The organism is Kitasatospora sp. NPDC057595 (genome assembly GCF_042800875.1).
GTDB lineage: Bacteria > Actinomycetota > Actinomycetes > Streptomycetales > Streptomycetaceae > Kitasatospora.
Map to the genome: position 1 here is coordinate 664,294 of NZ_JBHVGL010000001.1, position 109,373 is coordinate 773,666.

Annotated in this window: 92 protein-coding genes, 1 tRNA gene and 2 riboswitches (1 of these 95 running past the window's edge); of the genes, 45 read left to right on the forward strand and 48 right to left on the reverse strand. The window is 73.2% G+C overall.

Annotation, left to right across the window (positions count from 1 at the left end; all coding sequences use genetic code 11):
• On the forward strand, nt 1-1,191 hold the 3' portion of the coding sequence (locus ACFU9E_RS02880) for a PP2C family protein-serine/threonine phosphatase (protein WP_380680581.1). Its footprint begins 78 nt before the window's first position; only the last 1,191 of its 1,269 coding nucleotides appear in the window; the start codon falls outside the window, past its left edge; it ends in the stop codon at nt 1,189-1,191.
• Between the two features lie 13 nt (nt 1,192-1,204).
• Here ACFU9E_RS02880 and ACFU9E_RS02885 read toward each other — a convergent pair whose 3' ends face one another.
• Nucleotides 1,205-2,176, reverse strand: a complete 972-nt coding sequence (locus ACFU9E_RS02885; RefSeq protein WP_380680584.1) for an endonuclease/exonuclease/phosphatase family protein — start codon at nt 2,174-2,176, stop codon at nt 1,205-1,207.
• A gap of 150 nt (nt 2,177-2,326) precedes the next feature.
• Here ACFU9E_RS02885 and ACFU9E_RS02890 point away from each other — a divergent pair, with 150 nt between their 5' ends.
• The 6 genes from ACFU9E_RS02890 to ACFU9E_RS02915 all read left to right on the forward strand — a co-directional run bounded on the left by ACFU9E_RS02890 (nt 2,327) and on the right by ACFU9E_RS02915 (nt 10,517).
• Nucleotides 2,327-2,965: a PadR family transcriptional regulator gene (locus tag ACFU9E_RS02890; RefSeq protein WP_380680587.1), complete on the forward strand. Its 639-nt coding sequence runs from the start codon at nt 2,327-2,329 to the stop codon at nt 2,963-2,965.
• Between the two features lie 135 nt (nt 2,966-3,100).
• Nucleotides 3,101-3,874: an ABC transporter ATP-binding protein gene (locus ACFU9E_RS02895; RefSeq protein ID WP_380680590.1), complete on the forward strand. Its 774-nt coding sequence runs from the start codon at nt 3,101-3,103 to the stop codon at nt 3,872-3,874.
• Nucleotides 3,871-6,759: an FtsX-like permease family protein gene (locus tag ACFU9E_RS02900; protein WP_380680593.1), complete on the forward strand. Its 2,889-nt coding sequence runs from the start codon at nt 3,871-3,873 to the stop codon at nt 6,757-6,759. Before ACFU9E_RS02895 ends, ACFU9E_RS02900 begins: the two co-directional genes overlap by 4 nt.
• 215 nt (nt 6,760-6,974) lie before the next feature.
• The gene (locus ACFU9E_RS02905; RefSeq protein WP_380686435.1) at nt 6,975-8,387 is read left to right on the forward strand and encodes a dipeptidase; all 1,413 of its coding nucleotides are present in this window, start codon (nt 6,975-6,977) and stop codon (nt 8,385-8,387) included.
• Between the two features lie 102 nt (nt 8,388-8,489).
• On the forward strand, nt 8,490-9,440 hold the full coding sequence (gene nudC, locus ACFU9E_RS02910; RefSeq protein ID WP_380686437.1) for an NAD(+) diphosphatase: 951 nt from the start codon (nt 8,490-8,492) through the stop codon (nt 9,438-9,440).
• 222 nt (nt 9,441-9,662) lie between these two features.
• On the forward strand, nt 9,663-10,517 hold the full coding sequence (locus ACFU9E_RS02915; RefSeq protein WP_355363756.1) for a GntR family transcriptional regulator: 855 nt from the start codon (nt 9,663-9,665) through the stop codon (nt 10,515-10,517).
• Nucleotides 10,518-10,628: 111 nt separating this feature from the next.
• Here ACFU9E_RS02915 and ACFU9E_RS02920 read toward each other — a convergent pair whose 3' ends face one another.
• Nucleotides 10,629-10,886 (reverse strand): mycoredoxin, encoded by a 258-nt coding sequence (locus ACFU9E_RS02920; RefSeq protein WP_344345785.1) that lies wholly within the window; start codon nt 10,884-10,886, stop codon nt 10,629-10,631.
• A gap of 263 nt (nt 10,887-11,149) precedes the next feature.
• Here ACFU9E_RS02920 and ACFU9E_RS02925 point away from each other — a divergent pair, with 263 nt between their 5' ends.
• From ACFU9E_RS02925 to ACFU9E_RS02940, 4 genes are all read left to right on the forward strand, one after another.
• Nucleotides 11,150-13,417, forward strand: a complete 2,268-nt coding sequence (locus ACFU9E_RS02925) for an ATP-dependent DNA helicase UvrD2 (protein ID WP_380686439.1) — start codon at nt 11,150-11,152, stop codon at nt 13,415-13,417.
• 288 nt (nt 13,418-13,705) lie between these two features.
• Nucleotides 13,706-14,182: a hypothetical protein gene (locus tag ACFU9E_RS02930; protein ID WP_380686441.1), complete on the forward strand. Its 477-nt coding sequence runs from the start codon at nt 13,706-13,708 to the stop codon at nt 14,180-14,182.
• A 168-nt stretch (nt 14,183-14,350) separates the two neighbouring features.
• A complete protein-coding gene (locus ACFU9E_RS02935; protein ID WP_355363765.1) occupies nt 14,351-14,716 on the forward strand; it encodes a WhiB family transcriptional regulator in 366 nt (121 codons plus the stop codon).
• A gap of 149 nt (nt 14,717-14,865) precedes the next feature.
• Nucleotides 14,866-15,111 (forward strand): hypothetical protein, encoded by a 246-nt coding sequence (locus ACFU9E_RS02940; RefSeq protein WP_376092170.1) that lies wholly within the window; start codon nt 14,866-14,868, stop codon nt 15,109-15,111.
• 147 nt (nt 15,112-15,258) lie between these two features.
• On the opposite strand, the gene ACFU9E_RS02945 is transcribed toward ACFU9E_RS02940, so the two are convergent.
• The 3 genes from ACFU9E_RS02945 to ACFU9E_RS02955 form a co-directional block, all read right to left on the reverse strand.
• On the reverse strand, nt 15,259-16,794 hold the full coding sequence (locus tag ACFU9E_RS02945) for an AarF/UbiB family protein (protein ID WP_380689604.1): 1,536 nt from the start codon (nt 16,792-16,794) through the stop codon (nt 15,259-15,261).
• Nucleotides 16,795-16,935: 141 nt separating this feature from the next.
• Nucleotides 16,936-18,480 (reverse strand): FAD-binding oxidoreductase, encoded by a 1,545-nt coding sequence (locus tag ACFU9E_RS02950; protein ID WP_380689606.1) that lies wholly within the window; start codon nt 18,478-18,480, stop codon nt 16,936-16,938.
• A gap of 421 nt (nt 18,481-18,901) precedes the next feature.
• A complete protein-coding gene (locus ACFU9E_RS02955; RefSeq protein ID WP_380689048.1) occupies nt 18,902-19,990 on the reverse strand; it encodes a ThiF family adenylyltransferase in 1,089 nt (362 codons plus the stop codon).
• Between the two features lie 324 nt (nt 19,991-20,314).
• Here ACFU9E_RS02955 and ACFU9E_RS02960 point away from each other — a divergent pair, with 324 nt between their 5' ends.
• Nucleotides 20,315-20,974: a M48 family metallopeptidase gene (locus ACFU9E_RS02960; RefSeq protein ID WP_380689050.1), complete on the forward strand. Its 660-nt coding sequence runs from the start codon at nt 20,315-20,317 to the stop codon at nt 20,972-20,974.
• 170 nt (nt 20,975-21,144) lie between these two features.
• Here ACFU9E_RS02960 and ACFU9E_RS02965 read toward each other — a convergent pair whose 3' ends face one another.
• Together ACFU9E_RS02965 and ACFU9E_RS02970 are read right to left on the reverse strand one after the other, a co-directional pair.
• A complete protein-coding gene (locus ACFU9E_RS02965) occupies nt 21,145-21,735 on the reverse strand; it encodes an NUDIX hydrolase (protein WP_380689052.1) in 591 nt (196 codons plus the stop codon).
• Nucleotides 21,732-23,282, reverse strand: a complete 1,551-nt coding sequence (locus ACFU9E_RS02970) for a zinc-dependent metalloprotease (RefSeq protein ID WP_380714716.1) — start codon at nt 23,280-23,282, stop codon at nt 21,732-21,734. The genes ACFU9E_RS02965 and ACFU9E_RS02970 overlap by 4 nt, the downstream gene beginning before the upstream one ends.
• 209 nt (nt 23,283-23,491) lie before the next feature.
• Between ACFU9E_RS02970 and ACFU9E_RS02975 the strand changes: the two genes are divergently transcribed.
• The 4 genes from ACFU9E_RS02975 (at nt 23,492) to ACFU9E_RS02990 (ending at nt 26,784) form a co-directional block, all read left to right on the forward strand.
• Nucleotides 23,492-24,640, forward strand: coding sequence for an NAD-dependent epimerase/dehydratase family protein (locus ACFU9E_RS02975; RefSeq protein ID WP_380690249.1), 1,149 nt, complete (start codon nt 23,492-23,494; stop codon nt 24,638-24,640).
• Between the two features lie 187 nt (nt 24,641-24,827).
• On the forward strand, nt 24,828-25,268 hold the full coding sequence (locus ACFU9E_RS02980; protein ID WP_380687820.1) for a molybdenum cofactor biosynthesis protein MoaE: 441 nt from the start codon (nt 24,828-24,830) through the stop codon (nt 25,266-25,268).
• A 184-nt stretch (nt 25,269-25,452) separates the two neighbouring features.
• The gene (locus ACFU9E_RS02985; RefSeq protein WP_380687821.1) at nt 25,453-25,641 is read left to right on the forward strand and encodes a hypothetical protein; all 189 of its coding nucleotides are present in this window, start codon (nt 25,453-25,455) and stop codon (nt 25,639-25,641) included.
• A 66-nt stretch (nt 25,642-25,707) separates the two neighbouring features.
• On the forward strand, nt 25,708-26,784 hold the full coding sequence (locus tag ACFU9E_RS02990) for a PDZ domain-containing protein (protein ID WP_380687823.1): 1,077 nt from the start codon (nt 25,708-25,710) through the stop codon (nt 26,782-26,784).
• 110 nt (nt 26,785-26,894) lie between these two features.
• Here ACFU9E_RS02990 and ACFU9E_RS02995 read toward each other — a convergent pair whose 3' ends face one another.
• Nucleotides 26,895-27,458 (reverse strand): PPA1309 family protein, encoded by a 564-nt coding sequence (locus ACFU9E_RS02995; protein ID WP_380687826.1) that lies wholly within the window; start codon nt 27,456-27,458, stop codon nt 26,895-26,897.
• Nucleotides 27,459-27,729: 271 nt separating this feature from the next.
• Here ACFU9E_RS02995 and ACFU9E_RS03000 point away from each other — a divergent pair, with 271 nt between their 5' ends.
• The 3 genes from ACFU9E_RS03000 (at nt 27,730) to ACFU9E_RS03010 (ending at nt 33,204) form a co-directional block, all read left to right on the forward strand.
• Nucleotides 27,730-30,735 carry a UPF0182 family protein gene (locus ACFU9E_RS03000; protein ID WP_380687828.1) on the forward strand — a complete coding sequence of 1,002 codons (3,006 nt, stop codon included), beginning with the start codon at nt 27,730-27,732 and terminating at the stop codon, nt 30,733-30,735.
• Nucleotides 30,736-30,802: 67 nt separating this feature from the next.
• Nucleotides 30,803-30,876: transfer RNA gene (locus tag ACFU9E_RS03005), tRNA-Met, on the forward strand.
• A gap of 357 nt (nt 30,877-31,233) precedes the next feature.
• On the forward strand, nt 31,234-33,204 hold the full coding sequence (locus ACFU9E_RS03010) for a sel1 repeat family protein (RefSeq protein ID WP_380714718.1): 1,971 nt from the start codon (nt 31,234-31,236) through the stop codon (nt 33,202-33,204).
• A 112-nt stretch (nt 33,205-33,316) separates the two neighbouring features.
• Here the strand turns inward: ACFU9E_RS03010 and ACFU9E_RS03015 are convergent, their stop codons facing one another.
• Nucleotides 33,317-33,739, reverse strand: coding sequence for a Fur family transcriptional regulator (locus ACFU9E_RS03015; RefSeq protein ID WP_380689156.1), 423 nt, complete (start codon nt 33,737-33,739; stop codon nt 33,317-33,319).
• A gap of 105 nt (nt 33,740-33,844) precedes the next feature.
• Between ACFU9E_RS03015 and ACFU9E_RS03020 the strand changes: the two genes are divergently transcribed.
• Nucleotides 33,845-35,323 (forward strand): catalase, encoded by a 1,479-nt coding sequence (locus ACFU9E_RS03020; protein WP_380689158.1) that lies wholly within the window; start codon nt 33,845-33,847, stop codon nt 35,321-35,323.
• A gap of 139 nt (nt 35,324-35,462) precedes the next feature.
• Here ACFU9E_RS03020 and hisN read toward each other — a convergent pair whose 3' ends face one another.
• The 5 genes from hisN to ACFU9E_RS03045 all read right to left on the reverse strand — a co-directional run bounded on the left by hisN (nt 35,463) and on the right by ACFU9E_RS03045 (nt 39,925).
• Nucleotides 35,463-36,260 carry a histidinol-phosphatase gene (gene hisN, locus ACFU9E_RS03025; RefSeq protein ID WP_380687016.1) on the reverse strand — a complete coding sequence of 266 codons (798 nt, stop codon included), beginning with the start codon at nt 36,258-36,260 and terminating at the stop codon, nt 35,463-35,465.
• 27 nt (nt 36,261-36,287) lie between these two features.
• A complete protein-coding gene (locus tag ACFU9E_RS03030) occupies nt 36,288-36,611 on the reverse strand; it encodes a DMT family transporter (RefSeq protein WP_380687014.1) in 324 nt (107 codons plus the stop codon).
• A gap of 114 nt (nt 36,612-36,725) precedes the next feature.
• Entirely contained in the window at nt 36,726-37,781 is a 1,056-nt protein-coding gene (rsgA, locus tag ACFU9E_RS03035) for a ribosome small subunit-dependent GTPase A (protein WP_380687012.1), read from the reverse strand.
• Between the two features lie 16 nt (nt 37,782-37,797).
• Nucleotides 37,798-39,129, reverse strand: a complete 1,332-nt coding sequence (gene aroA / locus ACFU9E_RS03040) for a 3-phosphoshikimate 1-carboxyvinyltransferase (protein ID WP_380687010.1) — start codon at nt 39,127-39,129, stop codon at nt 37,798-37,800.
• 79 nt (nt 39,130-39,208) lie between these two features.
• A complete protein-coding gene (locus ACFU9E_RS03045; protein ID WP_380687008.1) occupies nt 39,209-39,925 on the reverse strand; it encodes a M50 family metallopeptidase in 717 nt (238 codons plus the stop codon).
• A 133-nt stretch (nt 39,926-40,058) separates the two neighbouring features.
• Here ACFU9E_RS03045 and ACFU9E_RS03050 point away from each other — a divergent pair, with 133 nt between their 5' ends.
• The 8 genes from ACFU9E_RS03050 (at nt 40,059) to def (ending at nt 48,003) form a co-directional block, all read left to right on the forward strand.
• Entirely contained in the window at nt 40,059-40,817 is a 759-nt protein-coding gene (locus tag ACFU9E_RS03050; protein WP_380687006.1) for an SOS response-associated peptidase, read from the forward strand.
• A 36-nt stretch (nt 40,818-40,853) separates the two neighbouring features.
• Nucleotides 40,854-41,513, forward strand: a complete 660-nt coding sequence (locus ACFU9E_RS03055; protein WP_380687004.1) for an alpha/beta family hydrolase — start codon at nt 40,854-40,856, stop codon at nt 41,511-41,513.
• A 239-nt stretch (nt 41,514-41,752) separates the two neighbouring features.
• Nucleotides 41,753-42,496, forward strand: a complete 744-nt coding sequence (locus ACFU9E_RS03060) for a sigma-70 family RNA polymerase sigma factor (protein ID WP_355364035.1) — start codon at nt 41,753-41,755, stop codon at nt 42,494-42,496.
• On the forward strand, nt 42,493-42,864 hold the full coding sequence (rsrA, locus tag ACFU9E_RS03065) for a mycothiol system anti-sigma-R factor (RefSeq protein WP_355363828.1): 372 nt from the start codon (nt 42,493-42,495) through the stop codon (nt 42,862-42,864). Before ACFU9E_RS03060 ends, rsrA begins: the two co-directional genes overlap by 4 nt.
• A gap of 360 nt (nt 42,865-43,224) precedes the next feature.
• Complete coding sequence (locus ACFU9E_RS03070) at nt 43,225-44,658, forward strand: HD-GYP domain-containing protein (RefSeq protein ID WP_380714720.1); 1,434 nt, start codon at nt 43,225-43,227, stop codon at nt 44,656-44,658.
• Between the two features lie 143 nt (nt 44,659-44,801).
• On the forward strand, nt 44,802-46,091 hold the full coding sequence (locus tag ACFU9E_RS03075; protein WP_380681862.1) for an HD-GYP domain-containing protein: 1,290 nt from the start codon (nt 44,802-44,804) through the stop codon (nt 46,089-46,091).
• 259 nt (nt 46,092-46,350) lie between these two features.
• Nucleotides 46,351-47,340: a tetratricopeptide repeat protein gene (locus ACFU9E_RS03080; protein WP_380681859.1), complete on the forward strand. Its 990-nt coding sequence runs from the start codon at nt 46,351-46,353 to the stop codon at nt 47,338-47,340.
• A gap of 51 nt (nt 47,341-47,391) precedes the next feature.
• On the forward strand, nt 47,392-48,003 hold the full coding sequence (def, locus tag ACFU9E_RS03085; protein ID WP_380681858.1) for a peptide deformylase: 612 nt from the start codon (nt 47,392-47,394) through the stop codon (nt 48,001-48,003).
• 76 nt (nt 48,004-48,079) lie between these two features.
• On the opposite strand, the gene ACFU9E_RS03090 is transcribed toward def, so the two are convergent.
• Nucleotides 48,080-49,093: a LacI family DNA-binding transcriptional regulator gene (locus ACFU9E_RS03090; RefSeq protein WP_355363843.1), complete on the reverse strand. Its 1,014-nt coding sequence runs from the start codon at nt 49,091-49,093 to the stop codon at nt 48,080-48,082.
• Between the two features lie 183 nt (nt 49,094-49,276).
• Between ACFU9E_RS03090 and ACFU9E_RS03095 the strand changes: the two genes are divergently transcribed.
• The 5 genes from ACFU9E_RS03095 (at nt 49,277) to ACFU9E_RS03115 (ending at nt 56,421) form a co-directional block, all read left to right on the forward strand.
• Nucleotides 49,277-51,088, forward strand: coding sequence for a glycoside hydrolase family 13 protein (locus tag ACFU9E_RS03095; RefSeq protein WP_380681857.1), 1,812 nt, complete (start codon nt 49,277-49,279; stop codon nt 51,086-51,088).
• A complete protein-coding gene (locus tag ACFU9E_RS03100) occupies nt 51,085-52,428 on the forward strand; it encodes an alpha/beta hydrolase (protein WP_380681856.1) in 1,344 nt (447 codons plus the stop codon). Before ACFU9E_RS03095 ends, ACFU9E_RS03100 begins: the two co-directional genes overlap by 4 nt.
• Before the next feature lie 166 nt (nt 52,429-52,594).
• Entirely contained in the window at nt 52,595-53,914 is a 1,320-nt protein-coding gene (locus tag ACFU9E_RS03105) for an extracellular solute-binding protein (protein ID WP_380681855.1), read from the forward strand.
• A 48-nt stretch (nt 53,915-53,962) separates the two neighbouring features.
• Nucleotides 53,963-55,564 (forward strand): ABC transporter permease subunit, encoded by a 1,602-nt coding sequence (locus ACFU9E_RS03110; RefSeq protein WP_380681854.1) that lies wholly within the window; start codon nt 53,963-53,965, stop codon nt 55,562-55,564.
• Nucleotides 55,561-56,421 (forward strand): sugar ABC transporter permease, encoded by an 861-nt coding sequence (locus tag ACFU9E_RS03115; RefSeq protein WP_380681853.1) that lies wholly within the window; start codon nt 55,561-55,563, stop codon nt 56,419-56,421. The genes ACFU9E_RS03110 and ACFU9E_RS03115 overlap by 4 nt, the downstream gene beginning before the upstream one ends.
• A 21-nt stretch (nt 56,422-56,442) precedes the next feature.
• Here ACFU9E_RS03115 and ACFU9E_RS03120 read toward each other — a convergent pair whose 3' ends face one another.
• From ACFU9E_RS03120 to ACFU9E_RS03160, 9 genes are all read right to left on the reverse strand, one after another.
• A complete protein-coding gene (locus tag ACFU9E_RS03120; RefSeq protein WP_380681851.1) occupies nt 56,443-57,495 on the reverse strand; it encodes a ferritin-like protein in 1,053 nt (350 codons plus the stop codon).
• A 235-nt stretch (nt 57,496-57,730) separates the two neighbouring features.
• Nucleotides 57,731-58,750, reverse strand: a complete 1,020-nt coding sequence (locus ACFU9E_RS03125; protein ID WP_380681849.1) for a ribonucleotide-diphosphate reductase subunit beta — start codon at nt 58,748-58,750, stop codon at nt 57,731-57,733.
• The gene (locus tag ACFU9E_RS03130) at nt 58,750-61,155 is read right to left on the reverse strand and encodes a ribonucleoside-diphosphate reductase subunit alpha (RefSeq protein WP_380681861.1); all 2,406 of its coding nucleotides are present in this window, start codon (nt 61,153-61,155) and stop codon (nt 58,750-58,752) included. The genes ACFU9E_RS03125 and ACFU9E_RS03130 overlap by 1 nt, the downstream gene beginning before the upstream one ends.
• A 179-nt stretch (nt 61,156-61,334) precedes the next feature.
• A riboswitch (cobalamin riboswitch) is annotated at nt 61,335-61,476 on the reverse strand.
• 82 nt (nt 61,477-61,558) lie between these two features.
• Nucleotides 61,559-62,812 (reverse strand): ricin-type beta-trefoil lectin domain protein, encoded by a 1,254-nt coding sequence (locus tag ACFU9E_RS03135; RefSeq protein WP_380681847.1) that lies wholly within the window; start codon nt 62,810-62,812, stop codon nt 61,559-61,561.
• A gap of 98 nt (nt 62,813-62,910) precedes the next feature.
• Nucleotides 62,911-64,314 (reverse strand): glycoside hydrolase family 26 protein, encoded by a 1,404-nt coding sequence (locus ACFU9E_RS03140; protein WP_380681845.1) that lies wholly within the window; start codon nt 64,312-64,314, stop codon nt 62,911-62,913.
• Nucleotides 64,314-66,299, reverse strand: a complete 1,986-nt coding sequence (locus ACFU9E_RS03145; RefSeq protein WP_380681843.1) for a glycosyltransferase family 2 protein — start codon at nt 66,297-66,299, stop codon at nt 64,314-64,316. Before ACFU9E_RS03145 ends, ACFU9E_RS03140 begins: the two co-directional genes overlap by 1 nt.
• A gap of 196 nt (nt 66,300-66,495) precedes the next feature.
• Entirely contained in the window at nt 66,496-67,512 is a 1,017-nt protein-coding gene (locus tag ACFU9E_RS03150; RefSeq protein ID WP_380681841.1) for a DUF2510 domain-containing protein, read from the reverse strand.
• Between the two features lie 98 nt (nt 67,513-67,610).
• Nucleotides 67,611-68,105, reverse strand: a complete 495-nt coding sequence (locus ACFU9E_RS03155; RefSeq protein ID WP_380681840.1) for a GNAT family N-acetyltransferase — start codon at nt 68,103-68,105, stop codon at nt 67,611-67,613.
• Nucleotides 68,048-68,428 (reverse strand): hypothetical protein, encoded by a 381-nt coding sequence (locus ACFU9E_RS03160; RefSeq protein ID WP_380681839.1) that lies wholly within the window; start codon nt 68,426-68,428, stop codon nt 68,048-68,050. Before ACFU9E_RS03160 ends, ACFU9E_RS03155 begins: the two co-directional genes overlap by 58 nt.
• A gap of 93 nt (nt 68,429-68,521) precedes the next feature.
• Between ACFU9E_RS03160 and ACFU9E_RS03165 the strand changes: the two genes are divergently transcribed.
• A complete protein-coding gene (locus ACFU9E_RS03165) occupies nt 68,522-69,493 on the forward strand; it encodes a helix-turn-helix domain-containing protein (RefSeq protein ID WP_380681838.1) in 972 nt (323 codons plus the stop codon).
• A 16-nt stretch (nt 69,494-69,509) separates the two neighbouring features.
• Here the strand turns inward: ACFU9E_RS03165 and ACFU9E_RS03170 are convergent, their stop codons facing one another.
• From ACFU9E_RS03170 to ACFU9E_RS03185, 4 genes are all read right to left on the reverse strand, one after another.
• The gene (locus ACFU9E_RS03170; RefSeq protein ID WP_380681837.1) at nt 69,510-70,322 is read right to left on the reverse strand and encodes a histidine phosphatase family protein; all 813 of its coding nucleotides are present in this window, start codon (nt 70,320-70,322) and stop codon (nt 69,510-69,512) included.
• 167 nt (nt 70,323-70,489) lie between these two features.
• Entirely contained in the window at nt 70,490-72,103 is a 1,614-nt protein-coding gene (gene mctP, locus ACFU9E_RS03175) for a monocarboxylate uptake permease MctP (protein ID WP_380681836.1), read from the reverse strand.
• A complete protein-coding gene (locus ACFU9E_RS03180; protein ID WP_380681835.1) occupies nt 72,100-72,393 on the reverse strand; it encodes a DUF3311 domain-containing protein in 294 nt (97 codons plus the stop codon). The genes mctP and ACFU9E_RS03180 overlap by 4 nt, the downstream gene beginning before the upstream one ends.
• A gap of 292 nt (nt 72,394-72,685) precedes the next feature.
• Nucleotides 72,686-73,477 carry a GntR family transcriptional regulator gene (locus ACFU9E_RS03185; RefSeq protein WP_380687952.1) on the reverse strand — a complete coding sequence of 264 codons (792 nt, stop codon included), beginning with the start codon at nt 73,475-73,477 and terminating at the stop codon, nt 72,686-72,688.
• A 336-nt stretch (nt 73,478-73,813) separates the two neighbouring features.
• Between ACFU9E_RS03185 and ACFU9E_RS03190 the strand changes: the two genes are divergently transcribed.
• The 7 genes from ACFU9E_RS03190 to ACFU9E_RS03220 all read left to right on the forward strand — a co-directional run bounded on the left by ACFU9E_RS03190 (nt 73,814) and on the right by ACFU9E_RS03220 (nt 83,575).
• A complete protein-coding gene (locus ACFU9E_RS03190; RefSeq protein WP_380687950.1) occupies nt 73,814-75,106 on the forward strand; it encodes an extracellular solute-binding protein in 1,293 nt (430 codons plus the stop codon).
• Between the two features lie 90 nt (nt 75,107-75,196).
• Nucleotides 75,197-76,225, forward strand: a complete 1,029-nt coding sequence (locus ACFU9E_RS03195) for a carbohydrate ABC transporter permease (protein ID WP_380687948.1) — start codon at nt 75,197-75,199, stop codon at nt 76,223-76,225.
• Nucleotides 76,222-77,049, forward strand: coding sequence for a carbohydrate ABC transporter permease (locus ACFU9E_RS03200; protein WP_380687946.1), 828 nt, complete (start codon nt 76,222-76,224; stop codon nt 77,047-77,049). Before ACFU9E_RS03195 ends, ACFU9E_RS03200 begins: the two co-directional genes overlap by 4 nt.
• 6 nt (nt 77,050-77,055) lie before the next feature.
• Nucleotides 77,056-78,609, forward strand: a complete 1,554-nt coding sequence (locus ACFU9E_RS03205; protein WP_380687944.1) for a glycoside hydrolase family 3 protein — start codon at nt 77,056-77,058, stop codon at nt 78,607-78,609.
• 445 nt (nt 78,610-79,054) lie between these two features.
• Nucleotides 79,055-80,350 carry an extracellular solute-binding protein gene (locus ACFU9E_RS03210; RefSeq protein WP_380689729.1) on the forward strand — a complete coding sequence of 432 codons (1,296 nt, stop codon included), beginning with the start codon at nt 79,055-79,057 and terminating at the stop codon, nt 80,348-80,350.
• 236 nt (nt 80,351-80,586) lie between these two features.
• Nucleotides 80,587-81,639 (forward strand): SIS domain-containing protein, encoded by a 1,053-nt coding sequence (locus ACFU9E_RS03215; protein ID WP_380689727.1) that lies wholly within the window; start codon nt 80,587-80,589, stop codon nt 81,637-81,639.
• A 415-nt stretch (nt 81,640-82,054) separates the two neighbouring features.
• Nucleotides 82,055-83,575 (forward strand): sensor histidine kinase, encoded by a 1,521-nt coding sequence (locus ACFU9E_RS03220; protein WP_380690116.1) that lies wholly within the window; start codon nt 82,055-82,057, stop codon nt 83,573-83,575.
• A gap of 417 nt (nt 83,576-83,992) precedes the next feature.
• Here ACFU9E_RS03220 and ACFU9E_RS03225 read toward each other — a convergent pair whose 3' ends face one another.
• On the reverse strand, nt 83,993-84,244 hold the full coding sequence (locus ACFU9E_RS03225; RefSeq protein WP_014138019.1) for a WhiB family transcriptional regulator: 252 nt from the start codon (nt 84,242-84,244) through the stop codon (nt 83,993-83,995).
• A 369-nt stretch (nt 84,245-84,613) separates the two neighbouring features.
• Nucleotides 84,614-85,585 (reverse strand): diacylglycerol/lipid kinase family protein, encoded by a 972-nt coding sequence (locus ACFU9E_RS03230; RefSeq protein WP_380686303.1) that lies wholly within the window; start codon nt 85,583-85,585, stop codon nt 84,614-84,616.
• 50 nt (nt 85,586-85,635) lie between these two features.
• Between ACFU9E_RS03230 and ACFU9E_RS03235 the strand changes: the two genes are divergently transcribed.
• A complete protein-coding gene (locus ACFU9E_RS03235; protein WP_380686301.1) occupies nt 85,636-86,064 on the forward strand; it encodes a hypothetical protein in 429 nt (142 codons plus the stop codon).
• Between the two features lie 89 nt (nt 86,065-86,153).
• Here ACFU9E_RS03235 and ACFU9E_RS03240 read toward each other — a convergent pair whose 3' ends face one another.
• The 8 genes from ACFU9E_RS03240 to sodN all read right to left on the reverse strand — a co-directional run bounded on the left by ACFU9E_RS03240 (nt 86,154) and on the right by sodN (nt 92,746).
• A complete protein-coding gene (locus tag ACFU9E_RS03240; RefSeq protein WP_380686300.1) occupies nt 86,154-87,263 on the reverse strand; it encodes an RNA polymerase sigma factor SigF in 1,110 nt (369 codons plus the stop codon).
• Nucleotides 87,264-87,427: 164 nt separating this feature from the next.
• Entirely contained in the window at nt 87,428-87,838 is a 411-nt protein-coding gene (locus tag ACFU9E_RS03245; RefSeq protein WP_380686298.1) for an anti-sigma regulatory factor, read from the reverse strand.
• 278 nt (nt 87,839-88,116) lie between these two features.
• A complete protein-coding gene (locus tag ACFU9E_RS03250; RefSeq protein WP_380686296.1) occupies nt 88,117-88,593 on the reverse strand; it encodes a GNAT family N-acetyltransferase in 477 nt (158 codons plus the stop codon).
• 9 nt (nt 88,594-88,602) lie between these two features.
• Nucleotides 88,603-88,986: a nuclear transport factor 2 family protein gene (locus tag ACFU9E_RS03255; protein ID WP_380686294.1), complete on the reverse strand. Its 384-nt coding sequence runs from the start codon at nt 88,984-88,986 to the stop codon at nt 88,603-88,605.
• Between the two features lie 101 nt (nt 88,987-89,087).
• On the reverse strand, nt 89,088-90,086 hold the full coding sequence (locus ACFU9E_RS03260) for an ABC transporter substrate-binding protein (RefSeq protein ID WP_380686292.1): 999 nt from the start codon (nt 90,084-90,086) through the stop codon (nt 89,088-89,090).
• 42 nt (nt 90,087-90,128) lie between these two features.
• Nucleotides 90,129-90,947: an ABC transporter ATP-binding protein gene (locus tag ACFU9E_RS03265; RefSeq protein WP_380686290.1), complete on the reverse strand. Its 819-nt coding sequence runs from the start codon at nt 90,945-90,947 to the stop codon at nt 90,129-90,131.
• Nucleotides 90,944-92,029 carry a FecCD family ABC transporter permease gene (locus ACFU9E_RS03270; protein ID WP_380686288.1) on the reverse strand — a complete coding sequence of 362 codons (1,086 nt, stop codon included), beginning with the start codon at nt 92,027-92,029 and terminating at the stop codon, nt 90,944-90,946. The genes ACFU9E_RS03265 and ACFU9E_RS03270 overlap by 4 nt, the downstream gene beginning before the upstream one ends.
• A 116-nt stretch (nt 92,030-92,145) precedes the next feature.
• Nucleotides 92,146-92,220: riboswitch (cobalamin riboswitch) on the reverse strand.
• 130 nt (nt 92,221-92,350) lie between these two features.
• Nucleotides 92,351-92,746 (reverse strand): superoxide dismutase, Ni, encoded by a 396-nt coding sequence (sodN, locus tag ACFU9E_RS03275; protein WP_355363948.1) that lies wholly within the window; start codon nt 92,744-92,746, stop codon nt 92,351-92,353.
• A 197-nt stretch (nt 92,747-92,943) separates the two neighbouring features.
• On the opposite strand from sodN, the gene sodX reads away from it, so the two are divergent.
• Entirely contained in the window at nt 92,944-93,402 is a 459-nt protein-coding gene (gene sodX, locus ACFU9E_RS03280) for a nickel-type superoxide dismutase maturation protease (protein WP_355363951.1), read from the forward strand.
• Between the two features lie 7 nt (nt 93,403-93,409).
• On the opposite strand, the gene ACFU9E_RS03285 is transcribed toward sodX, so the two are convergent.
• The 5 genes from ACFU9E_RS03285 to ACFU9E_RS03305 all read right to left on the reverse strand — a co-directional run bounded on the left by ACFU9E_RS03285 (nt 93,410) and on the right by ACFU9E_RS03305 (nt 98,180).
• Nucleotides 93,410-93,997, reverse strand: coding sequence for a CGNR zinc finger domain-containing protein (locus tag ACFU9E_RS03285; protein WP_380690233.1), 588 nt, complete (start codon nt 93,995-93,997; stop codon nt 93,410-93,412).
• A gap of 122 nt (nt 93,998-94,119) precedes the next feature.
• Entirely contained in the window at nt 94,120-94,920 is an 801-nt protein-coding gene (locus ACFU9E_RS03290; RefSeq protein WP_380687333.1) for an amino acid ABC transporter ATP-binding protein, read from the reverse strand.
• Entirely contained in the window at nt 94,917-95,867 is a 951-nt protein-coding gene (locus tag ACFU9E_RS03295; RefSeq protein WP_355363960.1) for an amino acid ABC transporter permease, read from the reverse strand. Before ACFU9E_RS03295 ends, ACFU9E_RS03290 begins: the two co-directional genes overlap by 4 nt.
• A gap of 59 nt (nt 95,868-95,926) precedes the next feature.
• A complete protein-coding gene (locus tag ACFU9E_RS03300) occupies nt 95,927-96,862 on the reverse strand; it encodes an ABC transporter substrate-binding protein (protein ID WP_380687331.1) in 936 nt (311 codons plus the stop codon).
• 391 nt (nt 96,863-97,253) lie between these two features.
• Nucleotides 97,254-98,180 (reverse strand): ABC transporter substrate-binding protein, encoded by a 927-nt coding sequence (locus ACFU9E_RS03305; RefSeq protein WP_380687330.1) that lies wholly within the window; start codon nt 98,178-98,180, stop codon nt 97,254-97,256.
• Between the two features lie 617 nt (nt 98,181-98,797).
• On the opposite strand from ACFU9E_RS03305, the gene ACFU9E_RS03310 reads away from it, so the two are divergent.
• A complete protein-coding gene (locus ACFU9E_RS03310) occupies nt 98,798-99,994 on the forward strand; it encodes an NADP-dependent malic enzyme (RefSeq protein ID WP_380687328.1) in 1,197 nt (398 codons plus the stop codon).
• Nucleotides 99,995-100,094: 100 nt separating this feature from the next.
• A complete protein-coding gene (locus tag ACFU9E_RS03315) occupies nt 100,095-101,057 on the forward strand; it encodes a zinc-binding dehydrogenase (RefSeq protein ID WP_380687326.1) in 963 nt (320 codons plus the stop codon).
• 90 nt (nt 101,058-101,147) lie between these two features.
• On the opposite strand, the gene ACFU9E_RS03320 is transcribed toward ACFU9E_RS03315, so the two are convergent.
• The 5 genes from ACFU9E_RS03320 to ACFU9E_RS03340 form a co-directional block, all read right to left on the reverse strand.
• Nucleotides 101,148-102,254: a PadR family transcriptional regulator gene (locus tag ACFU9E_RS03320; RefSeq protein WP_380714723.1), complete on the reverse strand. Its 1,107-nt coding sequence runs from the start codon at nt 102,252-102,254 to the stop codon at nt 101,148-101,150.
• A gap of 1 nt (nt 102,255) precedes the next feature.
• The gene (locus tag ACFU9E_RS03325) at nt 102,256-103,173 is read right to left on the reverse strand and encodes a DUF4097 domain-containing protein (protein ID WP_380688781.1); all 918 of its coding nucleotides are present in this window, start codon (nt 103,171-103,173) and stop codon (nt 102,256-102,258) included.
• A 229-nt stretch (nt 103,174-103,402) separates the two neighbouring features.
• Nucleotides 103,403-103,582 (reverse strand): DUF6104 family protein, encoded by a 180-nt coding sequence (locus ACFU9E_RS03330; protein ID WP_030309148.1) that lies wholly within the window; start codon nt 103,580-103,582, stop codon nt 103,403-103,405.
• A gap of 49 nt (nt 103,583-103,631) precedes the next feature.
• Nucleotides 103,632-105,620 carry a serine/threonine-protein kinase gene (locus tag ACFU9E_RS03335; RefSeq protein WP_380688783.1) on the reverse strand — a complete coding sequence of 663 codons (1,989 nt, stop codon included), beginning with the start codon at nt 105,618-105,620 and terminating at the stop codon, nt 103,632-103,634.
• A gap of 301 nt (nt 105,621-105,921) precedes the next feature.
• A partial coding sequence (locus tag ACFU9E_RS03340; protein WP_380714725.1) for a multifunctional oxoglutarate decarboxylase/oxoglutarate dehydrogenase thiamine pyrophosphate-binding subunit/dihydrolipoyllysine-residue succinyltransferase subunit occupies nt 105,922-109,373 on the reverse strand: 3,452 nt, incomplete at its 5' end.

The window sequence follows — 109,373 nt, forward strand, 5'->3', positions numbered from 1 at the left end:
CCGAGGACGGCACTGTCGCTGCCGTTCATCGGCATGGCGCTGGTCGTCGTCCTCGACTACTTCACCGACGCCGCGGTGACCGTCGAACCGGCGCTCACCGCCGTCCCCGCGCTGGCCGCCGTGGTCAGCCGCCGCACCTGGTACCCCCTCGCCATCGGCGCCCTCACCGAGGCCGCCGCCTTCCTGATGGCCTTCCGCAACGACGTGCTCGGCGAGTCCGTGCACAGCGCCACCGTCTTCGCCATCGTCCTCGTCGCCGCGATCGGCTGGGTCAGCGCCACCCTGAGGCTGCGCCAGGAGCGCCTGCTCGCCGACGCCCAGCTCGTCGCCTCGATCGCCCGCCGCGTCCTGCTGCGCCCCGTCCCCGACCGGATCGGCACCGTGCGCGCCGCCGTCCACTACGCGGCCGCCGCCGCCCACGCCCGCATCGGCGGCGACCTCTACGAGGTCGTCAACACCCGGCACGGCGTGCGCGCCGTCGTCGGCGACGTGCGCGGCAAGGGCCTGGGCGCCGTCGAGACCGCCGCCGCCGTGCTCGGCGCCTTCCGCGAGGCCGCCCACCAGGAGGCCGCGCTCGACCGGGTCGCCGGCTGGCTCGCCGACAGCCTCGACCGCGCCCTGCACGAGAACGACCACCCCGGTGTCGAGGAGGAGTTCGTCACCCTGGTCCTCATCGGCGTGCGCCCCGACGGCACCGCCGAGATCGTCAACTGCGGCCACCCCGCCCCGCTGCTGCTGCGCGGCACCGAGGCCGCCCGCCCGCTCGAACTCGCCGAGACGGTGCCCCCGCTCGGCGTCCTCGACCCCGCCGACGTCCGCCCCCCGGTCCACCGCGTCCCGCTGCTCCACGGCGACCGGGTGCTGCTCTTCACCGACGGCGTCATCGAGGCCCGCGACCGGGCCGGCGCCTTCTACCCGCTCGCCGAACGCCTCCCGCGCTGCGCCCACGGCGGCGGCCCCGTCGACGTGCTGCGCCGCCTGCACGAGGACGTGGTGCGCCACGTCGGGCGCCAGCTCGGCGACGACGCCGCCATGCTGCTCCTCCAGTACGAGCCCCCGCCGGCCGCCGGAACCCCGGCCGCCGCCCTCACCGCCGCGCACGCCCCCGCCGACCCCGACCGCCCGCTCACTCCGCCCGCCCCGCCCGTGCCGATGGTCCCCCAGCAGAACGGGCACCTGTCCCGGCAGTGACCGGTGCGGAGGCCTAGAGGGACACCCGCACCAGCAGCGGCCGGTGGTCCGACACCCCCGTGCGCGGCGCGGACGCCGCCCCCACCGCGGAGCGCGGCACCCCCACCGCCAGCACGTGGTCGAACTGCACCGCCGGCCGGTGCGAGGGGTACGTCGGCGTGCGCACCAGGTCCGACCAGCCCTGCAGCCGCGCCCGCGGCTCCCGCACCCGCCGCCGTCGCGGCTCCACCAGCGCCGGCCGGGCCCGGCGGGCCGCCCGCAGCTCCCGCACCCGCACCCGCGGCGCCGAACGCTCCAGCGCGCTCGCCCCGCCCAGCACCGTGCGCGGCACCGCGCCCACCAGATTGAAGTCCCCCAGCACCAGGTACGGCTGCGGCAGGTCGGCGATCCACCGGCGGATCGCCGCCAGCTGCGCCATGTTCCAGCCCGGCACGAACGACAGGTGCGCGGCCACCACGGTGAACGGGCCGTGCGCGCCCTCCAGGACGGCCGCCAGCGCGGCCCGCGGCTCGTCCGGCACCGGCGTCAGCCCGCGCCGCCCGGCCACCCGCAGCGGCAGCCCGAACGGCGCCGGCGCGAACCGGCGGGCCCGCCAGTGCCGCACCGGCAGCCGGGTCAGCAGCGCCGTGCCGTAGGCGGGCGGCGCGTCGTCGCCGACCTCGGCCGGTCCGTACACCCGGATCCCGGTCGGCGCCGAGGCCTCCGGCAGCCAGCCGGCCACCGGCGCGGGCCGGCCGTGCAGCGCGGCGGCGAACCGCCAGTCGGCGGCGCCCATCGCCTTGGCGGCGACGGCGGTCTGGTCGGTGCCGCCGGAGCGGGCCTGGCCGCGGTCCACCTCCTGGAGCGCCAGCACGTCGGCGTCCAGCGCGGCCACGGCCTCGGCGAGCGGCCCGCCGGGGTCGGTGGGGAAGGGCCGCGGGGCGCCGTCGGGCGCGAGCGGCTGACCGTGCAACAGATTGAAGGTGGCGATGCGCAACTGGCTCACGCCCCCCGACGTTACCCCGCGCCGGTGACGGCCGGACCCCCGGTCGGCTCCCCGCTCGGCTCCCTGGCCACCCCCGGACGGACCCCTGACCGCCCCCGGACGGGCCCCTCCGGCTTGACCCGTCGAGCATACCCGGTATACATACTCGGTATGTCCATCCGCCACGGCCTGCTCGCCCTGCTCGACCAGGGGCCGCGCTACGGCTACCAACTGAGAACCGAGTTCGAGGCGCGCACCGGCGCCACCTGGCCGCTCAACGTCGGCCAGGTCTACACCACCCTCGCGCGTCTGGAGCGCGACGGCCTGGTCGCCCCCGCCGGGGAGGACGAGGAGGGCCACCAGTTCTACGAGGCCACCGACGCCGGCCGCGCCGAACTGCGCGCCTGGTTCGACACCCCGGTGCCGCGCACCAACCCGCCCCGCGACGAACTCGCCATCAAGCTCGCGATGGCCGTCACCGTCCCCGGCGTCGACGTGCCCGCCGTGGTCCAGGGCCAGCGCCGGCACAGCATCAAGGCGCTCCAGGACTACACCCGGCTCAAGGCCCGCGCCCTGGCCGGCGAGGCCCGCCCCGGTGGCGCCGAGGAGCAGCCCGGCTCCGACCTCGCCTGGCTGCTGGTCCTCGAACAGTTGATCTTCCAGACCGAGGCCGAGGTCCGCTGGCTCGACCACTGCGAGACCAGGCTGGCCCAGCGCGCCGAGATCGAGCAGGCCCGGGCCGCCGAGACCCGCGACGGCCCGGGCCCGGCCGCGCCCACCCGGTTCGGCCGCCGCCGCAGCAAGGCCTGAGCAGCCCGAACCACCTCAACCGCCCGACGTGCCCGAACGACCCGAAGCACCCGCACCACCCGAACCGTGCGAACCACCCGAATCACCGGCCCGCCCGCGCCACCGCGCGACGGCCCCACCACAGCAGGGGGAAACGTGTCCCACACCGGCCCGAGCGGGAACGGCGCCAACGCCGTCCTGCACCTGGACAACGTCACCCGCGTCCACGGACAAGGTGCCGCCGAGGTCCAGGCGCTGCGCGGAGTCGACCTCAAGGTCCACCCCGGCGAGTTCGTCGCCGTCATGGGCCCCTCCGGCTCCGGCAAGTCGACCCTGCTGACGCTCGCCGGCGGCCTCGACACCCCCAGCACCGGCCAGGTGCTGGTCGAGGGCGTCGCGCTCGGCGGACTCAACCGCAAGCGGCTCGCCGAGGTCCGCCGCCGCTCCGTCGGCTACGTCTTCCAGGACTACAACCTCATACCGGCCCTCACCGCCGCCGAGAACATCTCCCTGCCGCGCGAACTCGACGGCCTGTCCGCCCGCGCCGCCCGCCGCGAGGCCCTCGTCGCCCTGGAGGAGCTCGGCATCCCCGAACTCGCCGACCGCTTCCCCGACGACATGTCCGGAGGTCAGCAGCAGCGCGTCGCCATCGCCCGCGCCCTCATCGGCGACCGCCGCCTCGTGCTCGCCGACGAACCCACCGGCGCCCTCGACTCCACCACCGGTGAAGCCGTGCTCGCCGTACTGCGCGCCCGCTGCGACGCCGGCGCCGCCGCCATGATGGTCACCCACGAAGCCCGCCACGCCGCCTGGGCCGACCGCGTCGTCTTCCTGCGCGACGGCCGGATGGTCGACGAGAGCGCCAGCCAGGACGCCGGCAGCCTGCTCGTCGCCGCCGCCGCCAACGCGAAGGGCTCGGTGGGCGAGTGAAGCTCGGTTCCTGGCGGGTCGCCCTGCGCATCGCCCGCCGCGACGCCCTGCGCGCCAAGGGCCGCAGCGCCCTCGTCGTCGCCATGGTCGCCCTGCCCGTGCTCGGCGTCACCGGCGCCGACGTGTTCTTCCGCAGCGCCGAACTCGACCCCGTCGAGAAGATCGAGCGCACCATGGGCCGGGCCGACGCCTCCCTGGAGATCGTCGAACGCGGCGCCATCGTGCTGCAGACCCCCGACCCCGCCGTCGACCGCAAGATCACCACCGTCGACGAGGCGAAGAAGGAGAACGGCAAGCCCGTCCTCACCCCCGAGCAGCAGCGCGGCCTCGACACCCCGCCCGCCGACCTCGTCCGGCAACTGCTGCCCGGCGCCACCCTGGTGCCGCTGCGCGAGGGCCCCTACCTCACCACCAGCACCGCCGAGGGCCTCGCCAACGTCCGGGTCACCGAACTCGACCTGACCGACCCCGTCTGGCAGGGCCGCTACGACATGGTCGAGGGCCGCGCGCCGAGCGCCGACCACGAGATCGCCGTCACCCGGGCCTTCCTCGACACGTCCGGGCTGAAGATCGGCGACCGCACCTCGCCACGCGGCCTCGAAGCCACCCCGTACACCATCACCGGCGTCGCCGAGTACCCAGGCGACCTGCGCGGGCTGACCCTGTTCGCCCGCCCCGGCGCCCTGCTCGACCCGCTCGCCAAGCTGCCCGGCAACGCCGAGTCCGCGCCGCGCGGGCGCACCTCCGTCAGCGAGGAGGTCAACAACTGGCTCGTCAAGCTGCCCGCCGGGACCACCCTCGACTGGGCCAAGGTCGTCGAGCTCAACAAGTACGGCTTCCTCGCCGCCTCCCGCAGCGTGATCCTCGACCCGCCGCCCCGCGCCGAGATTCCGTTCTACGTCTACCAGGACAGCCAGGGCGGCGGCAGCGGCCCCACCCCGTTCCTCGACCGGACCTCGGTCGTCGTCATGGGCACCGTCATGGGCATGGCCCTGCTGGAGATCGTGCTGCTCGCCGGCCCCGCCTTCGCCGTCGGCGCCCGCCGCTCCCGCCGCCAGCTCGGCCTGCTCGCCGCCGGCGGCGGCGACCGCTCCCAGGTGCGCGCCGTCGTCCTCGGCGGCGGCGTGGTGCTCGGCCTCACCGGCGCCGTCGTCGGCCTGGGCCTCGGCCTCGGCCTGGTCGCCCTGCTGCGCACCCGGGCCGAGGAGTTCTCCGGCCAGCGCTTCGGCCATTTCGACCTCCAGCCGCTCGACCTGCTCGGCATCGCCGCGATCGGCCTCGTCACCGGCCTGCTGGCCGCCGTCGTGCCCGCCGTCCAGGCCTCCCGGCAGGACGTCGTCGCCGCCCTCACCGGCCGTGACAACCTCAAGCCGCCCAGCCGCAGGCTCGCCCTGCTCGGCCTGCTGATGCTCGGCGGCGGCTCCGCCCTCGCCCTGCTCGGCGCCACCGGGGACTTCGGCGGCCGCTCCCTCAGCGTCCTCGGCGGCTCGGCGATCGCCGAACTCGGCATGGTCGCCCTCGCCCCCTACCTGGTCGGCCTCTTCGGCCGGATCGGCCGCTGGCTGCCGCTCGGTCCCCGGCTCGCCCTGCGCGACTCGGTGCGCCACCGCGGCCGCACCGCCCCCGCCGTCGCCGCCGTCATGGCCGCCGTCGCCGGCTCCGTCGCCGTCGGCGTCTACACCGTCAGCAGCGACGAGGAGCAGCGCCGGGAGTACGTCGCCTCCGGCCCCGCCAACTCCGTCATCCTCGCCGCCGGCTGGGGCGCCGGCGCCGACGGCTCCATGCTGCCGCAGATGCGCGGCGCCGTGCAGAACAGCGTCCCCGGCCTGGGGACCCGCGCCGACGTCCAGCGCGTCAACTACCAGGGCGACTGCATGGTCAGCCGCAACGGCAACTGCGGCTGGGCCACGCTCGTGCTGCCCGAGGAGCGCCGCTGCCCCGCCTGGGGCCGCCACAGCCTGGCGGTCAGCCCGGAGGAGCTGGACCGGCTCAGCCGTGAGGACCCGCGCTGCAAGTCGGACCGGATCTCCCGCGGAAGCCCCTTCGGCATGGTCCAGGCCGGTGACGGCGCCCTGCTGCGCAACCTCTACGACGTCACCGACACCGCCACCGTCCAGGCCCTCGCGGCCGGCAAGGCCGTCGTCTTCGACGAGCGCTTCGTCAAGGACGGCAAGGCCATCCTGGAGCTCACCGAGCCGAGGGACCAGAACAACCCCGAGGCCGAGCCGGCCGTCCACCCCGTCACCGTCGACGCCCACCTCGCCGACTCCCCGCTGGGCCGCTTCGACCAGGTCGTGCTCAACCCCGACACCGCGCAGCGCCTCGGCCTCACCACCCGCGACACCGGCTCGGTGTGGCGGCCCGAGGCCGCGACCTCCGACGGCGCGGAGCAGAAGGCCCGCGCCGCGCTCGCCAAGCTCACCGACGGCATCCAGTTCGACATCGAGCGCGGCTACCGGTCTCCGGGCAACCTGATCACCCTCGGCCTCACCGTGTTCGCCGGCCTGGTCGCGCTCGGCGCCGCCGGCATCGCCACCGGCCTCGCCGCCGCCGACTCCCAGCGGGACCTGACCACCCTCGCGGCGGTCGGTGCCGCACCCCGGATCCGGCGCACCCTGTCCGGCTTCCAGTGCGGCGTCATCGCCGCGATGGGCGCCGTGCTCGGCACCGTCGCCGGCGTCGTGCCCGCGATCGCCCTGCGCAAGGTCGAGGCCGCCGCGGGCGCCTATCCCGGGATGAGCGCGCAGGAGCAGGCGGCCAAGGCCGTCCTGGTGTTCCCCTGGCTCAACATCGGGGGCACCCTGATCCTGCTGCCGCTGCTCGCGGTGGCGCTGGCCGCGCTGCTCACCCGCTCGCGGATCTCGCTGCTGCGCCGCACCGGCTGAGCCGCTCGCGTCGGCCCGGTCCCGACGACCGGTCCCGACGACCCGTCCCCGGCACCCCGGACGCCCGCGCGCGTCCGGGGTGCCGGACGTCCGTGCCGTCGGGGGTGCCGGGGCCGGCGCCGGAGGCATGGGTGACGGACGTAACAGGCCCCGGGGTGCCCACCCTTCGGGACCGGGGCCGCTCGCAGGCACCCGGGCGAACTAAAGTCGTCCGTATGACGAGAACTCCGGACAGCGTCGTCCGCTCCTTCATCGACCAGCACCGGCCCGCCTTCCTCGCGGACCTCGCGGACTGGCTCCGCATCCCCTCGGTGTCCGCCGACCCCGGCCGGGCCGACGACGTGCGCCGCTCCGCCGAGTGGCTGACCGCCAAGCTGCGCGACACCGGCTTCCCGGTGACCGAGGTCTGGGAGACGGACGGCCTGCCGGCGGTCTTCGCCGAGTGGCCCTCCGGGGACCCGGACGCGCCGACCGTCCTCGTCTACGGCCACCACGACGTGCAGCCCGCCGCCCGCGAGGACGGCTGGGCGACCGACCCGTTCGAGCCGACCGTGGTCGGCGACCGGCTGTACGCCCGGGGCGCCGCCGACGACAAGGGCCAGGTGTTCTTCCACACCCTCGGTGTGCGCGCCCACCTGGCCGCCACCGGCCGCACCGCGCCGGCCGTCAACCTCAAGCTGCTGGTCGAGGGCGAGGAGGAGTCCGGCTCGCCGCACTTCGCCGACCTGGTCCGCCGCGAGGCCGACCGGCTGGCCGCCGACGTCGTGATCATCTCGGACACCGGCATGTGGTCCGAGACCACGCCGACCGTCTGCACCGGCATGCGGGGCCTGGCCGACGCCCAGATCGACCTGTACGGGCCGGACACCGACATCCACTCCGGCTCCTTCGGCGGCGCCGTGCCCAACCCGGCCACCGTCGCCGCCGAGCTGGCCGCCGGCCTGCACGACGCCGACCACCGGGTCGCCGTCCCCGGCTTCTACGACGGCGTGGTCGAGCTGACCGACCGCGAGCGCGCGCTCTTCGCCGAGCTGCCCTTCGACGAGGCGGCCTGGCTGCGGACCGCCAAGTCGTACGGCACCCGCGGCGAGGCGGGCTACTCCACCCTGGAGCGGATCTGGGCCCGCCCGACCGCCGAGGTCAACGGCATCTGGGGCGGCTACACGGGCCCCGGCGGCAAGACGATCGTGCCCGCCTCGGCCCATCTGAAGCTCTCCTTCCGGCTGGTCGCCGGGCAGGAGGTGGAGAAGGTCCGCGAGGCGGTCCGCTCCTGGGTGGCCGACCGGGTGCCCGAGGGCATCCGGTACGAGCTGGTCTTCCCGGGCGCGACCCGCCCCTGCCTGACCCCGCTCGACCACCCGGCGCTGCAGTCCACCGTGCGGGCGATGGGCCGGGCGTTCGAGCAGAAGATCCTGTTCACCCGTGAGGGTGGCTCCGGCCCGGCCGCCGACCTGCAGGACGTGCTCGGCGCGCCGGTGCTGTTCCTGGGCATCTCGGTGCCCTCGGACGGCTGGCACTCGGTGGACGAGAAGGTCGAGCTGGAGCTGCTGGCCAAGGGCGTCGAGACCGCCGCCTACCTGTGGGCCGACCTGGCCGAGAACTGGCGGCCGGGCGGCGAGCACGCGTGAACCTCGGGCGCGCGGGCACACCGGGTCGGGCACGTCCCGACCCGGTGGCCCGGGTGAACCGACCGTGGGACCCGAACCGTCCGGAAGACTCATCACGTGGGGATGGAACAGTTGAGCACCGTGCCTGAGACCGAACGCCCGCTGCACCTGGCGCTGGCCCGGGCCGGGGTGGACCGGGCGGCCCAGCACCGGTTCGACGAGCCCTGGCTGGCGGCCGCGTGGAGCCACCCGTCCACCAAGGTGCTGCCGATCGCCGGCGGCGAGGCGTTCGTGGTGGACACCGGGCAGGGGACCGAGCTGGTCCTGCTGCCCTCCTTCGAGGCGCCGCAGAGCGGCGACCGGTACTTCCTCGGCACCGACGAGGAAGGCGTCTCCTACTTCGCGCTGGCCGGCGAGAGCCTGCCGGGCCGGCTGGACGGCGACGCCCGTCCGGCCGGGCTGCGCGAGGTGGGCGCGCTGCTCTCCGACCGGGACGCCGGACTGCTGGTGCACGCCGTCGCGCTGGAGCACTGGCACCGGCTGCACAGCTTCTGCTCGCGCTGCGGCCACCCGACCGAGAAGGCCGGTGCCGGGCACGTGCGGCGCTGCACCTCCTGCGCGGCCGAGCACTACCCGCGCACCGATCCGGCGGTGATCATGCTGATCACCGACGAGCAGGACCGCTGTCTGCTCGGCCGTCAGGCGCTGTGGCCGGAGGGCCGCTGGTCGACGCTGGCCGGCTTCGTCGAGCCGGGGGAGTCGATCGAGCAGGCGGTGGTGCGCGAGGTGCACGAGGAGGCCGGGGTGCGGGTCGCCGAGGTCTCCTACGTGGCCAGCCAGCCGTGGCCGTTCCCGTCCAGCCTGATGCTGGGCTTCCTGGGCCGGGCGCACCCGGAGGGCACCGGGATCACCGTGGACGGCGAGGAGCTGGCGGAGGCGCGCTGGTTCTCCCGGGACGAGCTGCGGGCGGGCATGGAGGCGGGGGAGATCCTGCCGCCGTCGGGGATCTCGATCGCCCGTCACCTGGTCGAGCTCTGGTTCGGGGAGCCGCTGCCGGCGGCGGCCCGCTGGTAATTCCGGCGGGCGGTTCACGGAGCGTTCCATGGATTGGGGGCGCGCGGAGTTGATCTGCGCGCCCCCAATTTCCTTTTCGAACCCTTCTCCCCAGGATGTTCGTAACCGGAGCGGCCCTGTCCAGTACGGTCCGCGGGGCCTTGGCGAGCGGAGTCACCGATCCCGGTCGACTTTGCCGCAAACGCCTGAAAGCCCCTCACCCGGCTCGCTACATTCACTCGGGTGACAATCCCCCGGGGCACCGCCCAATCCCCCAAATACCAGCGCCTCGCCGCCGACCTGCGCCGCCGGATCGCCGAGGGCGAGTTCACCACCGCGGCCGCACTCCCGGTCGAGAGCGAACTGGAACGCCAGTACGGCGTCGCCCGCAACACCGTCCGCCTCGCCGTCGACGTCCTCGTCAACGAAGGCCGGCTGGTCCGCCTCCAGGGCAAGGGCACCTACCTGCGCGAGCACCCCGTGCTCGACCACCGCGCCTACGGTCCCGCCCCCCGCCTCGACCCGCAGGGCGCCGCCCCGCACGACTGCCTGGCCGTCCCCAGCGCGGTCTACCGCGGCGAGGCCGCGGAGAGCGGGCGCGAGCTCGGGGTCGACTTCGAGATGATGATCGTCCGGGCCCGGGTCGACATCGCCGAACGGCTCGGACTGCGCCCCGGCGAGGCCATCGTCGTCCGCCGCCAGCTGCGCATGCTCGACCGCGAGCCGTACTCCATCGAGGAGAGCCACTACCGGGCCGGCCTCGCCGCCGGCACCCCGCTGATGGAGCCCGACCAGATCGACGGCGGCGACGAGGCGGTGCTCGCCGCCCTCGGCCGCACCGAGGTCGGTGCCGTCGACCACCTGGTCGCCCGGATGCCCGGGCCCGAGGAGGCCCAGTGGTTCCAGGGCGGGCCGGGGGTGCCGCTGGTGGTCCAGACCCGGGTCACCTACGACCGGCGCGGGCCGGTGCGGGTCATCGAGACCCGCTACTCCGCCGACCGCAGTCGGCTGGTCTACGGCGTCGGCGACCTCGGCGCGCGCGCCTCGCTGCCGGCGCCGGCGGCGCCCGTCGACCCGGCCCGGGCGGACGCGCCGTAGCCGCGGCGGGCGGGCGGGTGTGCGGGCGGGTGTGCGGGCGCGCGGACGGGTGGGCGTGCGGGTGTGCGCCGGCCCGGCGCCGCGGGGGCGCCGGGCGTCGAGCGCGGGGCGTCAGGCCGCCAGGGCCTTCTTCACCTGCAGCAGGCTCGGGTTGGTCATCACGACCTGCTCGCCGCCGCCGGCCGGCTTCACCAGCACCGTCGGAACGGTCTGGTTGCCGTTGTTCACCGACTCGACGAAGGCCGCCGACGCCGGGTCCTCCTCGATGTTGATCTCGGTGTAGCCGATGCCCTCGCGCTGCAGCTGGCTCTTGAGCCGGTTGCAGTAGCCGCACCAGGTCGTGCTGTACATCGTCACGCTGCCGGACATCGAGGGGACTCCTTCGGTAGGGGAGGGGCCTGCACGGGGGTGCCGCGCGGGTCACGCGGCTCCGGGGGGTCAACGCCCACCGACCGGCGGTCATTCCGCACCCGGACCGGCCGGGCCGCGCCCGCGCACGCCCGTCCGAACCGGCGCGGGGCTGAAGGTGCGCGCCCCCGCGTGCCACTATCCGCCGCCCGCAACGCGATCATCCTGCGATCACACCGCACCTGTGGACAACCCCGCCCGCGATGTCCGCCCGGGCTGAGAGGATGGAACGCATGCAGGAAGACCTCTTGAGCGGCAGCCCGTTCGACGGACACCAGGACGCCCACCGGCCCGGCCACCTCGCCGCCGGCGGCCCCGACGCCGTCCTCGCCGGACTCGACCCCGAACAGCGGGCCGTCGCCACCGCCCTGCACGGTGCCGTCTGCGTCCTCGCCGGCGCCGGCACCGGCAAGACCCGCGCCATCACCCACCGCATCGCCTACGGCGTGCGCAGCGGCGTCTACCAGCCCCAGCAGGTCCTCGCCGTCACCTTCACCGCCCGCGCCGCCGGCGAGATGCGCGGCCGCCTGCGCCAGCTCGGCGCCGAGGGCGTCCAGGCCCGCACCTTCCACGCCGCCGCCCTGCGCCAGCTCCAGTACTTCTGGCCGCGCGCCGTCGGCGGACCCGTCCCCCAGCTGCTCGAACGCAAGGTCCAGCTGGTCGCCGAGGCCGCCGGCCGCTGCGGCCTGCGCGTCCAGCGCACCGAACTGCGCGACCTCACCGCCGAGATCGAATGGGCCAAGGTCACCCAGACCGGCCCTGACGACTACCCCGCCGCCGTCGCCAAGTCCGGCCGCGAGGCCCCCCGCGACCCCGCCGAGACCGCCCAGGTCTACCGGGTCTACGAGGAGACCAAGAGCCGCCGCGGGAACATCGACTTCGAGGACGTGCTGCTGCTCACCGCCGCCATCCTGGAGGACCGCCCCGACATCGCCGACCAGGTCCGCTCCCAGTACCGGCACTTCACCGTCGACGAGTACCAGGACGTCTCCCCGCTCCAGCAGCGCCTGCTCGACCAGTGGACCGGCCCCGGCGGCGGCGCCAGCCTCTGCGTCGTCGGCGACGCCAGCCAGACCATCTACTCCTTCACCGGCGCCACCCCCGACTACCTGCTGGGCTTCCGCACCCGCCACCCCGACGCCACCGTCGTCAAGCTCGTCCGCGACTACCGCTCCACCCCCCAGGTCGTCCACCTCGCCAACGGACTGCTCGCCCAGGCCCGCGGCGAGGCCGCCCGCCACCGCCTCGAACTCGTCTCCCAGCGCGAGGCCGGCCCCGACCCCGTCTACACCGAGTACGAGGACGAACCCACCGAGGCCGAGACCACCGCCCGCCGGATCAAGGACCTGCTCGCCGCCGGCGTGCGCGCCAGCGAGATCGCCGTCCTCTTCCGCACCAACGGCCAGTCCGAGGTCTACGAGCAGGCCCTCGCCGACCTCGGCGTCCCCTACCAGCTCAAGGGCGCCGAGCGGTTCTTCGAACGCCCCGAGGTCCGCGACGCCGGCGTCCTGCTGCGCGGCGCCGCCCGGGCCGCCTCCGACCCCGTCACCGACGGCGCCCCCGACCTCGCCGGCCAGGTCCGCGCCGTCCTCGCCACCCGCGGCTTCACCGCCGAGCCCCCCGCCGGCTCCGGCGCCGTCCGCGACCGCTGGGAGTCCCTCGCCGCCCTCGTCCGGCTCGCCGAGGAATTCGAACGCGGCCGCGCCGCCGACGGGCGGTCCACCGACCTCGCCGCCTACGTCGCCGAACTCGACGCCCGCGCCGCCGCCCAGCACGCCCCCGCCGTCGAAGGCGTCACCCTCGCCTCCCTGCACGCCGCCAAGGGCCTCGAATGGGACGCCGTCTACCTCGTCGGCCTCACCGAGGGCACCCTGCCGATCATCTACGCCAAGACCGACGAACAGGTCGAGGAGGAACGCCGCCTCCTCTACGTCGGCGTCACCCGCGCCCGCAAGCACCTCACCCTCTCCTGGGCGCTCTCCCGCTCCCCGGGCGGCCGCGCCTCCCGCAAGCCCAGCCGCTTCCTCGACGGGCTGCGCCCGGGCTCCAGCGCCCCGGGCACCCGCCCCGCCGGGCGCGGCGGGCGTGGCGGCGCCGAGGGCGGCGAGCGCTCCGCCGGGCGCCGGGTCCGCGGCCCGGTCACCTGCCGGGTCTGCGGGCGGGCCCTCACCGAGGCCGTCGAACGCAAGCTGCGCCGCTGCGAGAGCTGCCCCTCCACGATGGACGAGGCGCTCTACGAGCGGCTGCGCGAGTGGCGCGCTGCCCAGGCCCGCGAACAGGGGGCCCCCGCCTACGTCGTGTTCACCGACGCCACCCTGATGGCCATCGCCGAGGACGTCCCCGCCAACCGCCAGGAGCTCGCCGGAATCTCCGGGGTCGGCGCGATGAAGTTGGACAAATACGGGGCGGCCGTGCTCTCGTTGTGTGCGGGGGAGGAGCCCGTCAGGGATCCGGAGGACGTCACGGACGGCCGGCCGGACGAACCGGCCTGAGCCGGTCCGGGGCGATCGCGGCCGACGCCGAGGGGCGTCGCGGAGACCGTCGGGAAACTCGCCGGAAAAATAGTTTGCGCGCCGTACCGGGAGCGCAATAGCCTGCCGGAGCGGTCAAGGGGACGCGGTCGTCCGGGGTGACGCCTGTCACCGCATGCCCCCGCAGCCACGAGCCTCACACGCTCGATCAGCTTCACACAGCTTCACCAGCATCACCGAGACAGACATCCGAACAGTTCGGAGCCCGGGAGACCAGGCTCCGCTAGGCGCCGAGAGGAGGCGAAGGCAGTGGAAACCATGATCACCAAAATGACTGGCCAGACCGTCGACGCTGCCTCCCTGCGTGCCGCCAGCCTGCGGCTCGCCGCCGAGCTGTGCGGAACCGGTCTGGGTCTCGACACCACCGGTGTCTCCGTCGTTCCCGCTTCCCCCGCCCCCGCTGTCAGTGGCCTCGGACACACTGGCCCCGGCAGCAATGGCATCCAGGGCGGCAGCCTCGACGGCACCCGTGTCGAGATCGGTCTGTCCGGCGACTGGGCCTCGATCGATGCTTCGCGCTCCCTGCGTGATGAGCGACCGACCCAGGCACCGAAGGCGGCTGTAGCCCTCGCCATGCATGGCGGCTATGAGCAGGTCGTCGGTGCCGGAAACGCCCAGGAGCAGAAGCAGCAGCAGATCACGCAGGCCATGGCCGTCTTTGCCGACGCCACGGCCATCCGGATGCGGGCCTTCCGCGGCCCCGAACCCTGGAGAGAACGAACCTGAGCCAGCCTCAGGTCGGCGCCTCCAGGGCCGCGGAACCCCACACACCGGGATCCGCGGCCCTTCTGTTTTGTCCGGTACGCAAGACCACCCAGGCCCCCCGGGGCCTCCGGCCCAGCCCCACCAGTCAGCTGAGCCGGACCCACTGAGAAGACGAGGAAGACGCCCACAGTGTCCACGGTCATCACACCGCCCACCCCGTCCGTACCGCAGACAAGCCAGACCAAGGCCGACCAGGCCGACCCCCCGGAGGTTCTCCCCATGCAGTTCACCTCGATCGACCAGGCCGAGGAGCTCGGGCTCCCCATCCCGTGCCGCGCCTTCGACCCCGAGGTCTTCTTCGCCGAGACGCCCGCCGACGTCGAGTACGCGAAGTCCCTCTGTGGCACCTGCCCGGTCAAGGACGCCTGTCTCACCGGCGCCCTGGAGCGCCGCGAGCCCTGGGGCGTCTGGGGCGGCGAGCTCTTCGTCCAGGGTGTCATCGTGGCCCGCAAGCGGCCGCGCGGCCGCCCGCGCAAGACCGAGGTCGCGGCGTGAACCCCGCGTCCGGAGCCGGAACCGTCCGCCGGGGAGAGCAGCCCCCGCCGGACAACGCCCTCCGCCGCTCCGTACGCCTCGCCGCCGCCAAGGCCGACGCCGCCCGCATCCACCCCTTCCCGACGACGCACCACGAGCAGGACCACCACATGACCGCCGCCGCCATCGATCCGACCGTCCGCGCCGAGCAGACCACCGAACTCCAGATCCAGAACAGGACCCTCGAAATGCAACTCCTCCACGAATCCCTGGCCCGGGCGCATATGCAAGAGCGCCTCCAGGAGGCCGAGCACCAACGGCTCGTCGGCCGGCTCGCCCGCGCCCACCGGCTCAAGCGGAAGGCCGAACGCGCCTCGCTGCGAGCCCGCAAGGCACTCGCCGTCGCCCTGATGTGACCTCCCCGAGGTGACCCGGACGCCGGCGCACCGCCATGCCCGGCCCACCACCGGGCCCGACCACACGGGCCCGCCGGACCCACAGCACGCCGCAGGCCGCCCCCCGACACCGGGAGGCGGCCTGCGGCCGTTGCGACGGACGGCGGATCAGCCCTCCGCCGACGGGCTCCTGCGCTTCTCCGGCGCCGTCCTCCCCGACGCCGCCCGCTTGGCGGCCGGCGTCCGCGCCTGCCCGGGCGCCGCCTTCTTCGCAGGGCTCTTCGCAGGGCTCTTCGCGGGGCCCTTCACCGCGGGGCCCTTCGCCGTCGGGCTCTTCACCGCCGCCTTCTTGGCCGCCCGCGTCCCCGGTGACCCCGCCTCCGCGAACTCCGGCAGCCACTCCAGCATCTCGGCCCGGAACGGCGCCTTCGCACCCAGCTGACACAGCACCCCGATCGTGCTCAGCGTCACCCGGTGGATCAACAGGTACGACGGCGGCAGGTTCAACTGCTTGCCCAGGTTGTACGCCGGCGACCGCGGATCGGCGATCCGCGCCGCCTGCGCCCGCATCCACGCCCGGGTGAAGTGGAACGACTCCACCGCCGCCGGCTCGATGATCGGCACCAGGTAGTCCAGCACCGCGTCCGCGTCCAGCGCGATCGAGGGCTTGACGAAACCTTCCTCGCGCAGCATCGCCAGCACACCCGCCGCGTCCCCGGCCAGCGCCATCCGCAGCGACGCCCCGATCGGCGCCGGCAACCCGCCCGGCAACCGGTCCACCGTCCCGAAGTCCAGCACCCCCAGCCGCCAGCCCTCCACCGGACCGTCGTCCTTCAACAGCCGGAAGTTGCCCGGATGCGGATCCGCGTGCAGCAACCCCGTCCGCGACGGACCGGCGAACAGGAACCGCGCCAGCAACCGGCCCGCCCGGTCCCGCTCCTCCTGCGAACCGGAGGCGATCACCTCCGCCAGCGGCGTACCGCCCATCCACTCCGACACCAGCACCTGGTCCGCCTGCGCCACCACACCCGGCACCACGATCTCCGGATCGCCCGCGAACTCCTCGGCGTGCCGGCGCTGCGCCTGCGCCTCCAGGCCGTAGTCCAGCTCCTCGGCGACCCGCTCCCGCAACTCCGTGATCAGCGGCTTGATGTCCAGGCCCGGAATCAGCGGACCCAGCAGCCACGCCACCCGGCTCAACTGCGACAGGTCCGCCAACAGGGCGTCCCCCGCCCCCGGGTACTGCACCTTCACCGCGACCGCGCGGCCGTCGTGCCACACCGCCCGGTGCACCTGGCCGATCGACGCGGCCGCCGCCGGCCGGTCGTCGAACTCTCGGAACAGGCTCCGCCAGTCCTCGCCCAGCCGCTGCGCCAGCGCCGCGTGCACCTTCGCGGCCGGCATCGGCGGCGCGGCGTCCTGCAGCTTGGTCAGCGCCGCCCGGTAGGGGCCGGCCACCTCCTCCGGCAGGGCGGCCTCGAAGACGGACAGCACCTGCCCGAACTTCATCGCCCCGCCCTTGAGCTCGCCCAGGACCTTGAACAGCTGGTCGGCGGTGGCCTGTTGCAGCTCGGCGGTGACCACCTCGGCCGACCGGCCGCCGATCCGCTTCCCGAGGCCCAGGGTGGCACGGCCGGCTATCCCCAGCGGCAGGGCGGCGAGTCTTGCCGTGCGGGTCATTGCCTTGCGCGGAAGATCGCTCACCCGGGCCTCCAAGTCGACACGCCCAAGGCCCCCGGGGCGGGAGCCGACCGTCATACGCCATTGTGCCCGCTCGACGGCGCGGCCCCGGCCGTAATCCGCCGCCCCGCCGGGGCCGCCCCGTTCGCGTCAGTCCCGTTCGCGTCAGTCCCGGGAGCCGGGAGCCGCGCCGACCGCCTGCGGGAAGGAGAACAGGCGGTACGGGTCGTAGCGGCGCTTCACCGCGACCAGCCGCGGATAGTTCTCCCCGTAGTAGGCGCGCCGCCAGTCCGCCAGCCCGGGGTCGACGAAGTTCTGGTAGGTCTCGCCGGCCGAGTGCGGGTCGAGCAGCGCGAACCCGGCGTCCGCCCAGCCGCGGGCCGCCGCCAGCGCGGCCTCGTCCACCGGGCCTATGGCGATCACCGCGCCGAAGCTCGCGTTGAACAGCGCGGTGCGGTGCACGTACGCGGTGGCCGTGCGCGCCGGGTCGTTGGCGGCGCCGCCCAGCGCGCTCAGCTGCACCATGCGCTGCTGGCCGGCCGGCCGGTCCCGGTCGACCAGGCCCACCGCGGCGTCCCAGAGCGAGCGCGGCGGCGGGGCGTCGAAGAGCCGGCCCCGGTCCACGGCGGCGGTCGGCCGGGCCAGCACGGCCGCCGGGCCGGTGCCCGCCCGGTGGCACTGGTCCTGGGTGTAGGCGCCGCAGCCGTAGAGGCCCATCATGACCGACAGGTAGGGGGCGGTGAAGCCGTTCCTGGTGGCCGGCAGCGCGCCCACCAGATCGGTCAACCGGGCGATCTCGGCGGCGAGTTCGGCCTCGGTGCCGACCGAGCCGATCAGCACCGAGACGAACGGGGTCGCGCCGGGCGCGGCGTCCCGCAGGCCGACCACGGCGCCGCCGCCCAGCGTCCGCGGGGCGTCCGGGAGCCAGTGCGACCAGGCGTCCAGCACGTCCACCGCGTGATCGAAGGACCAGGTGAGACTGGCGAGGGTGAGGGTGGCCAGCGGGACGGGGGTCACCGTGTAGGACGTGACGACGCCGAAGTTGCCGCCACCGCCGCCGCGCAGCGCCCAGTACAGGTCGTCGTGCTGCTCGGGGGAGGCGGTGACGGTCCTGCCGTCGGCCAGCACCACGCGGGCCGCGGTCACCTTGTCGCTGGAGATGCCGACGTGGCGGGTCAGCAGGCCGATGCCGCCGCCCTGGAGGAAGCCGCCGAGGGAGACGGTGGGACAGAAGCCGCCCGAGACCGCGAGCCCGTGCGGGGCGACGGCGTTGGTGACGTCGACGAGCTGGGTGCCGCCGCCGAAGGTGGCCGCACCGGGGGTCACCACGGCGGAGTTGAGCCGGGAGACGTCGACCACCAGGCCGGTGCCGGTGGAGTAGCCGCCGCCGCTGTGGCCGCCGGCGCGGACCGCGATCGGGAGGTCCTGGTCCTGCGCGTAGCGGAGACAGAGGGCGACGTCGGACTCGTCGGCGCAGTAGGCGACGGCGGCCGGTTCGACGGCGTCGAAGCGGGCCTGGCCGATCTGCTTGGCCGTGCCGTAGGCCGGGTCGCCGGGGAGGACGAGGGTGCCGTGCAGATGACCGGTGAGCCGGGACCAGCGCCGTCGCCGCGCCTCGGCCGCCGTGGCGACGGCGGGCGCGGTGGAGAGGGCGGTCAGCGGGAGGGCCAGGGCGCCGGCGGCGCCGATGAGCGATCTGCGAGTGATCATGTCGATACCTCTCGGTGAGGTCGTGCACGAGCGTTGCGATCGTTGAGCCGGCCGCCCGGGCCGCGTCGGCCGGATGGCCGACGCCACAGTAGTCGTTGGGCGCCCCGCTGCGGCGCCCTTTCCCCGTCTCGGGGGCCCCTCCCCCCCCACCCCCCACCCCTCCGCCTCCTCCTCGGCTGTGCCCCCGAGGGGCACAGCCGATCCCGCCGGCACCCTGGGCACACTCCGGCAACGGCCCAGGACCGTTGCCGGAGTGTGCCCAGGGCGGGCTCGGTACTGCCCAGAGCTCCACGACCGCTGCCCAAGCCCTCCGGCGGGCAGGCCGGGGCACACCGACCGCCGCCGGAGGCTGCGCCGCCGGCGCCCAGGCCGCGGCGACGGTTGCCGCCCGGGGCACGACGGCGGTGCCCGGGCCGGGCCCTCAGTGCGGTGGTGTCGGTTGCCAGAGGCAGCCGCAGTCCGGGTGGCCCTTGAGCCGTAGCCGGCGGGCCATGCCGTCCACGGCGGACAGTTCGCACCAGCCGTCCACGCTGGGCGGCCGGCCGCCGTCCAGGAGGACCTGGACGTGCAGTGCCGCGAGCCCGGCGACCGCCGTCGCGAGCGCGGTGTCGCAGGCCGGGGTCGGCGCCCGCCCCGAGCCGCCCTCGGCGAGCTGGGCGAGGATCCGCGGCCAGGCGGCGTCCTCGTCCTCCCGGGCCAGGACCAGGCAGTGGCCGCAGGCCGAGACGCCCGGCAGGACCAGCGGTCCGACCACCCCGTACTCCTCGACCACCCCGACGTACAGGTGCGGGACCCCGGCCCGGAGCAGTTCGCGGGCCTGCGGTGTGCCGCCCGCGAACGCGCCGCTGCCGTCCCGGGGAGCGAGCACCACCAGGTCGGGCAGCCCCGGTCTCGGCCGTCGGATGCGGCGGCCCGGGCGCCGGGCGGTGGCCCGGTCGACGGCCTCACGGGCGGCGGTGGCCCGGAGCCGGCCGACATCCACCGCCGGCAGCCCGGCGGGGGAGCAGTCCGCGGGCGTGACCCGGCCGGAGTCCACCACGGTGACCGTGCCGATGCCGCCCGCCGCGAGGACGGCGGCGACGGCCGCGCCGATCCGGCCCGCCCCGCGGACCTCGACCGCGTGCTCGGGCCGCCGGGCCAGCACCGCGGGGGCGGCGCCGGGCGGCGCGTGGATCAGCGACAGTGAGGCGAGGTCGGGTCCGAGCAACTCGCGGTGCGGCTGCGGGAAGCGGGCCAGGGCCTCGTCCGAGGCCTCGGCGTCGTCGAGCACCCCGGCCTCCTCCAACAGGTCGAGCAGGGAGTCGGCGGGGTCGCGCCCGAAGCCGATCCGCTCGCCCTCGGCGAGCAGGGCGGGCCGGTCGCGCGTCCCGTCGACGAGGCCGAGGAACGTGCGCAGGGCTTCGTCGGCGGCATGGCCGAGAACCCCCGCGTGCTGCGGGATGGTGCCGAACTGGAGGGTGTCCGAGTCCCGCCAGCTGCGGGAGAGGGCGGGCTTGAGGGCGAGGCGCACGGCGGTCTTCCTTCCGACGGTTTCCGGACGGCTGACGGCAGCATGCCCGATCGGGGCGACGGGGTGCGGCGTGTTGTCCACAGGGACGGGCACATGATCAGATGATCCGTTCGCACACCCTGTGGATAACTTGGCGTCCGGCGTGAAGTCGGATTCCGGACACCTCCCGTCGGCCTTTCGTTCCCGACCGCTCCACGAAACATTTCGGCCATGGCAGCGGACTTCTGCCAGGGGGAGCGGGTAACGTCGTGTGCCATGGCAGCCGAACGGGACTCCCATCCCTCGGCGTCGCCTCGGCGTGCCCGTGCAGCGTCCGGGTCGCGTGTGGCGGCGCCGAGTACGCGTGGGCGTCCGGAGCAGCGTCCCGACCAGGGGTCCGAACAGCGCCCGGACTCGCCGACGACGGCCGCGCGCGAGCCGGTCGACCGGTCCCGGGTGGAGGTGCGGCGCAGTGCCCGCCGCAGCCGGACGGTGTCCGCCTACCGCGAGGGCGATCGCACGATCGTGCTGATCCCGGCCCGGATGTCGCACGCGGAGGAGCAGCGCTGGGTCGCCCAGATGCTGGAGAAGCTGGCCGCGCAGGAGAGCCGCCGGGTGCTCGGTGACGATGCGCTGGTGGCCCGGGCCCGGGAGCTCTCGGCGGCCTACCTGGGCGGTCGCGCCCGGCCCGCCCAGGTCCGCTGGGTGACCAATCAGAATTCGCGCTGGGGCTCGTGCACCCCGAGCGAGCGGACGATCCGGCTCTCGCACCGCCTGCAGGGGATGCCGGAGTACGTGGTCGACTACGTGCTGCTGCACGAGCTGGCGCACCTGCTGGTGCCGGACCACGGGCCGGACTTCTGGGCGCTGCTGGAGGCGTATCCGCGGACCGAGCGGGCGCGCGGCTACCTGGAGGGCGTGGTGTCGGCGGCCCGGCTGCCGCACATCCCCGGGGCCCGGCACGAGGCCCCGTCGGAGGCCGGTCCGGCGGAGTCCTGCGGCTGAGCGGTCACCGGGCGGGCCGCGCGGAGCACGGCGGCACCCGGGTGGAACACACAGGAACACACCCGGAGCACGCGCGGAGCTCACCCGGAGCAGGCACGGAACGGACGACGGGAGGGGCGCGGACCACATCGGTCCGTGCCCCTCCCGTCGTCCGGGCGCTCCGGAGTGCTTCAGCCGGTGAGTTCCCGGGCGCGCGCCACGAGGTCGCGCACGGAGCGGTCGGTGAGCTCGGGCAGGCGGTCGTAGTCGAACCAGCGCAGGTCGAGCGACTCCTCGCTGATCAGCGCCTGGGCGCCGGGCGGGGCCACCGCGACGTACTGGACGTCGAGGTGGGTGTTCTCGGGGCGGTCCTTGCCGGTGCAGCGGACCTGGTGGCGGTCGAGCTTGACGGGCACGGGCGCGCCGTCGCGGGTGAGCAGGGCGAGGTCGGGGATGCCGGACTCCTCAGTGGCCTCCCGCAGGGCGGCCGAGGCGAGGTCGCGGTCACCGGGCTCGCAGTGGCCGCCCATCTGCAGCCACCGGCCGACCTTGGGGTGCAGGGTCAGCAGGACGCGGCCGGCGGCGGGGTCGACGACGGCGGCGCTGGCGGTGATGTGGGCGGGCAGGCAGGAGCGGAACAGGCCCTCGGGCTGCTCGGCGAGGTGCCGCAGGTAGGCGAGGCGCAGCTGTTCCTGCTCGGGGTCGGTGCCCCGCCAGTCGCCCAGGGCGCGGACCGCGTCGGCGTGCAGGGCTCCGGCGCGGTCCGTCTCGGTGGCCGTCATGCGGTGGGCTCGCCCTTCCCCTGGTCGTCGCCGCGGTCGTCGTCGTTCTTCGTCAGATCGGGCTTCCCGGTGCCCGGGGCGCCGCCCGCGGCGGCCTCGCCGAGCAGCTTGTCGAGGGCGTCGAAGTCGATGCCGCCCTCCAGGTCGTCGCCGTTGCCCCGGTGCACGAAAGCGTCGGGGTCGTCGAGGTCGGCGGCGGTGGGGAGCATGTCCGGGTGCTGCCAGAGGTCGTCGCGGCCCTCGGTGCCGCGGGCGTCGGCGAGCAGCGCCCAGAGGCGGGCGGCGTCGCGCAGCCGGCGCGGGCGCAGTTCGAGGCCGACGAGGGTGGCGAAGGTCTGCTCGGCGGGCCCGCCGGCGGCGCGGCGGCGCCGGACGGTCTCGCGCAGCGCGCCGGCCTGCGGCAGGTGGGGCTCGGCGGCGGCGTGCACGACCGCGTCGACCCAGCCCTCGACGAGGGCGAGCGCGGTCTCCAGGCGGGCGAGCGCGGCCTTCTGCTCGGGGGTGTCCTCGGGCTGGAGCAGACCGCCGGCGAGCGCCTCCTGGAGCGCCTCGGGGTTGCCCGGGTCGAGCTGGCCGACGAGCTCCTCCATGCGGGAGCTGTCGACCTTGATGCCACGGGCGTAGGCCTCGACGGCGCCGAGCAGGTGGGCGCGCAGCCACGGCACGTGGGCGAAGAGCCGCTGGTGGGCGGCCTCGCGCAGGGCGAGGTAGAGGCGGACCTCCTCGGCGGGCACGCTGAGGCCCTCGCCGAACTCGGCGACGTTCTGCGGCAGCAGCGCGGCCTTGCCGGCGGGGGCGAGCGGCAGGCCGACGTCGGTGGAGCCGACGACCTCGGCGGCGAGGGCGCCGAGCGCCTGGCCGATCTGGGTGCCGAACATGGCGCCGCCCATGGAGCGCATCATGCCGAGCAGCGGGCCGGCCATGGCCTGCATCTCCTCGGGCAGCACGCCGCCCATGGCGTTGCCGACGCGTTCGGCGACCGGGTCGACGAGGTCCTTCCAGACCGGGAGGGTGGCCTCGATCCACTCGGCGCGGCTCCAGGCGACGGCGGTGCCGGCGCCGGAGGGGAAGGTGGTGACGCCGTCGAGCCACAGGTCGGCGAGGCGGACGGCCTCGGCGACGGCGGAGCGCTCGGCGGCGCCGACCGAGCGGTCCTTGCTCTTGCCCTCGGCGGGCTCGGCGACGACGGTCTGCCGGGCGATGTCCTTGGCGAGGTCCCAGTTGACCGGGCCGCCCTCGAAGGAGAGCATCTGGCCGAGCTGCTGGAAGGCGGCGCCGAGGTCGTTGGGGTTGAGGCCGCCGAACATCGCGGCGAAGGGGTTGTCGCCGGCGCCGGGACCGCCCGCGCCCGGGGTGCCGGGCATGCCGGGCATGCCCATGCCGAACAGGGCGCCGAGCGGGTTGCCGCCGGAGAAGCCGAAGGGCTGCGGGCCGCCGGACTGCGCGTCGGCGCCCTCGTCCTTCTTCTTCTGGTCGTCGTCGGGCTTGGCCTTGCCGTCCTCGGGCTCCTCGGGCGGAACGCCGAATCCGAAGGGAAGGTCGCTCACGGGGTCCTCGATCCGGTCGGCCGTCATACGGGTGGTGGCGGTGAAGTCTGCGTGCCCGGGGCGGTCGGTGGAGTGGGGGACTCCCGGCCGGCGGGCGGCTCCCGCGCGGCTGGCCCGCGCCGGGTGCACCGCCGGGCCTTCGCCTCGGGCAGGATGGACGTACGTGACACACGTACGTACGCACATAAGCTAACCGTGGAGGATGGCCGGTGAGTTCCCCGCCCTCGGACGTTCGCTCTGGGCTGACCGGAGGAGAGGACGCCCCGGACATCACGGCGTCGCCGCCTCCAGCCTATGCCGGAAGACCGCTGACCGTGGCGGTGACCGGCGCCGCCGGGGTGCTCGGCGAACGGGTCGCGGCCCGGCTGGTGGCCTCGCCGGGGGTGAAGCGGGTCCTGGCGGTCGACGACCGGCGCGGTGAGGTGCCGGGGGTGCAGTGGCGGGTCCTGGACGTCCGGGACCCCGCGGTCGCCGAGCGGCTGGCCGGGGTGGACGTGGTGGTCCACCTGGCGATGGACCTGGGCATGGAGTCGGACCCGCGGGCGCGCAGCGCCTACAACGTGCGGGGCGCCCAGACGGTGCTGACGGCGGCCGCGGCGGCCGGGGTGCACCGGGTGGTGCTGTGCACCTCGGCGATGGTCTACGGCGCGCTGGCGGACAACGAGGTGCCGCTGGCGGAGGACTCGGAGCTGCGGGCGACCGAGGAGGCCTCGCTGGTCGGGGACCTGCTGGAGATCGAGCGGCTGGCCCGGCGGGCGCCGCGGGCGCACCCGGGGCTGCAGGTCACGGTGCTGCGGCCGGCGGTGGTGGTGGGCCCCGGGGTGGACACGGTGCTGACGCGGCACTTCGAGGCGCCGCGGCTGCTGGTGGTGGCGGGTTCGCGCCCGTGCTGGCAGTTCTGTCACGTGGACGATCTGGCGGCGGCGCTGGAGTACGCGGCGCTGGGCCTGGTCGAGGGCGAGGTGACGGTCGGCTGTGACGGCTGGCTGGAGCAGGAGGACGTGGAGCGGCTGTCGGGGATCCGGCGGATGGAGCTGCCGGCCTCGCTGGCGCTGGGAACGGCGGCACGGCTGCACCGGCTGGGGCTGACGCCGGCGCCGGCCGGGGACCTGGCGTACACGATGTACCCGTGGGTGGTGTCGGGGAGCCGGCTGCACGAGGCGGGCTGGCGTCCGGCGCACACCAACGAGGAGGTGCTGGCGGAGCTGCTGGCGCAGGTGGAGGGCAAGCACGCGGTGGCCGGCCGGCGCCTGGGCGGCAAGGAGGCGGCGACCAGTCTGGGCGCGGCGGGGGCGACGGTGGCGCTGGTGGGTACGGCGGCGCTGGTGCGGCGGGCGCGCAGGCGGCGCCGGTTCTGAGCCGGCCCGGGCCCTGAGCCGGCCCGGGCCCTGAGCCGGCCCGGGCCCTGAGCCGGCCCGGGCCCTGAGCCGGCCCGGGCCCTGAGCCGGCCCCGGTCCTGAGCGGGCCCCCGCCACGGCGGGGGCCCGTCGTCGTGGGGCGGTGGGGGTGTGTCCCGGCCCGGGAGGGATGGGCAATCATGGGGGCATGTCCGAGAACCACGGTCCGATCCGCCTGCTCGCGATCCGCGACACCCCGCTCTCGCTCGACGAGGTGTACGAGGCGGTGGGCGACGACGCGGCCGGCGGGACGACGGTCTTCGTCGGCACGGTCCGCGACCACGACGGCGGCCGGCCGGTCTCGGTGCTGGAGTACAGCTGCCACCCGTCGGCGGAGCGGGAGCTGCGCCGGGTCGCCGAGAAGGTCGTCGCCGACTTCCCGGTCCGGGCGCTGGCCGCGGTGCACCGGGTGGGCCGGCTGGGGATCACCGACAAGGCGGTGATCGTCGCGGTGTCGTGCGCGCACCGCGGCGAGGCCTTCGCCGCCGCCCGCCGGCTGATCGACGACCTCAAGCACGAGGTGCCGATCTGGAAGCACCAGGTGTTCGCGGACGGCGGCGAGGAGTGGGTCGGCGCCGGCGACTGCTGAGCACCCGCCGGAACCCCGTGTCGTGCAGGCGCGCCGGTCGCTCACACGAACGGGTGTGGGCCACTGCGCCGGATACTCCCTGGAAGTGAGCCGATCGGCGGCGCCGTAACCCGGACGGCGCCCGCGGCGTTGTCCGCCGGACTGGTTAATCTGCTCATAGACACGACGAACTGGGAGTACCGAGATGGCTGTACTCGCCTGGTTGAGCATTCCCTGCGTCGCCGGGGCGCTGGCCACCGTGTGGGCGGTCTGGGCCCAACGGGCCCCGAAGGCGACGGGGGACCCGGCCTCGCTGGCCGAGCACCAGCGGTTCATGGCCGCGATGGAACGCACCACCGCGGGCGGCGACCCGCGCGAGCACCGCGAGCGGTAGCGGCCGCGGGCCGGTGGGGCCCGGGCCGCCGGGCGCGCCGTCACGCGCGTCCCGTACTGTCGAGGCATGCCACGCCGCTCTGCGACGATGCTCGCCGCCACCCTGCTGCTCATAGCGCTGCTCTGCGCCTCGGTGCTGATGAAGGTGCCGTACACCGAGATGAGCCCGGGCCCGACGTACAACACGCTCGGGGTGCAGGAGAAGACGGGGACCCCGGTGATCACCATCACCGGCCACGAGTCCTTCCCGGCGAGCGGGAACCTCAACATGACGACCGTCCAGGTCACCGGCGCCAAGTACGAGCCGAGCCTGGTCAACGCGGTGGTCGGCTGGCTGCGCGACGACGTGCTGGTGGTGCCGCACGACAACGTCTACCCGAAGGGCCAGACCGACGCCGACGCGAAGCGGCAGAACGCCGAGGAGTTCGCGCTCTCCGAGGACCACGCCCGCACCGCGGCGCTGAGCCAGCTCGGCATCCCGATGGGCAGCGAGCTGATCGTCCAGAGCGTCACCGCCGGCGCCCCGGCGGAGGGCCGGCTGCACGCCGGGGACCAGATCGTCGCGGTCGACGGCACCCCGGTCGCCGACGCGGAGGCGGTCGCCAAGGCGGTCACCCGGCACCAGCCCGGCGAGGAGGCGGTCTTCACCGTGGTGCCGCGGGTCAAGGAGGGCTCCGCCGAGCCGGGGGTGCGCACCGACATCGCCGTCCCGACCGTGAAGTCGCCGGACACCGGCGCCGCGATGGTCGGCATCCGCCCGGGCCTGCGGCACACCTACCCGTTCCGGATCGACATCGGGCTGCAGGACGTCGGCGGGCCCAGCGCGGGCCTGATGTTCTCGCTCGGCATCATCGACAAGCTGACCCCGGGCGACCTGACCGGCGGCAAGTTCGTGGCCGGCACCGGCACCATCACCGACGAGGGCGAGGTCGGTCCGATCGGCGGCATAGCGATGAAGCTGATCGCCGCCCGGGACGCGGGCGCCGAGTACTTCTTCGCCCCGGCCTCGAACTGCGCCGAGGCAGGCAAGAACACCCCGTCCGGGCTGAAGCTGATCAAGGTGGAGACGCTGGACGGCGCGCTGAAGGCACTGGACCAGATCCGCTCCGGGCAGACCTCCGCGCTGCCGTCCTGCACCTCGTAGGCCCGGAGCAGGCCCGGAGCAGGCCCGGACCGCCGGGCCGGTACCCGCAAGGCCCGGACCCCGTGGGCCCGGACCCCGTGGGCCCGGACCCCGTGGGCCGTGCGGGCGCCTCAGGCGAAGGTCGCCAGCAGGGCCTCGGTCAGGCCCGGCACCAGCTCGGGGCCGGTCAGCACCTCGCGGGCGGTGTCCTTGGAGCGCAGCCGCAGCGCGATCTCCTTGCTGCCGTCGCGCAGCACGGCGGCGGTGATCCGCACCTCCTCGCGCTTGGGGTGGTTGGCCACCCACTCGGCGAGCTGGGCGTCGCTGGCGTTGCGCGGGCGGGACTGCTCGGCGCCCGGCGGCAGCATCAGGCGCTCGACGACCAGGGCGCAGCCGGCCACCGCGCCGGGCCAGGCGATGGTGCCGAGGAACTTGTCCAGCTCCATGCCGGCGGGCAGTTCGTCCTGCTCGACCGGGGTGAGGCCGGGCTCGTTGCTGTCGGCGAGGCCGAGCTGCTCGGCGATGCGGGGGTCGGCCTTGCGCAGGGCGGCGCTGTCCACCAGGGCGAAGAGGCGGGCCGGGAGGTCCCAGCCGAGGGTGGCGGCGTACTCGTCGATCTCCAGCGCGGCCCGGGTCAGCGGGCTGCCGGCCGGGAGGGTGGAGACGTCGTCGGGGAGGTTGGATCCATCGGACATGCCTCAATCCTCACACGCCGGGCGCCCGCTGCGTGGCGCCCGGCGCTCGGGCCGGCGGAACGGCCGGCGGAACGGCCGGTGGGACGGCCCGCGCGAGGGGCCGCGGGAAGGGCCCCGGGAGGGGTTGCCGGAGGGGTTGTCGCAGGGCCCGGGGGGAGGGGTTGTCGTAACCGTCTGCTAACGGTGGGAACTCGGCCAAAGACTGGTTAAGTTGCACTGGAGACCGACTGACCCAAGACGACACAGCTGAGGTGCCACCGTGGTATTCCAGATGCCGGAACGCTCAGGACCGGGGTTCCGGCGAAGAGTAGGACCACCCTCCCGGCGGGCGCGGGTGCTCCTGCTGACCCTGGGCGTACTCGCGGTGCTGTTCCTGCTGTTCGTCATGTTCGCCGGCTTCTGGACGGACTGGCTCTGGTTCAGGTCGGTGCACTACTCGTCGGTCTTCACCACCCAGCTGTGGACGAAGATCGGCCTGTTCGCGGTGTTCGGCGTGCTGATGGCGGTGATCGTCGGCTTCAACGTGTGGCTGGCGCACCGGCTCCGGCCGCCGCTGTCGGCGATGTCGGTGGAGCAGCAGAGCCTGGACCGCTACCGCTCCGGCCTGGCGCCGTTCAAGCGCTGGGCGCTGCTCGGGATCTCGCTGGTGATCGGGCTGGTGGCGGGCGCCGCGGCCTCCGGCCAGTGGCGGACCTGGCTGCTGTGGACGAACGGGACGTCGTTCGGCACCAAGGACCCGCAGTTCGGCAAGGACGTCTCGTTCTACGCCTTCGACCTGCCGTTCTACGAGTTCCTGCTGGGCTTCGCGTTCAGCGCGGTGATCGTCTCGCTGCTGACCTCGGCGCTGGTGCACTACCTGTACGGCGGGCTGCGGCTGCAGGGGCCGGGCCGGCGGGCGAGCGTGGGCGCGCAGGGGCACCTGGCGGTGCTGCTGGGCGTGTTCGTGCTGCTGAAGGCGGTGGCGTACTGGCTGGACCGGTACGCACTGGCGGTGAAAACCGGTACGTACAAGGGCGTGTCCGGCTGGACGGGCCTGCGGTACGTGGACGCGAACGCGTTCCTGCCGGCGAAGACGATCCTGTTCTTCGTCGCGGTGATCTGCGCGGTGCTGTTCTTCCTGACCCCGGTGCGCCGCACCTGGGCGCCGGCCCTGATCGGCCTGGGCCTGATGGTGCTGTCGGCGGTGCTGATCGGCGGGGTGTACCCGGCGATCGTGCAGCAGTTCCAGGTCAAGCCGAACGAGCAGGCCAAGGAGACGCCGTACATCCAGAAGAACATCGACGCGACGCGTGAGGCGTACGGGATCGCCGACAGCCAGGTCGTCCAGTACGAACCGGCGAACGGCACCAACGCGGACGCGCTGAAGCCGGACGCGCAGACCATCTCGGACATCCGCCTGCTGGACCCCAACGTGGTCGGCCCGACGTTCCAGCAGAACGAGGCGCTGCGCAAGTACTACGCGTTCCCCAAGTCGCTGGACGTCGACCGGTACGGCGACCAGGACACCGTGCTGGGCGTGCGCGAGCTGGACCTGAACGGCATCCAGCGCAACTGGATCAACGACCACTTCAACTACACCCACGGCTACGGCGTGATCGCGGCCAAGGGCAACCAGGTGGACGCCAACGGCAACCCGGTCTACACCGAGTCGGCGCTGCCGACGAAGGGCGCGTTCGGCGACTACCAGCAGCGGATCTACTACGGCGAGAAGACGTCGACGTACTCGATCGTCGGCGGCGGCTACCAGGACATCGACTACACCGCCGAGGACGGCACCCCGGTGCACTCCACCTACGAGGGCGGCAGTGGCGTCGGACTGGACAACCCGCTGACCCGCGCCGCCTACGCGGTGAAGTTCGCCGAGCCGCAGATCCTCTACTCCAGCGCGATCCGGGACGGCGCGAAGATCATCTACGACCGCACGCCCAAGGAGCGGGTCGAGAAGGTCGCGCCGTGGCTGTCGATCGACGCCGACCCGTACCCGGTGGTCGAGAACGGCCGCGTGGTGTGGGTGCTGGACGGCTACACCACCTCGGACGGCTACCCGTTCTCCTCGAAGACGACCCTGGGCGACGCCACCAAGGACTCGCTGACCAACCAGCGCGGTGAGCTGCTGACCGCCGCGAACCAGGTCAACTACATCCGCAACTCGGTCAAGGCCACCGTGGACGCGTACACCGGCGAGGTGACGCTCTACCAGTGGGACGAGAACGACCCGGTGCTGAAGACCTGGATGAAGGCGTTCCCGGGCACGGTCAAGGCGAAGGCCGACATCCCGACCGGGCTGGCGCCCCACCTGCGCTACCCGCAGGACATGTTCAAGGTGCAGCGCGACCTGCTCGCCGAGTACCACATGACCGACGCCGGCGGCTTCTTCAACGGCACGGACATCTGGCAGGTGCCGACCGACCCGACGACCAACACCAACGAGGTGCAGCCGCCGTACTACCTGACCGTCCGGATGCCGGACGCGCAGGACGCGACGTTCTCGCTCACCACGACCTTCGCGCCGCAGGGCCGGGACAACCTGGCCGCGTTCATGTCGGTCAGCGCCGACCCGGGGCCGGACTACGGGAAGATCCGGATCGCCAAGATCCCGACCGGTGCGGGGGCGTTGGGCCCCAAGCAGGTGCAGGCGAAGTTCAACTCGGACCCGCTGGTCGCCAACCAGCTGACCCTGCTGAAGACCGGTACCGACTCCGACATCGAGTACGGCAACCTGCTGACCCTGCCGGTCGGCGGCGGCCTGCTGAACGTCGAGCCGGTCTACCTCATCGGCCGCAGCGCCAAGGTGCCGGTGCTGAAGAAGGTGCTGGCGACGTACGGGAACGAGAACGCGGTCGTCGCGGTGGAGGACAACCTGGAGAAGGCGCTGGCCAAGGTGCTCGGCGGCGCGGTGACCGGTGCGCCGGTCACGCCCACCGCGCCCGGCACCACGCCGACCAGCCCGACCGCGCCGACGACGCCCACCAGTCCGACGACCCCGACCCCGACCGCGCCGACGCCGGGCGGCGCCGTGACGCCGGAGCTGCAGAAGGCGATCTCCGACGCGGTGAAGGCCAACAACGACAGCCAGACCGCGTTCAAGAACGGCGACTGGGTGGCCTGGGGCCAGGCCCAGAAGGCGCTCAACGACGCGCTCAAGGCGGTCGAGGCGGCCGAGCAGAAGGCCGGGATCACCCCGGCCCCGACGGCGACCGGCACGGCGCCGGCCACCCCGCCGGCGACCGCCCCGGCCACCCCGCCGGCCTCACCCGCCCCGAGCAGCGGCCCCTGAGCTGCGACGATCCCGCGGTAACCGATTTCGGCTCCACCCCGCGCCCGTGCTATGGTTCAACCACCGACGCGGGGTGGAGCAGCTCGGTAGCTCGCTGGGCTCATAACCCAGAGGTCGCAGGTTCAAATCCTGTCCCCGCTACTCAGTAGCCCGGAGGCCCGGAGGATTCTTCCTCCGGGCCTCCGGCGTTTGCGCGCGCGGACGGGCCGGGGCGCTCCGGTACCATCGAGCGTCGCCAAGGACGACGGCAGCGGGGTTTGTGGGGGCCAAGTGTCGGGAAATCGACAAAGCGCCGAAGCAATTTCGTCGGCTTCGGGTCCGCTCCGCCGAAATCGGCCGGGGCAGGTGTACGCGGGTTGCGGGTGATGCGACGATGGGACACACGGGGGACGCTGCCCGGTTGCTGACCGGCCGTCGGGTCCGCGCGCTCCCCGTGGGGTCCCTCCGGCCCCGGGCCGGAGGACGGCGCCGCGACACTCGGGGGGAGTGGGAGTCGGCATGAGGCTGATCGGCAGGAACGGGGCAGAGGCGAAGCCGGCGGCGACCACCGAGGCGGACACCGAGGCCTGGGCGGAGAGTCCCGAACGGCAGCCCGGCGCCCTGCCCGCCCAGCGCACCAGCGGCCTGGCCGAGCGCCGCCCCGCCGGCGGCTGGGGCCCGGACTCCCTGGTGCACGTCCCGGCCGGCGGCCTCGCCGCGGCCCTGGGCCCGCGCGGCGCACCGGCCGACGCCCCCGCCGTCGCCGGCGTCGAGGGCGACACCGGCTTCGACTCGGCGAGCTTCGAGACCGCGCTCGCCGCCCGCGAGCAGGCCGCCCTGGAGTCCCGGCACCGGCGCGCCGCCGACGACGGCGACCCGGACGCCGCCGCCCGGCTCGGCACCCTGCTGCTGCGCCGCGGCGACCTGGAGGACGCCGAACCGTACCTGCGTGCCGCGGCCGCCGCCGGGCTGCGCGCCGCCGCCAACAACCTCGGCGTGCTGCTGCACCAGCGCGGCCACCGGGCCGAGGCCGCCCAGTGGTGGCGGCAGGCGGCGGTGGCCGGCAGCGCGCCCGCCGCCCACGCGCTCGGCCTGCAACTGCGCGACCAGGGCGAGGAGGAGGCCGCCGAGTACTGGCTGCACTTCGCCGCCGACCACGGCCACCCGCTGGGCGCCTACGCGCTCGGCGACCTCATGGAGCACCGCCGGGACGTGCGCGCCGAGCGCTGGTTCAAGGTGTCCGCGGACGCCGGGCACCGGGAGGCCGCCTACCGGCTGGCCCGGATGCGCGAGGCGGCCGGGGACAAGGAGACCGCCGAGGCCTGGTACCGGATCGCGGCCGCCCGCAGCCACGCCCGCGCGGCGCTGCGCCTGGGCGTGCTGCTGGAGGACCGGGCCGGCGGCGAGCAGTCGCTGCTGGACGAGGCGGCCCGCTGGTACCGGCAGTCGGCGCAGAACGGCGAGCTGCGGGCCGCGTGCGCGCTGGGCTACCTGCTGCGCGACGGCGGGGACCTCGTCGCGGCCGCCGAGTGGTGGCAGGAGGCCGCCGAGGCCGGGGACGGCAACGCGGCCAACGCCTTGGGCGCGCTGCACGCCTCGCGCGGCGAGGCCGCCCGGGCGGAGCACTGGTACCGCAGCGCACTGGAGGCCGGCGACCAGAACGGCGCGTTCAACCTGGGCCTGCTGTGCGCGGGGGCGGGCCGGGCCCAGCAGGCCGAGCAGTGGTACCGGCGGGCCGCGTACGCCGGGCACCGGGAGGCGTGCAACGCGCTGGCCGTGGTGCTGCTGCAGCGCGGCGACGAGTCGGGCGCCGAGCCGTGGTTCTCCAAGGCCGCCGAGGCGGGCAGCGTGGACGGCGCGTTCAACCTGGGCGTGCTGCACGCCGGGCGCGGGGAGCACCGGCAGGCGCAGGAGTGGTACGCGCGCGCCGCGGCGGAGGGGCACGGCGAGGCGGCGCTGCAGCTGGCGGTGGTGCAGGAGCAGCGCGGCAACGCGGCGGGCGCGCTGGAGCGCTACCGGCAGGCGGCGGCGGGCGGTTCGGTGGAGGGCGCGTTCCGGTTGGCCTCGGTGCTGGACCGGCGCGGGGACGCGGACGCGGAGGCCGAGCACTGGTACGCGCTGGCGGCGGACGCCGGGCACCGCCGGGCGCAGGTGCGGATGGGCGTGCGGGCGGCCGAGCGGGGCGCACCGGAGATCGCGGAGAGCTGGTACCGGCGGGCCGCGGAGGCGGGCAGCCGCAGCGCGGCGTTCAACCTGGGGCTGCTGCTGGCCCGGCAGGACCGCGAGGCCGAGGCGATGCTCTGGTACACCCGGGCGGCGGACGCCGGGCACGGGCGGGCGGCGCTGCGCCTGGCGCTGCTGGCGCTGCGCCGGGGCGAGCCGGTGCTGGCGGAGGGCTGGTGCCGGCGGGCCGCGGACTACGGTCCGGCGGAGGTGGCCGAGCGGGCTGGCCGGCTGCTGGGCGCGCTGCACGCGGAGCTGAGCGCGTAGCCGGGCGCGCGGCCGGACCCGGGGGCTGGTGCGGAGGCGTGTGCTCCGGCGGGGGCGCCGTGCGCGCGGGGGCGGTCAAGGGCACGGCGGTGGTTCGGGGCGCGGCCGTGCTTCAGTGCGTGGCGGCGGAGCAGTCCGGACACAGGCCGCGGTAGGTGATCTCGGCGCCGGAGACGGTGAAGCCGAACCGCTCGGCGGCGGGCAGCGCGGCCAGCGGGTCGCCCTGCGGGTGGACGTCGCGGATGGCGCCGCAGCCGTAGCAGACCAGGTGCTGGTGCGCGTGGTGGGCGTTGGGGTCGTAGCGCTTGGCGCGGCCGTCGGTGGCGACCTCCAACACCTCGCCCAGGCCGACGAGTTCGCCGAGGGTGTTGTACACGGTGGCCCGGCTGATCTCGGGCAGCCGCTCGACCGCGCGGGCGTGCACCTCGTCGGCGGTCAGGTGGACGTGCTCGCCGTCGAGGACCTCGGCCACGACCCGGCGCTGCGAAGTCAGCCGCCATCCACGTCCGCGCAGTCTCTCCAGCAGGTCACTCATGGACTCAGGGTAAGTGACACTCCGAGTTTGGTTCCAGTGTTGACTTAGACAAAGTCCAAGTTAGGATCGGTTCGTCACGACCTGATCACGCGGAGGCCCCCTCACATGACTACCCAGGACGAGCTGCGCCCCACCCTCACCACGGAGGCGGGTGCCCCCGTCGCCGACAACCAGAACACCGAGACCGCCGGTGTCGGCGGTCCGGCGCTGATCCAGGACCAGCAGCTGTTCGAGAAGCTCGCGCACTTCAACCGCGAGCGCATCCCGGAGCGCGTGGTGCACGCCCGCGGCGCCGGCGCCTACGGCACCTTCACGGTGACCGCGGACGTCACCGCGTACACCCGGGCCGCCTTCCTCTCCGAGGTCGGCAAGCAGACCGAGACCTTCCTGCGCTTCTCCACCGTCGCCGGCAACCTCGGCGCGGCGGACGCGGTGCGCGACCCGCGCGGCTTCGCGCTGAAGTTCTACACCGAGGAGGGCAACTACGACCTCGTCGGCAACAACACCCCGGTGTTCTTCATCAAGGACGCCAGCAAGTTCCCCGACTTCATCCACACCCAGAAGCGGGACCCGTACACCGGCTCGCAGGAGGCGGACAACGTCTGGGACTTCTGGGGCCTGTCGCCCGAGGCCACCCACCAGGTGACCTGGCTGTTCGGCGACCGCGGCATCCCGGCCTCGTACCGGCACATGGACGGCTTCGGCTCGCACACCTACCAGTGGCAGAACGAGGCCGGCGAGTACTTCTGGGTGAAGTACCACTTCAAGACCGACCAGGGCGTCAAGAGCCTCACCCAGGACGAGGCCAACAAGCTCGCCGGCGAGGACCCGGACAGCCACCAGCGCGACCTGCGCGAGGCCATCGAGCGCGGCGAGTTCCCGACCTGGACGGTCAGCGTCCAGATCATGCCGGCGACGGACGCGGCGAACTACCGCTTCAACCCGTTCGACCTGACCAAGGTCTGGCCGCACGCCGACTACCCGCTGGTCGAGTTCGGCAAGCTGGAGCTGAACCGCAACCCCGACAACATCTTCGCCGAGGTCGAGCAGTCGATATTCTCGCCGTCGCACTTCGTGCCCGGCATCGGCCCGTCCCCGGACAAGATGCTGCAGGGCCGCCTGTTCGCCTACGCGGACGCCCACCGCTACCGCGTCGGCGTCAACGCCGACCACCTGCCGGTGAACCGCCCGCACGCCACCGAGGCGCTCACCAACCACCGGGACGGCCACCTGTACGACGGCCGTCACGGGCGCCGCAAGAACTACGAGCCGAACAGCTTCGGCGGTCCGGTGCAGACCGGCCGCCCGCTGTGGGCGCCGCTGCCGGTCGACGGCGCCACCGGCAACCACGAGGCCCCCTCGCACGCCGAGGACAACGACTTCGTGCAGGCCGGCAACCTCTACCGGCTGATGGGCGAGGACGAGAAGCAGCGGCTGATCGGCAACCTGTCCGGCTTCATCGCCAAGGTCTCCGCGGACCGCGAGGACATCGTCGAGCGGGCGGTGGGCAACTTCCGCAAGGCCGACGCCGACTTCGGTCAGCGGCTGGAGACGGCGGTGCGGGAGCTGCGCAAGCAGCGCTGACGCACCCCGGCGCGGGGCCCGGTGAGGGGCCCCGCCGAGCGGCGGGCCCCGAGTGCCGACGGAGAACCGGCACCCGGGGCCCGCACCATGTGATGGGGATTCTTCGAAGAGTCCCCATACACGTCGAACGCCAAAAAGGTCAGACGCTCAGGCGGCGCAGCGCCTCCTCGTGGAGCAGGCCGTTGGAGGCGACGGCGTCGGCGCCGCCCGGGCCCGGGATGCCGTCCAGACCGGTGAAGCGCCCGCCGGCCTCCTCGACGATGACGCAGTTCGCCGCCATGTCCCAGAGCGACAGCTCCGGCTCGGCGGCGATGTCCACCGCGCCCTCGGCGACCATCATGTACGACCAGAAGTCGCCGTAGGCGCGGGTGCGCCAGCAGGCCCGGGTGAGGTCGAGGAACGGGTCGAGGCGGCCGCGCTCCTCCCAGCCGGTGAGCGAGGAGTAGGAGAAGGACGCGTCCTCGATCCGCGAGACGCCGGAGACGTGGATCCGGCTCGCCTTGGCGAGGCTGCGGCCGGCGAAGGCGCCGAGGTCCTTGGCCGCCCACCAGCGGCGGTTCAGCGCCGGGGCGGAGACGATGCCGACGACGGGGCGCTCCACGCCGTCGGGGCCGTCCTCCAGCAGCGCGACCAGGGTGGCCCAGACCGGGACGCCGCGGATGTAGTTCTTGGTGCCGTCGATCGGGTCGATCACCCAGCGGCGCGGGCCGGAGCCCTGCAGGCCGAACTCCTCGCCGAGCACCGCGTCGCGCGGGCGGGCCCGCTGCAGGACGCCGCGCACCATCTCCTCGGCGGCCTTGTCGGCGTCGCTGACGGGGGTCAGGTCGGGCTTGGTCTCGATCCGCAGGTCGAGCGCGCGGAAGCGGTCCAGGGTGACCGAGTCGGCCGAGTCGGCGAGGACATGGGCGAGTCGGAGGTCGTCGTGGTAGTCGGCCATGGTCGAAACCCTAGCGTTCCGCCTCCGTCAGTGCGCGGATCCGCTGAGCTGGAGGCCGATGACCCCGGTGATGACCAGGGAGATCGAGACGAGTTTGAGCACCGAGGTGGACTCGTCGAGGAAGATCATGCCGTAGATGGCGGTGCCGGCCGCGCCGATGCCGGTCCACACCGCGTAGGCGGGGCCGACCGGGAGGGTCTTCAGGGAGAGGGTCAGCAGGCCGAAGCTGCCGAGGGCGAAGACGCAGAAGCTGATGGTGGGCCAGAGCTTGGTGAAGCCCTCGCTGAGCTTGAGGTTGATCGCGAAGCCGGTCTCCAGGAAACCGGCCAGGATCACCAGGGCCCATGCCATCGCGTGCTCTCCCTGTCGGTCGGCCGGCCGGGCCGTGATCCGGCCCGACTTTCCTATGATCACCGGGAGAGGGCGCCGTGACACCTCGAATGCGGAAACCGCCGGCGCCGGCCGTCAGTCGCCCTCGCGGGCCTCCTTGCTGGCCAGCAGGCGGCGCAGCGAGTAGAGCCGGGCGGGGTCGGCGTGCCCGTCGGCCACCCAGGCGTCCAGCGCGCAGTCCGGCTCGTCGTGGCTGCACGCGCGCGGGCAGTCCTCGGTGCCGGGCTCCAGGTCGGGGAAGGCGTGGATGACCCGGGACGGGTCGATGTGGGACAGGCCGAAGGAGCGGAAGCCGGGCGTGTCGATCACCCAGCCCGCGTCCAGGGCCTTCTTCGAGCCGGGCTTGGCGCCGGGCGGCGGCGGCAGTCGCAGCGCGAGCGCGGAGACGGTGGTGTGCCGGCCGCGGCCGGTGACGGCGTTGACCCGGCCGGTGGTCCGCTGCCGCTCCGGGACGAGGGCGTTGACCAGGGTGGTCTTGCCGACGCCGGAGTGGCCGATGAACACGGTGCGCAGGCCGCGCAGGTGCGCGCGGACGGCCTCGGCGCCGGTGGTCTCCAGCTCGTCGCGGCGGGTGACGACGTACTGGATGCCCAGCGGCGCGTAGGACTCCAGCAGCGGTCCGGCCGGGGCCAGGTCGGCCTTGGTGAGGACGAGCAGCGGCTCCATGCCCGCGTCGTAGGCGGCGACCAGGCAGCGGTCGATCAGCCGGGGCCGCGGCTCGGGGTCGGCCAGCGCGGTGACGATGGCGAGCTGCTCGGCGTTGGCGACGACGATCCGCTCGTAGGGGTCGTCGTCGTCCGCGGTGCGCCGCAGCACCGAGGTGCGCTCCTCGACCCGGACGATCCGGGCCAGGGTGTCGGCGTCCCCGGAGAGGTCGCCGACCAGGGAGACGGTGTCGCCGACGACCACGCCCTTGCGGCCCAGCTCGCGGGCCTTCATGGCGACGACCTCGTGCTCCTGCTTGGTGCCCGGGTCGACCAGGCAGGTCAGCCGGCCGCGGTCGACGGTGAGCACCATCGCCTCGGCGGCGTCCTCGTGCTTGGGCCGGATCCGGGTCCGCGGCCGGGAACCCCGGCGCGCGGGGCGGTTGCGGATGTCGTCCTCGTCGGCGTCCTTGCCGTAGCGGCGCATGTGCCCAGTCCCCCGCTCAGCCGCCCGCCACCGGTCCGGCGAGCAGTTCGTCCCACATGGCGGGGAAGTCCGGCAGGGTCTTGGCGGTGGTGGCCACGTTCTCCACCTGGACGCCGGGCACGGCGAGGCCGATCACCGCGGCGGCGGTGGCCAGCCGGTGGTCCTCGTAGGTGTGGAAGACGCCGCCGGTGAGCTTGCGCGGGCGGATCCGCAGGCCGTCCTCGGTCTCGCTGACGTCACCGCCGAGGCCGTTGATCTCCTTGGCGAGGGCGGCCAGCCGGTCGGTCTCGTGCAGCCGCAGGTGGGCGATGCCGTAGAGGTGGGACTCGGAGTCGGCGAGGGCGGCGACCGCGGCGATCACCGGGGTGAGCTCGCCGACGTCGTGCAGGTCGGCCTCGATGCCGTGGATCCGGCCGGTGCCGGTGAAGCGCAGGCCCTCGTCGGTGAAGGCGCAGCCGCCGCCCATCCGGGTGTAGAGGTCGCGCAGCTGGTCGCCGGGCTGGGTGGTGTGCTTCGGCCAGTCGCGGACGGTGACCCGGCCGCCGGAGACCAGGGCGGCGGCGAAGAACGGCGCGGCGTTGGAGAGGTCGGGCTCGACGACCAGGTCGCGGCCGAGCAGGGCGCCGGGGGTGACCCGCCAGACGTCCTTCTCGCCGCCGTCCTCGGGGGCGTCGACCTGGACGCCGGCCAGGCGCAGCATGTCGACGGTCATCCGGATGTGCGGCAGCGAGGGGACCGGGCCGCCGACGTGCCGGACCTCGACGCCGTTGTTGTAGCGGGCGCCGGAGAGCAGCAGCGCGGAGACGAACTGGGAGGAGGCGGAGGCGTCGAGCTCGACGGTGCCGCCGTCGAGGGCGCCGGTGCCGTGCACGGTGAGCGGGAAGGTGCCGCGACCGCCGTCCTCGATCCGGGCGCCGAGCGCGCGCAGGGCGTCGATGACGCCGTGCTGGGGGCGCTCGTGGCTGCGCGGGTCGCCGTCGAAGTGGACCGGGCCGTCGGCGAGGACGGCGAGCGGGGGCAGGAAGCGCATGACCGTGCCGGCGTTGCCGACGTCGACCGAGGCGGGGCCGCGCAGCGCGGGGGCGGGGATGACCCGCCAGGCCTCGCCGCCGCCGGTGCCGCCGGTGTCGTTGTTGACCTGCTCCTCGATGGTGACGCCGAGGGCGCGCAGGCCGTCGGCCATCAGCTGGGAGTCGCGGCTGCGCAGCGGGCGGCGCACCCAGCCGGGACCGTCGGCGAGTGCCGCCAGCAGCAGGGCGCGGTTGGTGACCGACTTGGAGCCGGGGATGGTGACGGTGGCGTCCACGGGGGTGGTCGCGACGGGGGCGGGCCACAGGGTCTCGGTCATGGGCCAAGTCTAGGGGCCGTACGGGAACCGTCCGGTGACCCGAGGGGGTGGTCGGCCGGCTCCGGGCGGCCCCGGCCGGTCACAGCGGGCTCAGCAGCCAGCTCGCGCCGAGGGCGAGGCAGACCAGGGCGGTGGTCAGGAAGAGCGTGATCCAGGCGAGGCCGGGGACGCCGGTGAGGCGGGCGAGCTGGTCGGCGTCGGAGTCCTGGCCCTCGCCGTGCCGGCGCTGGCGCTGGAGTTCGAGGACCGGGCGCACGGCGCCGAACAGCAGGAACCAGGTGCCGAGGTAGGCGAAGCCGGCCTGGACCCCGGGGGAGCCGAACCAGGAGACCAGGAAGAAGGCGCCGCCGGTGAGCAGCACGCTGAACAGGCCGTAGGCGTTGCGGATCCGCACGAGCAGGGCGAGCAGCAGGGCGATGGCGAGCCAGAGCAGCAGGGTGATCCGGTCGGCGGCGAGCAGGGCGGCGCAGCCGAGGCCGAGCAGGGCGGGGGTGGTGTACCCGGCGGCGAGGGTGAGCAGCATGCCGGGGCCGGTGGCGCGGCCGTAGGAGAGGGTGAGGCCGGAGGTGTCGGAGTGCAGCCGGATGCCGGCGAGCCGGCGGCCGGTGGCGCGGGCGGCGAGGCCGTGGCCGCCCTCGTGGGCGATGGTGACGGCGCCCCGGGCGATCCGCCACAGCGGGCGGGCGAGGACGGTGAGCAGGGCGGCGGCGCCGGTGGCGAGGGCGAGCCAGCCGGGCGGGTCGGGCTGGGTGCCGGTGACGGCGGTCCACAGCTCGTCGAGGGTCCTGGCGTCCATGGTTCTCCTCCGCCTCGGTTCGGCCGCTTCCTGCGCACGGCAGCCTGCCACGGGGAGGACGGCGGGCCGGGGGCGGGTGGTTCTGCGGGCGGGCGGGGGCACGGGGCTGGCGGGGCCGTGGCAAGCTGACGGTATGTGTGGTCGCTTCGCCGCGAGTACCCGGCCCGAGTCCGTCGTCGAGCTGTTCGGCGTCGAGCAGTGGGACCCGGCCGAGACGCTGGACCCGAGCTGGAACGTCGCGCCGACGCAGAGCGCCTTCGTGGTGCTGGAGCGCCTGGCGAAGGGGGCGCCCGCGCCGGTGCGCCAGCTGCGGGTGCTGCGCTGGGGGCTGGTGCCGCAGTGGGCGGGCTCGCCGGAGGCGGCGGTGAAGATGATCAACGCCCGGGCGGACACGGTGCACGAGAAGCCGTCGTACCGGCAGGCGTTCGCCGCGCGCCGCTGCGTCGTGCCGGTGGACGGCTACTACGAGTGGCAGACCGTGCCGGGGGAGCGGGGCCGGGCGCGCAAGAAGCCGTTCTTCGTCTCCCGGGCGGACGGCGCTCCGCTGGCGCTGGCGGGCCTGTACGAGTTCTGGCGCAACCGGGCGGTGCCCCCGGACCACCCGGAGGGCTGGCTGGTGACGTTCACGATCGTGACGACCGAGGCCGAGGAACTGCTGGCGCCGATCCACGAGCGGATGCCGCTGTTCCTGGACCCGGGGTCGTTCGACGCCTGGCTGGACCCGCGGCTGGACGACGGCGGGTCCGAGGAACTGCGGCGGCTGCTGGTACCGCCGCCGCCGGGCGCGCTGCGGGTGACGCCGGTGTCGCCGGACGTCGGCAGCATCCGCAACGACCACGCCGGGCTGACCGCGCCGTACACCGAGACCGAGTACGAGACCACCCTGTTCTGACGACCGCCGTCGCGTACCACCGAGAGGAACACCGCCGTGACCGCCGCGAAATCGGCCCCCGTGACCACCGAGTCGGTGACCACGCCCGCCGGGGAGGCCCGGATCACCCTGCACCCGGCGTCCGCGCCACGGGCGGTGCTGGCCCTGGGGCACGGCGCCGGCGGCGGGATCGAGGCCCGCGACCTGGCCGCGCTGGCCGCCGCCCTGCCGGCCCGCGGGGTGTCGGTGGCGCTGGTCGAGCAGCCCTGGCGGGTGGCGGGGAAGAAGGTGGCGCCGGCGCCGAAGACCCTGGACGCGGGCTGGGAGCCGGTGGCCGGGCGGCTGGCCGGGGCGGGTCTGCCGCTGCTGGTGGGCGGGCGCAGCGCCGGGGCGCGGGTGGCCTGCCGGACCGGGGCGCGGAGCGGGGCGGTGGGCGTAGTGGCGCTGGCGTTCCCGCTGCACCCGCCGGGCCGGCCGGAGCGCAGCCGGGCCGAGGAACTGCTGGGGTCGGGGCTGCCGACGCTGGTGGTGCAGGGGGCGGCGGATCCGTTCGGCGGGCCCGCGGAGTTCCCGGAGCTGCCGGACTCGCACGAGCTGGTGGCGCTGCCGGTCGGCAACCACGGGTTCGAGGTGCCGAAGCGGGCGGCGGTGGGGCAGCGGGAGCTGCTGGACCTGATCGTCTCGGCGGTCGGTGACTGGGTGCTGCGGGTGGTGTGAGACCGGTCACCGGGGCCCGGGAATGCGGGCGGGACCCGCGTGGTTGTGACGGTCGTCAGTTGGCGTCCCGGTGGAAGGCAGGGCAGATGGGTTCGATCGCGTGCCCCGAGCGGCCGGACGAGCGCGAGGCCTTCGCGCTGTCCTGGCCGGAGTGGCCGGCGGCGGGCGAGAAGCCCGTCGGCCCGATATCCTCGCTTTCGGGACGGCCCGCCGTGGGCCGTGTCCGTCATGCCGAGGAGGTGGGTCCGGTCGTCGGGACCGAGCACGAGGCCGAGCCGGGCCGGGGCCCGGAGGAGGGCCGGCCCGCGGGCGAGGCGCTCACCGGTGAGGAGCTGGCCGAGGCGATCGGTGAGGACACCTTCCGGGTGTCGGCGGAGGAGAGCGAGGAGGCCCGGCGGGAGCGCTTCGAGCGCGACGCCCTGGGCTACCTGGACCCGATGTACTCGGCCGCCCTGCGGATGACCCGCAACCCGGCCGACGCGGAGGACCTCCTGCAGGAGGCGTTCGCGAAGGCGTACGCGTCGTTCCACCAGTTCCGCGAGGGCACCAACCTCAAGGCGTGGCTGTACCGCATCCTCACCAACACCTTCATCAACTCGTACCGCAAGAAGCAGCGGGAGCCGCAGCGCACCGCCGCCGAGGAGATCGAGGACTGGCAGCTGGCCCGGGCCGAGTCGCACATGTCGACGGGTCTGCGCTCGGCGGAGACCCAGGCGCTGGACCACCTCCCGGACAGCGATGTGAAGGACGCCCTCCAGGCCATTCCGGAGGAGTTCCGCATCGCCGTCTATCTCGCGGACGTCGAGGGCTTTGCGTACAAGGAGATCGCGGACATCATGGGTACTCCCATCGGTACGGTGATGTCCCGGCTGCACCGCGGCCGCCGTCAGTTGCGCGGCATGCTGGAGGACTACGCCCGCGAGCGCGGGCTGGTCCCGGCCGGCAGCGGGGCAGGGCAGGAAGCGAAGGGCTCGGGCTCATGAGCTGCGGCGATCCGCACGACACCGAGTGTGGCGAGGTCCTCGACCACCTCTACGAATTCCTCGACAACGAGATGGCCGAGGGCGACTGCGTCAAGCTGCGCGTGCACTTCGAGGAGTGCTCGCCCTGCCTGAAGCAGTACGGGCTGGAGCAGGCGATCAAGGCGCTGATCAAGCGTTCCTGCGGCTGCGACGACACCCCGGCCGACCTGCGCGGCAAGGTGCTGGCCCGGATCGACTCGATCCGGGCGGGGCAGCGGTCGGGCGAGGCGGTGGTGGTCGCGGTCGAGACGACGGTCGAGGTGCACGCCGAGTCCGCCGGTGAGCCGGCCGGTCCGGGCCGCGCCGCGGAGGCGGCGGCCGGGACCTGAGGCGTGGCGGACGGCGCACGCCGGACGATGCGGATGTGAGCGGCCCCGGGAGCGGATGCTCCCGGGGCCGTCGTCCGTCCGCGTCCCCCGAGGCCCTGGCGTGCCGTCACTCGTTCGGGTGAGTTGGCGGCGTGCCAGCAGCGGCATTGTGCGATCACGCGTCCCGGCGCGGGAGCGGCGCCCTATCCTCCTGACGGACGCTCACCGCCGCCCGTGCGCCGCCGCCTCGGCGAGCGCGGGCGGCCGGCGGCCCGGGACGGCGGGCCAGGGCGACGCGGGCCGGCACGCGGGGAGGTCGATTTCACCATCGCTACCGACAGTGGAGACGCGGACCTGCCGCCGGGCGCGGCGCGCTACCTGGTGGCCGTGCCAGCGGTGGCGCTGTGCTGCCTGCTGCCGCTGCTGCCGTTACCCGCCCCGGTGCCCGGGGCGCACTGGCTGGGCGCCCCGGTGGACTGGCCGAAGGTCGGGCTGCTGGCCTTCCTGCACACCTGCTGGGAGTCGCTCGCCCAGGGCCTGTCGACGCCCTGCCTGCGGTTGGCCCGGCTGCTGCTGCGCCGTCCGCCGCTGCGACCGCGCAGGCCGGTGCGGCCCGGCGTCAACGCCTTCTTCCCGGTGCTGTTCGCCGGGGTGCTGATGCTGCCGCCGGCCGCCGCCGGGCTGGTGGCCGTCCCGGCCGCGCTGCTCGGGGCCGCCGAGTCGGAGGGCCCGCGGCGCCAGGCGTGGAACGGCGCGCAGCTCGCGCTGTCCGCCTTCACGGCCTCGGCGGTGTTCCACCTGCTGGCCGGTCCGCAGCTGCTGCTCGGCTCCCGCTTCCCGGCCGCGCTGCTGCCCGCGTTTGCCGCGCTCGGGGCGTTCTGCCTGGTCAACGGTGTTCTGGTGGGCGGCATGCGGGTGCTGGCGGAGGGCCGGCGGCCGGCCGAGCTGCTGCGCGACGCGTCCGCCGCCGCATGGGTGCCGGTGTTGCTGCACGCGGCGGGCGGGCTGATGCTCGCCGTGCTGTGGCAGGGCCCGTACGGCGCGTTCGCGGCGCTGCTGGCCCTGCTGCCGCTGTCCGTCTCGGCGTGGGTGTTCGCCCAGGGGCACCGGGAGCGCGACGCCCACCAGGCGACCGTCCGGGCGCTGGTCCAGGCGGTGGAGATCAAGGACGCCTACACCCGGGGCCACAGCGAACGGGTCGGCCGGGCGGCGGTGCTGATCGCCGATCAGCTGGGCATGGAGGCCGAGCGGCTGCGCACCCTGCGTTACGCGGGCATCCTGCACGACGTCGGCAAGCTCGGCGTCGCCACCGAGCTGCTGCGCAGAAACGGTCCCCTGACCGAGGCGGAGCGCCGGGCCGTCGAGGTGCACCCGGTGCACGGGTACGAGCTGGTGCGTGGGATCGCCTTCCTCGGCGAGGCGCACGCCGGGATCCTGCACCACCACGAGCGGATGGACGGCCGCGGCTACCCGGCCGGGCTGGCCGGCGAGCAGATCCCCGAGTTCGCCCGGATCATCTCGGTCGCCGACGCCTTCGACTCGATGACCTCCACCCGGTCCTACCGGCGCGGCCGGCCGGTCACCGAGGCGGTCGCCGAGCTGGAGCGCTGCTCGGGCAGCCAGTTCGACCCGGTGATGGTGCGGGCGCTGGTGGACGCGCTGGCCGTGCACGACTGGCAGCCGGTGCTGCCGCCCCCGGACTGCATCAAGGCGGTGCCGGACATCCCGCTCGGCGTGCCCGAACCGGCGCCCCGGGCGGCGCCGCGCGGGGTGCCCGCCCAGGGTGGCGGCGTGCCGACGACCGGGCCCTCATGAGCACCCGGCACGGTGAGCGGCCGGGCGATGGGCGCCCGGGGGGCGCGAAGCCGGGCGCGTCGGCCGTACCGGGAGGCGCGCGCCGGCAGTCGGGCGCCGGGCGTGCGGGTGCGCGGCTTGGGTGCGCCGGCGCGGTGTGCGCTGTGCACGGTGCGGCGCTCGCGCTGCTGGCGGCGTCCCTCGGGGCGGTGGCGGTGCGTGGTCCGGCCGAACCGGGCGTGGCGCTGGCCTTCACCGCGCTGATCGCCCTCGGCGAGTGTGTGCGGATCACTCTTCCGGGCGACCGCGAGCAGGCGCCGATCGGGGCGGCGGGCGCGCTGGCGTACGCGCTGCTCGGGCCGCTGCGCGGGCTGCCGGCCGGGCCCGGGGTGCTCCAGGTGGTGGCCGTGACCGGCGTCGGCCTGCTGCTGGCGCTGCTGCCGGCGGCGGCGGGCCGGGCGGTGGGACGGCCGGCGGCCGGTGCGCGCGGGTCCGGACGGTCCGGGCCGGCGCCGTGGCACGAGTGGGCCCGGCGGGACGGTGCGGCGCGCCGGCTGCTCGGGGCGGGCTTCGCGGCCGCCGTGTTCCAGCCGCTCTACAACAGCGGCGTGGTCGACCGGTTCTCCGCCGACGGCCCGGCGTACGGCGCGTTCCTGACGGCGGTGGCCGCGCTGGCCGCGCTCTGCGACGCGGTGCTGGCGGCGCTGCTGCGGCGGGCCCGCGGCGGGCTGCGGTTCCCGGCGGCGCTGGAGGACGAGCTGCGCTCGCTGTTCGGGGTCGGCACGGCGATCGCCGCCACCGGCATGCTGGTGAGCCTGGCCGCGGGGGAGGTCGGGCTGTGGGCGCTGCCGCTGTTCTGCGCGCCGCTGCTGCTGGCCCAGGTGTCGTTCCGGCGGGCGGCGGCGGTGCGGGCCACCACCGGGCAGACCATCGCCAGCCTGGCCAAGGCCACCGAGGTGGCCGGGTACACGCCGCCGGGGCACGCCCGGCGGGTCGCCGACACGGCGTGCGCGGTCGGCCGCGAGCTGGGTCTCGGCACCCGTGAGCTGGCGCTGCTGGAGTACGCGGCGCTGATGCACGACGTCGGGCAGCTGTCGCTGGTGGAGCCGGTGCCGGACGGGGCGACGGCGCTGCTGCCGGACCAGGAGCAGCAGCGGATCGCCCGGCTGGGCAGCGAGGTGATCCGGCGCACCGGGGTGCCGCGGCGGGTGGCCGAGCAGGTCGCCCGGCTGGCCGACCCGTTCCCCGGGCCGGACGGCGGCGGGCGCCCGGTGCCGCTGGCGGCGCGGATCATCCGGGTGGCGAACGCGCACGACGACCTGCTCACGGCGGCCCGGGGGCGCGGCGTGGGGGAGGCGGTGGGCCGGCTGGAGGTGCTGGAGGCGCTGCGGCTGGGGCGGGGACGGGTGTACGACGCGAGGGTGGTGGACGCGCTGGTGCGGGTGCGCGGCTGAGCGCGCCCCGCGGCTCCGGCGCCCGCGGACGGGCCGGGCCGGGGCCGTCCGGGGTTGAGGCGCCGGGACCGGACGGGCAGGCTGGGGGAGGGGCCGGAAACGGGCCGGGACGGAACCGGGCAACCCCGGCGGTGGGGAGCGCGGGCGGCGGCCGTCGTGGTTGGATGCGGTCGTAGCGTGGAAAACCGACCCGGGACACCGGGCCCGTGACGCGGGAGCGGTCGCGGGACTTGAGCGGACGACGACGGCAGGGACGAACGTGAGGATCTTCCACCGGGCACGGCACCGGCCGTCCGCCACCTGGCGGCAGACGACCGACCGGGCTTTCACGCTGATCGGCGACGGCCGCTACGAGGACGCCGGCGCCCTGCTGGTGATGGCGGCCGACCTGGAGCCGTGGCTGTCGGACTCGTGGTTCAACCTGGCGCTGCTGCACAAGTTCCGCCGCGACTGGGAGCAGGCCCGGGCGGCCGGGCTGCGGGCGGTGGCGCTGCTGGACCGCGAGCAGGGCGCCCCGGACTGGTGGAACCTCGGCATCACCGCGACCGCGCTGCAGGACTGGCCGCTGGCCCGCCGGGCCTGGCAGGCGTACGGGCTGAAGCTGCCCGGCGGCCCGGGCGGGCGCGAGGAGGGGCCGGTCAGCCTGGACCTCGGGACCACCCCGGTGCGGCTCTCCCCGGACGGCGAGTCCGAGGTGGTGTGGGGCCGCCGGCTCGACCCGGCCCGGATCGAGGTGCTGTCGATCCCGCTGCCGTCCTCCGGCAGACGCTGGGGCGAGGTGGTGCTGCACGACGGCGCCCCGCACGGCGAGCGGGTCACCGACGGGGTCGCCTACCCGGTGTTCGACGAGATCGAGCTGTGGGCGCCGTCCCCGGTGCCGACGTACGTGGTGCTGCTGCAGGCGGCGACCGAGGCGGACCGGGACGCGCTGGAGCGGCTGGTCGCCGACGCCGGCTACGCGGCGGAGGACTGGACGTCCTCGGTCCGGCTGCTGTGCCGGGCCTGCTCGGAGAGCCGGATGGCCTCCGACGACGGGCACACCGCCCACCACGACCCGCACGACGACGGGGACGCCGCGCACCCCGGCCACCTCAGCCACCTGAGCCCCGGCGCGGGCGGGATGTCCTGGCTGGCCGAGCGCGAGTGCGGGATCGCCGCCCCGGCGCATCTGGTGCGGGTACTGCTGGACCGCTGGGCCGCCGCGTCGCCGGGAAGCCGGGCCTACCGGGATCTCGAAGAGGTCTGCTGAGCGCGCTGAGTACCCTGGTGCGGTACGCGTAGGCCTATGGAAGCGGAAGACATGGCGGAGCAGGACCAGCACGAGCACGACGAGACCCCGAAGGTGGTCGGCGAGCAGCCGGACCTCTCCAAGGGCACGGCGCGCCCGATCACCGTCTACGGCAACCCCGTGCTGCACCGCGAGGTGAAGGACGTGACGGCCTTCGACGGCGAGCTGTCCGCGCTGATCGACGACATGTTCCAGTCGATGTACGCGGCGGAGGGCGTGGGCCTGGCCGCCAACCAGATCGGCGTGGACCTCAAGGTCTTCGTCTACGACTGCCCGGACGACGAGGGCGTGCGGCACATCGGCCACGTGGTCAACCCGGTGCTGGAGGAGTTCCCGAAGGACCGCAAGCGGGTGCTGGACGACGGCAACGAGGGCTGCCTGTCGGTGCCGACCGCCTACGCCGAGCTGCCCCGCCCGGACTACGCGGCGGTGACCGGCCAGGACAAGGACGGCAACCCGGTCCGGGTCGAGGGCACCGGCTTCTTCGCCCGCTGCCTGCAGCACGAGACCGACCACCTGTTCGGCTTCCTCTACATCGACAAGCTGTCGAAGCGGGACCGCAAGGACGCCCTGCGGCAGATGGCCGAGGGCACCGCGCGCTACGCGACCGTCCCGAACGACTGACGCCGCCCGGAAGCCGACGGAGGGCCGGTGAGCAGCAGCTCACCGGCCCTCCGTCGTGTCCGGCGGGTGTCCGGGGTCAGCCGCGGGAGCGGGCGGTGGAGTCCCGGGCGACCAGGACGGGGGTGAACAGGTAGTCCCGGGCCCGGCCGCCGTGGCCCTCCAGCTGGCGCCAGAGCGCGTCGGCGACGGCGGCGCCCATCTCGTCGATCGGCTGGCGGACGGTGGTGAGCGGCGGGTTGCTGTGAGCGGCGAGGTAGCAGTCGTCGTAGCCGATCACCGAGAGGTCGCCGGGGACGCTGCGGCCGGCCTCGCGGGCGGCCTGGACCACGCCGAGGGCCATCAGGTCGCTGCCGGCGATCACGGCGGTGACATCCGCGTCGAGCAGTTGGCGGGCGGCCGCCGCGCCGCCGGCGATGGAGTAGGCGGACTCGGCGTACCAGTCGGCGGGCGGCTCCCCGCCGAGCAGCTCGCGCATCGCCCGCCGGTAGCCGTCCAGGCGGTTGAGCGAGGGGCGCAGATAGCCCTGGCCGCCGGCCAGGCCGATCCGGCGGTGGCCGAGTTCGCGCAGGTGGGCGACGGCGATCCGGGCGCCGAGCGCCTCGTCGGTGGCGACGGTGGGGACGGCCAGACCCTCCACCCGGCCGCTGACCAGCACCATCGGGATGCCGCGTTCGTGCAGCAGCCGGTAGAAGCCGTGGTCGGCGTTCGGGTTGGCGTGCCGCCCGGAGACCAGGACCAGGCCGGAGACGCCCTTGCGGAGCAGCACGTCGATGTAGCCGAGTTCGGCGGTGCCCTGGCGGGTGGAGGTGCCGACCACGGCGGTGAGGCCGTGCTTGGCGAGCTGCACCTCGATCGCGGAGGCGAGCAGCGGGAAGACCGGGTTGTCGAGTTCGGGGACGACGATGCCGATCAGCGCGCCCTGGTGCGGGTCGTAGCCCTGGTCGGGCTGCCAGCCGAGCTCCCGCATGGCCTCGGCGACCTTCACCTTGGTGTCGTCGGAGACGCCCGGCCGGTCGTTGATCACCCTGCTCACCGAGGCGGCGCTGACGCCTGCCCGGGCGGCGATGTCGCGCAGTGACGGGCCGCTCAATTGGTCCTCCGGTCTGGTCTGGCCTGCATCCTACAAAGCCCGGCGCGGCGGGTCGCACACCAGGATGAAACAATCTTAGCAACGTATTGCGCAACAGTTTCATCATCGTTACGGTTCCCTCGTCGGCTCCGGAAAGCGGAATGTCGGCATCCGTTAACCTGTGCACCCGCCCCGAGGAGCCCCATGGACCCGGCCAGCAGCCACCGCCTCGCCGCCCGCCACCAGCCGCACCACGACGGGTCCGCGCGGTACGTCGGCGACCTCGCCCCGCGCCTCGGGCAGCACGTCGACCTGCTGGTCCGGGTGCCCGCGGGCCAGGACGTCGAGCGGGTGTTCCTGCGCTCCGTCCCGGACGGCGAGCCGCACTTCACGCCCGCCGTCGTCGACCGCACCGACGGCACCGGGGCCACCTGGTGGCGGGCCGCCCTGGAGATGGTCAACCCGGAGATGAACTACCGGTTCTGGCTGCACACCCCGGACGGCGGGCGCTGGCTCACCGCCGCCGGCCTGCACGACCACGACCTGCCCGACGCCACCGACTTCCGCCTCACCACCCACCCCGCGCCGCCCGCCTGGGCCGCGGACGCGGTGGTCTACCAGATCTTCCCGGACCGCTACCACCGCTCCGGCGACTCCCCGCTCGCCACCTGGGCCGGCCCGGCCGACTGGGACACCCCGCTGCGCACCGGCGACGCCGAGGCCCTCCAGCAGATGTACGGCGGCGACCTCTGGGGCGTGGTGCGCAAGATCGACCACATCCAGCGGCTCGGCGCCACGGTGATCTACCTGACCCCCTTCTTCGAGGGCCGCTCCAACCACCGGTACGACGCCGTCTCCTTCGACCGGGTCGACCCCGCGCTCGGCGGCGACGAGGCGCTGATCGCCCTCACGACCGAGGCGCACCGGCGCGGCATCAAGGTGATCGGCGACATCACCCTCAATCACTCCGGCGACCGGCACGACTGGTTCCGCACCGCGCAGGCCGACCCGAAGAGCCCGGAGGCCGGCTTCTACTTCTTCGGTGACGGCGGCCCGGACGACTACGCGACCTTCCTCGGCGTGCGCACCCTGCCGACCTTCGACCACCGCTCCGCCGAACTGCGCCGCCGCCTCTACGAGGGCCCCGACTCGGTGATCGCCAAGTACCTCGGCGCGCCCTTCCACCTGGACGGCTGGCGGGTCGACGTGGCGCAGATGGCCGGCCGCCGCGGCGACGTCGAACTCAACCACCTGGTCGCCACCACCACCGCCGCCACCGTCCGGGCCGCCAACCCCGACGCCGTCCTGCTCGCCGAGCACCAGCACGACGCCTCGCTCGCCCTGGCCGGCGACGGCTGGCAGGGCACCATGAGCTACGCCGGCTTCACCCGCCCGGTCTGGAGCTGGCTCGTCGAGAAGCACGACCAGAAGGACTTCTGGGCCGTCCCCGGTCCGATCCCCGACTACGACGGCGCCCGGCTGCGCGCCACCATGACGGCCTTCGGCGCCGCGCTGCCCTGGCGCAGCCGCGCCCACAACCTGACCCTGCTGGACTCGCACGACACCGCCAGGTTCCGCACCTTCGCCGGCCCGGAGCGCCAACTGCTCGGCGCGGCCCTGCTGTTCACCCTGCCCGGCATCCCCATGGTGTTCTCCGGCGACGAGGTCGGGGTGCTGGGCGAGGGCCTGGAGGAGGGCCGCAAGCCGTTCCCCTGGGACGAGTCCGCCTGGGACCAGCAGACCTGGCGCACCTACCGGGACCTGGTCCGGCTGCGCCGCGGCCACAGCGCGCTGACCGGCGGCGGGCTGCGCTGGCTGGTCGCCGAGGGCGACGTCCTGCTGTTCGAGCGGGAGGACGAGCGGGAGCGGATCCTGGTGCAGATCAGCCGGGCCGACCACCCGCCGGTGGCCGGCGAGTGGCACGCCACCCACCTGCTCGGCGGCCCGCAGCTGGTCCCCGGCCGCGACCTGCCCTGCGAGGGCCCGGCCGTGCACGTCTGGTCGGTGGCCCGATGAGCGAGACCACCGTGCGCCGCGGCCGGATCGAACGGATCCCCGGCTTCCGCTCCGAGCTGCTCGGCAACGAACGGGACCTGCTGGTCCACCTGCCGCCCGGCTACGACGACCGGCCGGACGCCGACTACCCGGTGCTCTACCTCCACGACGGCGGGCAGGTCTTCGACCAGGGGCAGCAGCCCACCTGGGCGGTGGACCGGACGCTGGAGGCGCTGTACGCCGAGGGCCTGGTCCCCGAACTGATCGCCGTCGCCGTGCCCAACGCCGGCGCCGACCGGGGCGTGGAGTACTCGCACGTCGCCGAGTACTGGCGCACCCCCGGCACCCCGCTGAAGGGCCACCGCTACGAGGCCTTCCTGACCGACGAGGTCAAGCCGTTCGTCGACGCCCGCTACCGCACCAGGACCGGCCCGGAGCACACCGCGCTGATGGGCTCCTCGATGGGCGGCCTGGTCACGTACCACATCGCCTTCCGCCGCCCCGAGGTCTTCGGCCTGGCCGCCGTCCTCTCCCCGTTCCTCACCCACGTCGACCCGGACGGCCTCGGCGAGAAGGTGGTGCACGAGCACTACCGGCGGCGCGGGCCGCGGCGGATCTGGCTGGACATCGGCGGCCTGGAGGGGCTGATCATGGCCCGGCCCGCCCGCGAGCTGGCCGGCCGGCTGGTCGACGAGGCCGGTTACACCTCCGGCGCCGACCTGCTCTACTACGAGGACCCGGACGCGCCGCACCACGAGAACGCCTGGCGCCCGCGTGCCCGGCACGCGCTGCTGCACCTGTTCGGCGCGCCCTCCCCGGTGCGCACGCTCACCGTCGAGCCGGAGGTCCTGCTCGCGCCCGGCGAGACCTGGAGCGCCGTCAACCCGGTCGCGGTCCGCGCCGACGGCGTGCGCTACACCGCGCTGGAGGCCGGCTACCGGGTCGAGCGCCCCGAGGTGGCGGCCGTCTCCCCGCACGGCGGGCTGACCCCGCTGGCCGCCGGGCGGACGGCGGTCACCGTCCGGGCGCACGGGCTGGCCGCGCGCACCGAGGTCGCCGTCCTGCCCGAGCTGCCCGCCCACCCGGTCCTGGAGGTCACCGTGACCGTCCCGCCCGGAACCCCCGACGACGCCCCCGTGATGTTCGGTCCGCTGCCCTGCGCCCCGGCCGGCCCGGGCCGGTTCCGCGGCCGGATCGCCGTCCCGCGCGGCACCGGCTTCGACGGCGGCATCTCGCGCGGCTGGGGCCTGGACGCCGTCGACGCCGACGGCCGGCGGGTGCTGCACCCGCTGCGGGTCGACCGCGACACCCGGCTCGACCTCACCGTCGAGCGCTGGCACCGGCCGGCGGACGGCATCTGACCCGCGCCCCCGCAGGCCGCCCCCCCCCGCAGGCCCCCGCAGGCCGCCCCCGCGGCCCGCCCCGCGGCCCGCCCCGCGGCCCGCCCCGCGGCCCGCCCCGCGACCCGACCCCAGCCCCCCCGCGACCCAACCCCCGCACCCCTCCCGGACGAAGGAGTCTCGGACCATGCGCCACCGGATCACCCGCCACCGGATCATCAGCCCCCGCAGAACCGCCGCCCTCGGCCTGCTCGCCCTGCTGGCCACGGCCTGCGGCGGCACCTCCCCCTCGGCCGGCCCCGCGCCCGCCGGCGGCACCGCCGCCGCGGACGGACCGATGACCGCCCCGCCGATCGCCGCCGCCGAGGGCGACCTGGTGATCTGGGCCCAGACCCAGCAGGCCGCCGCCCTGCAGCCGCTCGCCGACCGCTTCGGCAAGGAGCACGGCGTCAAGGTCACGGTCGCCCCGCAGTCCGTCAACACCCAGCAGGCCTACGTCACGGCCACCAACGCCGGCAAGGGCCCCGACCTCGTCGTCGGCGCCTCCGACTGGCTCGGCAACCTGGTGCAGAACGGCACGGTCGCCCCCGTCCCGCTGACCACGCAGCAGAAGGCGCTGTTCCAGCCCGCCGCCCTCGCCGCCGTCGCCCAGGACGGCCAGCAGTACGGCCTGCCGTACGCGACCGAGACCCTGGTGCTGTTCCGCAACACCGAACTGACCCCGGCCGCGCCCGCCACCTTCGAGGACCTCGCCGGCACCGCCGCCGAGGCCGTCCGCGCCGGCAGGGCGGAGGTCCCGCTGGCGCTGCCGGTCGGCCAGCAGGGCAACGCCTACGCCCTGCAACCGCTGTTCACCTCGGCCGGCGGCTACCTGTTCGGCGCCAAGCCGGACGGCGGCTGGGACACCGCGGACCTCGGGGTCGGCGGCCCCGGCTCGATCGCGGCAGGTGAACTGTTCAAGCAGTACGGGGAGAAGGGCGCCGGGCTGTTCAACCGCTCGGTGGACACCAACGCCATCTCGCTGTTCACCGGGCGCAAGTCGCCCTACCTGGTGGCCGGGCCGTGGGCGCTGGGCCAGGTCAAGCAGGCCGGCCTGCCGTACGCCATCTCTCCGGTGCCCGGCTGGGCCGGCAAGGGACCGGCCCGCCCCTTCATCGGCGTGCAGGCCTTCTACCTCTCCGCCAAGACGAAGAACCAGCCGCTCGCCCAGGAGTTCCTGCTGCGCGCCATCGGCTCGGAGGAGGGCCAGCTGGCGCTCTACCAAGCCTCGCCGGAGCCGCCCGCGCTGACCTCCGCCCTCGCCAAGGTCTCCGCCGACGACCCGGACATCGGCGCCTTCGCGGCCGCGGGCGCGGCCGGGCAGCCGCTGCCGGCCATCCCCGCGATGAACGCGATCTGGGGACCGCTCGGCCAGGCCGAGGCGAGCATCGTGGCCGGCGCCGACCCGGCGGAGACCATGCGCCAGGCCGGCGAGGCGATCCGCGCCGCCCTCGGCGCCGGCCACTGACACTCCCCGGCGCCCCGCGCCCCTCCCGGACGGACCAGGGACCACCCCATGACCTCCCCCACCCTTCAGGACAGCAGGCGTCCGGCCCGCCCCGCCGACGCCCCGATCCGCCCGCCCCGCCGGGCCGGCGCCCTGACCGCGCAGCTGGTGAAGCTCGCCCTGCTGTCCGGGGTCGCCGCACTCGCCCTGTTCGCCGCGCCCAAGCTCTACGGGGCCGGCCACTGGGCCGGCCTCGGCGTCCTCGCCGCCGGGACCGGGGCCACCTTCTGGATCTACCTCTCGCCGCGCCGGCTCGCCGCCAAGTACCTGCTGCCGGCCACCGTGCTCTTCCTGGCCTTCGTGGTCTACCCCGTGCTCCACATCGTCGCGGTCTCCTTCACCGACTACGGGGACGGGCACCTGCTCACCAAGGACCAGGCCGTCCGCACCCTGGTCGACAACTCGGTGGAGCCCGTCCCCGACGGCCCCTCGTACACGCTCACCGTCGCCACCGAGCCGGCCGGCGGCCCGCTCGTCCTGCTGCTCACCGACCCGGCGACCGGCCGGACCGAGGCCGGCACCGCGCGCGGCCTGGCCCCCGCCCCGGCCGGGACCGCGACCGCTCCCGACGGCCGGGTGACCACCGCGCCGGGCCTGCGGATCCTCACCATCGGCCAGGTCAACGCCCGGGCCCAGGAGCTGAAGGGGCTGCGGGTCCCGGTGGACGGCGGCTTCGTGATCGGCCAGGGACTCTCCTCGGCCACCACCGCCCGGCCCACCCTGACGTACGACGGCCGGGCCGACACCCTCACCGACACCCGCAGCGGGACCGTCTACCGCGCCGAGGACGGCCGCTTCACCGCCACCGATGGCTCCGGGCGGACCCTGACCACGGGCTGGCAGCGCACCGTCGGCTTCGCCAACTTCACCGCCGTGCTCACCAGTCCGGCCGTGCGCGGCCCCTTCCTCTCCGTGCTCGCCTGGACCTTCGGCTTCGCCGCGCTCTCCACCGGCGCCTCCTTCGTGCTCGGCCTCGGCCTCGCCTTCACCCTGCACCACCCGAGGTTGCGCGGGCAGCGGGCCTACCGCTCGCTCCTGCTGCTGCCGTACGCGATGCCCGCGTTCATCGGAATCCTGATCTGGCAGAGCATGTACAACCGGGACTTCGGGCTGCTCAACCAGCTGCTGCACACCCGGATCGACTGGCTCGGCGACACCTGGAGCGCGCGCTTCGCGGTCGTCCTGACCAGCCTGTGGCTCGGCTTCCCCAACATGCTGCTGATCTGCACCGGCGTGCTGCAGTCGATGCCGGCCGAGCTGAACGAAGCCGCGCGGATCGACGGCGCCGGGCCGTGGACGGCCTTCCGGGCGGTGACCTTCCCGCTGCTGCTGGTGGCCGCCTCGCCCGTGCTGATCTCCTCCTTCGCCTTCAACTTCAACAACTTCAACGCCGTCCAACTGCTCACCGGCGGCGGCCCGTTCGACGGCGCCGGCGGGACGGCCGGCTCCACCGACATCCTGATCAGCTACACCTACCGGGTGGCCTTCGGCGGACAGGGCGCCCAGTACGGCTTCGCCGCCGCCCTGTCGATCTTCATCTTCCTGCTGGTCGGCCTGATCACCCTGGTGGGCTTCCGCCGCACCCGGGCCCTTGAGGAGCTGAACGCATGACCACCACCGCCCGATGGCTGCGCCGGTTCGGCTGGCGGCACCTGGTCGCCGTCCTCGCCGTCTGCTTCGCGCTGTTCCCGCTGCTGTTCGTGTTCTCCGCCGCGCTCAACCCGCTCGGCACCCTGCAGTCCTCCACGCTGCTGCCCGAGCACGCCTCGTTCGCCAACTTCACGGCGCTGTTCACCGACGAGCAGTACCCGTTCGGCCGCTGGCTGCTCAACACGGCGCTGATCTGCGGCAGCTTCGCCGTGCTCAACGTGCTGCTCGGGGTCTGCTCGGCGTACGCGTTCTCCCGCTTCCGCTTCCGGGGCCGGCGGGTGGGGCTGCTCACCGTCCTGCTGGCGCAGATGTTCCCGCAGTTCCTCGCGGTCGTCTCGCTCTACCTGCTGTTCGCCGGGATCGGCGACGTGCTGCCGGTGATCGGCCTGGACACGCCCTGGGGACTGCTGCTGGTCTACCTGGGCGGGGCGATGGGTGTGAACACCTGGCTGATGAAGGGGTACCTGGACACCATCCCGAAGGAGATCGACGAGGCCGCCAAGGTGGACGGGGCCGGGCACGCGCAGATCTTCTTCCGGATCATCCTGCCGCTGGCCGCGCCGATGCTGGTGGTGGTCGGGATCCTCTCGCTGACCACCGCGCTGAACGACGTCATCCTGGCCGGCATCTTCCTGACCTCCAACGAGTCTAAGACGGTGGCGGTCGGCCTCTACGGGATCATCTCCGGCCAGCAGGACCAGAACTACGGCCTCTTCGCGGCCGGGGCGCTGGTCACCTCGCTGCCGGTGATCCTGGTCTACCAGTTCCTCCAGCGCTACCTCGCCCAGGGCCTCACCGCCGGCTCGGTCAAGGGCTGAGCCGGCGGCGGGCCGGTGGCGTCAGGCGACGAACAGCCACTCCGGGCCGTAGGTGAGGCGGGGGTCGACCGGCAGCTTGATGCCGCTGATCTTCTGGGCGGTGCCGCGCAGCTGCCCCATCAGGCCGATCGCCGGGAAGATGTCCGCCCCGGTCGGGCCCCAGGCGGCCTCCAGGGCGCGCAGCATGTCGCTGTACTGCTGGTTGAAGGTGTGCAGGAGGGCGGCGGTGGGCGCGTCGGGCGCGTTGGGGGAGTCGGCCCAGCCGCCCTGGGGGACCCGGCCGACCGGGAAGGTGTCCGGCAGCGGCACGTCGGCGCCGGTGAAGTCGAACTTCCCCGTCTGCTCGTCGAGGACGAACTTCTTGCCGACGGCGATCTCCTTGAAGGCGTAGTAGTGGGCGAGTTCGCCCGGAGCGCCGGGGAAGGGGTTCTCGGGGGAGGTGGTGGTGCCCTCGCCCTGGGCCTGGATGACGTGGATGGCGCTCAGGACGTCGCCGAGGGCGTTCATCGGGACGATGTCGTTGCCGGCCCCGTGGCTCGACCCGAGCGGGAAGGTCACCTGCTGCCGGCCGGTGAGCAGGTGGGCGAACTTGGGGAAGACGTCGGCGATCCGCTGGTAGAAGGCGCCGATGGTGTTGCCGTCCGCGGCGAAGGCGAGCGGGTGCTCGGGCTTCTCGATGGCGGCGAACAGCGCGGCGGAGTCCCTGGTCAGCCCGCTGAGGAACACCTCAAGCCCGGGATTCACCCCACCGGGCAGCTCCCCGGGGTACTTCGGAACGGTGAGCGGGTCCGTGAGCACGACGGTGCCGCCGATGCTGGTGAGCATGTTGGCGACCAGGCCGAAGTGCGACATCTCGTCGAAGACGATCTCGCGGATGGTGTGGCGGACCGGCTTGGTGTTGTCCGGATCCGTGATCGACCACAGCGCGGTCGCGTACGGCGGAATGGTCGACAACTCCAGCATGATCGCCCGCTGCAGCGCGTCCTTGAGCTCCTGCTCGGTCCAGTCGTCCTCCGCGATGTTCATGAGCTGGACGATCGCGTCGCTCTCGTAATCCAGAACCCCGGTGGCCATATTGCGTCCCCTTCCGATCGGTCGTGGCCGGACCGTAGCCCCGAACCGATCGCCCACGGACACGTCCCCCCGGTGTGCCCCCCGAGTTCATCCGGACAGCCCCCGCCTCCCTTCCCCGGCAAGAGGACGGGTGGCCGCCCTGCCCGGCGAGGGCGCCGGGCGGGGCGGGAGTCATCGGCCCGTTCAAAGGAACAGGGGGAGCACCGAGCGGTGCTCCCCCTCCGAACCTCGGTTCCTAGAAGTCGTCGTCGAAGGAGACCGAGCCCTCGACGGCGACCTGGTACGCGGAGACCCGGCGCTCGAAGAAGTTGGTCAGCTCCTGGACGTTCTGCAGCTCCATGAAGCCGAACGGGTTCGTCGAGCCGTACCGGACCGGCAGGCCGAGGCGCGCGAGGCGCTGGTCCGCCACAGCCTGGAGGTACTCCCGCATCGAGGCGGTGTTCATGCCGGGGAGGCCGTCACCGCACAGGTCCTGGGCGAACTGGAGCTCGGCCTCGACGGCCTCCTCCAGCATCTCGGTGACCTGCTTGGCCATCTCGTCGTCGAAGAGGTCGGGCTCCTCCTCGCGGACGGTGTCGACCACCGACATGGCGAAGTCCATGTGCATGGACTCGTCGCGGAACACCCAGTTGGTGCCGGTCGCCAGGCCGTGCAGCAGGCCCCGGCTGCGGAACCAGTACACGTACGCGAACGCGCCGTAGAAGAAGAGGCCCTCCACGCACGCCGCGAAGCAGATCAGGTTCAGGAGGAACGCGCGGCGGTCCTCCTTGGTCTGCAGCGAGTCGATGTGGTCGACCGCGTTCATGTACTTGAAGCAGAACTGGGCCTTCTGGCGGATGGAGGGGATGTTCTCCACCGCGGCGAAGGCCGCGTTGCGGTCCTCCGGGTCGGGCAGGTAGGTGTCCAGCAGCGTCAGGTAGAACTGGACGTGCACGGCCTCCTCGAACAGCTGCCGGCTCAGGTAGAGCCGGGCCTCCGGGGAGTTGATGTGCTTGTACAGGCTCAGCACCACGTTGTTGGAGACGATCGAGTCCCCGGTGGCGAAGAACGCCACCAGCCGGCCGATGAGGTGGCGCTCGCCCTCGCTCAGCTTCGCCAGGTCGGCGACGTCCGAGTGGAGGTCCACCTCCTCGACGGTCCAGGTGTTCTTGATCGCGTCGCGGTACCGGTCGTAGAACGACGGGTAGCGCATCGGGCGCAGCGTCAGCTCGAAGCCGGGGTCGAGCAGCATCTTGTCGCGGTCTTCGGAGCTCATTACTGGCAGGCCTCGCAGGACTCGGGGTTCTCCAGGGAGCAGGCCAGCGCGGCCTCCTCCTCCGGGGTGAGGGTCGGCGTGTTCACCGGAACGGGCGCGGCGGCGCGGGCCGTGCCCGACGCGGCCTGGGCGATCCGGGTGGCCGGGCGCGAACGCAGGTAGTAGGTGGTCTTCAGACCGACCTTCCACGCGTAGGCGTACATCGAGCTGAGCTTGCCGATGGTCGGCGCGGCCATGAACAGGTTCAGCGACTGGCTCTGGTCGATGTACGGCATGCGGGCCGCGGCCAGGTCGATCAGCGCGCGCTGCGGCAGCTCCCAGGCGGTGCGGTACAGCGAGCGGATCTCGGCGGGCAGCCAGCCGAGCTCCTGCACCGAGCCGTTGGCGTCGCGCAGCGCGTCGCGGGTCTGCTGGTCCCAGACGCCCAGCTCCTTGAGGTCGCGCACCAGGTACGGGTTGACCTGGAGGAACTCACCGCTCAGGGTCTCGCGCTTGAACAGGTTGGACACCTGCGGCTCGATGCACTCGTACACACCGGCGATGGACGCGATGGTCGCGGTCGGCGCGATGGCGAGCAGCAGCGAGTTGCGCAGGCCGGTTCCGGCGATCCGGGTGCGCAGCGCGGCCCAGCGGTCGGCCCACTCGGGGGCGGCCGACGGGAAGTGGTCGATGTGCAGCTCGCCGCGGGCGGCGCGGGTCTCGCCGTAGGCCTCGTGGCGGCCCAGCTGCTCGGCCAGGTCGGCGGAGCGCTCGTACGCGGTGAGCATGATGCGCTCGGCGATGAGCGTGGACAGCCGCGCGGCCTCGGCGGAGTCGAAGTCGATCCGCAGCTTGAAGAAGACGTCCTGCAGGCCCATCACGCCCAGGCCCACCGGGCGCCAGCGGGAGTTGGAGGCGCCGGCCTCGGGGGTCGGGTAGAAGTTGATGTCCACCACGCGGTCGAGGAAGGTGACGGCGGTGCGGACGGTGGCGTCCAGGCGCTCCCAGTCCAGCGCGTTCAGCAGGTCGTCGGCGGTGGCGCCGTCGGCGACGTGGGCGCCGAGGTTGACCGAGCCGAGGTTGCAGACGGCGGTCTCGGAGTCGTCGGTGACCTCCAGGATCTCGGTGCAGAGGTTGGAGCTGTGCACCGTGCGGCCCGGCAGCGCGGTCTGGTTGGCGGCGCGGTTGGAGGCGTCCTTGAAGGTCATCCAGCCGTTGCCGGTCTGCGCCAGGGTGCGCATCATCCGGGCGTAGAGGGTCTGCGCGGGGATGGTGCGCACGGCCTTGCCGGCCAGCTCGGCCTTGCGGTAGGCCTCGTCGAACTCCTCGCCCCACAGGTCGACCAGCTCGGGGACGTCGGCGGGGGAGAACAGCGACCAGTCGGCGTTGGCGTTGACGCGGCGCATGAACTCGTCCGGGATCCAGTGCGCCAGGTTGAGGTTGTGCGTGCGGCGCGCCTCCTCACCGGTGTTGTCGCGCAGCTCCAGGAACTCCTCGATGTCGGCGTGCCAGGTCTCCAGGTAGACGCAGGCCGCGCCCTTGCGGCGGCCGCCCTGGTTGACGGCGGCGACCGAGGAGTCCAGGGTGCGCAGGAAGGGCACGATGCCGTTGGACTTGCCGTTGGTGCCGCGGATCAGCGAGCCGCGCGAGCGGATCCGGGAGTAGGACAGGCCGATGCCGCCGGCGTGCTTGGACAGCCGGGCGATCTGCGCGTAGCGCGAGTAGATCGAGTCCAGGTTGTCCAGCGGGGAGTCCAGCAGGTAGCAGCTGGACATCTGCGGGTGCCGGGTGCCGGAGTTGAAGAGGGTCGGCGAGGAGGTCAGGTACTCCAGCCGGCTCATCAGGCGGTAGAGCTCGGCGACCTCGGCGACCGACTGCTCGGTGTCGCCGACCGCCAGGCCGCAGGCGACGCGGAGCAGGAAGTACTGCGGGGTCTCGACGACCTTGCGGGTGATCGGGTGGCGCAGCAGGTAGCGGGACTGCACGGTGCGCAGGCCGAAGTACTCGAAGCGGTCGTCGCCCCGGGGGTCGACCAGGGCGTCCAGAGCGGCGGTGTGCTTGGCGACGAAGTCGGCGGTGGTGTCGCCGATCAGGCCCTCGGCGTGGCCGACCGCGATCGAGGTGGAGAACGAGACCACGCCCTGGCTCGCCGCCTCGTCCACGATCTCCAGCGCGAGCAGCCGGGCCGCGAGCTTGGAGTACTGGGGGTCCTCGGCGATCATCGACGCGGCGGCGTCGACGGCCAGCCCGCGCAGCTCGGCGAAGTCCGAGCCGGCGTGGCGGCCGCGCAGCGCGGCGGCGGCGACATGGCCGGGGTCGACCTGGGGGAGGTCGGTGCTGCGGTCGGTCAGGAGGCGCAGGAGCGCACCGCCGGGGTCGGAGACCGTCGGGTCGGCGGGGGCGGAGCTGGAACCCTGGGCGGGCAGGGTGGCTGAGGCAGCGGTGGTCAAGGCGCTCTCTCCTGGCGGCGGTCGACGGCGGTGGCTCGGGCCGGGCCGTTCGGGGCAGGGGAACTCGCCACACGGGCCCGAAGGCGCCGCGCGTGCCGTCCCCGGCCCGCCCGCGAGGCCCGGAAGGTGGTGCTGGTGCCATGGCCCCTGCGGGGAGGCTTCGGCACGCCGTCGGCAGGTACTCGGACTCGCGGCACGCCCGGGGAGGCGGCCGCACACCGCTGCGGGGCAGTCCCGGATTCGCACCGGGTTCCCCTGCGTCGACAGCAGGAGTGAGCATACATCTAGTGGCGTCAGTCCGACGAAGCCCCACATGTAGTGTCGCGAGGCTGCGTTTTGGGGGTCGGGTGCGATAGGCTGCCGGGGCTTCGGGCGCCCGTCAGACGGGCGCGTGCCACTCCTGCGCGGGGCGTTGGGCGCACAGCCGCATCCGCACCTGGTAGCCCGTTCCGGTACCGGTGGGACTGGTGGCGGGGTTCTCCACGCACTTCCCAGTGCCCTCGTTCCGCAGCTGCCCGGTGCCGGTGGCCTGCCAGCGCTGGTCGGGCCGACGGGTGCAGCCGGTCAGGACCGGGTAACCGATGTCCGGGTCCTCCAGACAGCGTCCGGTCTGGCCGAGGGAGCCGTCCTCGCCCACGCTCCAGGTCTGGGCCGGGGAGCCGTCGCAGGTGGCGGCGCCGACCGCGGCCGGGTCGCCGGCCACCCGGCTGTCCAGGCAGTAGCCGGGCGTCGCGGAGGTGATCGCGCCGCTGGGGCGGCCCGCGGCGACGTCGAGAGAGAACGCGTCGGTGCTGAGGCCCGCGCCGCCCTCCCAGATCTCGAAGCCGGCTTGGACGGCACACAGGAAGGAGCCGGCCGGGACGTAGCCGCGCTGGACCGCGTCGCGGGTGAAGGCGCGCAGATCGAGGTCGGTGACGGCATTGGTGGCGGAGGCAGACTCGTAGGTGATCAGGGTGTGGCTGCTCTTCTTCGGCGCCTCGTACACCCGGTAGGACTGGCCGCCGGTGCGCAGCTCGCCGGACTGCTTGCCGAAGGGCGAGGTGCCGTTGCCGCGCAGCCAGATCATCACCTCGGCGCTCTCGGTGAAGGAGCAGCTGCCCCGGGTGGAGCTGTACCAGAGGTCGAAGGAGGCGTTCCAGATGCCGCCGTCGACCTGGGTGGTGTGCCAGCTGCTGGTGGCGTACCGCAGGTTGTCGACGGCGATGGGCAGCGGGCTGACGCCGTCGCCGCCGACCGGGGTGCTGATGTGCGGGTAGGCGCCGGGGCCGCGGGCCGGGTCGGTGAGGTTGCCGCGGGCGATCGCGCTGCGGGTGACGGTGAAGGCGGCACTGTCGGCGCCGCCCCGGATGCACAGGCCGCCGGTGGCGTTCCACTCGTTGGGGTTGATGATGTAGTGCTCGGAGTCCACCGGCTGCGAGGGATAGCGGTTCTGCGCGGTGGAGCACAGCTCGCCGGGCTCGGTCGAGCTCAGCGGTGGCGGGGGCGGTGGCGGGGCGGTGGCGGCGGGCGAGGGGGAGCCCTCGCGCGGGATCAGCACGGCGCACAGGCAGAGCACCAGGAGAGCGGTGGCGGCGAGCCACCGCCAGGCGCGCGGACGGGGGCGCCCGAGGCCGGGCGGGTACGGGCGGGCCATGGTCGTCTCCTCCCAACGGGTACCGGTGTTCGGTGTGCGGGTCGTCCGGGGCTTCCGGGCGGCGCTGCGCGGGCCGGTGGGCCTGCGGTCGGTCGAGGCTATCCGGCGTCGGCCGGCGTGGTCGTCCGGGGTTTGGTGGCGGTCGGCTTCTTGGCCGGGCCGACCGAGCTGGACGGCCTGGTGCCGGTGGTGGGCGTGGTACTCGGGGAGGGTGAGGCGGACGGCGATGGCGGGGCCGATGGCGGGGCCGTCGATTGGACCGCCCTGAGCGGCTGCGAGCGGACGGTCCACTGCCCTGCGTACCGGGGAGCGGAGACCCCGGCGGCGTACGCCGCGGCGGACGCGGCGGACGCGGTGACCCGCCAGTCGACCTCCTTGACGGCCTCGTACCAGATCAGGCCGATGATGTCGGGGTGCTGGGGGAGCTGGGTGAACATCTCGGTGATCCAGCGGGCCTTCTGGCCGGAGCTGTCGGTGGCCGCGGTCTCGGTGATGACCACGGGCTTCTGGCTGAAGGCCCGGAGCTTGCGCAGCGTCGGTTCGAAGATCTCGTCGAATGAGGCGTACTTCTCCAGGCCGACGGTGCCGTAGTAGCCGGACAGTCCGATCCAGTCGACGTAGTCGTCACCGGGGTAGAGCGAGTCCAGCGGGGTGGCGTTCTCGTAGTCGATGTTCGGGCTCCACACCCAGAGCACCTTGTCGGCGCCGGCCTGCCGGAAGAGGTCGTGGACGTGCTTCCAGGCCTGGACGTACTGGCCCCGGCGGTTGCCGTTGGCCTGCTCGGCCCACGGGTACCAGTAGCCGTTCATCTCGTGGGCGAAACGCAGCGCGATCGGGTAGCCGAGGTTCTTGACGCCCTCCGCCCATCGCTCGATGTAGGCGTCGAACTCGCCGCCGATGATGCGGCTCAGCGCGTAGTCGGGCTGCTCGCCGCGGAGCTTGTCGACCTTGGACTCCTTGTGGAAGTCCCAGGGCTCCCAGGCGACCATCGGCATGATGCCGCGCTCGGCCACGGAGTCGAAGATCCGGCGGTCGAACTGCCTGTCCCACCATCCGACGGAGAACTCCAGCACGTTCGGGCGGTGCTGCACGGCAGCGGCGAACTCCTCGACCGGGCCGAGGTCGTAGGGGCCGGCCTTGGTCATGATGCCCATGAAGGCGCCGCCGGCCGCCGGGAACTGGGCCGGTGCCGGTTCGGCCGGGGCCGGGGTGGCGCCGGTGCCGTCGCCGCCCGCCGGCGTGGTGACGGCGGGCGCGCCGGCCGGGGTGCCGGAGGGGTCGCCCGCGGCGGTGGTCGGGGCGGCGGTCGGCGCGGGGGCCGGGTCCGGCGAGGCCAGCGCGGCGACCAGCCAGTCCGGCATCGCGGTCGGCGCGGTGCCGGCGAAGGCGTACGGGGCGGGCGCGTTGCGGGCGTTGTACTTCGGCGCCACCACGAAGGTGTAGCCGACCATCAGCGCGAGCGCGAGCAGGCCGATGATCCGGGGCACGGTGATCCGCAGCATCAGCGGCCGCCCTTCCGGCCGCTGCCGGCCGGGGCGGGTTCCCGCAGTTCCGCCGGCTCCGGCCCAGGAACCGCCCCGGTGCCGTTCGTTCCGGTGTCCGTGTCGGCCGTCCTCGTGTCGTGCGTCGCCGCGGCGGCCACGGCGGTGTCCGGGTGGCGCGGGGCGGGTATCCCGGCCGTGGCCTGCCGCTCGGCCCGGGCGGTCCGGCGCGCGCTGACGAAGGAGATGACCGGGGGCGCGATGCCGGTGAACATGCTGAGACCGGCCCAGAACCGGAGCAGCCAGATGTCGTGGTGCAGGGCGAAGCTCGCGCCGAGCAGCCCGGCGGCGACGGTGGCCCAGAGCAGGTGCAACCGGAAGGTCGACAGTCGCTCGGCGCTGCGCAGGTCGCCCTTGGCGGTCACCGCGTAGGCGAGCGGGCGGCGCAGCAGCGCGGCGACGGCGGCGGCGACGTACACCGGCCCGGCGAACAGGGCCAGGCCCATGCCGGCCATGCCGATCTCGCGCCGCTCGTGGGCGGCCAGGTTGAAGCGGCGCAGCCACAGCCAGAGCAGGAACCAACTGCCCATGCTGGCGCCCCACAGCGAGGTCCAGAGCACGGTGTCGAGCTTGATGGAGGTGACCCCGCAGGCCAGGTAGACGGCGGTGGCGAGGCTGCCCAGCACGGTCGTCGCGGCCACGCTCGGGTAGTAGAACTGCACCAGCCCGTACAGCACCCGCTGGCGCAGCCGAAGCTGGATGCCCCTGCGTAGCCGGGTCTTGAGCAGGATCTCCCAGATCCCGAACGCCCAGCGCTTCTGCTGGTTGAAGTAGTCGGTCCAGGAGGTCGGGCCCTCGCCGACGGCGAGCACGTCCGGGGTGTAGACGCCCTTCCAATGGCGGCCCGTGGCCGGGTTCTCGGTGGCCTGCACCCGCATGCTGGTGAGGTGGTCCTCGATGATCGAGTCCTGGTAGCCGCCGATCTGCCGCCAGGCGGCGGGCCGGTAGAGGTGGTTGGTGCCGATCAGCAGCGGGGCGTCCATGCCGTTGCCGCCGCGTTCGACCAGGCCGGAGAAGAGGTACTGCTGCACGGAGGCACCGTGCGCGACCCAGTTGTCGTACATGTTGCCGTACACCTGGGGGGCGACGACGAAGGCGGTGTCGGGGGCGCGGAAGTAGCCGAGGGTGCGTTCCAGGAAGCACCGCAGGGGGACGTGGTCGGGATCCATCTGGGCCACCACGTCGTACTTGTGCTCGTGCTCGGCCCGCCAGGAGTTGTGGTTGCCGGACTTGGTCCGGGCCCGGAACTCGCCCTCGGCCTGGTTGTACTCGGGGCGCCCCTTGCGGCTGAAGTGGTGCACGCCCAGCCGGGCGGCCATGGCCTTGACCCGGTCGTCGTCGCCCTCGTCGAGGATCCAGACGTCGACCGTGCCGTCGTAGTCGACCTCCAGCATCGCCGCGAGGGTCCGCTCGACGATCTCGATCGGCTCCTTGGACGGCACGATCGTGGTGAGCATCGCGACCTTGAGGCCGGGCTGCGGGGCGAGCGGAACCGGGTCCTGGGCGCGGAAGGCGAACACCCAGACCGCGAGGTTCTGGACCAGTCGCACCAGTTCGACGGCCACCACGGCGCAGAAGCAGATCCGGGCGACGTTGATCCGCCAGTCGGTGGACCAGCCGACGCCCGGCCCGGGTATGTGCGAGGGCAGCAGCAGCCAGCCGACGAACACCAGGCCGGCCGCTGCGTTGAGCGCGACCAGCAGCGTCAGCGCAGTCTTGACACCGGGTGAGGAGACGGTGCGGTAGCGGACCGTCTCGACGCCCTCGCCGTCCTGCAGCGGCCCGGTGGTGTCGGCGCAGGCCAGGTAGGCCCGCCGGGCCGCGGCGTTGCGGGACTGGCTGCGGGTGGCACGCCGCTTGTGCGGGGCTTCGGGGAGGAGCCGGCTGTGGCGTCCTCGTCCGCGCCGGCCGGCGGCGTGCGTCGTCCGTTCGTCGGTGGCGTCCACCAGCCCGTCCCCCGTTGTGGGCCGCCCGTTGTACCGGGGCGGCTGTTGTCGTCCTCGTCCTGGCCCGTGCGTTCCGTGGTGCCCGCCGTGTGGGCGGCGGGCCCGTGGCCGCTAGTGAGCATACGGGCACACCCCGGTGACGGATCATCGGGGGCGGGGGCAACAGCCGGATGCCGTTCGTCCGGTTGTTCCCGGATCAGGGGGTGATCTTCACCGAGTTGGCGATCTGGTCCATCAGCGCGAGCGCCGGGGCCTCGGAGGATTGGTCCAGGCAGATCTGCAGCACGGGCACGGTGGTGGCCCCGGCCGCCGGGGTCACCTCCAGGACGCCGCAGTAGGAGTCGGGGGTCGAGGAGCCGCTGGACATCGGCACGTGCCAGAGCGCCAGATAGCCCTCCATGCCCTGGATCTTGACGGTGGACTGCTTGACGGGCTCTGGCGGCGTGGGCGCGTCGGAGCCGAAGCGGGTGTTGTACAGCAGTTGGCCCATGCCGAGGACCATGGACTTCGGGTCGGACCAGCCGCCGTTGAACACCCGGAGGTTCTGCACGACCAGGCCGCGGGTGCAGGCGCCGCTGCCGTGGCCGACGCAGGCGTACGGGGAGACCGCGTAGCGCACGTCGGTGGGGTTCTTGGCGTCGCTCTGGACCTGCCAGTCGGCCGGCAGCATGAAGTTCATCTTCGATTCCTGGCCGGTCACCGGCTTCCCGCCGGGCAGTTGCTGACCACCGGTCAGGGCGGTTCCCATGAAGCCGTTGGGGCTCTTCGGGTCGGCGGTGGCGGTCGGGCTCGCGGTACCGCCGGCCGAGGGGGCGGCTCCGGTCTTGTCGGCGGTGCGGTTGCCGACGACGTAGCCGCCGCCGGCCATGACCACGGACAGCACCACGGCGCCGACGCCGATCAGCACCCGGCGGCGGGTGCTGTTGGGCTCGACGGTCTCGAAGACCACGGAGGTCGGGGTGAAGGGCCGCGGCGCGGCCGGGGCGGCGGGCGCGGTCACGGTGGGCGTCGCGGTGACCGAGGGGGCGGGGCCGAAGGCGCCCGGGGCGCCGTGGTTCGGGACGCTGCCGGCGGTCCCGGCCGTCACGGTGGCGTCGGTCCCGGCGGTCGGCCGGGTGCGGCCGCTCCACGCGGATCCGTCCCACCAGCGCTCCGTGCCGGGCTGTCCGGAAGGATCGTCGTACCAGCCAGCCGGCGTGCTCCCCGTCGTCATGCGGCGGATCCTAGCAGTCAGCAAAATGCGATCGTCATATCCGCTGGCGGATCGCGTCCTTGGGCTCCGGGGCGGTGGTCGAGGAGCCTGACGACTGCTCAGAAGACCATGCTGTAGACCATCAGGTCGACGCCCGGGATCGGCGACCAGTCGCGCTCCGGGGCGCGGCGGAAGCCGACCCGCTCGTAGATCCGGTGCGCCGTGGTCATCCCCGGCTGGGTGGAGAACGCCATGCCGGCCAGGCCGAGCTCGCGGCTGCGGGTGAGCGCGGCACGCACCAGGGCCTCGCCGGCGCCCCGCCCGCGGGCGGCCGGGGCGGTGGCGAGCATCCGGATCTCGCCCTCCTCGGGGGTGGCGATGTCCGCCCAGGTGGTGCCGCCGACCGCGAAGGTGACGGTGCCGAGGACGGTCCCGTCGGCCGCGTCCACCGCGACGAGGAGTTCGGCCTCGGCGGCCCGGGCGGCCGCGTCGCGCAGCCGGTGCACGTACTCGCCCTCGGGCGAGGTGAAGCCGTCGTCGACGAAGGCCTGCGCGGTTATGCGGCCGGCTTCCTCGAACTCCTCGGTGCGGGCCGGGCGGATGACGATGTCCATCGGGCCAGTGTGCCGGAATCCCGGGGCACGGTGCTGAGCGGGGTGCGGGCCTCCGCTTCGGGGGCGGGAACGGTGGCGGAGACGGCCGCGGCGGCAACGGCGGTGGCGGGGTCGGCGGCCGGGCGGAGCGAGGCGGCGGGCAGGGTGCCGTAGAGCCGGTCGGGCAGGGCGGGGTCGTCGGGGTAGCCGCCCGGACGGTGCCAGTTGTCGCGTCCGGTGGCCCTCTGCCGGGCCACCTCGCGTCCGATCAGGGCGCCGAGCAGGCCGAACCCGCCGACGGCCCCGAGCAGGGCGAGTGCGCTGGCGAGCGTGTCGGAATCCATGGCTCCACCCTCCTGGAGGCGGCGGGGGGCGGCGAGTGGCAGGAATGCCCGATTGCATCGAAAAACTGCCAGCGGGCGGGTTACCCTGGCAGCATGCTGAAGAACGTCGTGGCCGTCGTCATGGAGGACGTCCACCCCTTCGAACTCGGGGTCGCCTGCGAGGTGTTCGGGCTGGACCGGAGCGACGACGGGCTGCCCGCCTACGACTTCGCGCTCGCGGGCGCCCGCCCGGGCCCGCACCGCACCCACGCCGGCTTCGCCGTCGACGTCCCGCACGGGCCCGAACGGCTCGCCGCCGCCGACCTGGTGGTGGTCACCGCCTCCTCGATGAGCGGCGAGTACCCGGCCCCGCTGCTGGACGCGCTGCGGGCGACCGTCGAGCGCGGCGCCCGGGTGCTGTCCATCTGCAGCGGCGCCTTCGTGCTCGGCGCCGCCGGCCTGCTGGACGGCCGCCGGGCCACCACGCACTGGCGGTACACCGCCGAGTTGGCCGCCCGCCATCCGGGGACCACCGTCGAGCCGGACGTCCTCTACGTGGACGACGACCCGGTGATCACCTCCGCCGGTACCGCGGCCGGCATCGACGCCTGCCTGCACCTGGTGCGCAAGGTGCAGGGCGCCGAGGTGGCCCGGGCGATCGCCCGCCGGATGGTGGTGGCGCCGCACCGGGAGGGCGGCCAGGCCCAGTTCGTGCACCGGCCGCTGCCGGAGGGCGGTGGCGACTCGCTCGCCCCGCTGCTCGACTGGATGCGCCACCACCTGGACGAGGAGTCGACCGTCGAGCAGTTGGCCGCCCGGGTCCACATGTCGCCGCGCACCTTCGCCCGGCGCTTCCACCAGGAGACCGGCACCACCCCGCACCGCTGGCTGATCGGGCAGCGGCTGCTGCTCGCCCAGCGGCTGCTGGAGTCGACCACCGAGCCGGTGGACGCCATCGCCGCCCGCTGCGGCTTCGGCAACGCGGCCACCCTGCGCCACCACTTCGGCCGCCGGCTGGGCACCACCCCGCTGGCCTACCGCCGCTGCTTCGCCGAGCCCGCGGCCGAGGTCGCCGTCCGGGTCTAGGGCGGGGGAAGGGGGCTCAGCCCGCGTCCTCCAGGTGCCCGGTCTGGTTCCAGCGGTCCGGGCGCAGCCGGCCGCCCTCGGCCCGCCAGACGCTCGCGGAGCAGTTGCGCACCGGCTCCAGTGCGGTCAGCTGCTCCTCGGTGAGCCGGTCCAGCACGTACCGGAGCATGAGCACCGTGCAGTCGTGCGCGACCAGCAGCACCGGCCGCCCGGCCTCCTCCGCGCAGATGTCGCGCAGCACGCTGCGCACCCGCAGCGCCACGTCGGCCCAGGACTCGCCGCCGGGCGGGCGGTAGTACAGCTCGCCCATCTTCCGGCGCCGGGCCGCCTCCTCGGGGTGGTCGTGCTCGATGGCGGCCTTGGGCAGCATCTCCAGGACGCCGAGCTCGCGGTCGCGCAGCCGTTCGTCGTAGCGCACGGCGAGCGAGACCGGGACGGCGCCGAGGCCGGCGGCCTGGGCGAGGGCGATCCGGGCGGTCTCGGCGGTGCGCACGTAGGGCGAGCACCAGACGCTGCGCGGCCGGTCGGCGCTGGGCAGGGCGGCCCACCAGCGGCCGAGCGCGTGGGCCTGCTGCTGGCCGTGCAGGGAGAGCGGGATGTCCGCGTCCCGGCTGCTGATCGGCACGCTGAGCGCGCCGGCCGCCTCGGCGAGCTGGAACTCGACGTTGGCGGTGGACTCCCCGTGGCGGGTGGCGATCAGGACGGAGGGGACGGGCGGCGGCCCGGTGACCGCGGTGGCCGCGGCGGCGCCCGCGGTCCGGTGCGGGACGGGCCGGTGCCGTCCGTCGGTGTGGTGCTGGCCGTTGAGGGTGGTACCGAGTTCTGCCATTGCCGCCGCTCCCCGTGGGTCGATCAGTTGCCGGCCGGTTGCCGGTCCGGTCTGGTTGGTGCCCTGAGTGTGGTGCCCCATGCATCCGGCTGTTCATACATATGATCGCGCCGCCCCCTCCAGTGTTGACCGAGGAGACGGCGCGACCACAGGGCGCGCGGGGCGTATCAGTGCGCTGCCACGGGCTCCGGCGCGTCCAGGGGCTCCTCCTCGCCGCCCTCGGCGCTGTAGTCGCCCGGCCGGGTCTCGTCCGGCCCGTCCGGCGCCTTGGCGGCGCGCAGCACCAGGGTGAGCGCCACCGAGACCAGCAGGTTGAGCACGAAGGCGGTGAGCCCGATGTAGCCGATCTCGCCGATGCCGGGGATCTCGGCGGCGTTCCCGCCGAAGTGCCTGGTCTTGGGGGTGGCGATCCCGTACGCCTTCCAGGTGCCGTAGACCATGCCGGCCGCCCAGCCGGCGAGCAGCGCCCAGTGGTGGAACCAGCGGGTGAACAGGCCGCCGACGATCGAGACGAAGGTCTGCAGGATCCACAGGCCGCCGAGCAGCTGGAGGTTGATCGCCGCCTGCTTGTCCATGCCGAGCACGAAGACCAGTGCGCCGACCTTCACCAGCAGCGAGACCAGCTTGGCGATCCGGGTCTCGTCGGCCGGGGTGGCGGAGGGCTTCAGGTACTCCTTGTAGACGTTGCGGGTGAACAGGTTCGCCGCCGCGATGGACATGATCGCCGCCGGGACGAGCGCGCCGATGCCGATCGCCGCGAAGGCGACGCCGGTGAACCAGTCGGGGAACATGTCCTCGAACAGCTGCGGCACCGAGAGCTGGGTGTTGAAGTCCTTGTCGCCCTTGCCGACCCCGGCCGCGACGGCCATGTAGCCGAGCAGCGCCAGCAGCCCCAGCATCAGCGAGTACGCGGGCATGATCGCCATGTTCCGCCGCACCGTGTTGCGGGACCTGCTGGCCAGCACACCGGTCACCGAGTGCGGGTACATGAACAGCGCCATCGCCGAGCCGAGCGCCAGCGTCGCGTACGTCCACTGCTTGTTCTCCGGCACGGTGAGCGAGCCGGCCGACCTGGGGGCGGCGAACTTCTCGCCGACCGCGTCGAAGATGTGGCCGTAGCCGCCGAGCCGGATCGGGATGTAGATCACCGCGACGATGATCACCACGTAGACCAGGGCGTCCTTGACGAAGGCGATCAGCGCCGGCGCCCGCAGCCCCGAGGAGTAGGTGTACGCGGCGAGCACGCCGAAGGCGATGAACAGCGGCAGGTCCTTGACGAACCAGTTGGCGTTCTCGCCGCCGCCGACGCCCAGCACGTCCAGCACCGCCTGGATGCCGACCAGCTGGAGCGCGATGTACGGCATGGTGGCGAGGATGCCGGTCAGCGCGACCATCAGGGACAGCGGCCGGGAGCCGTAGCGCCCGCGCACGAAGTCCGCGGGGGTGACGTAGCCGTGCACCCGGGAGACCGACCAGAGCCGGGGGAGGAAGAGGAAGACCAGCGGGTAGGCGATGATCGTGTAGGGGACGGCGAAGAAGCCCGCGGCGCCGGTCGCGTAGACGGCGGCGGGCACGGCGACGAAGGTGTACGCGGTGTAGAGGTCGCCGCCGAGCAGGAACCAGGTGATCCAGGTCCCGAAGCTGCGCCCGCCGAGGCCCCACTCGTCGAGGTGGAGCGCGTTGTCGGCGCGCCGCCACCGGGAGGCGAGGAAGCCCATCACGGTGACCAGCAGGAAGAAGAGGACGAACACCGCCAGCGCGGGCACGTTGACCCCGTTCATCGGGCGCCACCCGCCTTCCGGGCCGCCCGGGCGGCCCGGCGGGCCTTCTCGTCCCGGTTGACCAGCAGGTAGGCGGCGACCGTGAAGACGGCCGAGACCGGCACCCAGAGCAGCTGGTACCAGTAGAAGAAGGGGACGCCGCCCACTTCGGGGTCGGGCTTGTCGTACGAGCCCACCCAGAGCAGTGCGACGACCGGCACCAGCAGGGCGAGGCCGGCCAGCACCCGCTCGGGGGTGACCGCCGGGAGGCCGGGGCCCCCGGGCTCGTCCGGCTCCTCTGGCTCGGGCATGACAGATCGGTCGGTGAGGTCTGACGACATGGTTCGGCTCCGCTTCGGAGGGTTCACCTCGCCGGCGCCGCAACCCCCGGGAAGCCGCACGCCCCCGTTGGTCCGCCGAGCAGCACCACTGGTGATCGGCAGTCAGTACGGATGCGGAATCTAGAGCATCACGTGATCCGTGTCACCGGATTCACGACAACTTCCCGCCATCCGGGCTTCCCGCGCGCCGGGGAAACGCGACGGGCCCCGGCGCGCAGGGGGTGCGCGCCGGGGCCCGGACGTGCGCGGGCGCCGGGCCGGACTACTCCGGCCGCTTGAGGCGGGTGATGAACTTGTACCGGTCGCCGCGGTAGATGGAGCGCACCCACTCGACCGGGTCGCCGTCCGGGTCGAAGGAGTGCCGGGAGAGCTGGAGCATCGGCAGGCCGAGGTCGGAGCCGAGCAGACCGGCCTCGCGGGGGTCGGCGAGGGTGGTCTCGATGGTCTCCTCGGCCTCGGCCACGGTCACCCCGTAGACCTCGCGCAGGGCGGTGTAGAGCGAGTTGTGCTTGGCCAGGTTGCGGCGCAGGGCGGGGAAGCGCTTGGCGGACAGGTGGGCCACCTCGATGGCCATCGGGTCGCCGTTGGCCAGCCGCAGGCGCTCGATCCGCAGCACCCGGCCGCCGGGCTTGATGTCCAGCAGCGGGGCCAGCCGGTCGTCGGCGGAGATGTAGCCGATCTCGATCAGCCGGGAGGTGGGCTCCAGGCCCTGGGCGCGCATGTCCTCGGTGTAGGAGGTGAGCTGGAGGGCCTGGGCCACCTTGGGCTTGGCGACGAAGGTGCCCTTGCCCTGGATGCGCTCCAGTCGGCCCTCGACGACCAGCTCCTGCAGGGCCTGCCGGACGGTGGTGCGGGAGGTGTCGAACTGCGCGGCCAGCGCCCGTTCGGGAGGAACCGGGGTGCCGGCGGGCTGGGTCTCGGTGAGCTGCAGCAGGTGACGCTTGAGGCCGTAGTACTTCGGTACCCGGGCGGTCGGGTCCACGCCGCTCTGAGGAGCGGGATTCTTCACCAGGGGGTCGTTGACCTGGGCCGTGCTGCCCCCGTCGCTGCTCATCGGACCTGTCTCCCGCTTCTCGCAGAGCTCTCGCGAAGCCCCACCACATCATTAACGGCTCACATCGTTGCATGTATGGCTACGGAACGAATACCTCATCACGCGATGAACGATGTGCGGTGTCGGCTTGATAACGGGTGGTCCGGATCGGCCGAACAGCCGTTGACAGGCCCATTGGTCTAGGCCAAGCTCCAGGCATCTGGTCTACACCACTAGGCCGGTCACTATGAATCCCCCCACCCGTTCGCTGGAGTCCGCGGCACCATTCCTCCCACTTCGCGTGGGTATGCCGCTGCCACCCGACGGGGGTAACCAGGCATCCCTCAGGAGGATGGCGTGAAGCGTCAGCTCATCGCGGCGGTCGGCGTCGCGGCCATGGTTGTTGGTCTCGCGGCCTGTGGCTCGGACGCCAAGAAGGAGGGCGGCGACTCGGGCAGCTCGACCGCGGCCTCCTCGGGCAAGAAGGACTACAACGGCAAGACGCTCAAGGTCTGGCTCATGACCGGCTCGGCCCCCAAGGGCTGGACCGACTCCGTCAAGGCCGAGTTCGAGTCGACCTACCCGGGGTCGAAGATCGACTTCCAGGAGCAGGTGTGGGACGGCATCGGCCAGAAGATCACCGCCGCGCTCTCCGAGGGCTCGGTCGACGTGGTCGAGGTCGGTAACACCCAGACCGCGGGCTACGCGGCCTCGGGCGGCCTGCTCGACATCACCAAGGACAAGGCGTACCTGGGGGGCAGCGACTGGGCCGCCAACCAGAACGAGGCCGCCGTCCTCGACGGCAAGCAGTACGCCGCCCCGTGGTGGGTCTCCAACCGCGTGGTCGCCTACAACAAGGACCTCTGGGCCGCGGCCGGCCTGAAGGACGCGCCGAAGACCCTCGAGGAGTTCTACGGCGACCTGGACAAGCTCAAGACCACCGCCGGCGTCGACGACGCGATCTACATGCCGGGCCAGGAGTGGTACGTCTACTTCGGTCTGCTCACCAGCGAGGGTGGCAAGATCGCGAAGAAGGAAGGCGACAAGTGGGTCGGCGGCCTGTCCTCGCCCGAGGCGAAGAAGGCCTTCGAGACCTACCAGAAGCTGCAGAGCTACTCGAAGGCCCCGAAGGACAAGGACGAGGCCACCCCGCAGCAGAAGGACGTCTTCGCCAAGGGCAACGTCGGCACCATGATCGGCCTCGGCTGGGAGCTGCCGAAGGAGGAGGAGCTGTCGGCCAGCAAGATCGGCTTCTTCCCGCTCCCGGGCAAGACCGCTGACAAGGCGTCCGGTGTGTTCCTCGGTGGCTCGAACCTGGCCATCGCCCAGAACAGCAAGAACACCGACATGGCCAAGGACTTCCTGAAGGTCGCCCTCAACGACAAGAACGAGGGTCTGGTCGCGGCCGCCGGCAACATCCCGAACAAGGAGTCGCTGAGCAGCCAGGTCGCCGGTGACTTCGCGAAGGCCGCCGTGCCGGCCTCGAAGCAGGGTGCCATCACCCCGAACACCCCGAACTGGGCCAGCGTCGAGGACAAGCCGAACCCGATCAAGGAGTTCCTGACCGCGGCCCTGCAGGGCGGCGACTACGCGGCCACCGCGAAGAAGTACGACGACGAGATCGCGAAGCGGCTCAACCAGAAGCAGTAAGCAATCGAGCGGCGTCGCTCACCGGCTCCCGGCGGGGGGCCGGTGGGCGGCGCCTGTCCGTCGTGGTCGGGTTATGAGGAAGTGAGAACGATGGCTGTGCATTCCGAGCGGGTGCACACACAGTCTCCGGATTCAGGGAAGGCTGCTGTGGCCAGTATCGAGACGAGCGCCGTTGGTGGCGGCGCCAACGGCACCCCGAAGAAGAGTGCCAGATCGGCGGACGGCCGGAGCTTCGGCGCCAAGGCCGCCCCCTACCTGCTGCTGCTGCCGGCCACCGTGGCGACGCTGGCCCTGCTGGGCTGGCCGCTCCTGAAGACGGTCCTGCTGTCGTTCCAGAACCTCAACAGGCGCCAGCTCGTGATGCACCTGACCGAGTGGAACGGCTTCGACAACTACAAGGAGCAGCTGACCGACCCGGACTTCTGGGCGGTCACCGGGCGCACGGTCGCCTTCACCCTGGTGAACGTCGTGCTGATCATGGCCGGCGGCACCCTGGTCGGCCTGCTGCTCAACCGCCTCGGCAAGTGGATGCGCCTGGTGCTCTCGGTCGGGCTGCTGATGGCCTGGGCCATGCCGGTGGTCGCCGCGACCACCGTCTACACCTGGTTGTTCGACCAGCAGTGGGGCGTCGTCAACTGGTTCCTCGACAAGTTCGGTTGGCACTCGATGGCCAACTACAACTGGATGAGCGACCAGTACTCGACCTACTTCGTGATCATCCTGCTGATCGTCTGGCAGTCGATCCCGTTCGTCGCGTTCAACATGTACGCGGGCCTGACCACGATCCCGAAGGAGCTGTACGAGGCCGCCCGGATGGACGGCGCCGGCGCCTTCAAGATCTTCGGCTCGGTGGTCTTCCCCAGCCTGAAGCCCTTCTTCCTGGCCACCACCTTCCTCGAGGTCATCTGGGTGTTCAAGGCCTTCACCCAGGTCTACGCGATCAACGCCGGCGGGCCCGAGAACCTGACCCGGAACCTGCCCGTGCACGCCTTCCTGGAGGGCTCCTCGGGCCAGCACTACGGCGTCGGCTCCGCGATCGCCGTGCTCACCATCCTGATGCTGGTCGCCCTGATGGCGTACTACTTCCGCATCATGCTCAAGCAGGAGGACGAGCTGTGAGGCGCTCGCTCATCGGACGCAGCTGGCCGAACGTCATCGCGGTCGTCCTCTTCGTCTTCTTCATCTTCCCCGTCTACTGGATGGTCGCGACGTCCTTCAAGAAGGACGGCGACATCATCAGCAAGACGCCGGTCTTCATCCCGTTCAACGGGACGCTCGACCACTACGTCACCGCGGTCAACGCCAAGAACTTCTGGACGTACGTCGGCAACAGCTTCACCGTCACCGTCGGTGCCGTGCTGGCCTCGCTGGTGATCGCGACGCTCGCCTCCTTCGCCATCGCCCGGATGCGCTTCCGCGGCCGCAAGGCCTTCGTCCTGGTCGTGATGGCCGCGCAGATGGCGCCGTGGGAGGTCATGACCATCGCGGTCTACATGATCTCGCGCGACAACGAGCTGCTGAACAGCCTGGTGCCGCTGACCCTCTTCTACATGATGATGGTGCTGCCCTTCACGATCTGGACCCTGCGCAGCTTCATCGCCGCGGTGCCCAAGGAGCTGGAGGAGTCGGCCATGGTGGACGGCTGCACCCGCACCCAGGCCTTCGTGAAGGTGATCTTCCCGCTGCTGGCCCCCGGTCTGATGTCGACCTCGCTGTTCGGCTTCATCACCGCGTGGAACGAGTTCCCGCTCGTCCTGATCCTCAACAAGGAGCAGGGCCAGACCCTCCCGCTGTGGCTGTCCTCCTTCAAGACGGCCTTCGGCAACGACTGGGGTGCCACCATGGCGGCGTCCACGATGTTCGCCATCCCGGTGCTGGTCCTGTTCGTCTTCCTGCAGCGCAAGGCGGTCGGTGGCCTCACCGACGGCGCCGTGAAGGGCTGATCCCCCGTGAGCATCCTCGTCCCCACCCTCCCGGCCTCCGACCAGCTCCATCGCGACGCGCTGACCGTCCTGCAGCCCGGCTTCGTCGGCACCGAGCCGCCGGAGTGGCTGCGCCGCCACCTGGCGGCCGGCCTCGGCTCGGTCGCCCTGTTCGACCGCAACGTGGCCGACCTCGGCCAGCTGGCCGCGCTCACCTCCGCGCTGCGGGCCGAGAACCCCGACCTGCTGATCGCCATCGACGAGGAGTCCGGTGACGTCACCCGGCTGGAAGCGGGCTCCGGCTCGTCCTGGCCGGGCAACCTCGCCCTCGGCGCCATCGACGACCCCGCGCTGACCCGCGACGTCGCCCGTGAGCTGGGCCGCGCGCTGGCCGCCGCCGGCGTCAACTACAACTGGGCGCCGACCGCCGACGTCAACTCCAACCCGCGCAACCCGGTCATCGGCGTGCGCTCCTTCGGCGCCGACCCGGAGCTGTGCGCCCGGCACACCGCCGCCTGGGTGGAGGGCCTGCAGTCGGCCGGCGTCGCGGCCTGCTCCAAGCACTTCCCGGGCCACGGCGACACCGCCGTCGACTCGCACATCGGCCTGCCGGTGATCGACGTCGACCTGGACGTGCTGAGCTCGCGCGACCTGGTGCCCTTCCGGGCCGCGATCGCCGCCGGGACCAAGGCCGTGATGACGGCCCACATCATGGTTCCGGCGCTCGACCCCAAGCTGCCCGCCACGCTCAGCCCCGCCGTGCTGCGCGACCTGCTGCGCGCGGCCCCCGAGCAGGGCGGCCTCGGCTACCAGGGCCTGATCGTCAGCGACGCGATCGAGATGGGCGCCATCGCCGACACCTTCGGCATGGGCGAGGGCACCGTGCTGGCCCTGGCGGCCGGCGCGGACGCGATCTGCGTGGGCGGCGGCCTGGCCGACGAGGACACCGTGCTGATGCTGCGCGACGCCATCGTGGCGGGCGTGCAGTCCGGCCGGCTCCCGGAGGAGCGGCTCGCCGACGCGGCCGCCCGGGTGCGCTCGCTGGGCAGCTGGGCCCGGATCGCGGCCCAGGGCGAGCGGCCGGAGGCGGACCTCGCGGTCGGCCTGCGGGCGGCCCGCCGGGCGCTGCGGGTGGTCCGCGCGCCGGGTCAGGAGGTCCTGCCGGTGACCGAGCGCCCGTTCGTGGCCTCGTTCTCCGCCGAGCCGAACATCGCCGTCGGCGACGTCACCCCGTGGGGCGTGGCCGGCATGCTGGCCGACCGCTTCCCGGGCACCCGCACCCGCGCCATCGGCCCGGAGATCGCCGAGGCCGCGGTGCTGGATGCCGTGGTGTCCGAGGTGCTGGCCGGGGCCGCCGACCGCCGCCTGGTGCTGGCGGTCCGCGACGCCCACCGCCACGAGTGGATGTCGGCCGGGCTGAACCGGCTGCTGGCGGCCCGTCCGGACGCCGCGGTGGTCGAGATGGGCCTGCCGCAGTCCGAGCCGGTCGGCGCGCTGTACATCGCCACCCACGGCGCGGCCCGGGTCTGCGGGCTGGCCGCCGTCGAGGTGCTCACCGGCCAGTCGGGGGCGATCGGCTGAGGCCGCGTCGGATCGTGCCGCCGGGTGCCGGGGCACCTGCGGCAACGGGCCCGCCATGCGCATGTCGCATGGCGGGCCCGTTCTGTTTTCCGCTCGTTCGACGCCCCGTGACCTGCGACTTCGCAGTCTGACGATGTTCCCTCAAATCATCCTTAAGGCAGCCTTAAGTTCTACCTAGGGTGACCGTCGTGCGACTGATCGCCACGCGGTACAACAGGTCTGCAACGGCCGTGGCCGCCAGGCCATTTGGCGTTGACACCAACTGTGGTCTAGGCCAGAGTCCAGTCCATCCGGTTCGAATTTCAATTTCGCCGGATGTGGTATTGGCCCACCCCTAAGCTCTTCGCCGCCCTCCCCGGACACCGTCCCGTCGGGCGCCGGCGCGCCGCCGGCGGGCACCAGCTCTAAAACACCCTCGGAGGATGGCGTGAGAAAGCGTCGGTTCATGGCGACGGTCGGCATCATGGCGCTGGCCGCCGGACTGACGGCGTGTTCCTCGGGCGGCTCGGCGTCGGGCGGCGACAAGACCGCCTCGGCGGACCCGCAGGCCGCGACCGGCACCGTCACGGTCTGGCTGATGGACGACGCCCAGAAGAACTGGCCCGACCTCGTCCAGCGGGTCAACGACGACTTCGCCGCCAAGTACCCGAACGTGACCCTCAAGCTCGCCTACCAGGGCTGGGCCGACAAGGTGGCCAAGCTCGACAAGGCGATCGCCGACGGCGCCGCCCCGGACGTGGTCGAGCTCGGCAACACCGAGACCATGAAGTACGTGCTCTCCGGCGCGCTGGCGCCGGTGGAGCGCACCACCTTCGACAACTCCGACACCTGGATCAAGGCGCTCGCCAACACCTGCACCTACCAGGACAAGCTCTGGTGCGTGCCCTACTACGCGGGCGCCCGGGTCGCCATCTACAACTCGGCGGCCTTCCAGCAGGCCACCGGCAGTGCCGACTTCCCGAAGACCGAGGACGAGCTGCGTGCGGCGCTCGACAAGATCGCGGACAAGAACAAGGCCGACCGGACCTTCTCCTCGCTCTACCTGCCCGGCCAGTACTGGTACGCGGCGATGAGCTACGTGTCCGCGTACGGCGGCGCCATCGCCCGCTTCGACAGCGGCGGCAGCTGGCACGGCACCCTGAGCGACCCCAAGTCCCAGCAGGGCATCAACCACTTCGTCGACCTGGTGCGCAAGTACAACAAGGGCGACCAGTCGCTGAACGAGCAGAACCAGTACGAGGCGATGGCCCGCGGCCACGCGGCGTCCTTCTACGGCAACGGCTACGAGGCGTCCAGCGTCGTCGCGCCGGTCACCGGTGACCCGAGCCTCAAGGACGCGGTCAAGGTCGCCACCATGCCCGGCCCGGGCGGCAAGCCGCTGCCGACCTTCATCGGCGGCTCGGCCCTCGCCGTCACCGCCAAGTCGCCCACGGCGGCCCTGGCCACCGACTGGGTCCGGATGTTCACCAGCGCCAAGTCCGAGCAGGCGCTGGCCGACAAGGACATCCTGCCCAACAACCTCACCCAGCTGAACCCGCTGAAGAACAAGCCGAGCACCGCCGCCGCGGCCAACGCGGTGCCGGACGCCTGGTTCACCCCGCTGGCCCCCGGCTGGGGCCTGGTGGAGAAGCAGAAGGTCCTGCCCGACATGCTGACCGCCATCCTCAAGGGCAAGCCGGTGGACCAGGCCACCAAGGAGGCGGACGCCGCCATCGACCAGCTCATCAACAAGGCGGGCTGAGCCGCCGCCGCCCCGGACGCCGGAGCCCCTCCCCGCACCGCCGGGAGGGGCTCCGAGCACGCCGGGCCGCCGGGACCTGCCGTGACCGCCTCCTCGGATGTGCTCCGGGCGGGCGGCCCCCGTAGGATTGCGGCAGCATTCATCGCAGCGAGTGTGCGGACTCGCCGCCGTAGAGGTCCCCGCCGGGCATTCCCGTCCGGTCGGGGTGGAACCATCTCATCGGAGGCACACCCACGATGTCCGACACGCAGACCGTCCCTGGCCGGATCATGGCGGCGGAGATGGCCGAGCAGCCGGCCGTCCTGCAGCGCATCCTTGACGAGGGCGCCCCCAAGATCTTCGAGATCGCGTCCCGGATCGCCGCCCGCAAGCCGCGGTTCGTCCTCCTGACCGCGCGCGGTACCTCGGACAACGCCGCGCTGTACGCCAAGTACCTGATCGAGATCCTGCTGGGCAAGCCGGCCGGCCTGACCTCGATGTCCACCACCACCGCCTACGGGGCCAAGCCGGACCTGACCGACGTGCTGGTGATCACCGTCAGCCAGTCGGGCGGCTCGCCGGACCTCGTCGCCTCCACCAAGGCGGCCCGCGAGGCCGGTGCCATCACCCTGGCGGTCACCAACAACGCCGGCTCGCCGCTGGCCGAGGTCTCCGAGTTCCACATCGACGTGCTGGCCGGGCCGGAGAAGGCGCTGCCCGCCACCAAGACCTACACCGCCGAGCTGCTCGCGCTGTACCTGCTCGTCGAGGGCCTGCGCGGTGGCGACGGCGCGGCCGCCAAGGTCCTGCCCGGGCTGGCCGCCGGCATCCTGGCCCGCCAGGACGAGGTCAAGGCCCTGGCCGAGCGCTACCGCTTCGCCCAGCGCCTGGTCATCACCTCGCGCGGCTACGGCTACCCGACCGCCCGCGAGGCGGCGCTGAAGCTGATGGAGACCACCTACATCCCGGCCTCCCCGTTCTCCGGCGCCGACCTGCTGCACGGCCCGCTGGCCATGGTCGACAACGTCTCCCCGGTCATCGCGATCGTCCCGGACGGCAAGGGCGGCGAGGCCCTTCAGCCGGTGCTGGACCGCCTGCGCGGCCGTGGCGCCGACCTGGTCGTGGTCGGCCAGCAGTCGCAGGTCGAGGCCGCCTCGGCGGGCTTCGCGCTGCCGGCCGGTGTGCCCGAGGAGGTGCAGCCGATCCTGGAGATCCTGCCGCTGCAGCTGCTGGCCTACGAGGTCACCATCGCCCGCGGCCAGGACCCGGACGCCCCGCGCGCGCTCGCCAAGGTCACCGAGACCCACTGACGCGGGTCCGCCGAAAGGCCCGAGCCCCCGTCCACAGCCTGTGGACGGGGGCTCGGGCCTTTCCGGCCCCTCGGCGGGGCGCGGGAAGAAAGTCCGGAAAACACTACGGGCCACGGCGCCGACACGGGACCCTCAACCCATGCGGCACCGCAGCCCGGAGCTGTCGTCGGTCGCCGGTGACGATCGAGAACTGTGCGGGGTCCTCGTTCGGCGGCGTCCGACCGAGGAGGGGCCTCGCGCGGTCAGGGCAGTTGCGCGGGTGCCTCTCCTTGGTGCCCTTTCATTGTGGACTAGACCAATCTGGCTTGTCCAGGCCTCTCCGAAAATTGGTCTGGACAACCTGGGGGGGCCCGGCGGCGCAGGTCGACGGGGTGCGCGGGGCCCGGCCGCGCCCCCCTGGGGCTACGCTCGCCCTGTGCCCTCGCTGAACGAACTCGTCCGCCGCCACACCACCCTGACCGGTGCCGATGTGGAGTGGCTGCACATGCTGGTCTCGGAGTGGCAGCTGCTCTCCGACCTGTCCTTCGCCGACCTCGTGCTCTGGATCCCCACCTGGGACGGCATCCGGTACGTCTCGGTGGCCCAGATGCGCCCCAACACCGGCCCCACCTCCTACCAGGACGACATGGTCGGCCACCTCGTCCCGCGCGGCCGCCGCCCGCTGCTGGACGCCGCCTACGACGAGGGGCGGATCGTGCGCGAGGGCGACCCGGAGTGGCGCGAGGAGGTGCCGGTCCGGGTCGAGTCCATCCCGGTGCGGCGCGAGGGCAAGGTGCTCGGCGTGATCGCCCGCAACACCAACCTGCTGACCGTGCGCACCCCCAGCCGGCTGGAACTCACCTACCTGCAGAGCGCCTCCGACCTCGCCCAGATGATCGCCGCCGGCACCTTCCCCTACCCCGGCGTCGAGCAGGCCGACATGGACGCCGCGCCGCGGGTCGGCGACGGCCTCATCCGCCTGGACGCCGACGGCACCGTCACCTACGCCAGCCCCAACGCGCTCTCCGCCTACCACCGGCTCGGCCTCACCACCGACCTGGTCGGCAGCCACCTCGGCCGGACCACCGCCGACCTCGCCCCGCCCTCCCGGGCCGCCGTGCACGAGGCGCTGGTGAAGCTGGCCAGCGGCTGGGCCCCCCGGCAGACCGAGATCGAGGCCCAGGGCGGCGTGGTCACCCTGCGGGCCATCCCGCTCAAGCCCAAGGGCACCCTGACCGGTTCCCTGGTGCTCTGCCGCGACGTCACCGAGCTGCGCCGGCGCGACCGCGAGCTGATGACCAAGGACGCCACCATCCGGGAGATCCACCACCGGGTGAAGAACAACCTGCAGACCGTCGCCGCGCTGCTGCGCCTGCAGTCCCGCCGGATGGAGTCGGAATCCGGCCGTGCCGCCCTGGACGAGGCGGTGCGCCGGGTCGGCTCGATCGCGATCGTGCACGAGACGCTCTCTCAGGCGCTGGACGAGCAGGTGGCCTTCGACGAGATCGCCGACCGGGTGCTGGCCATGGTGATGGAGCTGTCCCAGGACGGCCGGGTGGCGACCCGGCGCAGCGGCAGCTTCGGGATCCTGTCGGCCGAGGTGGCCACCCCGCTGGCGATGGTGCTGACCGAGCTGCTGCAGAACGCGCTGGAGCACGCCTTCGGCCCGACCGCCTCCGGCAACCTGGAGGTGAGCGCGCTGCGCGGACGGGCGCCGGCCACCGGCATGGGCTGGTCGGACAGCTGGACCGGCGGGGCCCGGCCGGAGGAGTACCTGCTGATCACGGTGCAGGACGACGGCAAGGGCATGCCGGAGGGCTTCGACCCGCAGCAGGCGGGCAACCTCGGGCTGCAGATCGTGCGGACCCTGGCCACCGGGGAACTCGGCGGAACCTTCGACATGGTGGCCGGCCCGAACGGCGGCACCAAGGTGGTCCTGGAGATCCCGGTGCGCTGAGGTGTGCTGAAGCGCGCTGAGGTGCGCAGGGGGCGCGCGTCCGGCGTGGGCGCCGGTCGCGTGCTCCTGCACCTCCGCCGCACGGGTGGAGAACCCGGCCGGGAAACAGAAACGAGGCCCTGTCGACCGGGGGGGGTGGGTCGACAGGGCCTCTCAACCCGTTCCGGCCGTCGGGGGGAGTCGGCCGGAACGGGGGCTCTGGGTGGTGCGACACCAACCGGTGCGTTGCACACGGTGAGCGCCACAGCTCCACAATATTGCTCTAAGTGAACAGTATCAAGTGGCTGGGCGGGCCGGTGTCGCGGGACCTCGTCGAGCAAGGCCCTTTGTACGGAAGGCTTCACCAGGAGGTGCAGGCGAAGCCTGTGATCATGTGTTGATCGGTGCTGTGGTTACTGCTGGTACTACGGCGTGTGATCAGGCGGTGCGGGCGCGGTTGCGGGCGGCACGGCGCTTCATGGCGCGGCGCTCGTCCTCGCTCATGCCGCCCCAGACGCCGGCGTCCTGGCCGGTCTCGAGGGCCCACTGGAGGCACTGCTCCATGACCGGACAGCGGCGGCACACGGCCTTGGCTTCCTCGATCTGCAGCAGAGCAGGACCGGTGTTCCCGATCGGGAAGAACAGCTCCGGGTCCTCTTCGCGGCAGACAGCGCGGTGGCGCCAGTCCATGGTCGTCCAACTCCTCCTGCCGGCGGGGGTTGCCCGGTCGGCACATCGATGGTCCTTGTGAATGTGAACGCTTTCACGAATCCCGCAACAGCAAAAGAGACCAAAGGCCCATCGGGCCCGGGAGGTCTGTGCTGGGGGGGATTCGCGCGATTCGAGGGACACCCCGCGGTCGGCCCCCCAGGTTTCGAGGGTTGCCGTCGCTGCGATGTGTCCCGATCGCCATGTAGAGGTTCGCAAACCTCGGGCCCGGATACAACCCCCTTCAGGGAGGAATTTTGGATTCTTCGGTGTCGCCTAGCTCACAGCCGGTACTTCTATGGAGTGAAGGGGGCTTGTGCGTTCGAGAAGAAGGAGGAAGGGCCCTTCTAGTCACACAATCACACGCAGTGCCCGCCGTACGCCTGTGAAACTGACGCGACTCCTGGATCCAAGGTGGTCCCCGTCGACCTGGAACGGGACGGGTTCCTCCGAAACCAAGGTGAAGTGGCGGACGTCGTGATAGGAGACGACGTGCTTGCCGGAAGGGCCGGACTGGGCGCCGCCGTCGCTCGAAGGGCCGTGCGACCGCAGGATCTGACGGACCGTTCGAGCAGTGCCGAACGCGGTCATCCGGGTGATGCCGAAGACGTCGAGATCCGAGTCGAAGGAGGCCCGCGGGGAGGGATAGACGGGGCGGTTGCCCAAGAACGTCCACGGCGAGGTGTTGCTGACTATCGCCAGCACCAGCCCGGGCACCGGCTCACGGCCCGCCATGGTCAGCGAGACCGGGCCCGACCTGCGCTGTTCACGCTGGGTGACGAAGTGGCGCAGCGCCTGGGTGACGTAGAGCGCGTGCGTGGACTTGCGCCCCGCCCGGCGCTGCTCCTCGACCCGGCCGACCACTCCGGCGTCGAAGCCCAGGCCGGCGGTGAAGGTGAACCAGCGGTCCGGCAGCCCCTCGGTCATCGCCTTGCCGAGCCCGATCCCGCGCTCGCGCCGGTGCTCCAGCGCGTCCAGCAGCGCGCCGGTCGCCTCCACCGGGTCGTTCGGCAGGCCCAGCGCGCGGGCGAACACGTTGGTCGAGCCGCCGGGGACCACGGCCAGCCGCGGGACCTTGTCGCCCGGGCCGTGCGAGAGCAGCCCGTTGACCACCTCGTTGACGGTGCCGTCCCCGCCCAGCGCCACCACCAGGTCGACCGTGCCGTCCTCCGCCGCCTCCCGGGCCAGGTCGCGCGCGTGGCCGCGGTACTCGGTCTGCGCCACCTCCAGCTTGAGGTCGCTGCGCAGGGCGTGGATCAGGACGTCCCTGGTGCGACCGCTGGTGGTGGTCGCTTTCGGATTGACGACCAGGAGAGCGCGCATGGGCCCAGCCTACGGGGCGGTACGGACCAACCGGCGGCTACCCTGCTGGAGTGACCGCAGAATCCTCCGCACCCGTACCCGCGTCCGGCGCCGACCGGCCGGCCGCCCTCACCCTGGGCGCCGCCATCACCGCCGTGGAGGGCGCCGCGCTGGCCGTCGTCGGCGTCTGGGACATGGTCGCCGCGCTGTCCGGCCAGTCCAAGCAGCTCGCCCTGAACGAGTTCGGCGGGCTGGTGATCGTGCTGCTCGGCGTGGCGCCGCTGCTGGCCGCCCGGGCGCTGCTCAGGACCCGCCGCTGGGGCCGCAGCCCCGCGGTGCTGACCAACTCGATCTGCCTGCCGGTGGCCTACTACATGTGGCAGAGCGGCGGGGCGATGGTCCCGGTCGGCGTGGGCATCGGCCTGCTCGGCCTGGTCGGCATCGGCGCGCTGCTCAGCCCGAAGGCGACGGCGGCCCTCTACGCTCCGCACGAGGCCTGAGCGCGGCGGACCGCCGCCTGCCACCGCATCCGTACGACCCGACGGCCGCCACTGGGCGGCCGTCAGTCGTCTGCGCCCGCCGGGGCGCCCTACTCCTCGACCAGGAGCTTCTCCCGCAGCTGCGCCAGGGTCCGGGCGAGCAGCCGGGAGACGTGCATCTGCGAGATGCCCACCTCGGCGGCGATCTGCGACTGCGTCATGTTCCGGAAGAACCGCAGCACCAGGATCTTCTGCTCGCGGGGCGGAAGTTGGGCGAGCAGCGGCTTGAGCGACTCGCGGTACTCGACGCCCTCCAGCGCCTCGTCGGTGGCGCCCAGGGTGTCCGCGACGGCCGGCGACTCGTCGTCGCTGTCCGGTACGTCCAGCGACAGCGTGGAGTACGCGTTGGCGGACTCCAGGCCCTCCAGGACGTCCTCCTCGGAGATCCCCAGGTGCTCGGCCAGCTCGTGCACCGTGGGGGAGCGGCCGTGCCGCTGGGAGAGTTCGCTGGTCGCCGTGGTCAGCGACAGCCGCAGCTCCTGGAGCCGGCGCGGCACCCGGACCGCCCAGCCCTTGTCCCGGAAGTGCCGCTTGATCTCGCCGACGATGGTCGGTGTCGCGTAGGTGGAGAACTCGACCCCGCGCTCGTGGTCGAACCGGTCCACCGACTTGATCAGCCCGATGGTGGCGACCTGGGTCAGGTCGTCCAGCGGCTCGCCCCGGTTGCGGAACCGCCGGGCCAGGTGCTCGACCAGCGGGATGTGCATCCGCACCAGCTGGTTGCGCAGCTCGACGCGCTCCGGGGAGCCCTCGGGCAGCGCGGAGAGCCGGACGAACAGGGCCCGGGCCGCCTCGCGGTCCGGCGCGCCGGTGCGCTGCGGGCCCTGGGCGGGCACCGCCGCGCGCAGGGTCCGCGCCGCCTCGGCGGTGCTCCCGGTGTTCTCGGTGGCGTTGTCGGCGCCCCCTTCGGCCGGCTCGGTGTCCAGGCCGTCGCCGTCCGGCCCGTCGTCCGGGCGGCCGGTGTCCGGGAGGTCCGCGGCCGGCGGCACGGGCGGGGGCGACTGATCGGGCGACGGCTGCGGCGTCGGCTCGGTCGGCTGGCTCATCCGGTGGGCGTCCTTCGGGTGCGCTTCGTCGTTGGCGGCGAGGCCGGGAACGCTCGCCTGGGTCGGTACGGCAGGGCCCGCCGTCGCGAGGCCGGTACGGTCCAGATCACTCACGGCCATTCCCCCGTTCCGTTCCGGGAGCACCGGGACCGCCGGCCCCGGTTCGTCTCGTTGGTCGTACCGCCGGGTGGGGGCGGTACCGGGAGCCGTCCGTCCGGCCCGGTGGTGCCGGGCGGACGGCCCTTGTTCGGTGCTGCTGCCGCGCTGCCGCGGCGGACCTAGTGGGCGGTGGTGCCGCCGCGCTTCTTGTGCAGGCTGATCGACACGGTCCTGTCCTCGGCGACCGCCGATTCGACCTCGCCGGCGAGCGCGGAGAGCACCGTCCAGGCGAAGGTGTCCCGCTCGGGCGCCCGGCCGTCGGTGGTGGGTGCCGAGACGATCACCTTCAGGGAGTCGCCGACCAGCCGGAACTCGCAGGAGAGGACCGAGCCGGGGACGGCCTGCTGGAGGAGGATGGCGCAGGCCTCGTCGACCGCGATGCGCAGGTCCTCGATCTCGTCCAGCGTGAAGTCCAGCCGGGCCGCGAGGCCGGCCGTGGCCGTCCGCAGGACCGAGAGGTAGGCCCCGGCCGCGGGCAGCCGGACCTCCACGAAGTCCTGGACTCCGGGCTCGCCGTCGATCTGGGACACCCTCACCTCCTGGGTGACGCGCTGTGCTTCCGGGCCGGTGGCCGCGGCACTGTCTGTTGCTTGGCTCAACTGCTTCGCCCCAACTGTCCAGAGGGGTGGTGCGGTACGTTCCGGTCATACCCCTCAGGGGGCGGCCGGACGCCGCCGTCCGCCCGAGACGTTACCGCGTTCCTGCCCCGGTGCGGGAGTCACTCATGGTAAGGCATCGCGACACAGGGTGGCAGTGGTTCGGACGCCGTCCCCGTACGCCTCCGGCGCGCGCCGTCCGCGCGCCGGTCTCAGCGGGTGCCGGCGGCGGTGAGCGCGTCCCCGGTCAGGCGGTAGACGGTCCAGCCGTCCATCGGCACGGCGCCGAGCGACTTGTAGAAGTTGATCGAGGGGGTGTTCCAGTCCAGCACCGACCACTCCATCCGGGAGTAGCCGCGCTCGACGGCGATCCGGGCCAGCTCCAGCAGCAGCGCCTTGCCGTGGCCGCCGCCGCGGGAGGTCGGGCGGACGTACAGGTCCTCCAGGTAGACCCCGTGGGTGCCGCGCCAGGTCGAGTAGTTGAGGAACCAGAGCGCGAAGCCGACCGGCTCGCCGGTGGTGTCGTCCTCGGCGATCAGGCCGAACAGCGCGGGGTCGGTGCCGAACAGCGCGCCGTGCAGCTGCTCCTCGGTGGCGACCGCCTCGTGGGCGGCCTTCTCGTACTCCGCGAGCTCGCGGATCATGGCGTGGATGACGGGGACGTCGGAGGGGAGGGCGGTGCGGATCATGTTCCGAGCCTACTGGGCGGGTTCGTTCTCGTCCCAGACCTGGACGGAGGTCTGGTCGGCGATCCGGCCGTCGCGAAGCTCGGCGGTGGAGCTGACCAGCACCCGGACCCCGTCCGGGTAGCGGCAGGACTCCAGGAAGGCGAGGCGGTCCTCCTGGACCACCACCTGTTCCAGGGTGTGGCTCATCTCGCGGGCGTAGAGGTCGTCCAGCATCGCGCCGATCTCGTCCCGCCCGTGCATCACCAGCGGGTGGCTGGGCTGGGTCTTGCGGTCGACCACGCGCAGTTCGGCGTCGTCCGCGTAGAGCGCCAGCAGGGCCCCGGCGTCGGCGCGTTCGATGCCCTCGCGCAGGGCCCGGACGTCGAAGGCGGACGGTGCGGCCATGGTGGTCATGTTCTCGCTCCTCCGGTCGGTTCCGTCGGCTCGTACTGTTGAGCGTACGCCCGTCGGAACCGGCCGGAGGCGGCGCGGACGGCGGTGCGGACGGCCCCGGCTCAGCGGGCCGGGACGGTCCGCAGGTACTCCGCCAGGGCGGTGATCGCGGCGGGGTTGCGCGGGCTCTCGACCAGGTCGACGTAGTCGAGCACGAAGATCCGGTCGTTGCGGACGGCCGAGACGCCCGCCAGCGGCGGGAAGGACTTCAGGAACTTCCGCTTGGCCTCGGCGTCCGGGGTGCCGTAGTTGTTGATCACGATCACCTCGGGGTCGCGCCGGACCACGCTCTCCCAGCCCACCGTGGTCCAGGAGTCGGCGACGTCGTCCATCACGTTGCGGCCGCCGGCCTTGGCGATGATCTCCTGCGGGGCGGCGAACCGGCCCGAGGTGTACGGCTTGTCCTCGCCGCTGTCGTACAGGAAGACGTCGGGGCGGTGCGCGGGCTCGGGGACGGCGGCGATCCGCGCCTTGAAGTCGGCGACCAGCCGGTCGGCCCGGTCCCGGACGTCGAAGATCTCGCCCAGGTTGACGAGGTCGGTGTACAGCGCGTCGAGCGGGCCCATCACCCCGCGCTCGGTGCCCTTGCCGCTGCGGCAGGACTCGGTGAGCACGTAGGAGCCGATGCCCAGGCCGGACAGCGTCTGCGGGGTGAAGCCCTTCCCCTCGTCGAAGCCGTAGTGCCAGCCGGCGAAGACCAGGTCGGCCCCGGCCTCCAGGACGGTCTCCTTGGTGATCTGGTCCTTGGAGAGCCACTTGGCCCGCTGGTAGCCGTCCTTCCAGGCGACCTTGTCGACCTGGCCCTTGTCGTCCGGCATCACGTAGCCGGCCATCCGGTCCTCCAGGCCGAGTGCGAACATCAGCTCGGTGATGCCGACGTCGTTGGTCACCGTGCGGGCCGGCTTCTCCTTGAAGGTGAGCCCGGTGCCGCAGTTGTCGACGGTCACCGGGTAGTGGGCGGAGGCGGCGGTGGCGCCGTCGCCGCTCGGGGCGATCTCGGCGCCGCAGCCGGTGAGAACGAGGGCGAGCAGGGCGGCGGAGGCAACGGCCTTGGTGCGCATGGGGATCCTCGGTAGGACGGGTCGGGGAGGGGCGGGGAGCGGTCAGGGCAGGCGGTCGAGGAGCAGCTGGACGGCGCCGGTGACCGGGTGCCGCACGGGCGTCGCGCGGACCTTGAACACCTCGGCCAGCAGGCCGGGTTCGAGCACCTCGGCGGGCGGCCCGGAGGCGACGATCCGGCCGTCCACGACCACGTACAGCAGGTCGCAGTGCCCGGCGGCCAGATTGAGGTCGTGCAGCGCGGTGAGCACCGTCGGCCCGGCCTCGCGGACCAGCGCCAGCACCTCCAGCTGGTGGGCGATGTCCAGGTGGTTGGTGGGCTCGTCGAGGACCAGCACCCGGGGCTCCTGGACCAGCGCGCGGGCGATCAGCACCCGCTGCTTCTCGCCGCCGGACAGGCTCAGGAAGCCCCGGGCGGCCAGGTGGGCGGCGCCGACCCGGCGCAGTGCCCCGGCGCAGCGGTCCTCGTCGCCGCCGGACGGCCCGGCCAGGGCGCCGCGCCGGTGCGGCAGCCGGCCCATGCCGACCACCTCGGCCACAGTGAAGTCGAACTCGGCGGAGTGCTCCTGCGGCAGCGCCGCCACCCGCCGGGCGGCCTCGCGCGGGGCCAGCGCGTGCAGGTCGTCCCCGCCCAGCAGGACGGCGCCGGCGGCGGGCTTCAACGCCCGGTAGACGCAGCGCAGCAGGGTGGACTTGCCGCTGCCGTTGGGGCCGATCAGGCCGACCACCTGGCCGGCGGCGGCGGTCAGCGTGACGTCGTGGACCAGTCGGACGCCGGCCAGCTCGACCGAGACCCGGTCGACGGCGAGGTCCAGGGCGGCGGGGCCGGTGGCGGCGTCGGTGGCGGGGGTGGCGGTGCTCATCGGCCACCGCCGAAGGAGTAGCCGCGGCGGCGCATCAGCAGCAGGAAGCACGGCACCCCGACGGCCGCGGTGACCACGCCGACCGGCAGCTCGGCGGGCGCCAGCAGGGTGCGGGAGACGATGTCCACCCAGACGAGCAGCAGCGCCCCGGCGAGCGGCGCGATCAGCAGCACCCGGCGGTGGCCCGCGCCGACCAGCATCCGGGTCAGGTGCGGGATCATCAGCCCGACGAAGCCGATCGCCCCGCTGACCGCGACCACGGTGCCGGTGACGGCCGCGGTGACCACGAACAGCTCGCGGCGCAGCCGGTCCGGGTCCACGCCGAGCGAGGCGGCCGTCTCGTCGCCCATCGCCAGCGCGTCCAACCGCCCGGCGGCGCAGGCCAGATAGGCCAGCCCGGCCAGCACGGTGACGGCGGCGATCGGCACCGAGCCCCAGGTGGCTCCGCCGAGGCTGCCGAGCAGCCACATCATGGCGGAGCGGGCGGCCTCGCCGCGGGCGGCGGCGAAGACCATCAGCGCCGTCACCGCGGAGAAGCCGTAGGACATCGCGGTGCCGGTGAGCACCAGCCGCAGCGGGGTGAGCCCGTGGGCGCTACGGGCCGTCAGGTAGACCAGCACCATGGCGAGCAGGGCGGCGGCGAAGGCGGAGACGGAGATCGCCCAGACGCCGAGGGAGGCGAAGGCGCCCAGCATCAGCACGGCGTTGGCGCCGACCGAGGCGCCGGAGGAGATGCCGAGCACGAACGGGTCGGCGAGCGCGTTGCGGACCATCGCCTGGACGGCGACGCCGGTGGCGGCGAGTCCGGCGCCGACCACGGCGGCCAGCACGGCGCGCGGCAGCCGGATCTCCCAGACGATCGCGTAGGCGGCGGCCTCGTCGGCCTCCAGCCGGCCGCCCGTCAGCCCGGCCCGCAGCAGCCGCAGGACCTGGCCCCAGCCGAGTCCGGAGGAGCCCACGGCGACCGCGCAGACCAGCGAGAGCAGCAGTGCCACGGCGAGGACGGCGGCCAGCGGGACCGCGGGTGTTCGGCGCGGACCCGGTGGGGCGGCGGTGGCCGGTGCGGTCGCGGTGCTGCTCACGTGGGTGCGCCTTGCGTCCGGCCGCGGACGGCGCGGGGCGGCGCGCCCGGGCGCGGGTGTGCCGGGGCGCCATCCCCTCGCAGTCCACGGCGAGTTGTCGGGAGGTCGACGTCCTCGGGCGATCGGGCTCACGGGCACGGGGCACCGTTTACCGTTGCGGGTCAGCGCCGGATTCGCACCGGCTTCCCCCTCTGGACGCCCTGGCAGCATAACAAGCGCTCAGGGTAGGCAACCCTTACCGGTGCAGTGAGGCCGTTCACAACGCGCGACCGCCCCCGTCCGGGGTGCGGACGGGGGCGGTCGGAGACGGCGCGGGCGGGATCAGCCCTGCTTGGTCTCCCAGAAGATCTTGTCGACCTCGGCGATGAGGTCGAGCAGCGCCTGGCCGGTGGCCGGGTCGGTGGACGCCTTGGCGGCCGAGGCGGCCTTCAGGGTGTCGTTGATCAGCTGGTGCAGCTGCGGGTACTTCTCGAAGTGCGGGGCCTTGAAGTAGTCGCTCCACAGCACCGAGATGTGGTGCTTGACGGTCTCGGCGCGCTGCTCCTTGATGATGATGGCGCGGGCGCGGAAGTGCGGGTCCTCGTTGGCCTGGTACTTCTCCTGGGTGGCCTTGACGGACTCGGCCTCGATGCGGGCCTGGGCCGGGTCGTAGACGCCGCAGGGCAGGTCGCAGTGGGCGTGGGCGGTGGCGCGCGGTGCAAACAGACGAGAGAGCATGGGGAGTCCTTCCTTAGATCGTCTTCCCGGGCCCGAGATTACCCTTCGGCCCCTGTGGTTTCTCGGTCGGGCGGCGGGCCTAGGGCAAAAGACGGAGCCGGAACCGGGTGAATCCGGACATCGGCGGGTGACGGTCCGTGCGGCAGACTGGTGTGCGACAGCGGGACTCGGCGGGACGCCGGCCGGGAGGAGGAGTCGTGGCACGGAGCGCGGAACCGGAGGACGGACCCCCGGCGGGCGGCGCGCCGTTCGGGCTGATCGACGTGGCGGGGGACTCGATGGTGCCGACCCTGCGTGACGGCGATCAGCTGCTGGTGCGGTACGGCGCACGGATCCGGCCCGGCGCGGTGGTGGTCTTCCGCCACCCGTTCCAGCAGAACCTGCTGGTGGTCAAGCGGGCCGACGGCCGGCGGCCCAAGGGCTGGTGGCTGCTCTCCGACAACCGGCCGGTGGACAGCGACAGCCGCAGCTACGGCGCGGTGCCGGACGAACTGGTGCTCGGCCGGGTGCTGTTGCGGCTGCGCCCGCGCCCGGCCTGGCTGGCCCCCGGCCGCCGGCTGGAGCGGCTGCTGCTCTCCGGCCCGCTGGCGCGGATCCCCGGGCTGGCCCGCCGCCTCGGCGTCTGGGTCCGCCCGGAGGAGCTGCCCGGCTCCTGAAGCGGCCCTAGGACGCGTCGGCGGCCGCCGCGGCGGCCTCCAGGCGCTTGCGGGCGCGGTAGGCGGCGACGTTGGCGCGGGTCGCGCAGCGGTCCGAGCAGTACCGGCGGGACCGGTTGGTGGAGGTGTCCAGGTAGGCGTTGCGGCAGGGCGCGGCCTGGCAGATGCCGAGCCGGTCGGCGCCCAGCCCGGTCAGGTGGACGGCCAGGCCCATGCAGGCGACGGCGCTGAAGTGTGCCGTGGCGGTGGGGGAGTTGTCGGCGAGGTGCAGGTGCCAGCGGGGCCGGCCGGCCTCGTCCAGGTAGTCGTGCCCGGAGACCAGCGGGCTGACCGGGAACTCCATCAGCAGGCTGTTCAGCAGGTCGACGCTGCGGATCTCCTCGCCCTCGGCGGCGGCCTCGAAGACCCCGCGCAGCCGGGTGCGGACGGCCCGCAGCCGGGGCAGGTCGGACTCGTCGGCGAGGTCGCGGGCCCGGGCGGCGTCGGAGAACAGCCCGCGCACCGCGTCCACCGAGGTCAGCGAGTCGGTGCCGCGCTCGGGCTCCTCGGTGTTCACCAGCCGGACGGCCAGATCGGCGTACGAGGCGAGCTCCACGGTGGTCCTTCCACAGGGCGGTAACGGGCTGATTGCCTCCAGCCTATTACCTGAAGGGGGAAAGCGGGAAAGCGGCGGCGCCCGGCAGGACCTGCCTGCCGGGCGCCGCGGGGGCGGTGCGCTCAGAGCACCTTGGAGAGGAAGGCGCGGGTGCGCTCGTGCTTCGGGTCGGTGAGCACCTCGCGGGGGTTGCCGGACTCGACGACCACACCGCCGTCCATGAAGACCAGCGCGTCGCCGACCTCGCGGGCGAAGCCCATCTCATGGGTGACCACGATCATGGTCATCCCCTCGTCGGCGAGCCCGCGCATGACGTCGAGCACCTCGCCGACCAGCTCGGGGTCGAGCGCCGAGGTCGGCTCGTCGAAGAGCATCAGCTTGGGCTTCATGGCGAGCGCCCGCGCTATGGCCACCCGCTGCTGCTGGCCGCCGGAGAGCTGGGACGGGTAGTTCCCGGCCTTGGCGGCCAGGCCGACCCGCTCCAGCAGGGCCATGGCGTTCTCCCGCGCCGCGGCCTTGGACTCGCGCTTGACCTGGACCGGCGCCTCCATGACGTTCTCCACCGCGGTCATGTGCGGGAAGAGGTTGAAGCGCTGGAACACCATGCCGATGTCCCGCCGCTTGAGCGCGACCTCGCGGTCCTTGAGCTCGTAGAGCTTGTCGCCGCGCTGCCGGTAGCCGACCAGCTCGCCGTCCACCCAGAGGCGGCCGCCGTTGATCTTCTCCAGGTGGTTGATGCAGCGCAGGAAGGTCGACTTGCCGGAGCCGGACGGGCCGACCAGGCAGAACACCTCGTTCTGCCGGACCTCCAGGTCGATGCCCTTGAGCACCTCGACCTGGCCGTAGGACTTGTGGACGCCCTCGGCCTTCACCATGGGGGTGCCGGCGGCGGCGCCGGCGGGGGTCTTGGTCAGGTCGGTCATACGTGGCCGCCTCCCTCGAGTCCGGGGACCACGTCGTTCTTGGCCTTCGGGGCGGGCCGGCCGCCGAACAGCAGCCGCAGCCGCTGGAGCGGGGTGGGCGGCAGGGTCCGGTTCGCACCACGAGCGTAGTGCCGCTCGATGTAGTACTGCCCCACTGTGAGGATCGAGGTCATGATCAGGTAGTAGATGCTGACCGCGACCAGCACCGGGATGGTCTGGAAGGTCCGCGAGTAGATGTCGTGGCCGGCGGTGAACAGCTCGGACAGCGAGATGACCTGGACCAGCGAGGTGGTCTTCAGCATCGAGATGGTCTCGTTGCCGGTCGGCGGGATGATGACCCGCATCGCCTGCGGGAGCACGATCCGGCGCAGCGCGGCCGCGCGGCTCATGCCCAGCGCGTGGGCGGCCTCGGTCTGGCCCTCGTCCACCGACTGGATGCCGCCGCGGACGATCTCCGCCATGTACGCCGCCTCGTTGAGGCCGAGGCCGAGCAGGGCGGCGGTGAAGGTGGGGATCAGGGTGTTGGTCGACTCGGACCAGAACTCCGGCCCGAACGGGATGCCGAGGGAGAGCCTCGGCCACAGGGCGCCCAGGAAGTTCCAGAACACCAGCTGCACCAGGACGGGGGTGCCGCGGAAGATCCAGATGTAGAACCAGGCCGTCCCCGACAGCAGCGGGTTCGGCGAGAGCCGCATGATCGCGAGGAGCACGCCGCCGGCCACGCCCATCAGCATGGACAGGACGGTCAGCTCCAGGGTCACGCCGATGCCGTGCAGGATCTGCTCGTTCTGCAGCGTGTCCGTGACGACGTCCCACTGGAACGCGGGGTTGAAGATCAGGGCGTGGAGCAGCATCGCCGCGAGAACGGCGATGACGGCGGCTCCGGCCCAGCGTCCGGGGTGGCGCACCGGGACGGCCTTGATGGTCTCAGGCCGTCCCGATTTCACCGCCCCCTGCTCGGAAGAATTCACCTTGGGGCCTCAGGGGGGTGTGGTGGTGCGCGGAATCAGCTCTTGGCGGCGTTGATCTCGGACTTGGAGATCGCGCCGGCCTCGACGCCCCACTTGGCGAGGATCTGCTTGTAGGTGCCGTCGGCGATCAGCGACTGGACGGCGCCCTGGACGGCCGCGCCGAGCGGCGAGCCCTTGTCGACGACGACGCCGTAGGGCGCGCTGTCGTAGGTGTCGCCGAGCTTCTCCAGCTGGCCGTTGGTCTGCTTGATCGCGTAGTCGACGACCGGGGAGTCGGCCATCATCACCTGGTCGCGGCCGGAGACCAGCGCGGTGGTCACGTCGGTCTGCAGGGTGAACTTGTCGCCGTCGTTCGGGATGGCCGGCTTGCCCGCCTTGCCGCACTCCGGGTTGCGGACGTCGGTGATCTCCTGGGCCTGGGTGGTGCCGGTCTGGACGGCGACCTTCTTGCCGCAGAGGTCCTTCGGGTCGATCTTGTCCGGATTGCCCTTCTTGACCGCGACGGCGCTGCCGGCGGTGAAGTAGCTGACCATGTCGACGGTCTGCTCGCGCTCCTTGGTGTCGGTGAAGGAGCTCATGCCGAGCTGGTACTTCTTCGCGGTGATGCCCGGGATGATCGAGGTGAAGTCGGCGTTCTGCACGTCGACGGCCAGGCCGAGCTTCTTGGCGATCGCGTCGGCCAGGTCGACGTCGAGGCCGACGATGTTGCCCTTGTCGTCCTTGAACTCGTTGGGCGCGTAGGAGGCGTCGGCGGCGACGACGAGCTTGCCCGAACTCTTGAGGTCGGCCGGGACCAGCGGGGCGAGCGCCGGGTCGGCGGTCACCGCGGCGACGCTGGCGCTCGGATTGGCGCCCGCGCCACCGCTGTTGGAGGAGGACTTGCTGCTGCCGCAGGCGGTCAGCACGAGCGACGCGGACGCGAGCACCGCCGCGGTGGCGAGGAGACGGGTGCGCTGGGTGCGGACGATCATGGGGGATCTCCTCCTGAGGGAGAGGTCGGGCGGGGGGCGCCGCGGGGGAGCGGCGTACCGGGGCAGCAAAGGCCGTACGGCGCTGTACGGGTGGGGCTGGGAGAACTGCGCTGGGGTGGTTCCAGGTACTGCGTCTCCGCCACCGTCCGCCGAGGTGGGCGTCGATCGGGCCGCCTCGACCAGTGGCCGGCTCGATCCGAGATGGGGGGAATCCTGCCATCTGATGACGGTCGGGTGGCCCTGATTCAGATCAAAATCGGATAACGGGGGGCCATGCCGTCCGCTATTCGGACGAATTCCGTGTCCCTGTCACTCCGTGCATAAGTATGCAGACCACCTCGTAGTCCCCCGCGTGACGGGCCGGGCCCCGCCGGTGCCCGGCCCGGACCGCTCAGATGCCCCCGTTGACCACCGCGTTCTGGGCCGCGCCCGCGGCGACGTCCCACTTGGCGAGGATCTTGTCGTACTCACCGCTGCGGATCAGCTGGTCGACCGCCTTCGCCAGCACGTCGCGCAGTTGGGCGTCCTCCTTGCGCAGCGCGATCCCGTACGGGTTGGACCGGGACTGCGAGCCGGTCACCACCTCCAGGCGGTTGCCGCCGTCGGTGGTCCTCGCCGCGTACGCCGCCACCGGGAAGTCGTTCAGGCCCGCGTGCGCGGTGCCGGCGGCCACCTCGGCCAGCGCCTTGGGGTCGGTGTCGAACTTGTGCACGGTGAGCGGCTTGCCGGTCCGGGTGCAGGCGGTGGTCTGGCGGGCGAGGATCTCCTCCTGGGTGGTGCCGGACTGCACCGCGACGGTCTTGCCGCAGAGGTCGTCCAGGGTGCGGATGCCCTTCGGGTTGCCCTTGGCGACCACCATCGAGGTGCCGGCGATGAAGTAGTCGACGAAGTCCACCGGCTGGCCGGCCGGCTTGCCGGCCTCGTCCACGCCCTCACGGCGCTGGCGGATGTCGCTGAGCGCGGACATCACCACGTCGAACTGCTTGGCGTGGAGATCCGGCAGGAGTTTGTCGAAGGGCGTGTCGACGTACTCGATCCGCAGGTCCAGGATCCGGCCGAGTGCCGCCGCGATGTCCGGATCCAGACCGTCCGGCTTGCCGTCGGCGCCCCGGAACTCCACCGGCGGGTAGTTGACGTCCATCCCGATCCGCAGCACCTTCGCCGACTGCTGTGCCTTCGGCAGCTTCGCCCTGATCTCCTGGACCGGGTCCTTGGCCGCCGTCTCCTCCCCTCCGCAGCCGCTCAGCAGCAGTGCTCCGGCGGTGGCGAGGGCGAGCGCGGTGACGGCCGGGCGGCGGGAGTGGGCACGCTGGTGCATCGGTTGCTCCTGTGGGAGGGAGGGGACGGCGCCGCGGCGTCGCGGAGGTGTACGCGAGATGGCGGAAGAACGGATCCTCCCATCCCGGCCTGCCGGGCCCGGCGCCGGGTGTGTCAGAATTCGGTACCGGGTGACCCCCGACGCTCGAACCAGACCGCCGGGCCGCAACAGGCTCGGGGTGCGCAGGAACGGAAGTCCAGGACGACGACTCCGTATCCGAGGCACCGGCCTCCCCTCCGCGTCTGCGTTCACTCCTGCGGGTGTGCGTGCTGCGTCCGCCATTGCCGCGCCGGGGCCCGGTTCTCACGCGCCTGGTACTGCCAGGTGGCTGTGAGGCGTATGACAACCATGTGACTTGGACGAAAAGGCATGGGTGCGATGCCCTCGTCCGACCTACGCTCGGCCCGGAAGCACAGCGCGGACCAACGCAGACAAATCCATAAACCCTCATCCGAGGGCGCTCGTCCGACGGCGGCGCCCCGACCCAGCCTTTCCCGGGGGCGCTTCGGCGTTCCCGGGTTCCGGTTACCGGCCACCGGTCGCCGGAAGCCGGAACCGGCCGGGTCGTCCGCTCCGTCGGCGGGTGTCCTCGCTCGATCAATGACGAAGAGGTCATCGTGGCAGCGGAGATCATCCACAGCAGTACCCAGGACACCGACGATCCGGTCGACGCCGTGTTCGCGCTCCACCGTGGCGGCAAGATGGAGGTCCGGGCGACCGTCCCGGTGCGCGACGCGGACGACCTGTCCCTCGCCTACACCCCCGGTGTCGCCCGCGTCTGCACGGCCATCGCCGAGCAGCCCGAGCTCGTGAACGACTACACCTGGAAGTCCAACACGGTGGCCGTGGTCACCGACGGCACCGCCGTGCTGGGCCTGGGCGACATCGGCCCGGAGGCCTCGCTGCCCGTCATGGAGGGCAAGGCGATCCTGTTCAAGCAGTTCGGCGGCGTGGACGCGGTCCCGATCGCGCTGGCCTGCACCGAGGTCGACGAGATCGTCGAGACCGTGGTCCGGCTGGCCCCCTCCTTCGGCGGCGTCAACCTGGAGGACATCTCCGCCCCGCGCTGCTTCGAGATCGAGCGCCGGCTCCAGGAGGCCCTGGACATCCCGGTCTTCCACGACGACCAGCACGGCACCGCCATCGTCACCACCGCCGCGCTCTGGAACGCCGCCAAGGTGACCGGCCGGGAGCTCGGCTCGCTGCGGGCCGTCATCTCCGGCGCCGGCGCGGCCGGCATCGCCATCGCCAAGATGCTGCTCGCCGCCGGCATCGGCGACGTGGCCGTCTGCGACCGCAAGGGCGTGGTGCACCAGGGCCGCGAGGACCTCACCGACGTCAAGGCGGAGATCGCCGGGCTGACCAACCGCACCGGCCTCAAGGGCACCCTGGCCGACGCGATGGCCGGCGCCGACGTCTTCATCGGCGTCTCCGGCGGCACCGTGCCGGAGCCGGTCGTCGCGACCATGGCCGAGGGCGCGTTCGTCTTCGCCATGGCCAACCCCACCCCGGAGATCCACCCCGAGGTCGCGCACAAGTACGCGGCCGTGGTGGCCACCGGGCGCAGCGACTTCCCGAACCAGATCAACAACGTGCTGGCCTTCCCGGGCATCTTCGCGGGCGCGCTGCAGGTCCGGGCCACCCGGATCACCGAGGGCATGAAGCTGGCCGCCGCCAAGGCGCTGGCGGGCGTCGTGGCCGACGAGCTGACGCCGCAGAAGGTCATCCCCTCGCCGTTCGACGAGCGGGTCGCGCCGGCCGTCAGCAAGGCCGTCGCCGAGGCCGCCCGCGCGGAGGGCGTCGCGCGCCGGTAGTCGGCGGGAGAGCGTCAGGAACACCCCGCCCGGGCCCGGGACACGCGTCACAGCTTCGCGTTGTTCCGGGCCCGGGGCCGTTCTGGCTATCGTCCGGGGCATGTTTGCCGCCTACGCCGCACGAATCGACGCCGACGACCCGCTGAGCGGGCTGGAGCTCGGCGAGCGCCCCGAACCGCAGGCCCGCCCCGGGTGGAGCGTGGTCACGGTCAGGGCCGCCAGCCTGAACCACCACGACCTCTGGTCCCTGCGCGGGGTCGGCCTGCCCGCCGGGAAGCTGCCGATGATCCTCGGCTGCGACGCCGCCGGTGTCGACGAGCACGGCAACGAGGTGGTGCTGCACTCGGTGATCGGCCAGAGCGGGCACGGGGTCGGGCCGGACGAGCCCCGCTCGATCCTCACCGAGCGCTACCAGGGCACCTTCGCCCAGCAGGTGGCGGTCCCCACCTGGAACCTGCTGCCCAAGCCCGCCGCGCTCTCCTTCGAGGAGGCCGCCTGCCTGCCCACCGCCTGGCTGACGGCCTATCGGATGCTGTTCACCAACGCCGGGGTGAAGCCCGGTGACACCGTCCTGGTGCAGGGCGCCGGCGGCGGGGTGTCCACCGCGCTGGTGGTCCTCGGCCGGGCGGCGGGCCTGCGGGTCTGGGTCACCGGCCGGGACGAGGCCAAGCGGGCCCGGGCGGTGGAGCTGGGCGCCGACGCGGCCTTCCCGAGCGGGGCCCGGCTGCCCGAGCGGGTGGACGCGGTGCTGGAGACGGTCGGCGCGGCCACCTGGTCGCACTCGGTGAAGTCGCTGCGCCCGGGCGGCACGATCGTCATCTCCGGCGCCACCTCGGGGCCCAACCCGGCGGCGGCCGAGCTGAACCGGATCTTCTTCCTGGAGCTGAAGGTGGTCGGCTCGACCATGGGCACCAAGGAGGAGCTGGCCGGGCTGCTCTCGTTCTGCGCCACCACCGGCGTCCGCCCGGTGATCGACTCGGTGCTGCCGCTGGCCGGGGCGCCGGAGGCCTTCGCCCGGATGGCCGGGGGCGACGTCTTCGGCAAGATCGTCCTCACCCCCTGACCATCTGACCGTCTGATGCCCTGACCACCTGATGTCCTGACAGGCCGGCGCCCGGCACCCAAGCGGGGTGCCGGGCGCCCGGGCTCCGGTTCAGCCGAGCAGGCGCTTCAACCGCTCGCCGGCCTCGCCGAGCAGACCGCGGGCCTCGGCGAGGCCGTCGGGCGTCACCCCGCCGTCCCGGGCCGCGTCGCGGACCTGGTCGCGGAAGCGGTCGAGCAGCCGCTCCAGCTCCCGGGCCGGGTCGCCGGACGGGTCGGTGGCGGTCCACGGCGGCAGATCGGCCGGGGCCGCACCGGCCGGCTCGTCCTTGTCCAGGTCGATCCGGGTGACGGTGATCCGCTCGGTGCCGGGCGCACCGGCCGGGGGCCGCGCCGTCCCGGCGTTCTCGTCCTTCTCGGCCCGCTCGTCCGACGGGTGGCCCCAGCGGGCCGCGTCGGCCAGCCCGGCCAGCCCCTTGGTCAGCTCGGAGAGCCCCTCGGCCAGCCCGGTCGGCCAGTCGCCGCGCGTCGCGTGCTCGCGCACCTGCTGCTCGACCCGGCGCTTGATCCGCAGCGCCTCCTGCTGGGCCGCCGTCCGCGCCGCCCGGGACTGCTCGCGCAGCCGACGGGCCTCCTCCTCGGCCGCCTTGGCCTTGGCCTTGGCGGCCTTCTCCTGCTCCTTGGCCCGCTTGGCCTGCTCCCGGGCCTGCCGCTTGAACTCGGCGAACTCCTCCTTGGCGCGCTGCCAGGCCGCCTGCTCGCCCCACGGTCCGGCCCACGGGCTGCCGGCACCCCCGTCACCGTCCGCCGCCTCCGGCCGCGGGGCGTTCTTCCGGGCCTGCTCGGCGTCGCTCCAGAGCTGCTCGCGCAGGTCCTGGGCGCTGTTCCGGACGTCCTCGCGGATCGCCCCGGCCAGCTGGGCCACCGAGTCGCGGATCTCGACCTCCAGCTCGTCGAGCTCGCCCTGCCGGGCGGCGAGTTCGGTGCGGCCCGCGTCGGTGAGCCGGTAGACCTTGCGGCCGCCCTCGGTGCTGTGCGCGACCAGGCCCTCCTGCTCCAGCTTGGCCAGCCGCGGGTAGACGGTGCCGGCGGAGGGCGCGTACAGGCCCTGGAAGCGCTCCTCCAGCAGGCGGATCACCTCGTAGCCGTGGCGCGGGGCCTCGTCGAGCAGCTTCAGCAGGTAGAGCCGGAGCCGGCCGTGGCCGAAGACGGGGGTCATGTCAGGACTCCTTGGTGAGGTCGGGGCCGGTGGACGGACCCTCCGCGGTGGGCAGCTCCCGGACGACCACCTGGGCGTCGTCGTCGGCGTCCGGCCGCTGCAGCACGGTGACCGCGCCGGAGACGGTGGTGACCGAGAGGCTGCCCCTGCCGTCGCCGAGTTGGCCGGAGAGGCGCTTGGTGCCCCAGCTGCCGCCGACCTTGAGCTCGTCGAAGCTGGAGGAGAGGTCGCCGCTGGTGGTGCCGGCCTCGACCTTGGTGTCGGCCGGCGAGGGGAGCCGGACGCCGACCGCGCCGCTGACCGTCTTGACCTTGATCTCGGTCGGGGTGACGCCGGCCAGGTCCAGGGTGACCGCGCCGGTGACGGCGTTGGCGGACACCTTCTCGGCGGTGCCGGCCACCACGGTGAGCCGGCCGGAGACGGTGTTCAGTTGCAGCCGGCCGGCCACCGACTGGGCGTCCACGTCGCCGGTGACGGTCTTGGCGTCGGTCTGCCCGGCCAGGCCGACCAGGGTGACGTCCGCGTTGGCGGTCTGCGTCGAGACGTGCCCGGTGAAACCGGAGACCGTCGTCGCGGCGGAGACGGTGCCGACCTTGACCTCGGTGCCGGCCGGCACGGTCAGGGTGACGGCGGCGATCCGCTTGTGCTTGAAGGAGGAGAAGAAGCCCTTCACCGAGTCGACCGACTTCAGGACGTCGCCGAACTCGTTCCAGCTGCTGAGGTCCTTGTAGGTGACCGTGAGGACGCCGTCGACCAGGGTGACGTGCAGCGGCTCGCCCGTGAGCTCGGTGACCTCCAGCCGGGCGGGACCGTCGGCGGCGACCACGTTGACCGTGCCGTCGACCGTGCGCACCTGCAGGGTCCGGACCGTCTCCTCGATGGTGATCCTGTCGGGTCCTTCGACCGTCCACTGGCTCATCTCTGCCGCCTCCCGTTCGGAACTCGCGATGTATCGCGTTGCCTCTCCTGAAGACGATATATCGCGTGACGGCGAAGTCAAGGGAGTCCCACCCCGAGGCCGACCCGGAGCGGACCCGGAGCGGACCCGGACGTCGGCCCCTACGGGGAGCCCCGTGGTGGGCATGCGAAGGGGCCCGGAGGCGGTTGCCTCCGGGCCCCGGACGACGGCCGTTCACCGGGTCAGCGGATCACTCGTCGTCCTCGTCGTCGAGCCGCGCCAGCCAGGTGGCCAGCCGCTCGACCGGGACCTCGAAGTCCGGGTTGAGGTCGACGAACTCGCGCAGGCGCTCGGCCAGCCACTCGAAGGTGACCTCCTCGTCGCCGCGCCGGCTCTCCAGTTCCTCGATGCCGCGGTCGGTGAAGTACACGGTTCGCTCCGGTCCGATGGGGATTCGACCTGGTCAGGATAGAACGCGGTCAGCCGTCGTTGCGGTAGTAGGTGAGGGAGCAGGTGGCCGCACCGTCGCTGTCGCCGAGCTTGACGACCTTCAGCACGACGATCGAGCCCGAGGCCCGCTGGCGGACGCAGAACTGGCGGTCCACCGGCAGGTTGTCGAACTTGAAGTTGGCGGCCGGCTCGCGGTCGATGCCGGCGGCGCAGGACTCCGGCGTGAGCGGGCCGTTGTCCTTGGCGACGTAGGCGTCGCTCTTCTCGCTCAGCCGGAACTCGGCGCCGAGGGTGCCGACCTTCCAGTCCGCCGTGCCGGCGGGCACGACCTTGCCGTTCTTGAGGTCGAACTCGTAGTTGGCGCTCGGCGGGATGGACAGCACCTGGTCCGTGTAGACCTCCACGTACTTCGCGGGGCGGGTCGCGGAGGCGGTCGGCGAAGCGGCCGACGCGGACTTCGAGGGGGAGGCGGTGGCGGTCGGGGCCGGGTCGCCGCCCGACGCGGGCGGAGTGCTCGCGGCCGGGGTGGTGGCGGCGGGCGCGCTGGCCGGCGGGGCGGCGGGCTGGGTGCTCTTCGGGGTGTCGGCGGCGGTGTTCTGCCTGTCGTCGCTCTTCCCGCCGAGCTTGGACATCAGCACCACGCCGCCGGCCGTGCCGCCGAGCGCCATCACCAGGGCGACGGTCAGCAGCACCTTCCAGGAGACGCCGCCCTTGCGGGCCGGTTCCGGCGCGGGGGTGTCGGTGACCACCGGCCCGGGCGGCGGGGTGTCGTAGGACGGCGGCTCCGGGCGCAGCTGGACGGTCGGCGGGGCGCCGAGCAGTGGGCCGGCCGGGGCCTCGGTGGGCACCTGGGCGGCGCCGTACGCGCCGAGCGGCGGCGGCACGAAGCCGGGCGGCGGGGTGTCCGGCCGGGCGGGGCCGTAGCCGGGCGGCGGCGGACCGAAGGACGGCGCGGTGGGCGCGGCCACCGGCGCGGCCGGGGGAGCCGTCGGAGGGGCCGTCGGAGGAGCCGTCGGAGGGGCCGCCGGGGGAGCGGGCGGCGCGGCGGGCGCGGCCGGCAGCGGGGTGGGCGGGGTCTTCGGCAGGTCCGAGCGGCGGGTGATCTCGGTGTTGACCTGCTTGGGCAGCCAGTCGTCGGAGAACCGCAGCTGGCCGCCGACGCTGGGGTGGTTGCGGGCGACGTCGATGATCTCGGCGGGCCGGGGCCGGTCCTCGGGGGACTTCGCCAGGCAGCGCAGGATCAGCTCGCGCAGTCCGGCCGGGACGGCGTCCAGGTCGGGCTGCTCGTGCACCACCCGGTAGAGCACGGCGGTGTCCGGGCCGTCGCCGAACGGCGGGGCGCCGCCGGCCACGTACGCGGCCAGCGCGCCGAGCGCGAACACGTCGGTGGCCGGGGTGACCGGGCTGCCCTGGGCCTGCTCGGGCGACATGAATGCGGGCGAGCCGATCCGGTAGCCGGTGCCGGTGAGCGCGGTGGCGTCGGCGGCCCGGGCGATGCCGAAGTCGATCACCCGCGGGCCGTCGCCGGCCACCAGCACATTGGCCGGCTTGAGGTCGCGGTGGACCACCTCGACGCTGTGGATCGCCTGCAGGGCCTCGGCGATGCCGCCCATCAGCAGCAGCACGGTGCGCACCGGCAGCGCGCCGTTCTCCCGCACCACCTGCTGCAGGGACGGGCCGGGGACGTAGGCGGTGACCAGCCACGGGGCGTCGCCGTCCAGGCCGCCGGAGTCGATCACCTGGGCGGTGTAGAGGCCGTGGATCCGCTGGGCGTTGGAGACCTCCTGGGCGAACCGGCGGCGGAACTCGCCGTCCTCGGCGAACTCCGGGCGGACCACCTTGAGCGCCACCGGCCGGCCGCCCGGCGTGTACGAGAGGTAGACCCGGCCCATGCCGCCGGCCCCGAGCCGGGCGAACAGCCGGTAGCCGCCGACCTCCCGGGGGTCGTCCGGGAGCAGCGGTTGGAAGACCGGCGGGAGCGGCGCGGCGGCGGCGTCCCGTGGCGTTTCGGCGGTCATGCGGTTGATCCCCCTGGGAGAGCGGTGAGGTCCACCGACCGCCGGGAAGGGGCGCGGCGACGGGCTTGCCCGGGCGGCGGTCTGGCGAGGCATAACCTATCGACCCGTCAGGAAGCCGCGCAGGTCGGTGCCGCATTGGTTGCAGAGCTGGGACCTTCGCACACAGCCGGTGCACATCGGCCCGTGCACCTCGGCCGGCCCCGGCCCGGAAACGGCGGCGGCCCCCCGTTCCCCTGGAGTCCAGGGGAACGGGGGGCCGTACTGCCGGGGGCCTCGCCACCGGCCGGTCGCAACCGGCGGGTCAGAGCGAGAAGACCTCCTCGATCAGCGCCTGCTGCTCGGCACCGTGCCGCTTGGCCGAGCCGACCGCCGGGGCCGAGGAGGCCGGGCGGGCGACGCGGCGCAGCCGGGCGCCGTTGGCGCTGCGGCCGATGACGACCTGCAGGTGGTCGACCAGGTTCATGGCGATGAACGGCCAGGCACCCTGGTTGGCCGGCTCCTCCTGGGCCCAGACGAACTGGACGTCGTCGCCGTAGCGGGCCAGCTCTTCCTGGAGCTCGGCCACCGGCAGCGGGTAGAGCCGCTCGACCCGGACGATCGCGGTGTCGGTGACGCCGCGCTCGGTGCGGGCCGCCTCCAGGTCGTAGTAGAACTTGCCGGCGGTGATGACCACCTTGCGGACCTGTGCCGGGTCGACGGTGCTGTCGCCGATGACCGGGCGGAAGGAGCCGGACAGGAACTCCTCGGTGGCGCTCGCCGCGGCCTTCAGACGCAGCATCGACTTCGGGGTGAAGACGACAAGCGGCTTGTGGTGCGGGTTGTGCGCCTGCCAGCGGAGCAGGTGGAAGTAGTTCGACGGCAGGGTCGGCATGGCGACCGTCATGTTGTTCTGGGCGCACAGCTGGAGGAAGCGCTCCGGGCGGGCGGACGAGTGGTCCGGGCCCTGGCCCTCGTAGCCGTGCGGCAGCAGCAAGGTGACGCCCGAGTGCTGGCCCCACTTCTGCTCGGCGGAGGCGATGTACTCGTCCACCACGCTCTGCGCGCCGTTGACGAAGTCGCCGAACTGCGCCTCCCACATGACCAGCGCGTTCGGGCGGGTCAGCGAGTAGCCGTACTCGAAGCCCATCGCCGCGTACTCGGACAGCAGGCTGTCGTACACGGTGTAGCGGGCCTGGTCCTCGGTGAGGTACTGCAGCGGGGTGTAGTCCTCGCCGGTGGTCCGGTCGATCAGGACGGCGTGCCGCTGGCCGAAGGTGCCGCGGCGGCTGTCCTGGCCGGCCAGGCGGACCGGGTGGCCCTCCATGAGCAGCGAGCCGATGGCGAGGGTCTCGCCCATCGCCCAGTCGATGGTGTTGTCCTCGACCGAGCCGGCGCGGCGCTGCAGCTGCGGCAGCAGACGCGGGTGGACGGTCAGCCAGTCCGGCAGGTTGACCTGCGAGGCGGCGATCCGCTTGACCATCTCCTGGGAGATGCCGGTCTGGATGTTGACCGGGAAGTCGGCGACCGGCTTGCCACCGGTGGCGGCGGCCGGGGCCTGGGCGGCGTCGCGGACCTCGGCGAAGACCTTCTCCAGCTGGCCCTGGAAGTCCTGGAGCGCCTGCTCCGCCTCTTCCATGGTGATGTCGCCGCGACCGATCAGGCCCTCGGTGTACAGCTTGCGCACCGAGCGCTTCTTGTCGATCAGGTCGTACATCAGCGGCTGGGTGAACGACGGGTTGTCGGCCTCGTTGTGACCGCGGCGGCGGTAGCAGATGAGGTCGATCACCACGTCCTTGTGGAACTCCTGGCGGAACTCGAAGGCGAGCCGCGCGACGCGGACCACGGCCTCCGGGTCGTCGCCGTTCACGTGGAAGATCGGGGCCTCGATCATGCGGGCCACGTCGGTGCAGTACATCGAGGAACGGCTGGAGGCCGGGGCGGCGGTGAAGCCGACCTGGTTGTTCACCACGACGTGCACGGTGCCGCCGGTGCGGTAGCCGCGCAGCTGCGACATGTTCAGGGTCTCCGCGACGACGCCCTGGCCGGCGAAGGCCGCGTCGCCGTGGATCTGGATCGGCAGCACCGGGAAGGTGGTGCCGCCCTGGTCCAGGATGTCCTGCTTGGCGCGGGCGATGCCCTCGACGACCGGGTCCACGGCCTCCAGGTGGGAGGGGTTCGCGGCGAGCGAGACCTTGATGGTCTCGCCGTCCAGGCCGGTGAAGGTGCCCTCGGAGCCGAGGTGGTACTTCACGTCGCCGGAGCCGTGCATGGACTTCGGGTCGAGGTTGCCCTCGAACTCGCCGAAGATCTTGCCGTACGGCTTGCCGACGATGTTGGCCAGCACGTTGAGGCGGCCGCGGTGGGCCATGCCGATGACGGCCTCGTCGAGGCGGTGCTCGGCGGCGGCGTCGATGGTGGCGTCGAGCAGCGGGATGAGCGACTCGCCGCCCTCCAGCGAGAAGCGCTTCTGGCCGACGTACTTGGTCTGCAGGAAGGTCTCGAAGGCCTCGGCGGAGTTCAGCCGGCGCAGGATGCGCAGCTGCTCCTCGCGCTCGGGCTTGGTGTACGGCTTCTCCAGGCGGTCCTGCAGCCACTTGCGCTGCGTCGGGTCCTGGATGTGCATGTACTCGATGCCGACGGTGCGGCAGTAGGTGTTGCGCAGCAGGCCGAGGATGTCGCGGAGCTTCATCATCCGCTGGCCGCCGAAGCCGCCGACCGCGAACTCGCGCTCCAGGTCCCACAGGGTGAGGCCGTGGGTGGTGACGTCCAGGTCGGGGTGCTTGCGCTGCTTGTACTCCAGCGGGTCGGTGTCGGCCATGAGGTGGCCGCGGACCCGGTAGGAGTGGATCAGCTCGATGACGCGGGCGGTCTTGTTGACCTCGTCGTCGTGGGTGGTGGCGACGTCGGTGGCCCAGCGGACCGGCTCGTACGGGATCCGCAGCGACTCGAAGATCTCGTCGTAGAAGCCGTTCTGGCCGAGCAGCAGCTGGTGGATCGTGCGCAGGAACTCGCCGGACGCCGCGCCCTGGATGACGCGGTGGTCGTAGGTCGAGGTCAGCGTCATGATCTTGGAGACGCCGAGGCGGGCCAGGGTCTCCGGGGCGGAGCCCTGGAACTCGGCCGGGTACTCCATGGCGCCGACGCCGACGATGGTGCCCTGGTTCTGCATGAGGCGCGGCACGGAGTGCACGGTGCCGATGCCGCCGGGGTTGGTCAGCGAGACCGTGACGCCGGTGAAGTCGTCCATGGTCAGCTTGTTGGCGCGGGCCCGGCGGACGATGTCCTCGTAGGCCTGCCAGAAGCCGAAGAAGTCGAGGGTCTCGGCCTTCTTGATGGCCGCGACGACGAGCTGGCGGTCGCCGTTCGGCTTGACCAGGTCGATGGCCAGGCCGAGGTTCACGTGCTCGGGCTTGACCAGGTAGGACTTGCCGTCCTCCACCTTGTAGCTGTGGTTCATGCCCGGCGAGGCCTTGACGGCCTGGACCAGGGCGTAGCCGATCAGGTGGGTGAAGGAGACCTTGCCGCCGCGGGCGCGCTGCAGGTGGTTGTTGATGACGATGCGGTTGTCGATCAACAGCTTGGCCGGAACGGCGCGCACCGAGGTCGCGGTCGGCACCTCCAGCGAGGCGTCCATGTTGGTCGCGACGGCCTTGGCCGGGCCGCGCAGCTGCACCAGCTCGGGGCCGGTGGCCTCGGCGGCGGGCGCGGGGGCCGGGGCGGCGGCCTTGGGCGCCGGCGGCGCGGCGGGGGCGGCGGCGAGCGGCGCGGGGGCTG

Coding starts and splice junctions, on each gene's coding strand:
- ACFU9E_RS03195 (WP_380687948.1), top strand. CDS start 75,197: ATGGCTGTGCATTCCGAGCGGGTGCACACACAGTCTCCGGATTCAGGG.
- nudC (WP_380686437.1), top strand. CDS start 8,490: ATGGAACAGTTGAGCACCGTGCCTGAGACCGAACGCCCGCTGCACCTG.
- ACFU9E_RS03300 (WP_380687331.1), bottom strand. CDS start 96,862: ATGATCGTCCGCACCCAGCGCACCCGTCTCCTCGCCACCGCGGCGGTG.
- ACFU9E_RS02925 (WP_380686439.1), top strand. CDS start 11,150: ATGGAACGCATGCAGGAAGACCTCTTGAGCGGCAGCCCGTTCGACGGA.
- ACFU9E_RS03020 (WP_380689158.1), top strand. CDS start 33,845: ATGACTACCCAGGACGAGCTGCGCCCCACCCTCACCACGGAGGCGGGT.
- ACFU9E_RS03225 (WP_014138019.1), bottom strand. CDS start 84,244: ATGGACTGGCGCCACCGCGCTGTCTGCCGCGAAGAGGACCCGGAGCTG.
- ACFU9E_RS03255 (WP_380686294.1), bottom strand. CDS start 88,986: ATGACCACCATGGCCGCACCGTCCGCCTTCGACGTCCGGGCCCTGCGC.
- ACFU9E_RS03140 (WP_380681845.1), bottom strand. CDS start 64,314: ATGCTGCGGATCACCGTGCCCCGGATCATCGGCCTGCTCGCGCTCGCG.
- ACFU9E_RS03215 (WP_380689727.1), top strand. CDS start 80,587: ATGTCCGACACGCAGACCGTCCCTGGCCGGATCATGGCGGCGGAGATG.
- ACFU9E_RS03135 (WP_380681847.1), bottom strand. CDS start 62,812: ATGGCCCGCCCGTACCCGCCCGGCCTCGGGCGCCCCCGTCCGCGCGCC.
- ACFU9E_RS02965 (WP_380689052.1), bottom strand. CDS start 21,735: ATGACGGCCACCGAGACGGACCGCGCCGGAGCCCTGCACGCCGACGCG.
- mctP (WP_380681836.1), bottom strand. CDS start 72,103: ATGAACGGGGTCAACGTGCCCGCGCTGGCGGTGTTCGTCCTCTTCTTC.
- ACFU9E_RS03170 (WP_380681837.1), bottom strand. CDS start 70,322: ATGGCAGAACTCGGTACCACCCTCAACGGCCAGCACCACACCGACGGA.
- ACFU9E_RS02990 (WP_380687823.1), top strand. CDS start 25,708: ATGCCACGCCGCTCTGCGACGATGCTCGCCGCCACCCTGCTGCTCATA.
- ACFU9E_RS03120 (WP_380681851.1), bottom strand. CDS start 57,495: ATGGCCACCGGGGTTCTGGATTACGAGAGCGACGCGATCGTCCAGCTC.
- aroA (WP_380687010.1), bottom strand. CDS start 39,129: ATGACCGAGACCCTGTGGCCCGCCCCCGTCGCGACCACCCCCGTGGAC.
- ACFU9E_RS03250 (WP_380686296.1), bottom strand. CDS start 88,593: ATGATCCGCACCGCCCTCCCCTCCGACGTCCCCGTCATCCACGCCATG.
- ACFU9E_RS02905 (WP_380686435.1), top strand. CDS start 6,975: ATGACGAGAACTCCGGACAGCGTCGTCCGCTCCTTCATCGACCAGCAC.
- ACFU9E_RS03165 (WP_380681838.1), top strand. CDS start 68,522: ATGCTGAAGAACGTCGTGGCCGTCGTCATGGAGGACGTCCACCCCTTC.
- rsgA (WP_380687012.1), bottom strand. CDS start 37,781: ATGCGCCGCTACGGCAAGGACGCCGACGAGGACGACATCCGCAACCGC.
- ACFU9E_RS02995 (WP_380687826.1), bottom strand. CDS start 27,458: ATGTCCGATGGATCCAACCTCCCCGACGACGTCTCCACCCTCCCGGCC.
- ACFU9E_RS03185 (WP_380687952.1), bottom strand. CDS start 73,477: ATGAGCAGCGACGGGGGCAGCACGGCCCAGGTCAACGACCCCCTGGTG.
- hisN (WP_380687016.1), bottom strand. CDS start 36,260: ATGGCCGACTACCACGACGACCTCCGACTCGCCCATGTCCTCGCCGAC.
- ACFU9E_RS02940 (WP_376092170.1), top strand. CDS start 14,866: ATGACCGCCGCCGCCATCGATCCGACCGTCCGCGCCGAGCAGACCACC.
- ACFU9E_RS03210 (WP_380689729.1), top strand. CDS start 79,055: ATGGCGACGGTCGGCATCATGGCGCTGGCCGCCGGACTGACGGCGTGT.
- ACFU9E_RS03260 (WP_380686292.1), bottom strand. CDS start 90,086: ATGCGCACCAAGGCCGTTGCCTCCGCCGCCCTGCTCGCCCTCGTTCTC.
- sodN (WP_355363948.1), bottom strand. CDS start 92,746: ATGCTCTCTCGTCTGTTTGCACCGCGCGCCACCGCCCACGCCCACTGC.
- ACFU9E_RS03010 (WP_380714718.1), top strand. CDS start 31,234: ATGAGGCTGATCGGCAGGAACGGGGCAGAGGCGAAGCCGGCGGCGACC.
- ACFU9E_RS03045 (WP_380687008.1), bottom strand. CDS start 39,925: ATGGACGCCAGGACCCTCGACGAGCTGTGGACCGCCGTCACCGGCACC.
- ACFU9E_RS03230 (WP_380686303.1), bottom strand. CDS start 85,585: ATGCGCGCTCTCCTGGTCGTCAATCCGAAAGCGACCACCACCAGCGGT.
- ACFU9E_RS03150 (WP_380681841.1), bottom strand. CDS start 67,512: ATGACGACGGGGAGCACGCCGGCTGGCTGGTACGACGATCCTTCCGGA.
- ACFU9E_RS03125 (WP_380681849.1), bottom strand. CDS start 58,750: ATGAGCTCCGAAGACCGCGACAAGATGCTGCTCGACCCCGGCTTCGAG.
- def (WP_380681858.1), top strand. CDS start 47,392: ATGGCGGAGCAGGACCAGCACGAGCACGACGAGACCCCGAAGGTGGTC.
- ACFU9E_RS03180 (WP_380681835.1), bottom strand. CDS start 72,393: ATGCCCGAGCCAGAGGAGCCGGACGAGCCCGGGGGCCCCGGCCTCCCG.
- rsrA (WP_355363828.1), top strand. CDS start 42,493: ATGAGCTGCGGCGATCCGCACGACACCGAGTGTGGCGAGGTCCTCGAC.
- ACFU9E_RS03325 (WP_380688781.1), bottom strand. CDS start 103,173: ATGAGCCAGTGGACGGTCGAAGGACCCGACAGGATCACCATCGAGGAG.
- ACFU9E_RS03160 (WP_380681839.1), bottom strand. CDS start 68,428: ATGGATTCCGACACGCTCGCCAGCGCACTCGCCCTGCTCGGGGCCGTC.
- ACFU9E_RS03110 (WP_380681854.1), top strand. CDS start 53,963: ATGACCTCCCCCACCCTTCAGGACAGCAGGCGTCCGGCCCGCCCCGCC.
- ACFU9E_RS03050 (WP_380687006.1), top strand. CDS start 40,059: ATGTGTGGTCGCTTCGCCGCGAGTACCCGGCCCGAGTCCGTCGTCGAG.
- ACFU9E_RS03000 (WP_380687828.1), top strand. CDS start 27,730: ATGCCGGAACGCTCAGGACCGGGGTTCCGGCGAAGAGTAGGACCACCC.
- ACFU9E_RS03100 (WP_380681856.1), top strand. CDS start 51,085: ATGAGCGAGACCACCGTGCGCCGCGGCCGGATCGAACGGATCCCCGGC.
- ACFU9E_RS03305 (WP_380687330.1), bottom strand. CDS start 98,180: ATGCACCAGCGTGCCCACTCCCGCCGCCCGGCCGTCACCGCGCTCGCC.
- ACFU9E_RS02890 (WP_380680587.1), top strand. CDS start 2,327: ATGTCCATCCGCCACGGCCTGCTCGCCCTGCTCGACCAGGGGCCGCGC.
- ACFU9E_RS02985 (WP_380687821.1), top strand. CDS start 25,453: ATGGCTGTACTCGCCTGGTTGAGCATTCCCTGCGTCGCCGGGGCGCTG.
- ACFU9E_RS02920 (WP_344345785.1), bottom strand. CDS start 10,886: ATGTCCGGCAGCGTGACGATGTACAGCACGACCTGGTGCGGCTACTGC.
- ACFU9E_RS02950 (WP_380689606.1), bottom strand. CDS start 18,480: ATGATCACTCGCAGATCGCTCATCGGCGCCGCCGGCGCCCTGGCCCTC.
- ACFU9E_RS03095 (WP_380681857.1), top strand. CDS start 49,277: ATGGACCCGGCCAGCAGCCACCGCCTCGCCGCCCGCCACCAGCCGCAC.
- ACFU9E_RS03315 (WP_380687326.1), top strand. CDS start 100,095: ATGTTTGCCGCCTACGCCGCACGAATCGACGCCGACGACCCGCTGAGC.
- ACFU9E_RS02980 (WP_380687820.1), top strand. CDS start 24,828: ATGTCCGAGAACCACGGTCCGATCCGCCTGCTCGCGATCCGCGACACC.
- ACFU9E_RS03290 (WP_380687333.1), bottom strand. CDS start 94,920: ATGACCGACCTGACCAAGACCCCCGCCGGCGCCGCCGCCGGCACCCCC.
- ACFU9E_RS03155 (WP_380681840.1), bottom strand. CDS start 68,105: ATGGACATCGTCATCCGCCCGGCCCGCACCGAGGAGTTCGAGGAAGCC.
- ACFU9E_RS03335 (WP_380688783.1), bottom strand. CDS start 105,620: ATGACCGCCGAAACGCCACGGGACGCCGCCGCCGCGCCGCTCCCGCCG.
- ACFU9E_RS03320 (WP_380714723.1), bottom strand. CDS start 102,254: ATGACCCCCGTCTTCGGCCACGGCCGGCTCCGGCTCTACCTGCTGAAG.
- ACFU9E_RS03030 (WP_380687014.1), bottom strand. CDS start 36,611: ATGGCATGGGCCCTGGTGATCCTGGCCGGTTTCCTGGAGACCGGCTTC.
- ACFU9E_RS03265 (WP_380686290.1), bottom strand. CDS start 90,947: ATGAGCACCGCCACCCCCGCCACCGACGCCGCCACCGGCCCCGCCGCC.
- ACFU9E_RS03105 (WP_380681855.1), top strand. CDS start 52,595: ATGCGCCACCGGATCACCCGCCACCGGATCATCAGCCCCCGCAGAACC.
- ACFU9E_RS03015 (WP_380689156.1), bottom strand. CDS start 33,739: ATGAGTGACCTGCTGGAGAGACTGCGCGGACGTGGATGGCGGCTGACT.
- ACFU9E_RS03115 (WP_380681853.1), top strand. CDS start 55,561: ATGACCACCACCGCCCGATGGCTGCGCCGGTTCGGCTGGCGGCACCTG.